This window comes from Pseudomonas sp. PA1(2017), assembly GCF_001945375.1.
In the GTDB taxonomy this organism is placed as follows: domain Bacteria; phylum Pseudomonadota; class Gammaproteobacteria; order Pseudomonadales; family Pseudomonadaceae; genus Aquipseudomonas.
Map to the genome: position 1 here is coordinate 19,943 of NZ_MSXU01000011.1, position 112,778 is coordinate 132,720.

Annotated in this window: 108 protein-coding genes (1 of these 108 cut by a window edge); 72 read left to right on the forward strand and 36 right to left on the reverse strand. The window is 64.3% G+C overall.

Annotated features, from left to right (window positions below; genetic code table 11):
* Window positions 1-128: 128 nt before the first annotated feature.
* Entirely contained in the window at window positions 129-1,070 is a 942-nt protein-coding gene (gene pcaQ, locus BVH01_RS16575; protein WP_075931402.1) for a pca operon transcription factor PcaQ, read from the reverse strand.
* Window positions 1,071-1,770: 700 nt separating this feature from the next.
* Here pcaQ and glgA point away from each other — a divergent pair.
* From glgA to BVH01_RS16655, 16 genes are all read left to right on the forward strand, one after another.
* Window positions 1,771-3,309, forward strand: coding sequence for a glycogen synthase GlgA (gene glgA / locus BVH01_RS16580; RefSeq protein ID WP_075931403.1), 1,539 nt, complete (start codon window positions 1,771-1,773; stop codon window positions 3,307-3,309).
* Window positions 3,309-5,045: a malto-oligosyltrehalose trehalohydrolase gene (gene treZ / locus BVH01_RS16585; RefSeq protein WP_075931404.1), complete on the forward strand. Its 1,737-nt coding sequence runs from the start codon at window positions 3,309-3,311 to the stop codon at window positions 5,043-5,045. The genes glgA and treZ overlap by 1 nt, the downstream gene beginning before the upstream one ends.
* A complete protein-coding gene (gene malQ, locus BVH01_RS16590) occupies window positions 5,042-7,120 on the forward strand; it encodes a 4-alpha-glucanotransferase (RefSeq protein ID WP_075931405.1) in 2,079 nt (692 codons plus the stop codon). The genes treZ and malQ overlap by 4 nt, the downstream gene beginning before the upstream one ends.
* The gene (locus tag BVH01_RS16595) at window positions 7,113-9,917 is read left to right on the forward strand and encodes a malto-oligosyltrehalose synthase (protein ID WP_075931406.1); all 2,805 of its coding nucleotides are present in this window, start codon (window positions 7,113-7,115) and stop codon (window positions 9,915-9,917) included. Before malQ ends, BVH01_RS16595 begins: the two co-directional genes overlap by 8 nt.
* On the forward strand, window positions 9,914-10,246 hold the full coding sequence (locus tag BVH01_RS16600) for a DUF2934 domain-containing protein (protein WP_075931407.1): 333 nt from the start codon (window positions 9,914-9,916) through the stop codon (window positions 10,244-10,246). The genes BVH01_RS16595 and BVH01_RS16600 overlap by 4 nt, the downstream gene beginning before the upstream one ends.
* An 18-nt stretch (window positions 10,247-10,264) precedes the next feature.
* Window positions 10,265-12,397, forward strand: a complete 2,133-nt coding sequence (gene glgX / locus BVH01_RS16605; RefSeq protein ID WP_075931408.1) for a glycogen debranching protein GlgX — start codon at window positions 10,265-10,267, stop codon at window positions 12,395-12,397.
* Complete coding sequence (locus BVH01_RS16610; protein ID WP_177344620.1) at window positions 12,394-13,428, forward strand: acyl-CoA dehydrogenase family protein; 1,035 nt, start codon at window positions 12,394-12,396, stop codon at window positions 13,426-13,428. Before glgX ends, BVH01_RS16610 begins: the two co-directional genes overlap by 4 nt.
* Entirely contained in the window at window positions 13,425-14,183 is a 759-nt protein-coding gene (locus BVH01_RS16615) for a PIG-L deacetylase family protein (RefSeq protein ID WP_075931409.1), read from the forward strand. Before BVH01_RS16610 ends, BVH01_RS16615 begins: the two co-directional genes overlap by 4 nt.
* Window positions 14,180-14,803 carry a class I SAM-dependent methyltransferase gene (locus BVH01_RS16620; protein ID WP_075931410.1) on the forward strand — a complete coding sequence of 208 codons (624 nt, stop codon included), beginning with the start codon at window positions 14,180-14,182 and terminating at the stop codon, window positions 14,801-14,803. Before BVH01_RS16615 ends, BVH01_RS16620 begins: the two co-directional genes overlap by 4 nt.
* The gene (locus BVH01_RS16625; protein WP_075931411.1) at window positions 14,800-15,444 is read left to right on the forward strand and encodes a glycosyltransferase family 2 protein; all 645 of its coding nucleotides are present in this window, start codon (window positions 14,800-14,802) and stop codon (window positions 15,442-15,444) included. Before BVH01_RS16620 ends, BVH01_RS16625 begins: the two co-directional genes overlap by 4 nt.
* Window positions 15,445-15,641: 197 nt before the next feature.
* The gene (locus BVH01_RS16630) at window positions 15,642-16,055 is read left to right on the forward strand and encodes a CBS domain-containing protein (RefSeq protein ID WP_075931502.1); all 414 of its coding nucleotides are present in this window, start codon (window positions 15,642-15,644) and stop codon (window positions 16,053-16,055) included.
* Window positions 16,056-16,183: 128 nt separating this feature from the next.
* Window positions 16,184-17,095: a DUF72 domain-containing protein gene (locus BVH01_RS16635; protein ID WP_075931412.1), complete on the forward strand. Its 912-nt coding sequence runs from the start codon at window positions 16,184-16,186 to the stop codon at window positions 17,093-17,095.
* Complete coding sequence (locus BVH01_RS16640; protein ID WP_075931413.1) at window positions 17,092-17,871, forward strand: endonuclease/exonuclease/phosphatase family protein; 780 nt, start codon at window positions 17,092-17,094, stop codon at window positions 17,869-17,871. The genes BVH01_RS16635 and BVH01_RS16640 overlap by 4 nt, the downstream gene beginning before the upstream one ends.
* Window positions 17,868-19,100 carry a cardiolipin synthase ClsB gene (clsB, locus tag BVH01_RS16645; RefSeq protein ID WP_075931414.1) on the forward strand — a complete coding sequence of 411 codons (1,233 nt, stop codon included), beginning with the start codon at window positions 17,868-17,870 and terminating at the stop codon, window positions 19,098-19,100. The genes BVH01_RS16640 and clsB overlap by 4 nt, the downstream gene beginning before the upstream one ends.
* Window positions 19,097-20,086 (forward strand): lysylphosphatidylglycerol synthase domain-containing protein, encoded by a 990-nt coding sequence (locus tag BVH01_RS16650; RefSeq protein WP_075931415.1) that lies wholly within the window; start codon window positions 19,097-19,099, stop codon window positions 20,084-20,086. The genes clsB and BVH01_RS16650 overlap by 4 nt, the downstream gene beginning before the upstream one ends.
* A gap of 93 nt (window positions 20,087-20,179) precedes the next feature.
* On the forward strand, window positions 20,180-20,392 hold the full coding sequence (locus BVH01_RS16655; RefSeq protein WP_075931416.1) for a DUF3079 domain-containing protein: 213 nt from the start codon (window positions 20,180-20,182) through the stop codon (window positions 20,390-20,392).
* Between the two features lie 13 nt (window positions 20,393-20,405).
* Here the strand turns inward: BVH01_RS16655 and BVH01_RS16660 are convergent, their stop codons facing one another.
* Entirely contained in the window at window positions 20,406-21,878 is a 1,473-nt protein-coding gene (locus BVH01_RS16660) for a PLP-dependent aminotransferase family protein (protein WP_075931417.1), read from the reverse strand.
* A 90-nt stretch (window positions 21,879-21,968) separates the two neighbouring features.
* Between BVH01_RS16660 and BVH01_RS16665 the strand changes: the two genes are divergently transcribed.
* From BVH01_RS16665 to BVH01_RS16675, 3 genes are read left to right on the forward strand one after another with little or no spacing between them, the layout of a single operon-like run.
* Entirely contained in the window at window positions 21,969-22,607 is a 639-nt protein-coding gene (locus tag BVH01_RS16665) for an FMN-binding negative transcriptional regulator (RefSeq protein WP_075931418.1), read from the forward strand.
* A 16-nt stretch (window positions 22,608-22,623) separates the two neighbouring features.
* On the forward strand, window positions 22,624-23,061 hold the full coding sequence (locus tag BVH01_RS16670) for a GNAT family N-acetyltransferase (RefSeq protein WP_075931419.1): 438 nt from the start codon (window positions 22,624-22,626) through the stop codon (window positions 23,059-23,061).
* Between the two features lie 13 nt (window positions 23,062-23,074).
* A complete protein-coding gene (locus BVH01_RS16675; protein ID WP_075931420.1) occupies window positions 23,075-23,758 on the forward strand; it encodes a GNAT family N-acetyltransferase in 684 nt (227 codons plus the stop codon).
* A gap of 722 nt (window positions 23,759-24,480) precedes the next feature.
* Here BVH01_RS16675 and BVH01_RS16680 read toward each other — a convergent pair.
* The 3 genes from BVH01_RS16680 to BVH01_RS16690 form a co-directional block, all read right to left on the reverse strand.
* A complete protein-coding gene (locus BVH01_RS16680; protein ID WP_075931421.1) occupies window positions 24,481-25,083 on the reverse strand; it encodes a LysE family translocator in 603 nt (200 codons plus the stop codon).
* A 47-nt stretch (window positions 25,084-25,130) separates the two neighbouring features.
* On the reverse strand, window positions 25,131-25,970 hold the full coding sequence (locus tag BVH01_RS16685; protein WP_075931422.1) for an AraC family transcriptional regulator: 840 nt from the start codon (window positions 25,968-25,970) through the stop codon (window positions 25,131-25,133).
* An 80-nt stretch (window positions 25,971-26,050) separates the two neighbouring features.
* Window positions 26,051-27,139: a DUF1615 domain-containing protein gene (locus tag BVH01_RS16690; protein WP_139317860.1), complete on the reverse strand. Its 1,089-nt coding sequence runs from the start codon at window positions 27,137-27,139 to the stop codon at window positions 26,051-26,053.
* A gap of 215 nt (window positions 27,140-27,354) precedes the next feature.
* On the opposite strand from BVH01_RS16690, the gene BVH01_RS16695 reads away from it, so the two are divergent.
* Window positions 27,355-27,639, forward strand: coding sequence for a hypothetical protein (locus tag BVH01_RS16695; RefSeq protein ID WP_075931424.1), 285 nt, complete (start codon window positions 27,355-27,357; stop codon window positions 27,637-27,639).
* Between the two features lie 78 nt (window positions 27,640-27,717).
* Here the strand turns inward: BVH01_RS16695 and glgB are convergent, their stop codons facing one another.
* The 7 genes from glgB to BVH01_RS16730 form a co-directional block, all read right to left on the reverse strand.
* Window positions 27,718-29,922: a 1,4-alpha-glucan branching protein GlgB gene (glgB, locus tag BVH01_RS16700; RefSeq protein WP_075931425.1), complete on the reverse strand. Its 2,205-nt coding sequence runs from the start codon at window positions 29,920-29,922 to the stop codon at window positions 27,718-27,720.
* Window positions 29,919-31,553, reverse strand: coding sequence for a putative maltokinase (locus BVH01_RS16705; protein ID WP_075931426.1), 1,635 nt, complete (start codon window positions 31,551-31,553; stop codon window positions 29,919-29,921). Before BVH01_RS16705 ends, glgB begins: the two co-directional genes overlap by 4 nt.
* Before the next feature lie 133 nt (window positions 31,554-31,686).
* Window positions 31,687-33,711: an alpha-1,4-glucan--maltose-1-phosphate maltosyltransferase gene (locus BVH01_RS16710; protein WP_256562792.1), complete on the reverse strand. Its 2,025-nt coding sequence runs from the start codon at window positions 33,709-33,711 to the stop codon at window positions 31,687-31,689.
* Between the two features lie 499 nt (window positions 33,712-34,210).
* Window positions 34,211-36,769: a DNA ligase D gene (ligD, locus tag BVH01_RS16715; protein WP_075931427.1), complete on the reverse strand. Its 2,559-nt coding sequence runs from the start codon at window positions 36,767-36,769 to the stop codon at window positions 34,211-34,213.
* Between the two features lie 11 nt (window positions 36,770-36,780).
* Complete coding sequence (locus tag BVH01_RS16720; RefSeq protein WP_075931428.1) at window positions 36,781-37,605, reverse strand: Ku protein; 825 nt, start codon at window positions 37,603-37,605, stop codon at window positions 36,781-36,783.
* A 122-nt stretch (window positions 37,606-37,727) separates the two neighbouring features.
* Complete coding sequence (locus BVH01_RS16725) at window positions 37,728-37,970, reverse strand: hypothetical protein (protein ID WP_075931429.1); 243 nt, start codon at window positions 37,968-37,970, stop codon at window positions 37,728-37,730.
* 61 nt (window positions 37,971-38,031) lie between these two features.
* A complete protein-coding gene (locus BVH01_RS16730; RefSeq protein ID WP_075931430.1) occupies window positions 38,032-38,523 on the reverse strand; it encodes an MgtC/SapB family protein in 492 nt (163 codons plus the stop codon).
* Window positions 38,524-38,733: 210 nt separating this feature from the next.
* Between BVH01_RS16730 and BVH01_RS16735 the strand changes: the two genes are divergently transcribed.
* From BVH01_RS16735 to BVH01_RS16745, 3 genes are read left to right on the forward strand one after another with little or no spacing between them, the layout of a single operon-like run.
* On the forward strand, window positions 38,734-38,952 hold the full coding sequence (locus BVH01_RS16735; protein ID WP_075931431.1) for a hypothetical protein: 219 nt from the start codon (window positions 38,734-38,736) through the stop codon (window positions 38,950-38,952).
* Between the two features lie 8 nt (window positions 38,953-38,960).
* Window positions 38,961-39,683, forward strand: coding sequence for an NAD(P)H-binding protein (locus BVH01_RS16740; RefSeq protein ID WP_075931432.1), 723 nt, complete (start codon window positions 38,961-38,963; stop codon window positions 39,681-39,683).
* Window positions 39,680-39,928, forward strand: coding sequence for a hypothetical protein (locus BVH01_RS16745; RefSeq protein ID WP_075931433.1), 249 nt, complete (start codon window positions 39,680-39,682; stop codon window positions 39,926-39,928). Before BVH01_RS16740 ends, BVH01_RS16745 begins: the two co-directional genes overlap by 4 nt.
* Before the next feature lie 402 nt (window positions 39,929-40,330).
* Here the strand turns inward: BVH01_RS16745 and katE are convergent, their stop codons facing one another.
* From katE to BVH01_RS16760, 3 genes are all read right to left on the reverse strand, one after another.
* Window positions 40,331-42,469, reverse strand: coding sequence for a catalase HPII (gene katE, locus BVH01_RS16750; RefSeq protein WP_075931434.1), 2,139 nt, complete (start codon window positions 42,467-42,469; stop codon window positions 40,331-40,333).
* Window positions 42,470-42,720: 251 nt separating this feature from the next.
* The gene (locus BVH01_RS16755) at window positions 42,721-45,177 is read right to left on the reverse strand and encodes a glycogen/starch/alpha-glucan phosphorylase (protein ID WP_075931435.1); all 2,457 of its coding nucleotides are present in this window, start codon (window positions 45,175-45,177) and stop codon (window positions 42,721-42,723) included.
* Window positions 45,178-45,195: 18 nt separating this feature from the next.
* Window positions 45,196-45,594, reverse strand: coding sequence for a DUF2513 domain-containing protein (locus tag BVH01_RS16760; protein WP_075931436.1), 399 nt, complete (start codon window positions 45,592-45,594; stop codon window positions 45,196-45,198).
* Between the two features lie 229 nt (window positions 45,595-45,823).
* Between BVH01_RS16760 and BVH01_RS16765 the strand changes: the two genes are divergently transcribed.
* A complete protein-coding gene (locus BVH01_RS16765) occupies window positions 45,824-46,201 on the forward strand; it encodes a termination factor Rho (RefSeq protein ID WP_075931437.1) in 378 nt (125 codons plus the stop codon).
* Between the two features lie 11 nt (window positions 46,202-46,212).
* Window positions 46,213-46,473: a DUF2892 domain-containing protein gene (locus BVH01_RS16770; RefSeq protein WP_075931438.1), complete on the forward strand. Its 261-nt coding sequence runs from the start codon at window positions 46,213-46,215 to the stop codon at window positions 46,471-46,473.
* Window positions 46,474-46,477: 4 nt separating this feature from the next.
* Here the strand turns inward: BVH01_RS16770 and BVH01_RS16775 are convergent, their stop codons facing one another.
* Complete coding sequence (locus tag BVH01_RS16775; protein ID WP_075931439.1) at window positions 46,478-46,870, reverse strand: hypothetical protein; 393 nt, start codon at window positions 46,868-46,870, stop codon at window positions 46,478-46,480.
* 188 nt (window positions 46,871-47,058) lie between these two features.
* Here BVH01_RS16775 and BVH01_RS16780 point away from each other — a divergent pair, with 188 nt between their 5' ends.
* A complete protein-coding gene (locus BVH01_RS16780; protein WP_075931440.1) occupies window positions 47,059-47,508 on the forward strand; it encodes a MarR family winged helix-turn-helix transcriptional regulator in 450 nt (149 codons plus the stop codon).
* A gap of 189 nt (window positions 47,509-47,697) precedes the next feature.
* A complete protein-coding gene (locus BVH01_RS16785) occupies window positions 47,698-48,126 on the forward strand; it encodes an organic hydroperoxide resistance protein (RefSeq protein WP_073264773.1) in 429 nt (142 codons plus the stop codon).
* Between the two features lie 195 nt (window positions 48,127-48,321).
* Here the strand turns inward: BVH01_RS16785 and BVH01_RS16790 are convergent, their stop codons facing one another.
* Both BVH01_RS16790 and BVH01_RS16795 read right to left on the reverse strand, forming a co-directional pair.
* Window positions 48,322-48,597, reverse strand: coding sequence for a putative quinol monooxygenase (locus BVH01_RS16790; RefSeq protein ID WP_075931441.1), 276 nt, complete (start codon window positions 48,595-48,597; stop codon window positions 48,322-48,324).
* 59 nt (window positions 48,598-48,656) lie between these two features.
* On the reverse strand, window positions 48,657-49,394 hold the full coding sequence (locus BVH01_RS16795; protein WP_075931442.1) for an SDR family oxidoreductase: 738 nt from the start codon (window positions 49,392-49,394) through the stop codon (window positions 48,657-48,659).
* Window positions 49,395-49,670: 276 nt separating this feature from the next.
* On the opposite strand from BVH01_RS16795, the gene BVH01_RS16800 reads away from it, so the two are divergent.
* The gene (locus tag BVH01_RS16800) at window positions 49,671-50,582 is read left to right on the forward strand and encodes an AraC family transcriptional regulator (protein ID WP_075931504.1); all 912 of its coding nucleotides are present in this window, start codon (window positions 49,671-49,673) and stop codon (window positions 50,580-50,582) included.
* Between the two features lie 193 nt (window positions 50,583-50,775).
* Window positions 50,776-51,568 (forward strand): IS5 family transposase gene (locus BVH01_RS24145; RefSeq protein ID WP_139317862.1). Its coding sequence is split into 2 segments (ribosomal slippage): window positions 50,776-51,047 and window positions 51,046-51,568, totalling 795 coding nucleotides; the frame shifts between segments, so codons are not numbered across the junction.
* Between the two features lie 222 nt (window positions 51,569-51,790).
* Here the strand turns inward: BVH01_RS24145 and BVH01_RS16815 are convergent.
* The 6 genes from BVH01_RS16815 to dnaX all read right to left on the reverse strand — a co-directional run bounded on the left by BVH01_RS16815 (window position 51,791) and on the right by dnaX (window position 59,190).
* Window positions 51,791-54,259 carry a TonB-dependent siderophore receptor gene (locus BVH01_RS16815; RefSeq protein ID WP_075931444.1) on the reverse strand — a complete coding sequence of 823 codons (2,469 nt, stop codon included), beginning with the start codon at window positions 54,257-54,259 and terminating at the stop codon, window positions 51,791-51,793.
* Window positions 54,260-54,374: 115 nt separating this feature from the next.
* Window positions 54,375-55,322 carry a FecR domain-containing protein gene (locus tag BVH01_RS16820; RefSeq protein WP_075931445.1) on the reverse strand — a complete coding sequence of 316 codons (948 nt, stop codon included), beginning with the start codon at window positions 55,320-55,322 and terminating at the stop codon, window positions 54,375-54,377.
* A 3-nt stretch (window positions 55,323-55,325) separates the two neighbouring features.
* Window positions 55,326-55,832: a sigma-70 family RNA polymerase sigma factor gene (locus BVH01_RS16825; protein ID WP_075931446.1), complete on the reverse strand. Its 507-nt coding sequence runs from the start codon at window positions 55,830-55,832 to the stop codon at window positions 55,326-55,328.
* Between the two features lie 103 nt (window positions 55,833-55,935).
* A complete protein-coding gene (gene recR / locus BVH01_RS16830) occupies window positions 55,936-56,535 on the reverse strand; it encodes a recombination mediator RecR (protein WP_013791928.1) in 600 nt (199 codons plus the stop codon).
* 238 nt (window positions 56,536-56,773) lie between these two features.
* Window positions 56,774-57,100, reverse strand: a complete 327-nt coding sequence (locus BVH01_RS16835; RefSeq protein ID WP_042555660.1) for a YbaB/EbfC family nucleoid-associated protein — start codon at window positions 57,098-57,100, stop codon at window positions 56,774-56,776.
* On the reverse strand, window positions 57,097-59,190 hold the full coding sequence (gene dnaX / locus BVH01_RS16840; protein ID WP_075931447.1) for a DNA polymerase III subunit gamma/tau: 2,094 nt from the start codon (window positions 59,188-59,190) through the stop codon (window positions 57,097-57,099). The genes BVH01_RS16835 and dnaX overlap by 4 nt, the downstream gene beginning before the upstream one ends.
* A gap of 586 nt (window positions 59,191-59,776) precedes the next feature.
* Here dnaX and BVH01_RS16845 point away from each other — a divergent pair.
* Both BVH01_RS16845 and BVH01_RS16850 read left to right on the forward strand, forming a co-directional pair.
* Complete coding sequence (locus BVH01_RS16845; RefSeq protein ID WP_075931448.1) at window positions 59,777-59,998, forward strand: hypothetical protein; 222 nt, start codon at window positions 59,777-59,779, stop codon at window positions 59,996-59,998.
* A 113-nt stretch (window positions 59,999-60,111) separates the two neighbouring features.
* A complete protein-coding gene (locus BVH01_RS16850) occupies window positions 60,112-60,399 on the forward strand; it encodes a DUF3509 domain-containing protein (RefSeq protein WP_070887068.1) in 288 nt (95 codons plus the stop codon).
* Between the two features lie 59 nt (window positions 60,400-60,458).
* On the opposite strand, the gene BVH01_RS16855 is transcribed toward BVH01_RS16850, so the two are convergent.
* Window positions 60,459-61,031: a DUF1287 domain-containing protein gene (locus BVH01_RS16855; protein WP_075931506.1), complete on the reverse strand. Its 573-nt coding sequence runs from the start codon at window positions 61,029-61,031 to the stop codon at window positions 60,459-60,461.
* 167 nt (window positions 61,032-61,198) lie between these two features.
* Between BVH01_RS16855 and BVH01_RS24685 the strand changes: the two genes are divergently transcribed.
* On the forward strand, window positions 61,199-61,375 hold the full coding sequence (locus BVH01_RS24685; RefSeq protein WP_168172878.1) for a PA1571 family protein: 177 nt from the start codon (window positions 61,199-61,201) through the stop codon (window positions 61,373-61,375).
* A gap of 17 nt (window positions 61,376-61,392) precedes the next feature.
* Here BVH01_RS24685 and pdxB read toward each other — a convergent pair whose 3' ends face one another.
* Window positions 61,393-62,544 carry a 4-phosphoerythronate dehydrogenase PdxB gene (gene pdxB, locus BVH01_RS16860; protein ID WP_075931449.1) on the reverse strand — a complete coding sequence of 384 codons (1,152 nt, stop codon included), beginning with the start codon at window positions 62,542-62,544 and terminating at the stop codon, window positions 61,393-61,395.
* Between the two features lie 114 nt (window positions 62,545-62,658).
* Here pdxB and BVH01_RS16865 point away from each other — a divergent pair, with 114 nt between their 5' ends.
* On the forward strand, window positions 62,659-64,065 hold the full coding sequence (locus tag BVH01_RS16865) for an MATE family efflux transporter (protein WP_075931450.1): 1,407 nt from the start codon (window positions 62,659-62,661) through the stop codon (window positions 64,063-64,065).
* Between the two features lie 288 nt (window positions 64,066-64,353).
* Here the strand turns inward: BVH01_RS16865 and tusA are convergent, their stop codons facing one another.
* Both tusA and rlmM read right to left on the reverse strand, forming a co-directional pair.
* Window positions 64,354-64,596, reverse strand: a complete 243-nt coding sequence (gene tusA, locus BVH01_RS16870; protein WP_070887113.1) for a sulfurtransferase TusA — start codon at window positions 64,594-64,596, stop codon at window positions 64,354-64,356.
* A gap of 77 nt (window positions 64,597-64,673) precedes the next feature.
* Window positions 64,674-65,729 carry a 23S rRNA (cytidine(2498)-2'-O)-methyltransferase RlmM gene (rlmM, locus tag BVH01_RS16875; protein WP_075931451.1) on the reverse strand — a complete coding sequence of 352 codons (1,056 nt, stop codon included), beginning with the start codon at window positions 65,727-65,729 and terminating at the stop codon, window positions 64,674-64,676.
* Window positions 65,730-65,972: 243 nt separating this feature from the next.
* Between rlmM and acnA the strand changes: the two genes are divergently transcribed.
* From acnA to BVH01_RS16920, 10 genes are all read left to right on the forward strand, one after another.
* The gene (gene acnA, locus BVH01_RS16880) at window positions 65,973-68,711 is read left to right on the forward strand and encodes an aconitate hydratase AcnA (RefSeq protein WP_075931452.1); all 2,739 of its coding nucleotides are present in this window, start codon (window positions 65,973-65,975) and stop codon (window positions 68,709-68,711) included.
* Between the two features lie 332 nt (window positions 68,712-69,043).
* Entirely contained in the window at window positions 69,044-70,609 is a 1,566-nt protein-coding gene (locus BVH01_RS16885) for a PAS domain-containing methyl-accepting chemotaxis protein (RefSeq protein WP_027910400.1), read from the forward strand.
* Between the two features lie 244 nt (window positions 70,610-70,853).
* Window positions 70,854-71,177, forward strand: a complete 324-nt coding sequence (locus BVH01_RS16890) for a hypothetical protein (protein WP_075931453.1) — start codon at window positions 70,854-70,856, stop codon at window positions 71,175-71,177.
* Between the two features lie 938 nt (window positions 71,178-72,115).
* Entirely contained in the window at window positions 72,116-72,736 is a 621-nt protein-coding gene (locus tag BVH01_RS24495) for a hypothetical protein (protein WP_139317863.1), read from the forward strand.
* A gap of 217 nt (window positions 72,737-72,953) precedes the next feature.
* On the forward strand, window positions 72,954-73,448 hold the full coding sequence (locus BVH01_RS16895; protein ID WP_075931454.1) for a DinB family protein: 495 nt from the start codon (window positions 72,954-72,956) through the stop codon (window positions 73,446-73,448).
* A gap of 42 nt (window positions 73,449-73,490) precedes the next feature.
* Window positions 73,491-73,829: a hypothetical protein gene (locus BVH01_RS16900; RefSeq protein WP_075931455.1), complete on the forward strand. Its 339-nt coding sequence runs from the start codon at window positions 73,491-73,493 to the stop codon at window positions 73,827-73,829.
* Window positions 73,830-73,950: 121 nt separating this feature from the next.
* Window positions 73,951-74,202 (forward strand): hypothetical protein, encoded by a 252-nt coding sequence (locus BVH01_RS16905; protein WP_256562793.1) that lies wholly within the window; start codon window positions 73,951-73,953, stop codon window positions 74,200-74,202.
* Window positions 74,203-74,259: 57 nt separating this feature from the next.
* On the forward strand, window positions 74,260-74,682 hold the full coding sequence (locus BVH01_RS16910) for a GNAT family N-acetyltransferase (RefSeq protein WP_075931457.1): 423 nt from the start codon (window positions 74,260-74,262) through the stop codon (window positions 74,680-74,682).
* A gap of 29 nt (window positions 74,683-74,711) precedes the next feature.
* Complete coding sequence (locus BVH01_RS16915) at window positions 74,712-74,873, forward strand: DUF2986 domain-containing protein (protein ID WP_075931458.1); 162 nt, start codon at window positions 74,712-74,714, stop codon at window positions 74,871-74,873.
* 92 nt (window positions 74,874-74,965) lie between these two features.
* Complete coding sequence (locus BVH01_RS16920) at window positions 74,966-75,271, forward strand: hypothetical protein (protein WP_075931459.1); 306 nt, start codon at window positions 74,966-74,968, stop codon at window positions 75,269-75,271.
* A 9-nt stretch (window positions 75,272-75,280) separates the two neighbouring features.
* Here the strand turns inward: BVH01_RS16920 and BVH01_RS16925 are convergent, their stop codons facing one another.
* The 3 genes from BVH01_RS16925 to BVH01_RS16935 all read right to left on the reverse strand — a co-directional run bounded on the left by BVH01_RS16925 (window position 75,281) and on the right by BVH01_RS16935 (window position 76,882).
* Entirely contained in the window at window positions 75,281-75,682 is a 402-nt protein-coding gene (locus tag BVH01_RS16925; protein ID WP_139317864.1) for a hypothetical protein, read from the reverse strand.
* A gap of 54 nt (window positions 75,683-75,736) precedes the next feature.
* Entirely contained in the window at window positions 75,737-76,108 is a 372-nt protein-coding gene (locus BVH01_RS16930; RefSeq protein ID WP_075931461.1) for a hypothetical protein, read from the reverse strand.
* Between the two features lie 78 nt (window positions 76,109-76,186).
* A complete protein-coding gene (locus tag BVH01_RS16935; RefSeq protein WP_075931507.1) occupies window positions 76,187-76,882 on the reverse strand; it encodes an alpha/beta family hydrolase in 696 nt (231 codons plus the stop codon).
* Between the two features lie 99 nt (window positions 76,883-76,981).
* On the opposite strand from BVH01_RS16935, the gene ccoN (BVH01_RS16940) reads away from it, so the two are divergent.
* From ccoN (BVH01_RS16940) to hemN, 14 genes are all read left to right on the forward strand, one after another.
* Window positions 76,982-78,421, forward strand: coding sequence for a cytochrome-c oxidase, cbb3-type subunit I (gene ccoN, locus BVH01_RS16940; RefSeq protein WP_075931462.1), 1,440 nt, complete (start codon window positions 76,982-76,984; stop codon window positions 78,419-78,421).
* Window positions 78,421-79,029 (forward strand): cytochrome-c oxidase, cbb3-type subunit II, encoded by a 609-nt coding sequence (gene ccoO / locus BVH01_RS16945; protein ID WP_013791954.1) that lies wholly within the window; start codon window positions 78,421-78,423, stop codon window positions 79,027-79,029. The genes ccoN (BVH01_RS16940) and ccoO (BVH01_RS16945) overlap by 1 nt, the downstream gene beginning before the upstream one ends.
* A 4-nt stretch (window positions 79,030-79,033) precedes the next feature.
* Window positions 79,034-79,219: a CcoQ/FixQ family Cbb3-type cytochrome c oxidase assembly chaperone gene (locus BVH01_RS16950; RefSeq protein ID WP_013791955.1), complete on the forward strand. Its 186-nt coding sequence runs from the start codon at window positions 79,034-79,036 to the stop codon at window positions 79,217-79,219.
* Entirely contained in the window at window positions 79,216-80,145 is a 930-nt protein-coding gene (gene ccoP / locus BVH01_RS16955; protein WP_075931463.1) for a cytochrome-c oxidase, cbb3-type subunit III, read from the forward strand. Before BVH01_RS16950 ends, ccoP (BVH01_RS16955) begins: the two co-directional genes overlap by 4 nt.
* Before the next feature lie 330 nt (window positions 80,146-80,475).
* Window positions 80,476-81,930: a cytochrome-c oxidase, cbb3-type subunit I gene (gene ccoN, locus BVH01_RS16960; RefSeq protein WP_075931508.1), complete on the forward strand. Its 1,455-nt coding sequence runs from the start codon at window positions 80,476-80,478 to the stop codon at window positions 81,928-81,930.
* Window positions 81,927-82,535 (forward strand): cytochrome-c oxidase, cbb3-type subunit II, encoded by a 609-nt coding sequence (ccoO, locus tag BVH01_RS16965; protein ID WP_075931464.1) that lies wholly within the window; start codon window positions 81,927-81,929, stop codon window positions 82,533-82,535. Before ccoN (BVH01_RS16960) ends, ccoO (BVH01_RS16965) begins: the two co-directional genes overlap by 4 nt.
* 4 nt (window positions 82,536-82,539) lie before the next feature.
* Window positions 82,540-82,743 (forward strand): CcoQ/FixQ family Cbb3-type cytochrome c oxidase assembly chaperone, encoded by a 204-nt coding sequence (locus tag BVH01_RS16970; RefSeq protein ID WP_027906340.1) that lies wholly within the window; start codon window positions 82,540-82,542, stop codon window positions 82,741-82,743.
* The gene (gene ccoP, locus BVH01_RS16975) at window positions 82,740-83,687 is read left to right on the forward strand and encodes a cytochrome-c oxidase, cbb3-type subunit III (RefSeq protein WP_075931465.1); all 948 of its coding nucleotides are present in this window, start codon (window positions 82,740-82,742) and stop codon (window positions 83,685-83,687) included. The genes BVH01_RS16970 and ccoP (BVH01_RS16975) overlap by 4 nt, the downstream gene beginning before the upstream one ends.
* Before the next feature lie 180 nt (window positions 83,688-83,867).
* Window positions 83,868-85,274, forward strand: coding sequence for a cytochrome c oxidase accessory protein CcoG (gene ccoG, locus BVH01_RS16980; protein WP_075931466.1), 1,407 nt, complete (start codon window positions 83,868-83,870; stop codon window positions 85,272-85,274).
* A 10-nt stretch (window positions 85,275-85,284) separates the two neighbouring features.
* Window positions 85,285-85,791, forward strand: coding sequence for a FixH family protein (locus tag BVH01_RS16985; RefSeq protein WP_075931467.1), 507 nt, complete (start codon window positions 85,285-85,287; stop codon window positions 85,789-85,791).
* Window positions 85,791-88,229 carry a heavy metal translocating P-type ATPase gene (locus BVH01_RS16990; protein ID WP_168177295.1) on the forward strand — a complete coding sequence of 813 codons (2,439 nt, stop codon included), beginning with the start codon at window positions 85,791-85,793 and terminating at the stop codon, window positions 88,227-88,229. Before BVH01_RS16985 ends, BVH01_RS16990 begins: the two co-directional genes overlap by 1 nt.
* Window positions 88,226-88,429, forward strand: a complete 204-nt coding sequence (ccoS, locus tag BVH01_RS16995) for a cbb3-type cytochrome oxidase assembly protein CcoS (protein ID WP_075931469.1) — start codon at window positions 88,226-88,228, stop codon at window positions 88,427-88,429. The genes BVH01_RS16990 and ccoS overlap by 4 nt, the downstream gene beginning before the upstream one ends.
* Complete coding sequence (locus BVH01_RS17000) at window positions 88,422-89,105, forward strand: sulfite exporter TauE/SafE family protein (RefSeq protein WP_075931470.1); 684 nt, start codon at window positions 88,422-88,424, stop codon at window positions 89,103-89,105. The genes ccoS and BVH01_RS17000 overlap by 8 nt, the downstream gene beginning before the upstream one ends.
* A gap of 240 nt (window positions 89,106-89,345) precedes the next feature.
* A complete protein-coding gene (hemN, locus tag BVH01_RS17005) occupies window positions 89,346-90,728 on the forward strand; it encodes an oxygen-independent coproporphyrinogen III oxidase (protein ID WP_075931471.1) in 1,383 nt (460 codons plus the stop codon).
* Window positions 90,729-90,768: 40 nt separating this feature from the next.
* Here hemN and BVH01_RS17010 read toward each other — a convergent pair whose 3' ends face one another.
* Window positions 90,769-91,251, reverse strand: coding sequence for a hypothetical protein (locus tag BVH01_RS17010; protein WP_075931472.1), 483 nt, complete (start codon window positions 91,249-91,251; stop codon window positions 90,769-90,771).
* A gap of 143 nt (window positions 91,252-91,394) precedes the next feature.
* On the opposite strand from BVH01_RS17010, the gene fnr reads away from it, so the two are divergent.
* Complete coding sequence (fnr, locus tag BVH01_RS17015; RefSeq protein ID WP_075931473.1) at window positions 91,395-92,129, forward strand: fumarate/nitrate reduction transcriptional regulator Fnr; 735 nt, start codon at window positions 91,395-91,397, stop codon at window positions 92,127-92,129.
* 26 nt (window positions 92,130-92,155) lie between these two features.
* Window positions 92,156-92,704 (forward strand): adenine phosphoribosyltransferase, encoded by a 549-nt coding sequence (locus BVH01_RS17020; RefSeq protein WP_075931474.1) that lies wholly within the window; start codon window positions 92,156-92,158, stop codon window positions 92,702-92,704.
* A 172-nt stretch (window positions 92,705-92,876) separates the two neighbouring features.
* Here BVH01_RS17020 and BVH01_RS17025 read toward each other — a convergent pair whose 3' ends face one another.
* The 3 genes from BVH01_RS17025 to BVH01_RS17035 form a co-directional block, all read right to left on the reverse strand.
* Window positions 92,877-93,830 carry an ABC transporter substrate-binding protein gene (locus tag BVH01_RS17025; protein ID WP_075931475.1) on the reverse strand — a complete coding sequence of 318 codons (954 nt, stop codon included), beginning with the start codon at window positions 93,828-93,830 and terminating at the stop codon, window positions 92,877-92,879.
* Between the two features lie 74 nt (window positions 93,831-93,904).
* Complete coding sequence (locus BVH01_RS17030; protein WP_075931476.1) at window positions 93,905-94,849, reverse strand: ABC transporter substrate-binding protein; 945 nt, start codon at window positions 94,847-94,849, stop codon at window positions 93,905-93,907.
* Between the two features lie 17 nt (window positions 94,850-94,866).
* Entirely contained in the window at window positions 94,867-95,931 is a 1,065-nt protein-coding gene (locus tag BVH01_RS17035; protein ID WP_139317868.1) for an LLM class flavin-dependent oxidoreductase, read from the reverse strand.
* Window positions 95,932-96,329: 398 nt separating this feature from the next.
* Between BVH01_RS17035 and BVH01_RS17040 the strand changes: the two genes are divergently transcribed.
* From BVH01_RS17040 to BVH01_RS17095, 13 genes are all read left to right on the forward strand, one after another.
* Window positions 96,330-96,932: a cysteine dioxygenase gene (locus BVH01_RS17040; protein ID WP_075931478.1), complete on the forward strand. Its 603-nt coding sequence runs from the start codon at window positions 96,330-96,332 to the stop codon at window positions 96,930-96,932.
* Window positions 96,929-98,512 carry a rhodanese-related sulfurtransferase gene (locus BVH01_RS17045; protein ID WP_075931479.1) on the forward strand — a complete coding sequence of 528 codons (1,584 nt, stop codon included), beginning with the start codon at window positions 96,929-96,931 and terminating at the stop codon, window positions 98,510-98,512. The genes BVH01_RS17040 and BVH01_RS17045 overlap by 4 nt, the downstream gene beginning before the upstream one ends.
* Window positions 98,513-99,036: 524 nt before the next feature.
* Window positions 99,037-99,930: a LysR family transcriptional regulator gene (locus tag BVH01_RS17050; protein WP_075931480.1), complete on the forward strand. Its 894-nt coding sequence runs from the start codon at window positions 99,037-99,039 to the stop codon at window positions 99,928-99,930.
* A gap of 275 nt (window positions 99,931-100,205) precedes the next feature.
* Window positions 100,206-101,405 (forward strand): acyl-CoA dehydrogenase family protein, encoded by a 1,200-nt coding sequence (locus BVH01_RS17055; RefSeq protein ID WP_083659498.1) that lies wholly within the window; start codon window positions 100,206-100,208, stop codon window positions 101,403-101,405.
* 79 nt (window positions 101,406-101,484) lie between these two features.
* On the forward strand, window positions 101,485-102,279 hold the full coding sequence (locus BVH01_RS17060; protein WP_075931481.1) for a class II aldolase/adducin family protein: 795 nt from the start codon (window positions 101,485-101,487) through the stop codon (window positions 102,277-102,279).
* A 16-nt stretch (window positions 102,280-102,295) separates the two neighbouring features.
* Window positions 102,296-103,120, forward strand: a complete 825-nt coding sequence (locus tag BVH01_RS17065; RefSeq protein WP_371915609.1) for an ABC transporter permease — start codon at window positions 102,296-102,298, stop codon at window positions 103,118-103,120.
* 3 nt (window positions 103,121-103,123) lie between these two features.
* A complete protein-coding gene (locus BVH01_RS17070) occupies window positions 103,124-103,918 on the forward strand; it encodes an ABC transporter ATP-binding protein (protein WP_075931482.1) in 795 nt (264 codons plus the stop codon).
* Window positions 103,919-103,933: 15 nt separating this feature from the next.
* The gene (locus BVH01_RS25015; protein WP_256562794.1) at window positions 103,934-104,065 is read left to right on the forward strand and encodes a hypothetical protein; all 132 of its coding nucleotides are present in this window, start codon (window positions 103,934-103,936) and stop codon (window positions 104,063-104,065) included.
* Window positions 104,066-104,270: 205 nt separating this feature from the next.
* On the forward strand, window positions 104,271-106,727 hold the full coding sequence (locus BVH01_RS17075) for a TonB-dependent siderophore receptor (RefSeq protein WP_075931483.1): 2,457 nt from the start codon (window positions 104,271-104,273) through the stop codon (window positions 106,725-106,727).
* Window positions 106,728-106,816: 89 nt separating this feature from the next.
* Window positions 106,817-108,445, forward strand: coding sequence for an ABC transporter substrate-binding protein (locus BVH01_RS17080; protein ID WP_075931484.1), 1,629 nt, complete (start codon window positions 106,817-106,819; stop codon window positions 108,443-108,445).
* Window positions 108,442-109,392: an ABC transporter permease gene (locus BVH01_RS17085; RefSeq protein ID WP_075931485.1), complete on the forward strand. Its 951-nt coding sequence runs from the start codon at window positions 108,442-108,444 to the stop codon at window positions 109,390-109,392. Before BVH01_RS17080 ends, BVH01_RS17085 begins: the two co-directional genes overlap by 4 nt.
* A gap of 2 nt (window positions 109,393-109,394) precedes the next feature.
* Window positions 109,395-110,297 (forward strand): ABC transporter permease, encoded by a 903-nt coding sequence (locus BVH01_RS17090; protein WP_075931486.1) that lies wholly within the window; start codon window positions 109,395-109,397, stop codon window positions 110,295-110,297.
* A complete protein-coding gene (locus BVH01_RS17095; RefSeq protein ID WP_075931487.1) occupies window positions 110,294-111,916 on the forward strand; it encodes an ABC transporter ATP-binding protein in 1,623 nt (540 codons plus the stop codon). The genes BVH01_RS17090 and BVH01_RS17095 overlap by 4 nt, the downstream gene beginning before the upstream one ends.
* Window positions 111,917-111,953: 37 nt before the next feature.
* Here BVH01_RS17095 and BVH01_RS17100 read toward each other — a convergent pair whose 3' ends face one another.
* Window positions 111,954-112,778: the 3' portion of a CitMHS family transporter gene (locus BVH01_RS17100; protein ID WP_075931488.1), read on the reverse strand. The gene runs 537 nt beyond the window's last position; only the last 825 of its 1,362 coding nucleotides appear in the window; its start codon lies beyond the right edge, outside the window; its stop codon occupies window positions 111,954-111,956.

Here is a 112,778-nt window from a genome sequence, read left to right on the forward strand (position 1 = left end):
GGTCGTTCGAGGTGTCGGATTAAAGCACGTGGCACCTGGCCATCAAATACCATTCAACGGAAGCTGATCACAGACTCGACAGTGGGTCGTAGTTGCCAATAAAGCCGCAAACCCTCAGCGGGTCTGGCCTAGGGCTCAAGAAACGTCGAACGTTTTCGATATTCACCCGCCAATTCCCGCAAAGTCTCGCAACACCATTGCGCCGCCAACGACAGCGGCAGCGTGGCGTTGCTGCAGATGCCGACCGAACCGCCGGGCTCGCGGATGCCGAGGGCGAGCTCGGCCAGGTCGCCGTTTGCCAGGTCGAGGCGCACGGCGTCGAGCGGCGCGACCCACACGGCGTCGCTCTGCTGCACGTAGCGGCGGCTGAGCGCCGGGGACAGGGTTTCCAGGCGCTGGCGCGGCTGGGCCACGCCGCATTGCACGAACAGGCTGTCGGCGTAGCGGCGGATGGTGGTGCCGGCCAATGGCAGTACCACGGGGTAATCGCCCAATTGACCGAGGCCGGCATCGCCAGCGGCCAGCAGCGGATGGTCGGGCCGCACCACCAGGCTCATCGACTCGCTGTACAGGTGCTCGAAGGTCAGGCCCTGGATTTCCGGGCTGTCGGTCATCCGGCCGACCACCAGGTCCAGCTCGCCAACGCGCAGTTGCGCCAGCAGATAGGCGCTGGGGCCCGTGGCGATGCTGACCACAAGCGCCGCGTGGCGCGCGTGCAGGCGACGCACCACTTCGGGAATCAGCAGGCTCTCCACGGTGGATAGCACGCCCACGCGCACCTGCCCGGCATCGTGCTCGCCACTGCGCAAGCTGCTCACGCCATCGCGTAGCGCCTGCACGCAGGGGCCGGCGTAGCGCATGAAGGCCAGCCCGGCGGTGGTCAGGCTGACGCCCGCCTTGCCACGCTCGAACAGCGAAGCGTCGAGGATCTCTTCCAGTTCCTTGACCGTCTTGGAGATGGCCGGCTGGCTGACGGCCAGGGCATCGGCGGCCTTGGCGAAGCTGCGCTGCCGGGCGATCTCCAGAAAGCAGGTCAGGTGGCGAAATTTGATGCGGGTGTCGAGGTTCATGGCCGGCGTGTGCTGATTGGGCCTGGCAACAGTACCACACCGCCGATCCGCCTCGGTCGTTCACGATCTGCAACACCCGATCGGCTCAGCGAAACGCTGAGTCTGGCAAAAACCCTTTATTTCCAAGCCTTTTATGGCCAGCGTGATTAACCAATCGATGGTGGCACTTTTACTTGCGTCATGAATATCGAACGGATTGTCAGGCAATAAAAACAGCGAACTTAATTGACCGTTCGAACGATAAAAATAAGTGCAACTTTCCGCGCGCTTACTTGCACCGTTAGTTGTAAAGGAATTGTCCAGTCCTTGTACAAGCGCGCCGACAGGGGGCAAACATGACCGCTCGTCGCCCCGTGCCAATCCAAACGCCCCAAAGCCCCTGCTAGAGAGGCGCTAAGGCAGATCGAACCTGTGCCGCAAACCGCCTATCGCAGTCGAAACCCCGCAACTTACCGGCCATTGGCAGCGAAAACCTGCTGCCGCGCATTAGTTCCATGATGACCGGGCAAGCTCGTGAAAATAGTCGAAACTTCTTATTCGCGAGCTGGGTCATCAACTAGGTGGGAATTAATCACCAGCAAGCAGCTTTTCCTCCTGCCCCGACACGGCAATCAACTGGAAAGACAGACGGCCTATTCCCGTCGGCGTGCAAGCGAACGAATTATTGACGAGTCAAGGACAGAATCGAGCGGAGGATGGTATGGGAAACGCTGTTGCGGTAACACGGTTCGATCAAGCGGTATCGGTAGAAACATCCCTCAAGCCACATAACACCATTACCAACCTGCACGCGGCCAAGAAGAAGATTCTCTTCGTCAGCCCTGAGCTGGCCGACCTGATCAAGGTAGGCGGCCTGGGTGACGTTTCCGCGTCGCTGCCACGGGCGATGAACGCCAACCACGACGTGCGCGTGCTGATCCCCGGCTATCGCCAGGTGCTGCAGAGCGGCCACGCGATCCGCGATGTCGGCAGCGTACCGGGCCACGCTGCCCTGCCGCCCGCCCGTATCGGCTGCATGACGCTGCCCGACGGGTTGATCGTCTATGTGCTCATTTGCCCCGAGCTGTACGACCGCGATGGCACGCCCTATGGTGACGCTCAAGGTCGCGACTGGCAGGACAACCACATCCGTTTCGCCAGCCTCGGCCTGGCCGCCGCCGAGATCGCCGCCGGTACCGCCTGCCTGAGCTGGTGCCCTGAAGTGGTTCACGCCAACGACTGGCCCGCTGCCCTGGCGCCCGCCTACATGAGCTGGCGCGGCCTGCAGACGCCGACCGTATTCACCATCCACAACCTCGCCTACCAGGGCCTGTGCAGCCTGGAATGCAGCCCGGAGCTGGGCCTGCCTTCCTCGGCCTGTGGCCACCAGGGCATGGAATTCTATGGTCGCCTGTCGTTCCTCAAGGCCGGCCTGGTGTACTCGGATCACGTCACTACGGTGAGCGAGAACTACGCCCGCGAGATCACCACCTCCGAATTCGGCTGCGGCCTGGAAGGCATGCTGCAGTTCAAGGTGCAGCTCAATCAGCTCAGCGGCATCCCCAACGGCATCGACGACAGCTGGGATTCGGTCAACGACCCGCACCTGGTGCAAGGCTTCGACGCCCATGACTGGGAAGGCAAGCGCGCCAACACCCGTCACGTCGAGCAGATGTTCGGCCTGGAGCAGAGTGACGGCCCGCTGTTCGCCGTGGTTTCGCGCCTGGTGCAGCAGAAAGGCATCGACATGACCCTGGAGATTGCCGACACCATCGTTGCCGAAGGCGGTCGCATCGCGATCATCGGCCGTGGCGAGGAGCACCTCGAGGAAGCCGTCCGTGAGCTGGCGCGTCGCCATCCGGGCAAGGTCGGCGCCAACGTCGGCTTCAACGAAGCGGATGCACGCTGCATGTTCGCCGGCAGCGACTTCCTACTCATGCCGTCGCGTTTCGAGCCTTGCGGCCTCAGCCAGATGTACGCCCAGCGCTTCGGCTCGCTGCCGATCGCCCGCGCGACCGGCGGCCTGGCCGACACCATCGAAGACGGCGTGAACGGCTTCCTGTTCAAGGAGCCGAGCAGCGACAGCTACCTGACCGCTGTACGCCGCGCAATGGCCATCTATCGCAACCCGAATTTGCTCAACGCCATGCGCGCCCATGCCATGGCCGCGCCGCTGTACTGGAAGCAGTCCGTGGAGCCCTATGCCGCGCTGTATCGCAAGCTGGTGGCAGCGAAGACATCGGGCGGGAAACTGGTGTGATGGCAGAGGAAAAACCAAGACACGGCGCCCGGCTCGACGATAACGGCCACACCCACTTTGCACTGTGGGCGCCGGACGCCAAGAGCGTCGCGGTAAAGCTGCAAGACGACACCCAACATGCAATGACGGCCAGCGACGACGGCTGGTACGCCGCCACCCTCCCGGTGGCCGCAGGCACCGACTACCATTACCTGATCGACGATCACCTGCTGGTGCCCGACCCCGCTTCGCGCTGGCAGGCCAATGACGTGCACGGCCCCAGCCGTGTCGCCGATCCATTCCGCTATCAATGGCGCAGTACCGACTGGCAGGGCCGCCCCTGGCAGGAAACGGTGCTTTACGAAGTCCACGTCGGCACCCTGGGCGGTTACCAGGCCGCGCAGGCGCGCTTGCAAGAGCTTGCCGACCTGGGTGTCACCGCCATCGAACTGATGCCCCTGGGTGAATTCCCGGGCGGTCGCAACTGGGGTTACGACGGCGTGCTGCCCTTCGCACCGGATTCGTCATACGGCACACCGGACCAGTTGCGCGCACTGATCGACCGCGCCCATGAGCTGGGCCTGATGGTGTTCATCGACGTGGTGTACAACCACTTCGGCCCGGACGGTAATTACCTGGGCCAGTACGCCAGCGACTTCTTCCGCGAAGACGTGCACACGCCCTGGGGCCCGGCCATCGATTTTCGTCGACGGCAGGTGCGTGACTACTTCATCGACAACGCCCTGATGTGGGTGCACGACTACCGGGCCGACGGCTTGCGCTTCGACGCCGTACACGCCATTGGTGAGCGCGACTTCCTGCTCGAACTGGCCGAACGGCTGCATGCCTCGATTCCCCCCTCGCGCCATCTGCACCTGGTGCTGGAAAACGAGCACAACGACGCCGAACTGCTGCAGCAAGGCTTCGTCGCCCAGTGGAACGATGACGGCCACAACGTGCTGCATCACCTGCTGACCGGCGAGCACGAAGGCTACTACGCCGACTTCGCCAGCGATGCCACGCACAAGCTGGCCCGCTGCCTGCGCGAAGGCTTCATCTACCAGGGGGAAACCACCCGCCACGGCACCGCCCGCGGCAGCAGCAGCGGTCACCTGGCGCCCAGCGCCTTCGTGCTGTTCCTGCAGAACCACGATCAGGTCGGCAACCGCGCCGTCGGTGAACGTCTGCGCACGCTGGCCGATGACGACGCGCTGAAAAGCGCCACCGCCCTGCTGCTGCTCAGCCCGATGATTCCGCTGCTGTTCATGGGCGAGGAATGGGGCAGCGAGCAGCCGTTCCAGTTCTTCACTTCACACAACGACGAGCTCGGTGAAGCGGTGCGCAAGGGTCGCCAGAACGAATTCAAGGATTTCTCCAAGTTCTCCGGCCAGGCCATTCCTGCCCCCAACGACGCCAGCACCTTCGAAACCTCCAAGCCCGACTACCACAATCGCGACACGGCGGATGGCAAGGCCTGGCTGGCGTTCTATCGAGAGCTGCTGAACCTGCGCCACCAGCACATCGTGCCGCGCCTGCCTGGCAGCCAGGCCCTGGAGAGTCGGGTGCTCGGCGAGGCCGCTGTGGCTGCTAGCTGGCAGCTTGGCGACGGCCAGGTGCTGCATATCGCCCTGAATCTGGGCAGCGAGCCGGTGGAAGCAGCGACGCCGCAAGGCGCTCACCAACTGTTCAGCTACCGCGCTGACGGCGAGCAGCTGCCGGCGCACAGCGTGCGCGTTCTGCTGGAGGGCGCCCCATGAGCGATGCACGCCTGGCAGAACTGAGCAAGGCCGCAGGCCTGAGCGTCGACTGGATCGACGCCGACGGTAATGCCCAATCGGTCAAACCCGAGCATCAACGTCGTCTGCTCGACGCCCTTGGTTATCCCGCGGCTGACGACGGGCAGATCGAAGCCAGCCTGGCGCAGTTGCAGCACCGCCAGAACAACCTGGCCCTCGGCCCACTGGTCACCCTCGACCAGCAGCAGGCTCTGGACCTGACCCGCTACTTTCCGCCGGGCACGCCATTCGAGATTCAGCTGGAACAGGGCGAACGCCTGGACGGCCGACTGGACGACAGCGGTCGCCTGCCGGTGATCGGCACCATCGGTTATCACCAGTTGCGCATCGCCGGTGGCGAAGTGACCCTCGCCGTGGCGCCTGCCGCCTGCCCGAGCGTCGCCGAACTGGCCGACCGTGCCGATGCCAGGATCTGGGGCCTGAGCGCCCAGCTGTACTCGCTGCGCCGCCCGGGTGACGGTGGCCTGGGCGACACTCAGGCGCTGGAATCCCTGGTGCGCAGCGCGGCGGCCCGCGGCGCCGATGCCGTGGCGATCAGCCCGATGCACGCCATGTTCAGCGCCAACCTGCACACTTACAGCCCCTACTCGCCCTCCAGCCGCCTGTTCTTCAACGTGCTGCATGCTGCACCGGCCAGTGTGCTCGGCGAAGCAGCGGTTCAGCAGGCCATCCGCACTTGTGGGCTGGCCGACGAACTGGCGCGCCTGGAAGGCCTGGAGCTGATCGACTGGCCGGGCGTCGCCAGTGCGCGCATGCAGATATTGCGGCAGCTGCATGCCGATTTCGCTGTCAGCATTCATCCGCTGCAGGCCGACTTCGAGGCCTTTCGCCAGGCCGGTGGCGAGGCCCTGCGCCAGCATTGTCGCTTCGAGGCGCTGCGCGGCTTCATGGACCTCAACGGCCTGCCGGTCGACTGGCGGGCCTGGCCCGAGCAGTACCGGGACCCTGCCAGCGCGGCGGTCGAGCAGTTCTGCGAAGGCCATCAGCACGAGATCGAATTCCACGCCTTCGCCCAATGGCTGGTCGCCCGCTGCCTGCACGGCGCGCAGGCGGCAGCCCGTGAAGCCGGCATGGCGGTCGGCCTGATCGCCGACCTGGCCGTCGGCGCCGATGCCGCCGGCAGCCAGGCCTGGGGCCGCCAGGCCGAACTGCTGCAGTCGGTCAGCGTCGGCGCGCCGCCGGACATCCTCAACCGCTCGGGGCAAAACTGGGGCGTGTCGGCGTTTTCGCCCCAGGGCCTGCAACAGAACGGCTTTCGCGCCTACCTCGAAATGCTGCGCGCGAACCTGGCTCACGCCGGTGGCATGCGCATCGACCACGTGATGACCCTGCGCCGTCTGTGGGTGATTCCCGAAGGCGAGGACTCTGCCGCCGGCGCCTACCTCAACTATCCGTCCCAGGATCTGCTGCGTCTGCTGTGCCTGGAGGCCGAGCGCCACCGCGCGCTGATCATCGGCGAAGACCTGGGCACGGTGCCCGACGGCCTGCGCGAAGAGCTGGCCGCGCGCAACATTCTCGGCATGCGCGTGCTGCTCTTCGAGCAAAGCAACGGCCACTTCCATGCCCCGGGCCACTGGCCGCGCGACGCCCTGGCCACCACCACGACCCATGATTTGCCGAGCATTCGCGGCTGGCTCGCCTCCCGCGACATCCATTGGCGCCAGGCTGCGGGCCACCGCAGCGACGACTACACCAGACAGGATCATCAATTGCGCGCCCAGGAAACCCGAGCACTGCACCAGGCCTTGCACGATCACGGCCACGCCACCGCCGAACAGATGGATGACGGCCAGCAACTGGACGCCAGCATCGCCTTCATCGGCAGCACCCCAGCGCCGCTGGTGCTGCTGCCGCTGGAAGACGCCATGGCCGCCACCGAACAGCCCAACCTGCCCGGCCCGGGCGACGAACACCCGAACTGGCGCCGCCGCTGGGCCGAGCCGGCCGAGGGCATGCTCGACACCCCGGCAGTCGCGCACCGCCTCCAGCGCCTGCAGTGGGCCCGCAACCTGGCCGAGGGCCTCGGCCATGACTGAGTTGCGCGCCAGCGTTCGCCTGCAGTTTCACAAGGGCTTTACCCTCGACGATGCCGTACCCCTGGTCGACTATTTCGCGCGCCTGGGCATCAGCCATATCTACGCCTCGCCGCTGCTCACCGCACGGCCTGGCTCCATGCACGGCTACGACGTGGTCGACCCGACACGCGTCAACCCCGAGCTGGGCGGCGAAGCGGCTCTGGAACGCCTGATCGCCGCCCTGCGCGGCAAAGGTATGGGGCTGATCCTGGATATCGTCTCCAACCACATGGCGGTGGGCGGCGATGCCAACCCCTGGTGGCTGGACGTGCTCGAATGGGGCGCCAGCAGCGCCTATGCAAAATTTTTCGACATCCACTGGCAGTCCCACGACCCCCTGCTGCGCGGCCAGTTGCTGGTGCCGTTCCTGCGCAGCGACTACGGCGAGGTGCTGGCTGCCGGCGAGATCGAGCTGCACTTCGATGCCAAACGCGGCCTGTTCTACGCCAAGCACTACGACCACCGTTTCCCGATCAACCCACCGACCTATGGCGACATCCTGCAGCGCAGCGGCCATCCCGAGCTGCAGGCCCTGGGCCAGCGCTTCGCTGCGCTGGACGACAGCGCCGATGGTCAGCGTCAGGCGAGCGTGCTGTTTCGTGAACTGGTCGCCCTGGCCAGCAAGGCCGGGCATGCCATCGAGCGTGCCCTGGCCAGCCTACGGCCAGCCGAGGGGCAGAACTTCGAAGCGCTGCACCAGTTGCTCGAACGCCAGCACTATCGCCTGGCCAGCTGGCGCACCGCGGCGGACGACATCAACTGGCGGCGTTTCTTCGACATCAACGAACTGGGCGGCCTCAAGGTCGAGCGCCACGACGTGTTCGAAGCGACCCACGGGAAAATCTTCGAGCTGATCGAAAAAGGCCTGGTCGATGGCCTGCGTATCGACCACGTCGACGGCTTGGCCAACCCGCGCGCCTATTGCCGCAAGCTGCGCCGCCGCGTCGAGCGGCTGCTGCCGAAACGCCCGGCGAATCTGCAGGGTGGCCGTTTTTCGATCTATGTCGAAAAGATCCTCGGCGAAGGCGAACAGCTGCCCCGCGACTGGGGTGTGGACGGCACCACCGGCTACGAATTCATGAACCAGGTGTCGCTGCTGCAGCACGCGCCCGAAGGCGAGCCGATCCTGTCGAAGCTGTGGAGCGAAACCAGCGGCCGCGAGGCCGACTTCATGGCCGAGGTTCGTGAGGCGCGCCAGTTGGTGCTGACCACCTCCCTGGCCGGCGACCTGGAAGCCCTGGCCCAAGGCCTCTTGCTAGTGGCCCGTGACGACATCGCCACCCGCGACCTGACCCTGGGCGCCATCCGCCGCGCGCTGCTGGAGCTGATCACCCATTTCTCGGTGTACCGCACCTACGTGTCGGCCGCCGGGCGCAGTGCCAATGACCAGGCGGTGTTCGACCATGCCCTGGAAGGCGCCCGCACGACGCTGGCCGAAGGCGACTGGCCGCTCCTTGAACATCTGGACAGCTGGCTTGGCGGCCAGGCCCTTTCGCACCTGCCACCGAGCCCACAGCGCAAGCGCCGGGCGAAGATGATCGAGCGCTTCCAGCAACTCACCTCCCCGGCCGCCGCCAAGGCCGTGGAAGACACCGCCTGCTACCGCAGTGCGGTGCTGCTGTCGCGTAACGACGTGGGCTTCGACCCGCAACAATTCAGCGCGCCGATGCAGGCCTTTCATGACGGTTGCGTCGAGCGGGCCCGTCATTTCCCAGCCAACCTGCTGACCACCGCGACCCACGACCACAAGCGTGGCGAAGACACCCGCGCGCGCCTGACCGTGCTCAGCGAGCGTGCCGAATGGTTCGCCGAGCGTTGCCAGCACTGGCGCGAACTGGCTGCGCCGCTGCGCGATGAACTGGATGACGGCCTGGCGCCCGCGCCCGGTGACGAGCTGATGCTGCTGCAGATCCTGCTTGCCTGCTGGCCGCTGGATCTGCGCGCCGACGATGCCGAGGGCCTGCAAAGCCTCACCGAGCGCCTCACCGCCTGGCAGGAAAAGGCTGTGCGCGAGGCCAAGTTGCGCAGCACCTGGAGCAACCCCAACGAGCGCTATGAGCAGGCTTGCCGAGACTACCTGCAGGCACTGCTCGGCAGCGACGAGGGTGCCAAATTGCGCGCCGAGATCTGCCACGCCGCCGCCGAAATCGCGCCTGCCGGCGCCCTCAACAGCCTGGCCCAGAGCCTGCTGCGCATGAGCGTGCCGGGGGTTCCCGATCTGTATCAGGGCTGCGAGTTCTGGGACTTCTCCTTGGTCGACCCGGACAACCGCCGCCCGGTGGATTTCGCCGCTCGCCGCCAGGCCCTGGCTGATGGCCAACCGATGGCCCAGGCCCTCGAACACTGGCATGACGGCCACGTAAAGCAGGCACTGATCGCCGCCACCCTGCTGGCTCGCCAGCACCACGCGCAGCTGTTCGCCAAAGGCGATTACCAGCCGCTGCAGGTCGAGGGTGAGCACGCCGAGCGGGTCGTCGCGTTTCTGCGTAGCCACGGCGAGCAGCACGCCATCGTCGTTGTGCCGCGCCTGAGCGCCAACCTGCTGGGCGATAGCGCCATGCCGCTGATCGCCGCCGACCAATGGGGCGACACCCGTATCGCCCTGCCCGCCGCGCTCGCCGACCAGGCGCTGCACAGCACATTCGACTCTGCCAACCCTCTGCCCCCCAGCGCCTACCTTGCCTTGCGCGATGTGCTGCGCGCTGTCCCCGTCAATCTGCTGATCGCCCCTAGCCCATCTCAGGAGTCACAACCATGAGCGCAAAAGAAGACCGTATCCGTGAGTTCGCCTACCAGATCTGGGAATCCGAAGGGAAACCCCACGGCCAGGCCAAACGCCACTGGGAAATGGCCACCAAGCTGGTCGAGGCCGAGCAGACGCCCGGCAAGGCCGCGCCCAAGCGCGTGAGCAAGTCCAAGGCCGCCGCTGGCGAGCCGGCCCCTGCCGCGCCTATCAAACCCCGTGCCAGCAAGGCAGCGCCCAAGGCCGACGCCGAGAAACCTGCCCTGCTCAAACCGGCCAAGGCGCCCGCCAAGGCCAAACCCAGCACCACCCCCAAGCCTGCCGCCAAGAAGCCCAAGGCCTGATACCAGGAGCCACCCAGAATGAGTCAACCACGCTCGCGTATAACCGAAGGTCAGCCCTTTCCGTTGGGGTCGACCTGGGATGGTTTGGGCGTCAACTTCGCGCTCTTCTCGGCTCACGCCACCAAGGTCGAACTGTGCATTTTCGACCCTGATGGCCTGGAAGAAATCGAGCGCATCGAATTGCCGGAGTACACCGACGAAATCTGGCACGGCTACCTGCCCGACGCCCATCCGGGGCTGATCTACGGCTACCGCGTGTACGGCCCCTACGAGCCGGAAGCCGGTCACCGCTTCAACCCCAACAAACTGCTGATCGACCCGTACGCCAAGCAACTGGTCGGCGAGCTGAAATGGTCCGAAGCGCTGTTCGGCTACGAGATCGGCCACCCCGACGGCGACCTCAGTTTCGACGAGCGTGACAGCGCGCCCTTCGTGCCCAAGTGCAAGGTGATCGACCCGGCCTACACCTGGGGCAAGCACCGCAGCCACCGCGTCGACTGGGACAAGACGGTGTTTTACGAGGCCCATCTGCGTGGCCTGACCATGCGTCATCCGTCGGTGGCCGAAGACAAGCGCGGCACCTTCGCCGGCCTGATGAACGCCGACGTGATCAAGCACATCCGCAAGCTCGGCGTTTCGTCGGTCGAACTGCTGCCGGTGCATGCCTTCGTGAACGACCAGCACCTGCTGGAAAAGGGCATGAACAACTACTGGGGCTATAACAGCATCGGCTTTTTCGCCCCGCACCCCCGTTACCTGGCCAGCGGCCACATCAACGAATTCAAGGAAATGGCCGCGCACCTGCACGATGCAGGCCTGGAGCTGATTCTCGACGTGGTCTACAACCACACCGCCGAAGGCAACGAGCTGGGCCCGACGCTGTCCATGCGCGGCATCGACAACGCCAGCTACTACCGGCTGATGCCCGATGACAAGCGCTACTACATCAACGATTCGGGCACCGGCAACACCCTGGATCTGAGCCACCCGTGCGTGCTGCAAATGGTCACCGACTCACTGCGCTACTGGGCCACGGAGATGGGCGTGGACGGCTTCCGCTTCGACCTGGCGACCATTCTGGCCCGCCACCACGACGGCTACGACGAACGCCACAGCTTCCTGGTCGCCTGTCGTCAGGACCCGGTACTGAGCAAGGTCAAGCTGATCGCCGAGCCGTGGGACTGCGGCCCTGGCGGTTATCAGGTCGGTGGTTTCCCGCCGGGCTGGGCGGAGTGGAACGACAAGTTCCGCGACAATGTGCGCAGCTTCTGGAAGGGCGATGAAGGCCAGCTGGCCGAACTGGCCAGCCGCCTGACCGCCTCGGGCGACCTGTACAACCAGCGTGGTCGCCGGCCGTTCTCGTCGGTGAACTTCATCACCGCCCACGACGGTTTCACCCTCAATGACCTTGTCTCCTACAACGACAAGCACAACGAGGACAACGACGAGAACAATCAGGACGGCAGCAACAACAACATGTCCTGGAACCACGGCGTCGAAGGCCCGACCGACGACGAGGCCATCAACGACCTGCGCTTGCGACAAATGCGCAACTTCATGGCCACGCTGATCCTCGCCCAGGGCACACCGATGCTGGTGGCCGGCGACGAGTTCGCGCGCACCCAGCACGGCAACAACAATGCCTATTGCCAGGACAGCGAGATCGGCTGGATCAACTGGGACCTGAGCGAGCGCGGAAAGCAGTTGCAGGAATTCGTCACCCGGGTGATCAAGCTGCGCATGAACTACCCGATCCTGCGTCGTAGTCGCTTCTTCGTCGGCGCCTTCAACGAGGAGCTGGGCGTCAAGGACGTCACCTGGCTGGCACCCAGTGGCGAGGAGATGAACGAGGACAACTGGCACGACCCCCATGCGCGCTGCATGGGCATGCTGCTCGATGGCCGCGCTCAGCCGACAGGGATCCGCCGCAGCGGGGCCGACGCGACGCTGCTGCTGGTGGTCAACTCGCACCATGACGTGGTCAATTTCCGCCTGCCGGAAGTTGCCCAGGGTAGCCACTGGACGTGCATGCTCGACACCAACCGGGTCGAGGAACCAGAGGACGATGAAGTGTTCCAGTTCGGTGACGAGTTCATCGTTACCCACCGCTCGCTGGTGCTGTTCGAGCTGCAGAAGGAAAAGGTGGTATGACCGGGAGCGGCACTCGTCTGGTGGAACGCCTCGGCGCCCTGCTGAACGAGTGGCCGCACCCACTCCCGCATCACCCCGAGGCTCTGCTGCGCAGCCTGCAAAAGCTCTGCGACGCGGGCCTCGATCGATTACCCAAACCCGGCGGTGGCCAGACCCTGCAACGTTGGCAGGCGCTGGCCACGGTCGCCGCACAGGATCTGAGCCTGTGCAAACTCTACGAAGGCCATACCGACGCCCTGGCGATCCTCGAGCATTTCGGCGCTGATGTGCCGGCTCGTGCCACCTGGGGCATGTGGGCTGCAGAACCGCCCATGGCCCGCGTCACCTTCGGCGCCGAGCAGCATGACGGTAGCGTGCGCCTGCACGGTCGCAAGGCCTGGTGTTCGGGCGCCACAGTACTCAGCCACGGCCTGCTCACCGCCTGGAACGAGCACGGCGAACAGCAGCTGGTAGCGATTGCCCTCGAGCAGCCTGGCGTGCGGGTGACCGAAGATGGCTGGCAGGCCGTGGGCATGGCCGCCACCCAGAGCGTGGAAATTCTCTTCGACGATGCCCATGGCCAACTAGTCGGCCCGCCTGGCGGCTACCTCGCACGGCCCGGCTTCTGGCAAGGCGGCGCCGGCATCGCCGCCTGCTGGTACGGTGCGGCGAGCCGCCTGGGCGAAGCGCTGCGCCGGCACTGCAGCGAACGCGACGAGCCCCACGCCCTCGCCCACCTTGGCCATGTGGACTGCGCACTGACCGCCGCAGCCAGCGCCCTGCGTGAGTGTGCCACCTGGATCAACACCAACCCAGAGGCCGACGCCGAACTGCCGGTACGCCGCGTGCGCGCCATCGTCGAGCACAGTGCGAACACGGTGATCGAGCACATTGGACGTGCCCTTGGCGCTGCTCCCTATTGCCGTGACGCCGCGCTGGCAAGGCTGCTGGCCGACCTGCCGGTGTTCCTGCGCCAGAGCCATGCCGAGCGCGACCTGGCGGCCCTCGGCGTGCTCGCGGCCCGCCAACCTCAAGAGAGCTGGATGCTATGAACACCAACCCGATCCAGGGCCAGGGCACCTCGCCGCAAGCCTGGAAGGCCTCCCGGCGCCTGGCCCAGGTGGCCGATATCACCTGCACGCAACTGGTGCCCGAAGGCTGTCGCGCGGTGATCATCGCCCCCCACCCGGACGATGAAATCCTCGGCAGCGGCGGCCTGCTGCAACTGCTGGCTCAGGCGCAGCGGCAAATTCTGCTTATCTCGGTCACCGATGGCGCCGCCAGCCATCCGGGCTCGACCTACTGGACACCGCAACGCCTGAGCATCGTTCGCCCCCAGGAGAGTGCCGATGCCCTCAAGCGCCTCGGCCTGCCGCTCGATCAGGTGCAGTGGGTGCACGGCGGTTTTCCCGATACCGGCGTGGGCGCTTGCGAAGTGCAGCTGCGCGAATTTCTCAAGACCTACCTGCAACCCAGCGACGTGGTGTTCGCCACTTGGCGCGAGGACGGCCACGCCGACCACGAAGCCGTTGGCCGCGCGGCCCTGACGGCCGCCCTGGAATGCGGCGCCCGCGCCCACGAGATTCCGATCTGGGCCTGGCACTGGGCGAGCCCCGAAGATCCGCGCATACCGTGGGAGCGCGCCCGCAAGCTGCAGCTCGACAAGTGGGCCCAGGCGCGCAAGCGTCACGCCATCCGTGCCTTCGCCAGCCAGCTCTACGACGACCCCGATAGCGGCCACGAACCGGTGCTTTCCGGCACGGCGGTGGAGCGCCTGCAGCAGCCCTTCGAGGTGGTGTTTCTATGAGCGTCGCCGACAATTACTTCGAAAATCTCTACCGCAGCAGCGAAGACCCCTGGTCGTTTCGCGAGCGCTGGTACGAGCAGCGCAAGCGCAACCTGACCCTCGCCGCCCTGCCGCGCAGCCACTACGGCAGCATCTTCGAGCCGGGCTGCGCCAACGGCGAACTAAGCGCGCGCCTGGCCGAACGCTGCACACACCTACTGTGCAGCGACACTTCTGCCCTCGCCTTGGAGCTGGCACGCAACCGCCTCGCTCACCGCAGCAACGTGCGCCTGATGCAAACCCGTCTACCGGAACAATGGCCGGCCGGGCGTTTCGACCTGATCGTGCTCAGCGAGCTGTGCTACTACCTCGACGCGCAGGATCTGGATCGCCTGATCGACTGCGCCAGGGCCGCCCTCAACACCGGCGCCAACCTGCTGGCCTGCCACTGGCGTTGGCCGATCGACGAATGCCCGTTGAGCGGCGACCAGGTTCACCAGCGCCTGCACGAACGCCTCGGTCTGCCGCGCCTGCTGCGCCATGAAGATACCGACATGCTGCTTGAAGTCTGGGGTACTGAAAGCACCTCCGTCGCCCAGCGCGAGGGGCTAACGCCACAGGCCCGGGAGCGTCCGGTTTGATCGGCATCGTGATCCCCGCTCACAACGAAGAGCAGAGCCTGGACGCCTGCCTGACCGCCCTGCTCGACGCCGCCGCCCACTCCCTTCTCGATGTGCCGGTGCGCATTCTGGTGGTGCTCGATAGCTGCAGCGATGGATCGGCCAGCGTGGTCGCCAATTACCCGGTCGCGAGCCTTTCGCTGCAGGCACGCAACGTCGGCCAGGCGCGTGCCGCTGGCGTGGCCTGGCAACTCGAACGTGGCGCGGGCTGGATCGCCTGCTCCGACGCCGATAGCCGCGTGGCACCGGACTGGCTGGTGCGCCAGCGCGAACTGCAAGCCGACATGGTCTGCGGCACAGTGGAAGTCGCCGAATGGGGCGAGCTCGATCACGGCGTACAGAGCCGTTACCTGAGTGCCTACCAGGACCGCGACGGACATCGGCACATCCACGGTGCCAACCTGTCGTTCAGCGCAGCCGCCTACCATCGCGCCGGAGGGTTCCAGAACATCGCCGTCGACGAGGACGTGCAGCTGGTCGCCGCCTTCGAGCGCGTCGGCGCGCGCATCGCCTGGAGCTCGTTGCCGCGCGTGTATACCAGTGCCCGTCTGGATTGCCGCGCCCGCGGAGGCTTCGGCGATTATCTGCGCTCGCTGCTCTAGGCCTGTTAACGCTCGAGCACGATCGCGCCGGAGCCCTCGGCTTGCGCAGCAGTATTAACAAGCTCCAAAGCCGCCGCACGGCGGGCAAAAACCTTGAACCGCCTCCTCGCCGCTCCAGTCGGAATTTAACGATGCCCGCGCGCCTGCTGCGCCCGGGCCCCTCGCTGAACCACGGCGATCATCGCCAGGAGGCCAGCATGAAAGTCAGCGATATCATGACCCGCGGCGTGCAGACGATCACGCCCAGCCAGACCATCCACGAAGCCGCCGCCATGATGGCGCGCATCGACTGCGGCGCCCTGCTCGTCAACCAGGACGACCGCCTGGTCGGCATGATCACCGACCGCGACATCACTGTGCGCGCCGTGGCTACCGGCATGCCGGGGGAAACGCCGATCTCCGAGGTAATGAGCGGCGAAATCCGTTACTGCTTCGAAGATGAGGACGTGCGCCAGGTGGCTCGCAACATGGGCGAAAACCAGCTGCGACGCCTGCCGGTGCTCGACCGCGACAAGCGCCTGGTCGGCGTAGTATCGCTAGGCAACCTGGCCCTGAGCGACGACCCGCAGGCCAGCGCCGAGCTGCTGCGCCGCGTGACCGGCGCGCACTGATCGATGAGCAGACCAACGCCGCAACCTAGGATCCGTTCCCGTTTCAGCGCGAGCGTGCGTGAAACGGGAACAGCCCCTGGCGCCTGCGGGCAACCGCGCGTTGGTCTGCCGCGAGCGGGTGAGCTACGGTGAAGCGTATCCATATCGGCATATCGGGCTGGCGCTATGGGCCCTGGCGCGGCGACTTCTATCCCGCGGGATTGAAGCAGCGCGAGGAACTGGCGTTCGCCTCCCGAGCGGTGAGCAGCATCGAGATCAACGGCTCGTTCTACGCCCTGCAAACGCCCGAGCGTTATGCCGGCTGGGCCAAGGAGACGCCGGACGGCTTCTGCTTCGCCGTCAAGGCGCCGCGTTACATCACCCATATCCGCCGCCTCGACGACGTGGCCACGCCGGTCGCCAATTTCTTCGCCTCGGGGCCGCTGCAGCTCTGCAAAAAGCTGGGGCCGATCCTCTGGCAATTCCCACCGAGCATGGCGTTCGATGAACAGCGCTTCGCCGACTTCCTCGCTCTGCTGCCGCAGGATACCGAGCAAGCCCTGCGTAGTGCCAAGAAAGCAGATCGCCTGCAGGACGGCAGCCTGGAAGTGCCCCACCACCAGAAACTGCGTCATGCCGTGGAAATTCGCCACCAAAGCTTCCGCGATCCGGCCTTCATCAGGCTGCTGCGCAAGCACAAGGTTGCGCTGGTGTTCGCCGACAGCGCCGGCAAGTGGCCCTACGCCGAAGACCTGACGAGCGACTTCGTGTACCTGCGCCTGCACGGCAACAAGAAGCTCTACGAAAGCGGTTACGACAAAGACGCCATCGACCACTGGCACCAGCGCATCGCCACCTGGAGCCGTGGTCAGCAACCCGGCGACGCACAGCTGATCGACACCCACAAGCCGCGTGCCCGGGCATCACGGGACGTGTACTGCTATTTCGACAATGACCTCAAGGTACGTGCGCCCTATGACGCCCACGCACTCTTACAGAAGTTCGACCTGGCCAAGGCGTTGCCCAACGCTCCCGGCCAGTCGCCAGGAGTGAGCCCATGACCACCCACCAACCGGCCCCTACGGAGCTGGCCAGCGCGGTGCACACGCTGAAGATTCTCACGGTGAACACCCACAAGGGCTTCACCGCGCTGAATCGGCGCTTCATCCTTCCGGAATTGCGCGATGCGGTGCGCACCCTGTCGGCCGACATGGTGTTCCTGCAGGAAGTGCACGGCACCCACGAACACCACGCCAAGCGCTACGAGAACTGGCCGCCCACGCCGCAATACGAATTTCTCGCCGACAGCATGTGGCCGCAGTTCGCCTACGGCCGCAATGCCGTGTACCCCCATGGCGACCACGGTAATGCCCTGCTCTCCAAGTTCCCGATCCTGCGCCACGAAAACCTGGACGTGTCGATCGGCACCCAGGAGCAGCGCGGCCTGCTGCACTCGGTGCTGGACGTGCCGGGCCACGCCGAAGTGCATGCCATCTGCGTGCACCTGGGCTTGCGTGAGGTCCATCGCAAGCAGCAGCTCGGCCTGATCTGCAAGGTGCTCGACCGCCTGCCCAGCGACGCGCCGGTGATCGTCGCCGGTGATTTCAACGACTGGCGCCAGCGTGCCGATGGCCTGCTGGCCGCCAGTGGCCTCAAGGAGGCGTTCGTCAACGAATACGGCAAGCCCGCCAGGAGCTTTCCGGCGCGCTGGCCGCTGCTGTGCCTCGATCGCATCTATGTACGCAACGCGACCACTCACAACCCGCAGGTGCTCTCGACCCGTCCCTGGTCGCACCTGTCGGATCATGCACCGTTAGCTGTGGAGATACGGCTATGAAGTACGACTGGCGTGATGGCAACCAGGTCGATTTGCTGATCAACGGCGAGGAGTTCTACCCCGCCGTATTCGAATCCATCCGCAACGCCCGGCAGGAAGTGCTGCTGGAGACCTTCATCATCTTCGAAGACAAGGTCGGCATGGAGCTGCAGCAGGCGCTGATCAGTGCGGCTCGCAACGGCGCCAGCGTGGAGATCACCGTGGACGGCTACGGCACCGCGGACCTGTCCGCCGAGTACGTCGCCGCGCTGACCGCAGCCGGCGTGCGCGTGCACATGTTCGACCCCGGCAAGCGCCTGCTGGGCATGCGTACCAACCTGTTCCGCCGCCTGCACCGCAAGATCGTGGTGATCGACAGTGAGATCGCCTACATCGGCGGCATCAACTTCGGCGCCGACCACCTGGGCGACTACGGCCCAATGGCCAAGCAGGATTACGCCGTGCGCGTGCGCGGCCCCATCGTCGCCGACGTGCACACCGCTGCCGAACGCCTGCTCGAAGCACGCGACGACCGCCAGGTAGCCAAACGCCGGGTCAACCAGCCCGGCCAGCACAGGCATGCCGGCAACAGTCGCCTGCTGATGACCATCCGCGACAACGGCGATGACACCAACACCATCGAACAGCATTACCTGGACGCCATACGCAAGGCCCAGCACCGGTTGATCGTCGCCAACGCCTACTTCTTTCCAGGCTATCGCCTGCTGCGCGAGCTGCGCAACGCCGCCCGCCGGGGCGTCAAGGTGACGCTGATCCTTCAGGGCATGCCGGACATGCCGCTGGTACGCCTGTGCTCGCGGCTGACCTACAACTATCTGCTGCGCGACGGCGTGACCATCTACGAGTATTGCCAACGCCCCCTGCACGGCAAGGTCGCCCTTGCCGACCACGAATGGTGCACCGTGGGCTCGAGCAACCTCGACCCACTGAGCCTGTCGCTAAACCTGGAAGCCAACGTGGTGATCCGTGACCCGGCGCTCAACCGGCGCCTGCACGAGCATCTCTCCGAGCTCGCCGAATCGAGCTGCAAGTCGGTGCCGCTCAAGCGAGTGATGCGCGGCTACTGGTGGCGCGCACCGCTGATCTTTCTGTGCTTCCACTTCTTGCGCCACTTTCCAGCCATCGCCGGCTGGTTCCCGGCCCATTCACCGCGGCTCAAGCTGCTCAAACCCGATATCGAAGCGCCGCAGTGCGGCACCTTGCAGGTCGACCAGGAGAAAGTCTCGTGAGCAAACCCGACGACAAGCAAGGCAAACCCGCGTGGCGCTGGGCGAAGCGCCTGCTGACCCTGTGCTTCTTCATCCTGGTGCCGGTGCTGCTGTTCATGCTGGTCAAGAACCTCGACTGGCAGGAAGTCAGCCAGGCGCTACGCAGCTACAGCACCAGCACCCTGCTCGCCGCCATCGGCGTGGCAGCGCTGAGCTATGGGGTTTACTCGAGCTTCGACCTGATCGGCCGCGCCTACACCCAGCACGGCCTGCCCACCCGGCAAGTGCTGCCGCTGACCTTCGTGTGCTACGCCTTCACCCTCAACCTGAGTTCCTGGGTTGGCGGCGTGGCGCTGCGCTATCGCCTGTACTCGCGCCTGGGCCTAAAGGTCTCGACCATCACCCGCGTGCTGAGCATGAGTCTGATCACCAACTGGCTGGGCTACATCCTGCTGGCCGGTGTGCTGTTCACCTTTGGCCTGCTCAAGCTGCCTGAAGGCTGGGCTATCGGCGCCACGGGCCTGCGCATCATCGGCCTGGCGTTGCTTGCGATAGGCATCGGCTACCTCCTGGCCTGCCAGTTCTCCAACCGCCGCAGCTGGACGATCCGCGGTCACGAGCTGAACCTGCCGTCGCTGCCCATGGCACTCTTGCAGGCCGGTCTCGGTGCCCTGAACTGGTCGCTGATGGCGCTGATCATCTACCTGCTGCTGCCCGAGGAAGCCTTCTACCCGACCATTCTCGGCATCCTGATGATCAGCAGCATCGCCGGGGTGATCACCCACATTCCCGCTGGCCTTGGCGTGATCGAGGCGGTGTTCATCGCCATGCTGCAGCATGAAATGTCCAAGGGCAGCATCGTCGCCGCGCTGATCGGCTACCGGGCGATCTACTTCCTGCTGCCGCTGGCGGTAGCCTGCGTGGTCTATCTGGTGCTGGAAAAACGCGCCAAGAAGCTGCGCCGGAATGCCGGCCAGGAAAACAGTGAGGAACCACGCCCTGCCTGACCGGTTGCCTTGACCGGGATCGGACTGATCCCGGTCAAGGCACCGCCGCCGCACCGCGCTAGGCTGGGATCGACGCCCAGCGGAGTACGCGAGATGGCCAAGAAATTCCCCCTGCAACCGAGTAACCCCGAGCGCGTGTGCTGGGGCTGCGACCGTTACTGCAGCGCCACCGATCTGGAATGCGGCAACGGCGCCAGCCGCACCCAGCACCCTATCGAGCTGTTCGGCGAAGACTGGTACCTGGATGGCGACTGGGGCATCGAACCGCCAAATGACGAGAAGAAACCCAAGCAGCGGCAGATATGACCGGCAGTTGCCCTCAATCCGGCAACTGCCACGCCTTGCGCAGCGCCTGCAGCGCTTCGGCAATGGCCCGTTCCGGCACTGCGGCAAAACCCATCACCAGCCCGGCGCGCTGATCCGCCGGCGTGTTGCCTTCGGGCAACCACTGCACGCTGAGTGGGTTGATTTCCACGCCGAAGCCCGCTGCGGCGGCGATCAGCTCGTGCTCCCGCGCCAGGCTCTCGCAGCGCACGCTCAGGTGCAGGCCGGCGTGCACCTCCGGCAGCGGTGCACAGCCGGGCACCAGCGCCGGCCAGCCGGCGAGCAAGGCGTCACGCCGTGACCGGGCGGCGTTGCGCATGCGGCGGATATGCCGCTGGAAATGCCCGGCGGCGATGAACTCGGCCATCACCGCCTGGGTGCCGATATCGGAATGGCGCATGTCCACCCCGCGCCGCCGGGCGAAGGCCTGGGCTAGGCGCGGCGGCACCACCAGATAACCCAGGCGCAGTGCCGGGAAGACGATCTTGCTGAAGGTGCCGACGTACAGCACGCGCTGGCCGCGGTCCAGTGCCGCGAGCGGGGCCAGCGGCGTGCCGCTGTAGCGGTATTCACCGTCGTAGTCGTCCTCGATGATCCAGGCATCGTTGCGCTCGGCCCAGTCGAGCAGGGCCAGACGCCTGGGCAACGACAGCGTCACCCCGGTCGGGTACTGGTGCGATGGCGTGACGTAGGCCAGCCGACAGGGCCCGGCCCGCTCCAGGGCGGCGACATCCAGGCCCTCGCTGTCGATACCGATGCCTTCGAGCCGAGCCCCGGCGACGCTGAACGCGTGGGCCGCGGCGCGGTAGCCGGGATCCTCCAGGGCGACCCGGTCGCCGGGCTCGAGCAGCAACTGGGTGCACAGGCTGATGGCCTGCTGCGCGCCGCATGTGATGACGATCTGCCCCGGGTCGCACTGCAGGCCGCGACTGCTGCGCAGGTAGGCGGCGATCAACTCGCGCAGCTGGCCATCGCCCGCCGGGTCGCCGTAGCCCAGCAGCGCTGGCGCCGGTCGCCGCCAGAAACGCGCAGCCAGGCGCGCCCAGGTTTCATAGGGAAACAGGTCGAAGGCCGGCACCCCGACGCGAAATGCCCGTGGCGGCCCCGGCAGGTGCGGCGGCAGGTGAAAGTTCTCCAGCCGCTGCAAGGCACTGCTGCTGACCTCGCTCGACGGGATCGCCGCAGGCAGCGGCGCGCCGGCAGCGAGATCGGCCACATAGGTGCCGTCGCCGACCCGCGCCTGCACGTAGCCCTCGGCATACAGCTGATCCAGGGCGCGGTTGACGGTATTGCGTGACACGCCCAGCAGCTCGGCCAATTGGCGGCTGGCCGGCAGACGCGTGCCACCCGGTAGGCGCCCGTCGAGCATGCGCTCGCGCAATGCCTGGTACAGCTGACGCGCCAGGCCCGCGCCGGGCTGCAGGCACAGGCCGGTGAGGTCGACGGGAAGCGGAGCTGAAGCGGCCATCGATTGGCTCCATGAAAGTCACTGAAAATGGATCTTACAACAGACCAATCACAAATCTAGGATGACGTCATCCCCTTCAGGAAACGGCCCATGTACACACCCTCCGCCTTTCGCCAGCACGACCTCGCCACCCTGCACCGGGAGATCCAGGCCTGCCGCCTGGCCACCCTGATCAGCCATGGCGAGAGCGGCCTGCAGGCCAGCCACCTGCCCTTGCTGCTGCGCCCGGAGCAAGGTGCCCACGGCACGCTGTACGGTCACCTGGCGCGGGCCAATCCCCATGCACGACTGCTGGCCGAAGGTGGCGAGGCGCTGGTGGTGTTCAGCAGCGCCGATGCCTACGTCAGCCCGTCCTGGTACCCGGCCAAGGCCGAGCACGGCAAGGTGGTGCCGACCTGGAACTACATCGCCGTGCACGCCTATGGGCGCGCCGAAGTGTTCGACGACGCCGAACGCCTGCTGAACCTGCTCGGCGAGTTGACCGACCGCCATGAGCAATCGCGCCCACAACCCTGGACGATCGCCGATGCACCGCAGGACTACATCGCCGGCATGCTGCGCGCCATCGTCGGCTTCACCCTGCCCATCGAGCGCCTGGAAGGCAAGTGGAAGCTCGGCCAGAACCGCAGCGAAGCCGACCAGCACGGCGTGCGCGACGGCCTCACCGCCAGCTTCGATTCCCGCGACCGCGCCCTGGCGCAGCGCATGGCTGACCGAATCACTCGCTAAAAACAGGAGACCGAGGATGGAAATACGCGCCGTTACCGCTGACGATCACGTCGCCTGGCTGCCCCTCTGGCAGGGCTACCAACGCTTCTACGCCACCGAGATTCCCGAGGCCGCCAGCCAGCTGACCTGGCAGCGCTTTCTCGACGCCAGTGAGCCAATGCATGCGGCCCTGGCCTGGCGCGATGGCCGTGCAATCGGCATGGTGCACTGGATCTTCCATCGTTCCTGCTGGACGGAGGGCGATTACTGCTACCTGCAGGATCTGTTCGTCGACGAGCAGGTGCGCGGCGGCGGCATTGGCCGCGGGCTGATCGAGCACGTCTACGCCCAGGCCCGCCAGGCCGGCGCCTCACGGGTGCACTGGCTGACCCACGAGAGCAACACCACCGCCATGCAGCTGTACGACCGCATCGCCGAGTGCCCCGGCTTCGTGCAGTACCGCAAGAAATTGTGATCAGGAGCCGACCATGACCGACGATACCCTGCTCGACTGGCAACCCGTCCCACCACCACCCCGCGCGCCACTTGACGGTCGCTTCGTGCGTCTGGAGCCGCTCGACGCCCAGCGTCACGGCGAGGACCTATGGCTTGCCCTGCAAGGCCCGGACAGTGACCCCATTTTGTGGGATTACCTGCCCTACGGCCCGTTCGCCGAACGCAGTGCCTTCGACGCCTGGCTCGCGGGCAAGCAGGCGAGCGACGATCCCCTGTTTTTCACGGTGATCGACGCCGCGTCAAAACGTGCCGTAGGGCTGCTCAGCTTCCTGCGCATCGCCCCGGCCGATGGCTGCATCGAGATCGGCCATATCGCTTTTGGCCGCGCCATGCAGCGCTCGCCCGCCTCCACCGAAGCGATCTTGCTGCTGATGAGGCAGGCCATGGACGAGCTTGGCAATCGTCGCCTGGAATGGAAATGCAATGCACGCAACGCGCGGTCGGTGCGTGCTGCCGAGCGGCTGGGCTTCACCCAGGAGGGGCTGTTCCGCCAGCATGCAGTGATCAAGGGCCAGAACCGCGACACCGCCTGGTTCTCGATCATCGATGGCGAGTGGCCGGCGATTCGCGATGCCTTTGTACGCTGGCTGGCCTCGGAAAATTTCGACGCGCAAGGCAGGCAGCGCCAGCGTCTGGAGGCGTTTCGCGGGCGGTAGAAGCGGCCTTCTGCGCGAAAACGATTGCGGCCCTGGCGTCGTGCTCACGATTCGCCGCGAGGTCGCGTCTCCTACGCGATCGCGGATGCACCACCAATCGTGTGGGAGCGCCGACCCGGCGCGAAGGCAATTGCGGCCCTACCGCGAGAACAGTGCCGTGCTCACGATTCGCCGCGGGTCGCGTCTCCTACAATGATCGCGAGCATCCCAACGCCCGAGCGGGAGCGTCGCCCCCGGCGCGAAAGCGATTGCGGTCCTACCGCGAGAACGGTGCCGTGCTCACGATTCGCCGCGGGTCGCGGCTCCTACAATGATCGCGAGCATCCCAACGCCCGAGCGGGAGCGTCGCCCCCGGCGCGAAACCGATTGCGGCCCTACCGCGAGAACGGTGCCGTGCTCACGATTCGCCGCGGGGCGCGGCTCCTACAATGACCGCGAGCATCCCAACGCCCGCGTGGGAGCGTCACCCCCGGCGCGAAGGCGACTGCGGCCATACCGCGTGAATGGCGCGGTGCTCACGATTCGCCGCGGGTCGCGTCTCCTACAATGATCGCGAGCATCCCAACGCCCGCGTGGGAGCGTCGACCCCGGCGCGAAATCGATTGCGGCCCTACAGCGATGACGGCGTCGTGCTCGCGATTCGCCGCGAGGTCGCGTTTCCCACAGGGTTCGTGAGCAACTCAACACTTGCTTAGGAACATCGCCCTCAGCGCGTCAGCGGTTCATAGCGGCGCACCCAGCCAGGCCGAGACCAGGAGCAGCACGGCCATGACCTGATTGAAGCGGCCCATGGCCCGTGCCGAGGTGAATAGCCGTGCGGCGCCGCGCCCCAGTAGCGCCCAGCACCCCAGGCACGGCAGGGAAATAGCCAGGAAGATCGCCGCCAGCAACGCCACGCGCAGCGCTTGGCCGGGCCCCGGTGTGGCGAACACGCTGACCACCGCCAGGGCCATCATCCAGGTCTTGGGGTTGACCAGTTGCAGCGCCGCGCCGGCGAACAGACCGAGGCGTTTTTCGTCCGCCGCGGCCGCACCATCCAGCGCTGCCGCGGGGCTGCTGAAGATGCGCCAGGCCAGGTAGCTCAGCCACAGCACACCGAACCAGGCCATCGCCCATTGCAGACGCGGATGCTGCTGCAGCAGCTCACCGAGGCCGAGCCCCACCGCCACCACGATGGCCGCAGCGCCGAAACAGGCACCGAGTACCAGCGGCAGGGTCGCGGCCACGCCGTATCGGGCGCTGCTGCCCAGCACCAGCACGTTGGTGGGCCCCGGGGTGATGGAGGCGACGAAGGCGAACAGCATGAAGGGCAACAGCTGAGTCATGAACGGGCTCCTGAACGATCCGAGCCCTGATCATCGGCGCAAGCGCCTCAGCGGTCTGGAAGCTTTGAGCAGCGGCGCTGATAGTTCGCCGGGGTGATGCCGTAGGCGCGGCGAAACCAGCGGCCCAGGTGGCTTTGGTCGGCAAAGCCGAGAATCGCCGCCACCTGCACCGGCGGCTCGCCGCGGGAGAGCAGGTGCCGCGCACGGGCCAGGCGCAGTTGCACCAGATAGGCATGGGGCGCCAGGCCGAAGGCGGCCTTGAAGGCGCGGCTCAGCCGAAAGCGATCAACGCCGCAGGCCGCGGCCAGGTCATCCAGGCCGATATCGCGGGTGTGCTGGTCATGCAGGAAGTCCCGCGCACGCTGCGCCACCAGCGGCAGGCGCGGGTCGACATCCAGGCGGCGACGCCAGTGCAGACGTTCGGTGAGGCCCGCCAGCAGGCCGTCGAGGGCAGACTGCCTGACCATGCGCAGCTCCTGGCGATGCAGGGCGCCGAACGCTTCGACCACCGAGGCCAGCAGGCGCGGGTCGCTGGCCAGGGTGGCGCCGAAACCCGGCAGGCAGTCGGCTGGCGCCTGCTCGAACAGGCTGCGCAGCTCACGCTCCAGCCACTGGGTATCCAGGTACAGCATCGAGTAGGTGAAGCCTTCCGGCTCCGGCGCGTGGCCGTCGTGCAGTTCGCCGGGCTCGAGCAGGAAGACCTGGCCCGCCAGGCTGCTGTTCAACTGCTTGCGGCAATTGAACTGCTGCACGCCCTGTTCGGTGAAACCGACCAGATAGGCGTCGTGCCAGTGGGGATCATAGGCGTGCCCGCGAAAATGCGCGCGGATGGTCTCGATACCGGTGTCTGCGTCCTGGGCCAGATCGACCCAACTCTGCGCGCTCATGCCTGCTCCAGCGCCACGGTGTGTGGACTGGTGATGCTAACCGACCTGGGGTGCCCTTTCTGGAAGTTTTGAGCAACCGTTCATCTGGCCCGTGCCATGCAACGCTGGTGGCGCGTATCGACGCGATCGGCGAACCAGGCGGTGGTCAGCCGGCGGGTGATCTTCGGGCTCTTGAGCACGATGCCCGGCAGCAGCTCGCGCGGTACCGGCTTGCCCTCCGCTGCGTCGGCCAGGGCGAACACCCGCTCGTACAGGCGGCTGTCCTCGAAATCCAGGCTATCGCCCTCCTCCAGATCGCGGCGAACCGCGCGGTCGCTCATATCCAGGCGCTCGCCCAGGGAGCGTACTGCCAGTTCGGTGGCACTGGCCTTGCTGCTGCCGTGGATGATCAGGTCGCCGTCCAGCGCCAACGCAATCCCCGAGGCACTGGTGACGGCATTCTGGAAGGCAGCGTTGCGGCTGGCATACCAGCCGGCGTTGAAGTCGGCGAAGCGGTACAGCGGTTTCGGGTAATTGGCCGGATAGCCCAGCAGGTGGGCGATGCCGAAGTACATGCCGCCACGGCGGCTGAACACCTCGCGGCGGATCGAGCCGTCCGGCGGATAGGGATAGCCCTCGGCATTGGCCTGGGCGAAGGCGATGCTGACCTGCATCGGCCCGCCTGTGCGCACGGGGTTGAGGGTACCGAAGAGTTGGCGACCGAGGGGCACCATGCCGGTGAAGTCGTCGAAGATTTCGCTCAGCTGCTTTTCGGTGCGCACGCTGTCCAGCCGCTGCTGGTAGGTCCTGCCGGTCGGCGACTCGATGCGCAGCGCGGCATTCACCAACAACCTAGGGATGTGCAGGCTGGCGGCGCGGCGGTCGATTTCCGCCCGGGCGATCTTTGCCAGCCCCGGCACCGGCGGGTCGGCGTTGAAGGTCGATTCCTGTTCGGTCACCGCCAGCACGGCGCAAATGTTCTCGGTGGTCGGCGCGATGTCTTGGGCGGCGAAGGCGGCGTAGATATCGGCGGCCCAGCCTCCACGATCCGGCGTATTGATCGGCATCAGCCGTACGATCTGCGCGCGCACTTCGGCCGGTTTCGGCGCCGGCCCCCGTGACTGGGAGGCACAACCGGCCAGCAGCAGAATCGATAACGCAGCGAATGAACGCAGGAAAAAACACCTCACCAGTGGCTCCTCGGGATGATCGGGTTTGAGCCTCTGACAACGTCAACGCCGCGCCGTCCGCGATTATTTCGGTCTCAGGCGCTCGCGGCCAGGCGTAAGCGGTTCGAACCGACCGACAAGCGAAGCGGTCTACCCATCAAGAAGGCCCGCGATACCTGGCCTGCGGACGAGGAGCGGGTTGCGCTCCAGGATCGATATGAGCAAGGAGATCCACCATGGTTACCCATTACAAGATCGACGGTCATCTCGCCTGTGGCACCCACGGCGAAAAACTCGCCTCCAGCAGAGAGCTGAATCAGGTGAAATGCCGTAACTGCCGCAACACCGAGGTGTACAAGCAGGCGCGTCGCGACACCCGCAACGCCGCACGCCGCGCCGCACGCAAATCCAAGGTCGCGCAGCCGCGTACCGATTGGCGCACCTCCTGGCAGCAACGCCTGGCCGACCTGCCGGGTCGCAACCGCCTGCCCAGAGGGTTCGCTGAACAGCCTTACGTGTAAGGATCGCGGTGGCCTCAACGAGGCCCGCAGCTGATCGCCAGAGGGCTGGGCCGAGCAATCGACCCACCCCTCTTTGCCTTACTGCGGCTTGATGACCAGCGTACCCAGCGGTGGCAGATCCAGGCTCAGCGATTGTGGCTGACCATGGCTGGCCACCCCCTCGCTGAACAGCCCGCCCTGGCTGCCGGCATTGGAGCCGGCATAACGCTCGGCATCGCTGTTGAGCAGCACGTGCCAGGCGCCTTCTTTCGGCACACCCACACGGTAGCCGTTGCGCGGCTCGGGCGTGAAGTTGTGCACCACCAGCAGCGGTGCGCCGCTCCCGTCATGACGCAACCAGGCGAACACGCTGTTACTGGCGTCATCGCCGATCAGCCAGGCGAAACCTTCGGCGCTGCCGTCGAGCTGGTGCAGCGTCGGCTCGTGGCGGTACAGCCCGTTGAGATCGCTGACCAGTTGCTGAACGCCCTTGTGCTCGCCGTAGCGCAGCAGATACCAGTCCAGTTCGTGGTCGTGGTTCCACTCGCGCCACTGGCCGAACTCGCAGCCCATGAACAGCAGCTTCTTGCCGGGATGGCTCCACATGAAGCTCAGGTACAGGCGCAGGTTGGCGAACTTCTGCCAGCGATCGCCGGGCATCTTGTCGAGCAGGGAGCGCTTGCCGTGCACCACTTCGTCGTGGGAGATGGGCAGCACGAAATGCTCGGAAAAGGCGTAAAGCAGGCCGAAAGTCAGCTGATGGTGGTGGTGGCGACGGTGCAGCGGATCCTCGGCGGCGTATTTGAGGCTGTCGTGCATCCAGCCCATGTTCCATTTGTAGGAAAAGCCCAGGCCGCCTTCCTGGGTCGGTCGGCTGACACCCGGCCAGGCAGTCGATTCCTCGGCGATCACCAGTGCGCCAGGCACTTCCTGGGCGACCACGTCGTTGAGATGGCGCAGGAAGTCGATGCTTTCCAGGTTCTCGCGCCCGCCGAAACGGTTGGGGATCCACTCGCCGTCCTTGCGCGAATAATCGCGGTAGAGCATCGAGGCCACGGCATCCACGCGCAGCCCGTCGATATGGTAGGTGCGCAGCCAGTGCAGTGCCGAGGCCAGCATGAAGCCGTGCACCTCGGTGCGGCCCAGGTTGTAGATGTAGGTATCCCAATCCTGGTGGAAGCCCTCGAAGGGATGGGCATACTCATAGAGCGCGGTGCCGTCGAACTGGCCCAGGCCGTGGGCGTCGGTGGGGAAATGCGCGGGCACCCAGTCGAGGATCACGCCAATGCCGGCCTGGTGGCAGGCGTCGACGAAGGCGGCGAAATCCGCCGGGCTGCCATAGCGAGCGGTCGGGGCGAATTGCGACAGCAATTGATAACCCCAGGAGCCGCCGAACGGGTGCTCCATGATCGGCATCAGCTCGATATGGGTGAAGCCCAACTGCTGCACGTAGGGAATCAGCTGTTCGCTCAGCTCACGCCAGCTCAGCAGGCGGCCATTCTCGCCGCCCTCGCGGCGCCAGGAGCCGGCATGCAATTCATAGATCGACATCGGCGCCTGGTAGCCCTGCTGGGCCTGGCGCTGCTCCAGCCAATGGTCATCGTGCCAGTCGAACTGCAGCGGTGCAGAAACTACCGAACCAGTGGCCGGCGGCAACTCGCTGGCCAGCGCCATGGGGTCCGCCTTGAGCGGCAGCAATCCATCGCGGCCAAGAATCTCGTATTTGTAGACTTCGCCGGGCGCCAGGCGCGGAATGAACAGCTCCCACACGCCGCTGGGCTGGCGCAGGCGCATCGGATGGCGGCGGCCATCCCAGCCGTTGAAGTGGCCGACCACCGACACCCGTCGGGCATTGGGCGCCCATACCGAAAAACGCACGCCCTGCACGCCTTCGTGAGTGGTGAACTGAGCGCCCAGGCTCTTGCCCAGCTCACGATGGTTGCCCTCGGCGAACAGGTACAGGTCCATCTCGCCGAGCAGCTGACCGAAGGCGTAAGGATCCTCGGTTTCCTGTACGCCAGTACCCCACTGGATGCGGTAGCGATACGGCACCTGCTGCTCGATGCGTATGCTGAACAGCCCCGGCACGCTGGACTGTTCCAGGGTGCCGAGCACCTCGCCACTCACCGCATGGATCAGCTCGACGCCGAGGGCGCCGGGCAGGTAGGCGCGGATGGTCAGCCCGTGGGCGAATGCATGGGGGCCCAGAATCGAAAACGGATCGCCATGCTCGCCCCGTATCAGGGCCTCGACGGCGGCGCGCTCGATACCCGCCACCTGGCGTTCGGTTTCTCCATTACTCATCGTTTACCGCTCCCCAAGAGATACTTGCTCAGCTCTATCAACCCTTGCACCGGAACTTCCAGCCAATCGGGACGATAGCGCGCTTCATACAGAATTTCGTAAGCCGCCTTCTCGATGCAAAACAGCGCCAGGGCTGCCACTTCACCTTCACGGTCGTGCCAGGCGTGGGGCAGATCGGCAGCCGCCAGCCGGTAGGCTTCATTGAATGCGGTTCTGGCCTGGCTGCGATACAGCCCGGCGATATGCTGGCAGGCCTGCTCGGCCTCGGCCGTGGCGTCGGCGCTCTGTGCGCTGCGCATGGCCATGGCGGCCGCGTAGTCGAAGGAGCGCAACATGCCGGCGACATCCTTGAGCGGGCTGTAGAAAGCGCGTCGCTCTTCCAGGGTGCGGGTCGGTTCACCTTCGAAATCGATCAGGTAGGCGTCGCCCTGCACCACCAGCACCTGGCCCAGGTGCAGGTCGCCATGCACGCGCATGCGGATGCCGCCCGCCGAACGCCGCGCCAAGTCTTCGACCCGTTCGAGAATCTGCTCATGGCGGGCGGCCAGCCAGTCTGCCTGGTTGGCGGCTTCACCCGGCAAGTGCCCGCGGCCCTCGGCGATCACCTTCAGCGCTTCACGTACCTGCGCGGTGATGTTCTGCGACCACTCGGCCACTTCGGCGTCGCCGGTCTCGTGGTAGCCGAAGTCCGGGTTGTCGCTGGCCTGGCCGAGGGCGACATGCATCTCACCCAGGCGCTTGCCCAACAGGCCGGCGAAGGTTTCCAGCTCGGCCAGGGCGCCATGCCGGTTCTCCGTTTCGACATGCCCGCCGGCCAGTTCTTCGCGAACCGCGCGCTCCAGGTTGTTCAGCGTCCACTGCCAGGCATCGCCCTGATTGTGCAGGTAACCCTGCAGGATCATCAGCGTGTGGGGCACGCCCTGCTCGTCCACGCGGCGCACTTCGCCAAGCAGCGGTGCAATGTGCTCGAAGCCGGCTGCCGTCAGGTAACCGCCGATCTCTGCCTCCGGGTGGATGCCCGGCAGCACGCGACGTACCAGCTTGAGCACGGCTTGCTCATCAATGATCGCCGAGCTGTTGGACTGCTCCGCGGAGATCAGCTTGACCTTGGCATTGCTCAGGTCGCCCAGCTCCTGCAGGCGCGCGGTGGGCAAGAACTGGATCTCGCTGCCCTGCCAGCCCAGCACGCTGCGCTCGCCCAATTGGCCCATCACATGGCGCACGAAACCCGGCAGCGTATAGCCATCGGTAAGCAGTCCCAGCTGACCACCGCGACGCAGTCGGGCCAGGGCCAGTTGTTGCGGCAGGCCGCTGCCGAGGTCCTGCTCGCCTACGTAGCCGAGCGGCACCTGATAGTGCTCGATACTGCCGCACTGGCGCACCACCTCCACTTCACTGAGCACGTAAGGTTGATCCGCGCTGCCGAACGGGACGGCATACAGCAGCTTGACCTGCTTCACGTCCTCGGCCCCGCCGGAGAACCAGCGGCGCTTGGGCAGGTAGGCCGGCAGCGCCTGCTGCTCCAGGGTCGCGCGAGCCGGCAATTGCAGCAACTCGCCGAGTTGGTCGTTGATCACCAGGGTGGTCAGCTCCGGCATGGGGTCGACCGATGTTGAATGCGAGCTGGTCATTTGCGCCTCCTCGGCGAGCAGAAGCCAGTAGATGCCAGAGGACGACCAAGTGAACAAGCCATCGAGTGGCCCGATCCGCAGCGGTCATCGGTAAAGGTGCAGCACCAGGCTCGGCGCGCCATCGACCGGCTCCTCAGCTCGCCACGCGGATGCGCCAGATGCCGAACGGCTGATGCCAGGGCTCGATGCGCATCCACTGCGTCTTGCCGTACCAGTGCCAGGTGTGGCCGGTCATCAGGTCTTCACCGTGGGTAGTAGCGTGGTCATCCAGGCCCAGTTCCCACAGCGGCAACTCGAAGTGCGCCTCCTGAGCGTTGTGCGGGTCTAGGCTGACGGCCACCAGGATGAAGTTCTCACGATCGGCGGTGCGCTTGCCGAAATACAGGATGTTGTCGTTCCAGCAGGTGTAAGCCTGAAACCCCAGGTGAGTCTGCAACGCCGGGTTCTGCCGGCGGATACGATTGAGCTGGGCGATTTCGGCGACGATGTTGCCCGGCGCCTGGTAGTCGCGCACACGAATTTCGTATTTCTCCGAATCCAGGTATTCCTCTTTGCCCGGCACCGGCAGGGATTCGCAGATCTCGAAGCCCGAATACATACCCCACAGCCCCGAGCCCATGGTCGCCAGCGCGGCGCGGATCAGAAAGCCGGCACGGCCGCTGTGGTGCAGGAAGTACGGGTTGATGTCCGGCGTGTTGACGAAGAAGTTGGGGCGATAGCAATCGCGCCAGGGCGCCTCGTTGAGCTGGGTCAGGTAGCCTTCCAGCTCGGCCTTGGTGTTGCGCCAGGTGAAATAAGTGTAGCTCTGGGTAAAGCCCACCTTGCCCAAACGCGCCATCATCGCCGGGCGGGTGAAAGCTTCGGCGAGAAACATCACCTGCGGATGGGTCTTGCGGATATCGGCGATCAGCCATTCCCAGAACGGCAGCGGCTTGGTGTGCGGGTTGTCGACGCGAAACTGGTACACGCCCAGTTCTACCCAGCCGCGCACCACGTCGCGCAGCGCCAGCCACAGGTCGGGCACCGCGTCCCTGGCGTAAAAGTCGACGTTGACGATGTCTTCGTATTTCTTCGGCGGGTTTTCGGCATGGCGGATGGTGCCGTCCGGGCGCCAGCTGAACCAGCCGGGGTGCTGCTCGAGCCATGGGTGATCGGGCGAGCACTGGATGGCGAAATCCAGGGCGATTTCCAGATCGTGCTCGCGTGCCGCCTCGACCAGCGCGACGAAATCCTCGCGGGTGCCGAGCTGCGGGTGAATGGCCTCGTGGCCGCCGTCCGGGCTGCCGATGGCGTAGGGGCTGCCGGGATCGTCCGGCCCCGCGCTCAGCGAGTTGTTGCGGCCCTTGCGATGGGTAGTGCCGATAGGATGAATCGGCGGGAAATACAGCACGTCGAACCCCATCGCCTGGATCGCCGGCAAGCGCCCGATTACGTCACGCAAGGTGCCATGGCGCTCGGGGTCGTCGGTTTCCGAACGGGGAAACAGCTCGTACCAGCTGGCGAAGCGCGCCAGCGGACGCTCCACATCGAGCAGATAGGTGGCGCTGCGGGTGCGATGCGGATGGCCTTCGGCGCGGCGCACCAGGGCTACGGTTTCGGGCGCCAGCAACAGCGCTACGCGTTCGTCCAGGCTTTGCAACTCCTGCAGCTCATCGCACAGCGCCAGCAGGCTGACGGCCAGATCGCCCTCGGCCCGATCAGCGGCCTCGCGCAGCAAGGCCTGGCCTTCCTGCAACTCGAGGTTGATGGTCACCCCGGCGCCGAATTTCTTCGACAGCTCGTAGCAGTAACTGGCGTAGATGTCCCACCAGGCCTCGATGAGGAACTCCACCTCGCCGACCCGCTGCGGAGTGATCTCGGCCTGCCAGCGCTCGAGGCCGACATCCACCAGCGGTTCACGGTGCCAGTCCGACGCGCCCACGTCGCGCCACAGCACCTCACCGGCCAGCTTGTCGTGGCCATCGGCGAAGATCAGCGCGCTGACCGTGACCCGATCCCCGGCGATGGCCTTGGCAGCGAAGCGCCCCTGTTCGACCTGCGGCTCGACCTCCTCGATGGCCAGGCGCGGTAAATCCAGCGCCTGTTCCAGCGACAGCTGGCGATGGCTGAGACGAACGGGTTCTTGCAGAAAAGCGGCTTGCGGATCAGCGGACGGCATCGAAACGGGCTCCTCACGCCTGGCAGGCGTATAAGCTGTTGCACCGTGGCACGCCACGGGCTGTACGCGACAGTGCGTACCTGAATGCGGATTTGCCGAGCGCCCTTTAACGCCCCATCGAGTGCAGACTCTCGGCCTGAGAGGCGCCGTTGCCTTGCACGTCGACGAGGCGCTGCGGGGTGCCGCGACCTGTCTATCTCCGAACCTGGCGTGTTTGCCAAAGTTCATAGTTTCCGAGGCGAGGCAGATGCGCCTCGGAAACTGCACACGATCTTTTAGGGCGAGATCAAATTGGCTGCTACAAGGCAGAAGCAGTCACCCAAGCCAACCTGTGGGAGCCCCGACCTCGGGGCGAAACGATTGCAGCCTGAACGCCTATCGACGGTGCCTGAACGAATCGCCGCGAGGTCGCGGCTCCTACAGTGGATTGAATAACGACCGCTACAGCCACGTTGCAGTCAATACGCTGAAGTCGAGCCGCAAGGTCGTGAACAGGCTCTCAGAGAGACTCGGTGCCGAGCTTCCTCCACATCGCCTGGGTAATGCGCTGACGATTGGCATAACCATCCCAGGGATCACCCTTCAGCTTGGCCAACCGCTCTTGAAGGTTGCCGATATGCCACTGCTTCGAGTCGCGCAACTGCCCCAGCTCCTCGCGGTTGATCGGTACCGATACCGGCAAGCCATGCCGCGCGCGCACCGAATAGGCAGCCACGGTGCTGGCACCGCGGCCGTTGCGCAGGTAATCCAGGTAGACCTTGCCGATGCGGTTCTTCGGGCCCATGCGGGCGCTGAAGCGATCCGGCAACTCGCTGGCCATGAATTGCGAGATCGCTTTGCCGAATGCCTTCAACGTGTCCCAGTCGACATGCCGGGCCAGCGGCACCACCAGGTGCATGCCGGCACCGCCGCTGGTTTTCACGAAGGTTTCCAGGCCCAGCTCGTCGAGCACCGAAAGGCTCAGCCGCGTGGCCTCCAGCACGGCGCGCCAGGGCAGCGCCGGATCCGGGTCGAGGTCGAGGATCAGCCGGTCCGGCCGTTCGATGCTGGCGTAAGCGGTATTCCAGGTGTGCAACTCGATGGCGCCCATCTGCACCGCGCCGACCAGGGCCGGCAGGCTGTCGATGGCCATCAAGCGGTCATGGCCTGGGTCGAGGTCGGCATCCAGATGACGGATATTGGGAATCGCCAGGCGCTCGGCATGCTTCTGGAAGAACTGTTCGCCGCCCACGCCGGCTGGTGCGCGCAGCAACGATACCGGCCGGTTGCGTACGTCGGGCAGCAGCCAGTCGGCAATTTCGGCGTAGAAACGTGCGAGCTGCGCTTTGGTGGTGCCGCTCTGCTCGTCGATGACCCGCTCGGGATGGCTGACCGAGACCTCGCTAATCTGCTCACGCCCTTTGCGCGCCGAAACCCTGCCGGGCGCTTTCCTTACTGACGCACCCTCTTCCACATCCTTGGCTGACGCTACCTGCTCCTCGACGATCTGCTCGGCCGGCTTGTCGCTGCGCTCGCCAACGAAGGTGCCCTGACGCACCAGGCCTTCTCCGGTCCAGCCGGCAAAGGCCACCTCGACCACCAGTTGCGGCTCGATCCACTGCACGCCACGGCGCTGGGCCGCGCCTGGCTGCTTGTGCAGCGGCGAGTCATCACGCGCCAGCGCTTTCATGCGCTTGTGCAAGTTGGCGAGCAGCGTCTCGTTGAAGCCGGTGCCAACCCGCCCGGCGTAGCGCAGGCCCTTCGCCTCGTTGACCGCCAGCAGCAGCGCACCGAAGCCCGAGCGGCTGCCCTGGGGCTTGGTGAAACCGACCACCACGAACTCCTGGCGCTGCCGGCACTTGAGCTTGATCCAGTCGGCGCTGCGCGAGGACCGGTACGGGCTGCCAGCGCGCTTGCCGATCACCCCTTCCAGGCCCAGGGCACAGGCACTGCCCAGCACACTCTGATGATCGACCTCGAAGGCCTCGGAAAACCGTAGCGGACCTTTGCGTTTGGGCAGTTTCTGCTGCAGCGCCTTGCGGCGCTGCTCGACCGGCAACTCGCGCTGGTCGACGCCATCTAGCCAGGGCGCGTCGAACAGGAAATACAGGATGTCGCCGCTGCGGGCGTCATCGAAAGCGTTCTGCAGCGCCTGGAAATCCGGCATGCCCTGTTCATCGAGCACCACAGCCTCGCCGTCCAGCCAGCTGTCGCCGAGCTTGAGCTTTTCCAGCGCTTTTGCCTGGGGCGCCATACGGGCCGTCCAGTCATGGCCGTTGCGGCTGAATAGGGTCACCTCGCCTTCTTTGACGCGGGCCATGATACGGTAGCCGTCGTACTTGATCTCGTAGAGCCAGTCGCCGGCCGGCGGCGATTCGACCAGGGTGGCCAGCTCTGGCGACAGGCTGTCCGGCATGGCCACCTCGGCGGCTTTCTTGCGGCTCGGCTGCGCCTTTGGCTCGCTGCGCGATCGGGTTTTCTGCGCCTGATTGGCGGCGGGCTTTTCCATGCCACCAACCAGCTCGCCACTTATCACGCTGGCCGGCAGCTCGCTGACGATGTCGTACTCGGCTGCAGGCCGGGCCACGTCATCCTGCTCCTTGATCAGCAGCCATTGCTGCTTGTCGCCGCTGCCCTTCAGGCGCGTGCGCACCAGCGTCCAGGCGCCACTGAGCTTTTCACCGATCAAAGTGAACTTGAGCTTGCCGGCTTCATACCCGGCAACCGGATCGCCCTCGGGCTGCCAGATACCGTGATCCCAGACGATCACGTCCCCTGCGCCATAATTGCCCTCGGCGATGCTGCCCTCGAAGCTGGCATAAGCCAGCGGGTGATCCTCGACATGCACGGCCAAACGTTTCTGACTCGGATCCAGGCTCGGGCCCTTGGGCACGGCCCAGCTTTTCAGGGTGCCTTCCAGCTCCAGACGAAAGTCATAATGCAGGTGCCGGGCATCATGCTTCTGCACCACGAACGTCAACGCACCCGCCTTGGCCCGGCTGCGCCGCGCAGGTTCGCGAGGCTCGCTGGTGGAATCGAAATTGCGCTTGCGGTTGTATGCACTGGTTGCCTTGGCCATGGCCGCTCACCTCACTTGGACGAGCGTTTGCGCGCCGGTTTACTGGAATTGCCCTCAAGGCTACGTTTGAGCAAGTCGGTAAGGTCGATGACGTCGGCGCTCTTGCTGGGCGGCTTGCGCTCGCCGCTTTCCACGTCTTCGATCTTGCCGGCCTTGGCCTTCTTCTCGACCAGTTTCATGATCTTGTCGCGGAAGGTGTCCTGATACTCGTCGGGCGACCACTCGACGGTCATGTCGCGCACCAGGCGCTTGGCCATGTCGCGCTCGCCCTTGCTGAGCTTGGCGCCGGTCACCGCCGCACTCAGCTCCAGGGTATCCAGGCCACGCACTTCATCGGGCCAGCGCAGCATCACCAGCAGCAGCGCATCGCCGTCGACCATCACCGCCGCCAGGTGCTGCTTGACGTGCAATACCACGTTGGCGAGCGCCACCTTGCCGGAGCTTTTGAGGGTCTGCTGCAGGAGCGCATAGACCTTTTCGCCGCGCTTGTCCGGCGCCAGGTAATAGGGCCGCTCGATGTTCTGCAGGGGGATGTTCTCGGCATCGAGAAAACCGAAGATGTCGATGGTCTGGGTGGATTCCGGATGAGCAGCGCGAATCTCGTCTTCGCTGATGATCACGTAGCGGCCCTTCTCCACCTGCACACCCTTGGCGATGTGCTCCTTGTCGACTTCCTTGCCGGTGGCCTTGTTGACGCGCTTGTAGCCGACCGGCTCCATGCTGCGCGCATCCAGCCAGTCGAAGTCGATGCCTGTGGATTCGGTGGCCGAAACCAGCGACACGGGAATGTGAACCAGCCCGAAACTGATCGCCCCTTTCCAGATTGCACGCGCCATGTGGCGATCTCCCGTAATGTTGGCCTTTACGGGTGACTGGCCGGTAAAAACAAAAGTTTCAATGATCCGCCGGAGGACCCGGCGGCGGTGGCGCGGGCTCGCGCCGGGAGGGAGTTGGGAGCCTACAATGCAATGCCGTCGCGGTAGATCACGTCGCCGTCGATGGTGATGTCGCGGATCTGCCGAAGCATATTGTCGGCAGCGGTTTCCGCCTCGCTCTCGCATACCGAGCCCAAGGCCGGCACCCAGAGCAGCTGCACCGCAGCGCCGGCGCATTTGGGTTGGTACTCGATCAGGCCAACGTAGTGCTGGCCATCCTTCATGGCGTCCGTCCAGGCAATGCATCCCTTGAAATTACGGAACATACCAGGCTCCCATTTTCACGAGGTACTCCATAAGAGCGCTGCAAGCTCGGAGACGTTCCCGTCATCTGCGCGCGCGTTTCTCCAGCCAGGCAATCAGGTGCGGCACGGTGTTGAAGATGAACAGCGCCAGGAGCGTGGCCAGCACCGCCGTAGCCTCGCGCCCCATGCCCACGGTAATGCCGATGGCGGCGGTCAGCCAGATACCGGCAGCGGTGGTCAGGCCCTTGACCTGGTTCATCGAATCACCCTTGAGGATGGTGCCGGCGCACAGGAATCCGATACCGGCGACCAAGCCCTGGATGACCCGGCTCATGGCGTCATGCTCGGCGCCCATCTGCGCCGGCACCAGCACGAACATCGCCGAACCGATGGCCACCAGCATGTGGGTGCGCACGCCGGCAGCCTTGCCGCTGGTCTCGCGCTCGAGCCCCAGCAGGCCGCCCAGCAATGCCGCCAGTAACAGGCGCAGGGTCACTTGGGTGAACTGCTCGGGGGTGCTCAGATCGGAAAATTCGTTGGCCAGCGTGGCCAGTACCGCGTCCCAGAAACTCAAGTCGTTCGCTCCAGCCTGCTCGTTCAGGAAGTCCAGCGCAGCGCTCGCCTGCGCTTGTGCAATCGACCCGCACCGCGGCCAGAGGTTTGCCTTTTTTGCCAACGTACCGCTGGGCGAAAAACCTGAACGCCGTGCAACGCCGGTCTCTCTACTGTTCTGACAGGCGAGCACGCCGCCCGCGCCCGAGGCGCACGACGAAAGGAGGTTCGGATGTCCAGAAATCACTACTTTCTCGTCAGCTACCGGCTTGGCAAGCAGAAGAAATCCACGGAGGTACAGGCCGCAGCTTCGGTGCTTACGCCCGAACAAGCCCGCTACCACGTCGAATCGCTGCACAGCAGCGAGTTGCCCAGCGAGATCACCGATATCGAGGTGAAGCCGATTGGCGACGCGACCGACCAGGAACCCGGTCAACAGCGGCAGACTTGAGCACGATCATGAGCGACCTTAGCCCCATCGATAAAATCGCCCTCTACGGCGCGCCGGATCGCATCACCGACGCGCTGCAGGACGTGCTGCTAGAGCGCGGCCTGCAGGTCGTGGTGATCGTCGATGACCCGACCGATATCGCCCCGCGCCCAGGCCTGGCGGCCAAGAGCGGCACGCTGTTCAACGCCGACAGTGTGGCGCGAAGCGTTGCCGGCACGGATGCGGTGATCGTGGTGTTGAACAGTCGCTCGCTTCATATTGGAGGGTTCGAGAGCAGCTACGACGCCATCATCGCCTTGCTCGAAGGGCTGCCGACGGCGCGAGTCGGACGCTTGATGCTGATCGGCGAGCACGGCTGGCTGGATCGCGATGACGGGCTACCCACCGAGAAACTTGAACACCTGCAACACAGCCTGCACAAATCGCCGCTGGCGTGGACGCTCGTTGATGCGCCCGGCAAAGAGCCTGGTGGGCCGTTGAAAAACGTTGGCGAGGCAGCCAGCGCAAGGCAAAAGGAGGCGAAAAAGCGCAGTTTACAGGCTGTAAATGAGCATTTTGAGCCTGCTTTTAACGCCGCGATGGCAACGCAGGTAGTTTTTCAACAGCCCGCCAATGCATTCATGACGCTGCAACATTACGCCTGCAGCGTGATAGACCAATGCCTGCAGGGGACGAGCGTCAAACAGCGTTTGCACGTCGACTCTCGCCCGCAGGCCGAGGAGGCCCCATGAGTCCTGAAAGCTATATTCTGTTGATGATTTCCGGTTGGTTACTGGTATCGGCGGCCATGCTGTGGGGCATGCTGCGCCTGCTCAACCGTTACCAGCTTGAAGCCCAGCTGGCCGAAGAATTCCCGCCCCTGCCCGCCTCACCCAGCGATCCGGTATGGCGTCGCCAGCACGCACCGCGTCGCGCCAAATTGCGCGCCCGTGCCCAGCGTACCTGTCAGCAGCATGCGCACGCGCTGATGAGCTAAGAATCAGTTGACGATTTTTAGGCAATGTTGAAGAGGCTGCTATAAGGCAGAGCGGCCACTCAAACCAACCTGTGAGAGCCCCGACCTCGGGGCGAAAAGATCGCAGCCTAGTTGCCTATCGGTAGCGCCTGAACGGATCGCCGCGAGGTCGCGGCTCCTACAGAAACGGGCCAAGTTCGTAGGCTTGATCGGGGCGCGTAGCCGGCGCTTTTTCATCCACCATTGTGATCGTAAAAGCGGTGGACGGATGAGGCGCCGTCCGCCTTACGGCTGATCCATTGTGGGAACGGCAGCTCCCGCCACTTTGCAGGCAAAGCGCTGAAACCGGGCCGGACGATTTTGAAAAGGTTCCAATACCCAGCTGAAAGCCCGTGCACCTCGCGGTACAGGGGCTTTTTCACATCAGGCTGGAATCGCCTTGGTCAGTGGCTCGCGGGCCCACACGCGGTGCTTGGCGATGGCCGCGGTGAATGGCTGAATCAACCCGCTGCCCGTCTTCCCGGTAAGCAGCCCTTCGTCTTCCTTGAGTCTCAGCAGCTTGAGCAGGTCCGCCGATTCGCCGCACAGGCCAATGGCCTTGAGGTGCTTGTAGGCTTCGAGCAGGTAATGCAGCGCCACCCCATCGCCCTCCAGGGCCTTGGCGAAGCTCGTGCCACCCGGCACCCATACTGCATCGAAGGCCACCGACGGCAAGCCCTGCATGGAGTCGTTGGGCACCAACTGCTTGCCAGCATCGCTCTTCACCGGCGCGGCACTCGGCGCCAACAGCTTGAACTGCGCACCTTGCTTATCGAGCTCTGCAGTGAGGGCATCGATATCCGCCTGCTTGACGCCGTCGCCGATCAGGATCGCCACCTTGCGCGACTTGATGTTGCCCGGCAGCAGGTTCATCTGGCTCAGCGCCGGCGACTCCTTGAGGGAGATTTCCGGCACTTGCACGGTGGGCCCGCTCGGTGCGTCGACACCGACGTTGGCCGCCACCTGCTTGGCCAGATCCAGATCGATGTTGGCGAGAATCTCATGCACCTGGCGCTCACGGATGTACAGGCGCTCGACTTTGCCGAGCTCGAAGCTGTACGCCGCGACGATGTGCGCTTTCTCGGCGTCGCTCATGCTGTTGAAGAACAGCCGCGCCTGGGAGAAGTGATCGCCGAACGACTCGGCGCGCTTGCGGATCTTCGGCCCGGACACTTCCTCGGGATAGCTGACGTAGCCGCCGCCCTTCGGAGCCTCGGGAGTTTCCTTCGGCCAGCCACCATCGATGGAATTCGGCTCATAGGAAGCCCGGCCCTTGTTGATGGTCTGGCGGTGGAAGGAGTCGCGGTTGTTGTTGTGGAACGGGCAGACCGGACGGTTGATCGGGATCTCGTTGAAGTTCGGGCCGCCCAGGCGCAGCAGTTGGGTGTCGGTGTAGGAGAACAGCCGGCCCTGTAGCAGTGGGTCGTTGGTGAAGTCGATCCCGGGCACGATGTTGGCCATCTGGAAGGCCACCTGCTCGGTTTCGGCGAAGAAGTTGTCCGGGTTGCGGTCGAGTACCAGCTTGCCGACCACACGCACCGGCACCTGTTCTTCGGGCACCAGCTTGGTGGCGTCGAGCAGATCAAAGTCGAACTTGTGCTCGTCTTCCTCGGGAATCACCTGCAGGCCCAGCTCCCACTCCAGCGGGTCGCCGTTCTCGATGTCGTCCCACAGGGTGCGGCGGTGGAAGTCCGGGTCCTTGCCGGCAAGCTTCTGCGCTTCGTCCCAGACCAGCGAGAACACGCCGGCGACCGGGCGCCAGTGGAACTTGACGAAGTGTGCACGGCCTTCGGCGTTGACCAGCCGGTAGGTGTGCACGCCGAAGCCCTGCATACCGCGAAAGCCGACCGGAATGGCGCGGTCGGACATGGTCCAGAGCACCATGTGGGCGGACTCAGGGGTCAGCGATACGAAGTCCCAGAAGGTGTCGTGGGCGGATGCGCCGGTGGGGATCTCGTTATGGGGCTCGGGCTTCACCGCATGCACGAAGTCGGGAAACTTGATGGCGTCCTGGATGAAGAACACCGGCATGTTATTGCCGATCAGGTCGAAGTTGCCTTCGTCGGTATAGAACTTGGTGGCGAAACCGCGCACGTCGCGCACGGTGTCGGCCGAGCCGCGCGGGCCCTGCACGGTGGAGAAGCGCACGAACACCGGGGTCTTCTTGCTCGGGTCGGTGAGAAAGTCCGCCTTGGTCAGCTCGCTCAGGTCCTCGTAGACCTGGAAGTAACCGTGGGCCGCTGCGCCGCGGGCATGCACCACACGCTCGGGAATGCGCTCGTGGTCGAAGTGGGTGAGCTTCTCGCGCAGAAACACGTCTTCGAGCAGCGACGGGCCGCGCTCGCCAGCACGCAGGCTGTTCTGGTTGTCGGCAATGCGCGTGCCGTGGTCATTGGTCAGGGCCTGGCCGGTGGCGTCTTCACGGAAACGTTCGAGTTGCTCGATCTTCTTGTTGCTGTTGCCGCGGTCGACGGTATCGGTTCCCGCCAACTCGCTGGTACGGCCCTTGTCTTTGGATTCCATCAGTCATCTCTCCTCACATGGGTATCGCCCGCCGGATCGATCGATCGGGGGCAACAGCGTCCTCCGCGCTCAGGCAGGCGCGGTTTGGACGTATGGACGCCTCAGGAATGTGAGGCCATGTGAGTAGGGACGTTCGGGTTATTTAGCGAGGCGATGCCCTGCAACAGGACGGACGGCATTAACGCCTGGCCTGAGCATGAAAAAGCCCGGCATGTGCGAGGCATGCCGGGCTTCTCGTTGTTGCGCAGCGATCAGTTGTCGATGCCGGACACGTTCCAGATTTCCTTGGCGTATTCGCGGATGGTGCGATCCGAGGAGAACCAGCCGGTACGGGCGGTGTTGAGCACCGCCGCCTGCCACCAGCGGTCCGGCGTGCGCCAGAGGATGTCGACCTTGCGCTGCGCCTCCCAGTAGGCCTGGAAGTCGGCGCAGACCAGAAAGCGGTCATGGGCCAGCAGACCGTCGATCAGCCCGGTGTAGCGGCCCGGATCGTCCGGCGAGAACACCCCGGAGCGAATCGCCTCCAAGGCCCCCGCCAGCCGCTCGGAAGCCGCCACCTCGGCGCTCATGTTCAGATCACGCCGCGAACGGGCCGCGACCTGCTGGGCGGTCATGCCGAAGATGAACATGTTCTCACGGCCGATCTGCTCGGACATCTCCACATTGGCGCCATCCAGGGTGCCGATGGTCAGCGCGCCGTTGAGGGCGAACTTCATGTTGCTGGTACCGGAGGCCTCCAGGCCAGCCGTGGAAATCTGCTCGGAGAGATCGGCTGCCGGGATGATCACCTCGGCCAGGCTGACGTTGTAGTTGGGGATGAACACCACCTTGAGCAGCCCGCGCAGGGTCGGGTCGGCGTTGACGGTGCGGCTGATGTCGTTGGCCAGTTTGATGATCAGCTTGGCCTGGTGATAGCTGGCCGCGGCCTTGCCGGCGAAGATCTTCACCCGCGGCGCCCAGTCGGTGGCCGGGTCGTTGCGCATCGCCTGGTACAGCGCCACGGTGTGCAGCAGGTTGAGCAGTTGGCGCTTGTACTCGTGGATGCGCTTGACCTGCACGTCGAAGATCGCCTGGGTGTCCAGGCTGATGCCCATGCGTTCGCGCACCAGTTCGGCGAGGGCTCGTTTGGCGTGCTGGCGCTGGGCGGCGAACTGCTTGCGAAACGACGATTTGGCGGCGAACGGTTCGAGCGAACGCAGGGTGGTTTCCGGTGTGTCGAGCACGCCCTCGCCCAGCGCGCCGACCAGCAGCTCGGTCAACTGCGGGTTGGCCTGGAACAACCAGCGCCGAAAGGTCACGCCGTTGGTCTTGTTGTTGATGCGCTCCGGATACAGGCGATGGAAATCGCTGAACACGCTCTTGCGCATCAGGTTGGTGTGCAGAGCAGACACGCCGTTGATGCTGTGCGAACCCAGGAATGCCAGGTTGCCCATGCGCACGCGGCGGCCGTGATCCTCGTCGATCAGCGAGATGGAGCGCAGCAGGTCGAAATCATGGATGTCCTTCGCACGCAGCGAATCGATGTGGTACGCATTGATCAGATAAATGATCTGCATGTGCCGCGGTAACAGGCGCTCCATCAGCGATACCGGCCAGGACTCCAACGCCTCGGGCAGCAAGGTGTGGTTGGTGTAGGACAGGGTCGCGGTAGTCAGCTTCCAGGCCTCGAACCACTCCAGGCGGTACACGTCGACCAGCAGGCGCATCAGCTCGGCCACGGCGATCGCCGGGTGGGTGTCGTTGAGCTGGATGGCGACGCGGTCGGGCAGCGAATGAATATCGAGGTTCAGCTCCAGGTGCCGAGCAATCAAATCCTGCAGCGACGCCGAAACGAAGAAGAACTCCTGACGCAAACGCAATTCCTGGCCAGCCTCGGTGCTGTCCGCCGGATAGAGTACCCGGGAAATACTCTCGGCCTTGACCACGTCGGCCACTGCGCCGAAGTGATCGCCGGCATTGAAGCGCTCCAGCTGCAGGTCTTCCTCGGCGCGGGCACGCCACAGGCGCAGGGTATTGACGCTGGAATGGCGCCAGCCGACCACCGGGGTGTCGTAGGCAATGGCGCGCACCTGCTCGTTGGGGTGCCACTCGTGGCGCGAGATGTCGCCAGAATCGGCAAGGTTCACCACGCTGCCGCCGAAGCCGACGCTGTAGCTGACTTCCGGGCGCTCGAACTCCCATGGGTTGCCGAAATCCAGCCAGGTTTCGGTGTGCTCCTGCTGCCAGCCGTCGACCACCACCTGGCGGAACAGGCCGTGCTCATAGCGGATGCCATAACCGTGGGCGGCGATGTTCAGGGTCGCCATGCTTTCCATGAAGCAGGCGGCCAAGCGGCCCAGGCCACCGTTGCCGAGGGCGGCGTCGGGCTCCAGATTGCGAATCTGCTCGAAGTCCACGTCCAGCTGCGCCAGCGCTTCGCGGGCGGTATCCAGCAGGCCGAGGTTGCTGAGGTTGTCGACCAGCAGGCGGCCGATCAGGAACTCCAGCGAGAGATAGTAAACGCGCTTCTGCTCCTGACGGTCGACCTGCAGGGAAGCGTCTTCCCAGTGATCGACCAGATGGTCGCGAGCCGCCAGGGCGACCGCTTCGAACCAGTCGTGGGCGAAGGCGTTACCTGGGTCCTTGCCCACCGAATACCTGAGCTTGGCCAGGATCAGTTGTTTGAAAGTATCGACGGTGTCTGTTGCTTTCACTGCTTCCTCGGCCATGCGGGTTCTCTCCCTGAATCAGTTATAGACGTGGCCGTTATGACCCTCTTCGGTGCCGCGGCTGGCGGCGAACAACATGGAGTCGGCAGTCGGCGCGTTCTTCAGACCTTCATAGGTGATGCCGCCGGCGCGGGCCTGCAGAAAGGCCTTCTTGGCTTCCCAAAGCGAATCTTCGCGGATGCCGTCGAGCAGATCATGACCGGTCAGGGTCAGGCCATTAGCGATGGAAACCGGCGCGCCGTTCCACGGATGGTGCTGGGAGCACTCGATCAGGTTGGCCTGGCACATCAGATGAATATGGTAGCTGACCGATTCGGCAGTGTGCTCGCCGACCTGCTGCGGGTAAAAGTGGTGTCCGGTTTCCAGTGCTTCGATCTGCAGCAGCAGTTCACGGATCAGTTCCCAATCACGTTTCATCGTCATCTCCTCGAATAAGGTTCGGCGGCTGGCGGGCGCATGCCAGAGCTCGGCGCGCCCTGCCCCAAAAGCACTTAGCAATGAGTCCGGCACCCGGAGGAGAGTTCAATTCGTCTGCCCAATTGCCGACGACCACTCATCCAGCCCCCTGAACTCGGCACGCTGCCGGCCTGCCACAGGGGTATCGGCCAGTGCCTTTGACCAGTGTCGTTCTGACGAGGAGCCCGACATGCCACGTGGAAGCAAAGACAAGTACACCGCGGCCCAGAAACGCAAGGCGGCGGCCATCGAATCCAGCTATGAGGAGCGCGGTATCCCAGAAGATCAGGCGCGCGCCAGGGCCTGGGCGACGGTCAACAAGCAGTCCGGCGGTGGCGAGCGCGCCGGCGGCTCGGGACGCCAGACCAGCGCCGGGCAGAAAACCCGCGCCCGCAAGGATTCCGCCCGCCAGGCAGCCGCTAGCCGACGCGGCGAGGTGCACCCCAACCGCCCCCTCGACGAACAGAGCAAACAGGAATTGCTGCACCTGGCCCGCGCCCGGCAGATCAGCGGTCGCTCGACGATGCGCAAAGCCGAACTGCTCAGCGCCCTGAGGAAAGCCTCTTGATTGGAGCTCCCATGCCTGCACACGACAGCAAACACAGCGCGACCAACCTGGCGCCCATGGAGCGAGTGATTTCCATCGCCGGCGGCGCACTGCTGATTCGCAAGGGGCTGGCCATTGGCGGCCTGTTCGGGCTGACCGACATCGCTGCCGGCGCGCTGGGCATCTTTCGCGGGGTCACCGGCATATGCCCGGCCAAGCGGCGCATGGCGGCGCGTGGCAAAGCCGCGACGCTCAAGCGTCTGCCACCACCGCAGCGCCTGTTAGGTCATTAATTATCTAGCGGTAGGAGCAGATCATCGCCAGGAACTGGTTTTCGGTGCTGGTGCCATGGGGCGCGGCTTCATCCCACAGCAGCAGTTCGCCGTTGTAATAGGCGAAATACAGCGCACCGTCCTGATCGTCGCGCTTGGCGAAGCCGCACACCGCCAGATCATCGCCGGCTACGTTGGCCGCCGTGCCGAACAGCGAGTCGAATGCGACCCCATCGGCATCGATGGCTGTAAACAGGCTGGACTTGGCCGCTTCGATATCGGCGTCACTCGGCGTCACCTGCACTCGGGTCGGGTTGATCTTGCCGGTCACCGGCACCTGCAACGCCGGCGGCTTGCCGGGCGTAGTGCAGCCGGCCAATAGCAACAGCACGGCGAAACTCGCCATCAAACTCTTCATGTGTTCACTCCCTGACGACTGATCGGTGCCGCACAAGCGGTGCGACATTGTATGCCAGATGGGCACTGGCAAGGTGACCAGCGCCGGCTGCAGGCTGCCTAGTGGCGCCATGCGCTGCCGCTTTGGCTGGCATCGACCGGACCGGCGCGCTAAATTGCGCCCTTGCCTGCCCTCATCCCGGAGCTTCCATGACCACCGACGACACCTGCGCCGATCTGCTGCTCGACAACCAGGTGTGCTTCGCCCTGCATTCGACCTCGCTGATGATGACCAAGGTCTACAAGCCGCTGCTCAAGAAACTCGGCCTGACCTATCCGCAGTACCTGGCGATGCTGGTGTTATGGGAAGGCGACGGCATCACCGTGAGCGAGATCAGCGCGCGCCTGCTCACCGACCCTGGCTCGCTCACCCCTCTGCTCAAGCGCCTGGAAGCCGAGGGCTTGATCGACCGCAAGCGCAGCAGCGCCGACGAGCGCGTGGTGCACCTGCACCTCACCGACAAGGGCCGCGCCCTGCACGCCGAGGCCCGACAGATTCCCGGCTGCATCCTTGATGCCAGCGCCCAGACGGCCGAGCGCCTGGCCAAGCTCACCGCCGAGCTGACCGCCCTGCGCAAGCAATTGCAGGACAGCCTCTGAGCACAGGCGTGCAATCGACAGGTAACAGCCCAGGTCTACACTGAGCGTCGTCGAGACGATTCAGGATCGACAATCTTGCGACTTCTCGAAAATACCTTGCGCGCAAACTAAATCACGACTAGAGTTCGCTTCGAGCAATTGAATTGCGCACTAACAAACATCGCACAAATCAAATACGAGGATTTCACCATGTCTATCGAAACCGTTGCCTACCGCGCCTACGCTGAAGCCACTGGTGGCCGTGAGGGCCGTGCCATTTCCTCCGACGGCGTGCTCGATGTCGCGCTGACCACACCGAAGGAGCTAGGCGGCGCAGGCGGCCAGGGTACCAACCCCGAGCAACTGTTCGCAGCCGGCTACTCGGCGTGCTTCCTGGGCGCGATCAAGTTCGTCGCGGCGCGCGACAAGCACAAGGTTTCGCCGGACAGCTGGATCGAAGGCATCGTCGGCATCGGCGCGGTGCCCACTGGCTTCGCCATCGAAGTGGAGTTGAAGATCACCCTGCCGGGCCTGGATCGTGAAGAGGCCAAGGCGCTGATCGACAAGGCGCACATCGTCTGCCCGTATTCCAACGCGACCCAAGGCAACATCGACGTGACTCTGACGCTGGTCGAGTAAGCGCCCGCCACATCAACGCAAACGCCCCGGCATGGACCGTAATGCTGTTCACTTAAGAAAAAACGCCGCTTTTTCGAAATGTGGAAGCGACGTTTTTCCTGGGTTTCAAGGCCAATACAAGCGATGAATCATCTCGCTCTGCAGCCTAAGTGAACAGCATTACGGCATGGACCGGGGCGTTTGCGTTTTCTGCCGTCAGGCAGCGCGGCTTTGCAGGTGCTGGATCGCCCCGCTCCTCCATGCGCTACCGAGCACCTCCTGCAACAGCGGCTGGGCGAAGTAGCGCTCGAGGTCGGCAGGGCTGCGCCAGCGGCTGTGCAACTGCCAGCGTCGGCGATCACGTTGCAGTTCGAACGCCAGGCAACCGTCCAGCCGGCGTGTCGGCTCCAGCAGGTCACGCAGGTAGCCACCCAGTTCCTCACAACGACCAGGAGCGGCTTCGAGCACGGTGATGTGGGTTTGCAGGGTCATGTTTTTCTCCATAGATCCAGTCGGCAATGCCACGGCGGATCCGCCGTGGCATTGCCCTGTCAGTGAATACTTGCCGTCGGGCGCACCACCAGTTCGCTGACGTCGACGTCCGCCGGTTGCTCGATGGCATAGGCCACGGCCCGGGCGATGGCCGACGGGCTGATGGCCACCTTGCGAAATTCGCGCATGGCGTCGCGGGCGCCTTCATCGGAGATGCTGTCGGCCAGTTCCGATTCCACCACGCCAGGCGACACCAGGGTGACGCGGATGTCGCCACCGACCTCCTGACGCAGGCCGTCGCTGATCGCCCGCACCGCGTACTTGGTGGCGCAATACACCGCCGCGGTCGGCGAGACCCGGTAGGCGCCGATCGACGCCACGTTGATGATCTGCCCGCTACGCTGGGCCTGCATGACCGGCAAGGCTGCAGCGATGCCGTGCAGCACGCCGCGGATGTTGACGTCGATCATGCGATTCCACTCGTCCAGCTTCAGCGCCTCGATCATCGACAGCGGCATCACCCCGGCATTGTTGAGCAGCACGTCGACGCGGCCGTACTCGGCCATGGCGGCATCGACGAAGGCCTGCACGTCGGCGGCGTCGGTCACGTCCAGGCGGCGGGCGATGGCCTGGCCTCCGGACGCGCGAATCTCCTCGACCAATTGCTCGAGGCGCTCGACCCGGCGGGCGCCGAGCACGACACGAGCGCCCTTCTCGGCCAGCAAGCGTGCACAACCTTCGCCAATGCCACTGCTGGCGCCGGTGATGAGTACGACTTTTTCTTGGATATCGTTCATGGTGCGATCCTCTGGTCAGTGCGGCGAACGGTGCCGCGATGGATCCAGAGTAGGAGCCGAGGCCCCTTTCACGTTAGCCGGATACTGGAACATTCTTGCCTGATCGTGCGGATATTCGCTAAAGCGCCGCCCTCACCCGCTCAGTTCGCGGCATGTAGCGCAGGCGATTGCCTAATGCTGCGCAACGCTTGCCCAATACTCCGAAGATCGATGGCCGTACAGGACGTCTGGGCAATTCCCGGATAGGCTTCGCACAAATTCGCGAGTGAGTACATGATGCAAGCCGACCAGCCTGATGACCTGGCCTTTCGCCAACGCGAACTGGCCCACCTGATTCAGCAGAACACCCCGACCGAGGGTATGCACGATACCCTTATCGACGGCCTCGGGCTGGCCTATACCACGGCGCCCAGCCTGCCGATGCCGACGCTTTACCGGCCGTGCCTGTGCATCATCGCCCAGGGCCGCAAGGAAATTCGCCTGGGTGCCGAGCAGTATTACTACGACCCGCTCAACTACCTGGTGGCGTCGGTCACCCTGCCGGTCACCGGCCAGGTGATCGAAGCGACCCCCGAGCAGCCCTACCTGAGCGTACGCCTGGACATCGACCCGGCGGTGATCAGCGAACTGCTCTCCGCCGCCGGGCCGATCGGCCTGCCGGCGCCCGGCCCGAGCCGCGCGCTGTTCGTCGACCGCCTGGACGCGTCGATGCTCGATGCGGTGATTCGCCTGCTGCGCCTGCTCGACACGCCCCGCGACGCCGGCATGCTGGCGCCGCTGGCCCTGCGCGAGATTTTCTATCGCCTGCTGCGCAGTCCCCAGGGCCAGCGCCTGCGCGAGATCGTCATGGCCGACAGCCAGAGCCACCGCATCGCCCGTGCCATCGAATGGATCAACCGGCATTACGACAAGCCGCTGCGCATCGAGGAACTGGCCCGCGAGGTCAACCTCAGCGCCTCGACCCTGCACCATCGCTTCAAGGCCGTCACCGCCCTGAGCCCGCTGCAGTATCAGAAGCAGCTGCGCCTGCAGGAGGCGCGTCGGCTGATGTTCAGCGAAGGCCTGGAAGCGGCCTCGGCGAGCTTTCGCGTCGGCTACGAGAGCCCCTCGCAATTCAGCCGCGAGTACAGCCGCCTGTTTGGCGCCCCACCGCTGCGCGACATACACCGCCTGCGCAATGCAGGCTGAGCGTAAAAGGGCTGCTGAAAGGCGGAAGCGGCCACTCAAACCAACCTGTGGGAGCCACGCCCCCGGGGCGAAACGATTGCAGCCTGACTGCCTATCGGCGGTGCCTGACTAATTCGCCGCGAGGTCGCGGCTCCCACAAAAACGGGCCAAGTTCTTAGAACCTGTCTCGGATCTTTTCCTGCACACTATGGGTATGAGAAAGCACCGTTACCCGAGCGATGTGAGTCACGAGCAGTTTGAACAAATCCGTCCTTTGCTGGAAAGCGCCCGCAAGCGTACCAAGCCTCGCACCGTGGAGCTGTATGAGGTGTGGTGCGCGGTGCTGTATCTGTTGAAAACAGGCTGTCAGTGGCGCTTGCTGCCTAGCGATTTCCCACGTTGGCAAACTGTGCACCGCTACTTCAGTCAATGGAGTGAGCCTGATCAGAATGGGGTAAGCGTGCTGGAGCAAGCCCTTAAAAAATCAGGTTGGCGCGGCCCGTATAAAACAGGGGCGCAAATCGGAATCGAGCTTTTTGATCGTCGACGCACAGAGCGTGAAGAACACCGATAGTGCCTGCGAGAAAGGCTATGACGCGGGCAAGAAGGTTTCGGGTATCAAGCGTCACATCGCAGTGGATACCCAGGGATTACCCCATGCCATTGCGGTGACCACCGCCGACGTCACCGACCGCAAAGGGGCACTGCTGGCGTTCAAGCGTTGCGCCAGCCATCTGAGAGATGTGCAAAACGTCTTGGCCGATGGGGGCTACGTAGGTAAGCCATTTGCCGGTGCTGTGAAAGAGCTGATTGGTGCAGAGGTGCAGATTGCCAAACGTAGCGAGCTGCATACCTTTGCCGTAATGCCACAGCGCTGGGTGGTGGAACGAAGCTTTACCTGGCTGGAGAAGTGCAGGCGGTTATGGAAGAACTGCGAGCGTAAGCTCAACACCAGCTTGCAGTTCATCCATTTGGCTTTTCTCGTACTACTGCTCAAAAGATCGTAAACAGGCTCTTAGAACCTGTTCAAAGTCTTGTATGCGCATGTAGAGGCAACTACAAGGCAGAAGCGAACATCGATGCAATACCTGTGGGAGCGGGCGGGGACGCCTAGTCCATACCCGCGAAATCACGGGCATGGCCCGTTCCCACAAGTGGCGGTCGGCCGTCCGTTTTCGCTACTTTGCAGCCCCCGTCGATGAATCCGAACGCAGCGACAAAGCCGTCTCTCAGAAACGCTGAGTGACGGTCGCCGTCAGCGTCCGCTCTTCACCCAGGTAGCAGGCCCTTGCCGAGTAGCAGGACGCCACGTAGTACTCATCGGTGAGGTTGTTGGCAGTGAGCTGCAGCGACGTTCCCTTCAAACCGACCTGGCTCAGGTCATAACCAACCGACGCATCGAACAGCGTGTAGGACGGCACGTCGAAGTCGTTCAGCTCGCTGCCCTCGCTGTGGCCGACATAGCGCGCGCCGGCTCCGACGGTCAAACCGGCCAGTGCGCCGTCACTGAAGCGGTAATCGGCCCACAGGCTGGCCATACGCTCGGGCGTCTGCGGCGGCGTATTGCCCTTGGCGTCCACCACAGCGGCACCATCGTTGACGAAGTAGGACTTGCTGTAGGAAACGTCCGCATAGGTGTAGCTGGCGATCAGTTGCAGGTTGTCGACCGGCTTGAAGCGCGCCTCCAGCTCGACGCCACGTGACCGGATGCCGCCCACGCCCTTGTAGAAGCTGTCGGTGACCAGGCTGTTTTCCTTGGCGTACAGGTTCTCCATCTCCAGGTTGAAGAACGACAGGGTGTACAGATCGTCCGTGCCAGGCGGCTGGAACTTGAGGCCGGCTTCCCACTGCTCGCCGGTGGTCGGGTCGAGGATCTGCGCGCCGCTGGAGTAATTGGAGGTCGGGTTGAACGAGGTCGAATAGCTGACGTAGGGCGAGAGGCCGTTATCGAACGCATAGAGCACGCCGACATGGCCGCTGAGCTTCTCGCCCTGGTTGTCGTCCTTGCCGCTGATCTCGTCATCGATGGATACGTCGTACCAGTCCTGGCGCAGGCCGAAGGACAGGTTCCAGTTGTCGATCTCGACCAGGTCCTGCAGGTACAGGCCGGTCTGCTTCTGGCGCCGCAGGGCATCGTTGGTAGAACGCAAGGCCGTCAGGTCACCGTAATTCTGCACCGGGTCGAACACGTCGATGGGTGCGCCTGCGGTATCGCTCTGAGCGGCGATCTTGTTCTTCGAGTACTGATAATCCAGGCCCAGCACCAGGGTGTGCTGGGCTGCGCCGGTGGCGAAATCGGCCTGCAGCATGTTGTCGACGATCCAGGCGTGCAACTGCTCCTGGCCACCGCTGTAGCCACGGAACAGTTCGTTGCTGTTGGCACTGACGTAGCCCGAACCCCAGACCTGGCTGTTCGACACCCGCGCATCCAGGTAACGGAAGTTCTGCCGCGCGCTCCAGGTGTCGTTGAAGCGGTGCTCCAGCTCGTAGCCAAGCATCTGCTGGGTGCGGGTGAATTCCTCGATGGCCGGGTCACCCTCGAAGAAGCTGCTCGAGATGCGCTGCCCGTTGCGTTTGTGCACGGTGCCAGACGCAGGCAGACTGCCGTGATAGCCGCCGTTGGGATCGTCCTGCAAGTAGGCGTAGAGCGTCATGAACGTGTCGTCACTGAGATTCAGTGCCAGGCTGGGCATCAGCGCATAGCGCGTCTCGGTGACGTGATCGGCCTGGGCATCGGCGTCCTTGGCCAGGCCGACCACCCGATAGGCGATGTTCTCGTTCAAGGGCCCGGTGACGTCGAAGCCCAGGGACTTGCGGGCGTTGTTGCCATAGGACAGGTCCACCCGGCCGGACTGGGTGAACTCCGGGCGCTTGGTGCTGATGGCCGCCAGGCCGCCCGGGTTGCTGCGCCCGTACAGTACCGAAGACGGCCCCTTGAGAATGTCGATGCGCTCGATGAAGTATGGGTCGATCTGCAGGCTGCTGTAGGAGCCAGGATCGCCCATGGACTTCAGGCCATCGATGGTGATGTTGTCCACAGAGCCGTCGTTGATGCCGCGAATCGCCAGGTAATCGTAGCGATGGGTGTTGCCATAAGGATTGGTCAGCACGCCCGGGCTGTAGCGCATGGCATCGGCAGCGGTGAGCGCGCCCTGGCGCTCGATCTGCTCGCGGGTGACCACCGATACGCTCTGCGCGGTTTTCGCCAGCGCCTTGCTGGTCTTGGTCGACACGCTGCTGTGGGTGGCGTTGTAGCCGTCCATGCTGCCCAGCGCATTACCCAGGGCGAAGGCGCGTACATCGGTGCTGTCCAGCTCCAGCGAAGCGCTACCGGCTGGCGCCGCAGCTTCCAGGGAGTAGCCGCCGCTGCCATCGGCGACGGCCTGCAGGGCGCTGCCCTGCAGCAGCCGCGCGAAGCCGTCGTCCACACCCGCCTCGCCCTGCAGGCCCGGGCTCTGCTTGCCGGCAGTCAGCTGCGCATCGACCGACAGCAGCACGCCCGCCTCCGCTGCGAAACGGCTCAGTGCCGCCGACAGCGGCCCAGCCGGAATCTGGTAGCTGCGCGTCGCCTGCTGATGGCTGCCGGCATCGACGGCCTGGGCCTGCACGAACAGCGGCGAACAGGCCGCCAGGGCTAGGGTGGCCAGGCGGACCGAACGGCGCAGAGCAAGGGGCGAAAAGCAGAGCGGTGACGACATGCAGCAGTCCTCGAGACATCGCCCGCGCAGGGTGCGCAAGGGCCGGATGCACTGAGGCCAAGCGAGATCGAAAAAGGGGAACCGCATTGGCACGAATAATTTCACCGGCAGGCCATCAGCCGGTCAGCGGCTCTACCGTCACCCACCAGGGCAACCGCCGATTGACGCGGATCGGCAGGCTGCCGGCCAGGGCGTCGAGAATGCGCCCGGTGTCGCCCAACGGATAGGCGCCGACCAGGCGCAGATCGGCCACCCGCGGATCGCAGCCCAGGTAACCGGGCACGTAGTCGGCCAGCTCGGCGATGAAATCGCCCAGGCGCCGGTCATTGGCCAGCAACATGCCGCGGCTCCAGGCCTGGCGCGCCGGGTCAACGGGCTCGCTGGCCGAGATATCGCTGGCGCTGAAGCGCACCTGCTGGCCGGCCTGCAGCACCTGGGCGGCGCGTACCGGCGACGGCTCGATACGCACGGCCCCGGCGAATACGCTGAGCTGGGTGAAATCCTCGCCTTCGCGCACGCTGAACCGGGTGCCGAGGGCCTGCAGCCGGCCGTGCCGGGTATCGAGCAGCAGCGGGCGCGGGTCCCTGGCGGTGTCGAGCAGCACCTCGCCCTGCAGCAATCGCAACAAACGGATCGAGGCGCTGTAATCGATGTCCACGGCAGTGCGGCTGGCCAGCCAGAGGTGGCTGCCATCGGCCAGGCGCAGATCCCGGATTTCCCCGATTCCGGTACGCTCGCTGGCCAGCCAGGTGCGCCAGGGCCGGCCTTGCCCGGCAGCCGCCAACAACCCTGCGCCACCCAGCACGGCGAACAGCCCGAGCACCTGCCGCCGGCTGCGTGCAGGGCTGCGCAAGGCCTGAGCCGCGGCGCGGCGGTGGGTATCGGCAGGCAGCCTGGCGAACTGACTGCTGATAGCCTCGACCCGCAGCCAGGCCGCGGCGTGCTCGGGGCGGTCCGCCAGCCATTGCTGCCAGGCACGCTGCTGCTGGGCGCTGACTGGCGGATCGGCCAGCACCGCGAACCATTCGGCAGCCTGCTGCAAGGCAGCGTGATCGGGCGCCACGGCTCAACCCTCGGCCAGCAGCAGGCACTGCAGCATGGCCTGGGCCATGTACTTCTTGACCATGCGTTCTGACACCTGCAGGCGCGTGGCGATGGCCGCGTAGGTCAGCCCGTCGAGCTGGGAAAGCAGGAACGCCTCGCGCACGTTGGCGGGCAGGCGCAGCAACATGGCGTCGATGGCCAGCAGGGTTTCGATGATCAGCTCGGTGGTTTCCGGCGACGGTGCGTGCGGCTCCGGCTGCATCGCCAGAGCGTCGAGATAGGCGCGTTCGATCGCCTGGCGACGCCAGTGGTTGACCAGCAGTGAATGGGCGATGGTCGAGAGATAAGCTCGCGGTTCACGCAGTGGCGGCACTTCGCGGTGCTTGGCGAGCAGGCGCACGAAGGTGTCCTGGGCAAGATCCGCGGCATTCTCAGCACAGCCCATGCGCTTGCGCAGCCAGCCGTTCAGCCAGCCGCTGTGCTCGAGATACAGCTGCTGCAAGGACTGTTGGGAGGAAACGAACGACATCGAGCACACCATCACCGTGCGGGGATAACGCACGAATGGTAATGCTTCTCAGAAACAAATTACAGGTATTCCTAACTCTGCCAGCGTGACGCCCCAGTACCAATCAGAGGCTGATCGGCCGACGGCCTGCCAGAGCGTGAGCCAGCGTGCCGCCATCGACCAGCTCCAGCTCGCCACCGAGCGGCATGCCGTGGGCGATGCGCGAAGCGACCATGCCTTTGCCGGCCAGCAGCTGGGCGATGTAATGGGCGGTCGCTTCGCCTTCCACCGTCGGGTTGGTGGCCAAAATCACTTCACTGAACTGCCCCGCCTCGATGCGCGCCAACAGTTCGGGAATGCCGATGGCCTCCGGCCCCAGGCCATCGAGGGGCGACAAGTGGCCCTTGAGCACGAAGTAACGCCCACGAAAGCCGGTGTGTTCGACGGCATACACGTCCATCGGCCCCTCCACCACGCAGAGCAGGCTGTCGTCGCGGCGCGGGTCTTCACAAATCTGGCAAAGCTCGCTCTCGCTCAGGCTGCGGCACGACTTGCAGTAACCCACGCCCTCCATTGCCTGGCTCAGTGCCTGGGCCAGCCGCTGAGCGCCATTGCGGTCGCGCTCGAGCAGTTGCAGCGCCATGCGCTGGGCGGTCTTCTGGCCGACACCGGGCAGGATGCGCAGCGATTCGATCAGTTGGCGGATCAGGGGGCTGAAGCTCATGGGGCGAGTGCTCGAAGAGGATGAAGCGAAAAGGTGTAACGGTAAGACGTAGCATGGGCCGAACCGCGCAGGTGACACCCATCGATCACCGACGGGGTACAACCTGCCCTACCGCTGGCCCAGCGAATTACGGTGGCGATCAGACGGCGGGCGAGGAAGCGCAGTGTGCTACTGCACATGAGGATTCCGAGCCCGACGGCAACGCAGCCATGTGCGTCGGCTGGACGGCACGAGCCAATCAGAACGGCATCTTGAAGCCGGGCGGCAATTGCATGCCAGACGTCATGCCGGACATCTTGTCCTGGCTGTTGGCTTCGATCTTGCGCACGGCGTCATTGACGGCGGCGGCGATCAGGTCTTCGAGGATTTCCTTGTCTTCCTGCATCAGGCTGTCGTCGAGGCTGACGCGCTTGACGTCGTGGCGACCGGTCATCACCACGCTGACCAGGCCGGCACCGGACTGGCCGGTGACCTCGGCGTTGGCCAACTCTTCCTGCATTTTCTGCATCTTTTCCTGCATCTGCTGCGCCTGCTTCATCAGGCCGGCCATGCCACCTTTCATCATGATGTTGTCCTCGGTAGTTCGACGTTATCGACGGGTTCGATACTGCCCGCACGCACGGAGGCGGCGAACTGGGAAATCATTTGCTGCACCAGCGGATCGTTCTGGATCGAGGCCTCGGCTTCGCGCTGACGATTGGCGCGCTTGCGGGCGGCGGCCTGGGCCGGGGTTTCCTGCTCGGGCTTGATCAGCTCGATGCTCAGCTGCATCTCGCGGCCATGGTAGGCGTTGAGGGCATCGTTCAGACGGCGCTGCTGGGTCGCGTTGAACAGTGCACTGTGGCCGGGGTCCAGGTGCAAGAGCCACTTGTCGCCTTCGGCGGCGATCAGCGTGCAGTTGGCGGCGATGCTGCCGGTCATGCCGCTCAGGCCGAGCTTGGGGAACAGCTCGAGCCATTCGGCGGCCAGGCCGGTGGCGGGCATCGCCGCGGGCTCCGGTTCGGGCTCGGCCTGGGGCTGATCGCCTCCGAGCGCATCGGCGAAATCGTAATCCAGGTTGTCGACGTCCATCGACACATAGTCGTAGTCGCCAGGTGGCGGCTCGTCATCGCTGTCCGGCGGATTGAGGTCGCTGGTGTCGATAACCGGCACCTCGGCCAGCTCCGGAACGGGCAGCTCGGCGGCAGGTTCGGGCTGCGGCTGTACGGCGACTGGCGGTTGTGGCACAGGCGCTGCGACGACCGGCTCCGGGGCCGGCGCAGGTGCTTCGCTGACCACCGGAGCGGGCGCGGCAGGCTCGACTTCGGCCGGCATCTCTTCCCAGGGTGGCGTGACGGTTGGCGCCTGCGCAACGGCTGGAGTCGCCGCGGGTGCGACGACAGCTGGCGCAGCGGGCGGCTCGACGGCGGGCGGTTCCGGCTGGCTGGGCACAGCTGGCTGGCTTGGCGCAGCACTGGCAATGGTTGGCGACGCAGCAGGCGCTGCGTCGGCCACCGGGGTTACCTGGGGATCAGCCTTGGCCTGGCTGATCCCCAGTGGCTTTAGCGCCACCTTCGGAGCATCGCCCTCGCCCGCCGGCCTGAACGCCAGCATGCGCAACAGCACCATCTCGAAACCGCTGCGCGGATCTGGCGCCAAAGGCAAGTCGCGACGGCCGATCAGGCCCATCTGGTAATAGAACTGTACATCCTCGGCCGGCAGCGCCTGGGCCAGCTGCAGAACCCGCTCGCGGTCGCCCTGGCCGTTGTCTACCGCATCGGGCAGCGCCTGGGCGATGGCTACGCGGTGCAACACGTTGAGCATCTCGGCCAGCACGCCGCTCCAGTCCGGGCCCTGCTCGGCGAGCTGGCGCACCGCTTCGATCAGGCCGCGGGCGTCGCCTTCGATCAGCGCATGCAGCACGCCATACACCTGACCGTGGTCGAGGGTGCCGAGCATGGAGCGCACGTCAGCCGCCAGCACCTTACCCTCGCCAAAGGCGATGGCCTGATCGGTGAGGCTCATGGCATCGCGCATCGAACCGTCGGCGGCGCGGCCGAGCAGCCACAGGGCATCGTCCTCGAAAGGAATGTTCTCGGCGCCCAGCACGTGGTTAAGGTGCTCGACCACCCGCTCGGGCGGCATGTTCTTCAGGGAGAACTGCAGGCAGCGCGACAGCACGGTGACCGGCAGCTTCTGCGGGTCGGTGGTGGCGAGCAGGAACTTGACGTGGGGCGGCGGCTCTTCGAGCGTCTTGAGCAGCGCGTTGAAGGAGCTGGTGGACAGCATGTGCACTTCGTCGATCAGGTAGACCTTGAAACGCCCACGGCTTGGCGAATACTGCACGTTGTCGAGCAGCTCGCGGGTGTCTTCGACCTTGGTGCGGCTGGCGGCGTCCACTTCGATGAGGTCGACGAAACGACCCTCGTCGATCTCCCGGCATACCGAACAGGTGCCGCAGGGCGTGGAGCTGATACCGGTTTCACAGTTCAGGCACTTGGCAATGATGCGCGCGATGGTGGTCTTGCCCACCCCGCGGGTGCCGGTGAACAGATAGGCATGGTGCAGACGCTGGCTGTCGAGTGCGTTGATCAGCGCTTTCAGCACATGGGTCTGCCCGACCATCTCGCGAAAGGAACGCGGGCGCCATTTGCGTGCAAGAACCTGATAACTCATTGAAAACCGTCGCCAGAGGAAAGCAAAAGAGCGCTAATGCTAGCTCAAATCGACCAGCCAGTGCGACGCCGATCGGCGGCCGCGAAAAGATGAAAATGACGCTGGCTATTTTTTATACAGCCGTGTATGATCCGCTCCGTTCGTACCACGCTGCAAGTCATCCGGCCCCTGGGCCTTCCTGATGGTTTCCTGGCAATCGGCATCCAATCGATGCACGCATCCCTGCCATGACCCCCTCCGCTGACTGATCTGGCCGTCTCGCTCATGCGCTGACCTCGCCAGTCTTCCGAAGTACAGACCCGCTACAGCAAGCCGCTAGAGAACCCTCTGCATTGCCATTGTTGCGTTGAAGCCAGGCTCGTCGAAATGCTCGTTTACAGCTCGTGAACGGTGCTTTTTCGCCAGTCTTCGCCTCGCACTGATTACCTCGCCCAGGTTCCCAAATGGCCCGCTGGCTCACCCTATATAGGTTGAACTTAAAAGCGTGCAGCTCGCTCCGATAACCAATCCCGTTGGCATGAGCCAATGACCGGAGCCCTATTTTTATGGCGCGATCATGCGCCTGCAGTACAGGAAACACCCGAATATGAATACCACTCAACAAATCCAGACCGCTATCCATACCCTTTCAAACGCATTCGCCCCGCTGGCTTGCCATATTCTGGCGGCACGCAAGGGCAGCTTCAGCTTCACCGTGGTCGACCACACCGGTGTGGCTCAGCACACCCAGCGCCTCTACCCCGGCCAGTACAGCGCCGACACGCTGCCAGGCGTGATCGAGCGTACGCGCAAGGCGCTGCGTCGCTGAATATCGAAACAAATGCGAAATTCATCACTATAAGGGCGCGAAAAAGCAGCCATCGTCGAACTAAATGATTTCCAGTCACTCATAGGGGTTCCTACGTAAACTGGAGTTCGTCAATGGAAAATGGTAATCGACAGCTTGTCGAGAAGCTATTCGCCCCACTACGTGCCACCTTCAGTCGGCCTCGCCCGGACGGTAGCATCGTTCTTTCCCTGATCGATGAAGCGGACACCACCGCCTACAGCCGGGTCTTGCAGAAACTGCAGATCAACGATTCGAACGCTTTTGCTCAGAGCCTCGAAGACATCCGCCTGGAGCTGGCCGTCAGAGCTGGCAACATTCCGGCGGAGATGCGCAAGGTGCTCAAGGAGCAGGACAGCGTCATCAGCTACCACCACGCCTGATTGCCGCTCCAACCGAAGCCCCGCTGCCCACAAGGCGCGGGGCTTCGTCGTTTGTGCAGCTAGCCTGGCGTGAAGCGGTAATGGCCGGTGATGGGAAAGCGAAACAGGATGGCCTCTTCCCGCGTACCGGCGCCGATGTTGTGCAGGATAAGCGGTTCGCCCGCTGCGGACAGCCGATCGGAAACGATGCCGATGTGGGTCTGCCCACGGCCCAGATCCCAGGTGACGATATCCCCGGCTCGATAAGCATCAGCCTCGCGTACGACGGGCAGCGCCATGCCCTGGCGCCGGAACCAGGTCATCAGATTGGGCACGCGGCGGTGGTCGATGTTGCGATCCGGGCGCTTGAGGCCCCATTGTTTCGGGTATGCCGAGAAGTTCGCCGCCATGTCCTCGTTCACCACCTTCTGCAGATCCAGACCCTGCAAGCGTAAGGCACGGATGACCACGTCGGTGCACACCCCGGTTTGCATCGGCACGTCTCCACCGGGATAGCCGATGCGCCGGTAGGCGGGATCGTATGAGAGGGTCACGCCGATCTGCTCGCGTGCCCCGCTCACCAGTTCGGCCGGCTCGATGGCTGCCACTTGCAGGCTCAGCAGGCAGCCCAGCAGCAATAATCCCGTTCTCAGCACGCATTGCCTCCTTTCATGGCCAAACCGTTCGACGGCGTCTCTTCTTTATCCGGTAATTTTTTGCGACAGTATGACTGGGCACGGTTGAAGCCATATTGGGATGCCCCCATCACTAATGAAGTCGTCGCCTTCGGCAATGCGCCCCACCTGATGAGGAGACCATAATGAGCAGCACTGACAAGCAGCACGCACCGCAGTCCGATACATCCTGTGAGCTCGCCCATGGCGCACTCATCGACCCTAATGGTCGGGAAATTCCGATTACTGAAAGCATGATCCAGCAAGCATGCAGCGAGCTCGACAAGGCCGCCGCAGCAAGCCAGCAGGACACCGCCAGCTGACACTGCGCACGCCCTCGCTATTGCACGTTGATCACGCGCGCGCCCAGCGCGCTGATCAGCGCCCCCAGCGGCTCGTCCACGCCGCGCAGCTCGACCTCCAGTCCTTCTATCTCACGCCGCATCGGATAGCGCTTGCGCAGCAGGTCGAAGCCGGCCTTGCGCGCCTGCTCGTCCACCACCAGGCTGCGGCGCAAATCGGCATCGTCACGGCGCGGGTCGTAGATCGCCCGGCACACCGTTGTCAGCGCCCAGGCGGGGTCGCTGCCCGCGGCGATGCCCAGGCACGGCAGCCAGCGTGGCGGCGTCAACGACTCCAGCGAAATCGTCGGCTCGATGCCCTGATGACGGCAAAACGCCTGGTAGATCTGCGCGGTGCCGCGCAGCTTGCCGTCCAGGCTGTAGCCGGCGATGTGCGGCGTGGCGATATGGCACAGCGCGGCCAGTTCGAGATCAACCAGCGGCTCGCCTTCCCAGACGTCCAGCACCACGTGAAGATCGGCGCCACTCTGCAAATACGCACGTAGCGCCGCGGTGTCGAGCACCGCCCCGCGGCTGGCATTGATCAACCAGGTACCCGGACGCAGCCGCTCCTGCACCTCGGCGTCGATCAGGTGCCGGGTGGCGAACTCGCCATCCCGGGCCAGCGGAGTGTGCAGGCTGATCACGTCGCACTGCTCGACGATCTGCTGCAGGCTCACATAATCGCCGCCTTCGCTGCGCTGTCGGGGCGGATCGCACACCAGCACCCGCCACCCCAGGGCGCGCAGTACCCTGATCAGTCGCTCGCCCACCTGCCCGGCACCGACCACGCCGTAGGTGCGCTGCGCCAGATCGGCGCCAAGGCGCTCGCCGAGCACCAGCAGGCTGCCCAGCACGTAGTCGACCACACCACGGGCGTTGCAGCCCGGCGCGCTGCTCCAGGCGATGCCGGCGTCGCTGAAGTAGTCGAGATCCAGGTGATCGGTGCCGATGGTGCAGGTACCGACGAAACGCACCGGGCTGCCCCGCAGCAGCGCGTGGTCGACGGGCGTGACCGAACGCACCAGCAGCAACTCGGCATCGGCGACTGCCGCACGGTCGATGGCGCGGCCGGGCAAGCGATGAATCTCGCCGAAACCGGCGAAAAACTCGTCGAGCAGGGGAATGTTTTCGTCGGCGACTATGCGCATGGCAGTTCTCCACAAACCGGCGGGCATTCTACCTGCAAGCGCGCCGCTGCGCCTTTCCTGACCGAGCCGTCAGCGCGTAAACTGTGCGGTTTTCTCTGCCCTGTGAACCTTGTCATGCCTGCCCAATCCCGCCTGCAGCGGGTGCGCGCCGAACTGCGCACGCTGCTCGCCCTTGCCCTGCCGATCATCGTCGCGCAACTGGCGTACACCTCGATCGGCTTCGTCGATACCGTGATGTCCGGCCGCTTCAGCGCCCGCGACCTGGCCGCCGTGGCCCTGGGCAACTCGATCTGGGTGCCGGTGTTCCTGCTGATGACCGGCATTCTGCTGGCCACCACGCCGAAGGTGGCGCAGCGTTTCGGTGCCGGGCAACTCGACGAGATCGGCCCGCTGGTGCGCCAGGCGCTGTGGTTGGCGCTGGCTGTCGGCAGTGTGGCGGGCGTTTTGTTGTGGAACGCGGAATTCGCCCTGCGCGTGATGAAAGTCGATGAAGACCTGATCGAACCTGCCATGGGCTACCTGCACGGCGTGGCCTTCGGTTTTCCCTGCGTGGCGCTGTATCACGTGCTGCGCTGCTACAGCGACGGCATGGGCCGCACACGGCCAAGCATGGTGATCGGCTTGCTCGGCCTGCTGCTGAACATCCCCCTCAACTACGTGCTGATCTACGGCAAGCTCGGCATCCCGCCGCTTGGTAGCGTGGGCTGCGGCTGGGCCACGGCGGGCGTGATGGCCTTCATGCTGCTGGCGATGATCGTCTGGGTCCGGCGCGCTTCGGCCTATCGGCAAACCACGCCACTGCGCCGCTTCGAGCCGCCACGCTGGGCGCCGATCAAGCGCTTGCTGGGTATCGGCATGCCTATTGGCATTTCGGTATTTGCCGAGGCCAGCATCTTTTCGGTGATCGCCCTGCTGATCGGCAGCCTGGGCGCTACCGTGGTGGCCGGCCACCAGATCGCCCTGAACTTCGCCTCGCTGGTGTTCATGATCCCCTACTCCATCGGCATGGCCGCCACCGTTCGCATCGGCCAGGCGCTGGGCCGCGGCACCCCGCGTGACGCGCGCTTCGCCGCCGGCGTGAGCATGGTCACCGCCCTCGCGTACGCCTGTGTATCGGCGAGCTGCATGTTGTTGCTACGCGAGGACATTGCCGCGATCTACACGCCGGCAGCCGAGGTCATCGCCCTGGCGGCGAGCCTGATCGTCTATGCCGCGCTGTTCCAGTTCTCCGATGCCATCCAGGTCACGGCCGCAGGTGCATTGCGTGGCTATCAGGACACCCGGGCGACCATGATCATGACGCTGTTCGCCTATTGGGGTATCGGCCTGCCAGTCGGCTACGTGCTCGGCCTGACCGACCTGTTCGGCCCGGCCAGCGGCCCGGCAGGATTGTGGGAAGGCCTGATCGTCGGCCTGACCTGCGCCGCGTTGATGCTCACCCTGCGCCTGAAGATCAGCGCCAAACGGCGAATCTGGCTGATCGAAGCGCCAGGTCGCACGCATCCGAGTGCTAATTCATAGCAAGACGGCGCAAGCAGTGTCCGAGAATCCCTGTAGGAGCCGCGACCCGCGGCGAATCGCACCTACGACCCCGGCTCTCGCAGCAAGGCCACCATCGTTCGCGCCGAGGGCGACGCTCCTACTCGATTGGAGGTGCATCCGCGATCGTGTAGGAGCCGCGACCCGCGGCGAATCGCACCTACGACCCCGGTTCTCGCAGCAAGGCCACCATCGTTCGCGCCGAGGGCGACGCTCCTACTCGATTGGTGGTGCATCCGCGGTCGAGTACGAGCTGCAACCCGCGGCGAATCAATCAACCTTCTTGCGAATCCAGTACAGATAAGTCTCTGCATCCTGCGCCTGCTCCACCAGCTCGTGGCCGAGAAACACGCAGAACTTGGGAATGTCGCGCTGGGTCGAGGGATCGGTAGCGATGACCTTGAGCAGGCCGCCGGCCGGCAGGTCGCGCACCTTGTTGTGCAGCATCATCACCGGTTCGGGGCAGAACAGGCCGGTGGCGTCGAGGGTGTCGTCAGGGGTCGAATCGAGCATCACGGGCTCCGCTTGATCATTCTTGCTGCATTCGGGAAGTGGCTGCCGGCACGGGCAGCTCACCGTTCAAATTCGGTCTATTTGCTCAGCCGGCGCAGGTGGCAGGTCACTTCCTCGCGGTCGTGATACAGCTGCTTGCACGCGATGCTGGCCTTGACCTTGCGCGCGGCCAGGCCTTCGGCGATGCGTTCGAGCAGGCGCTGCACCTCGGCGTAGCGCTGCTTCATCGGCAACTTGAGGTTGACCACCGCCTCGCGGCAATGGCCCTCGCCGATCCAGGTTTCCAGCAGCGCGGCGCTGCGTGCGGGCTTCTCGACGATGTCGCAGACCATCCAGTCCACCGGCTGCTTGGGCTTCCAGGTGAAGCCGTCGACCATCAGGTGCTTGACCAGGCCGGTGTCCATCAGGCTTTCGGCCATCGGGCCGTTGTCGATGGCGGTCACCAACATGCCGCGGCGTACCAGCTGATAGGTCCAGCCGCCCGGTGCGGCGCCCAGGTCGACGCCGGTCATCTCGTCCGACAGGCGCTCATCCCACTGCTCACGCGGAATGAAGGTGTGCCAGGCCTCTTCGAGTTTCAGGGTCGAGCGGCTGGGCGCCTCGCGGGGGAACTTGAGGCGCGGAATGCCCATGGGCCAGATCGCCGAGTTGTTTGGCGCGGCCATGCCGAGAAATACCTCGCGGCCACTCTTGAAGGTCAGCAGCAGGCGCGGCGCACGGGCGCTCTCCGCCAGCTTGCCGGCGCCGCTCAGGGCCTTGCGCAGCGGGCCTTCGAACTTCTTGCAGAAGCCGGACAGCTCCTTGCCGTCGTTGGTGTCGAACACCTCCAGCCACAGGCTGCCGAAAACCGGCAGCGGCGCCAGGTGCTCGAGCAACACGCTGATACGATCCTTTTCGGGCAGCTCGATGAAGCTGCCGCGCGCCCACTGGCGGATGAAGATCAACTGGCTGAAGCGCAGCCCGGCCATCAGCCGCTCGGCGCCCGCCTCGTCACTGCAGATGAATTCGGCGCAGGCGGTGTCCGGCTTGGCCTTGGCGTAGCCGGGCACGTCGAGACGCGCGGCATGCTCGGATATCTCCGAACACACCTCGTTCTCGAAACCGGGGCGGCAGTGCAGTAACAAAGTCTTCATTTAAGCATCTCCATAGGCCGCGCATGATAGCGAAAACTGGAACCCAGGGCCTCTGCTCCCTGTCCAGAGAACAGCATCCCGGCATCGCCGGCTGCGCCTGCGGGCTATGCTCGACAGGTGCACGATCAGGCGACGGCTCACCGCAAGCCGCACGAGCCTGGCCAAGGGAATCATCGCGCAGGGCCACAGAGCGCCTGCCAAACCAGAACGGCTTGTACCGTGCAAGCCACAAGGAGATGCACGATGTCCTCCATCGATAGCCTGAACTGCCGCCGCACCCTCGACGTGGACGGTAAATCCTACGATTACTTCAGCCTGCCGGACGCCGCCAAACAGCTGGGCGACATCGACAAGCTGCCGGTTTCGCTCAAGGTGCTGCTGGAAAACCTGCTGCGCTGGCAAGACGACAAGACCGTCACCCAGGATGACCTGCAAGCCATCAGCGACTGGCTGGAAAAACGCAGCTCCGAGCGCGAGATCCAGTACCGCCCTGCCCGCGTATTGATGCAGGACTTCACCGGTGTGCCGGCGGTAGTCGACTTGGCCGCCATGCGCGACGCCATGGCCAAGGCCGGCGGCGACCCGCAGAAGATCAACCCGCTGTCGCCGGTCGACCTGGTGATCGACCACTCGGTGATGGTCGACAAGTTCGCCAGCCCCGAGGCATTTGGCGAGAACGTCGAGATCGAGATGCAGCGCAACGGCGAGCGCTACGCCTTCCTGCGCTGGGGCCAGAGCGCCTTCGACAACTTCAGCGTGGTACCGCCGGGCACCGGCATCTGCCACCAGGTGAACCTGGAATACCTGGGCCGCACCGTGTGGACCAAGGAAGAAGACGGCGTGACCTACGCCTACCCCGACACCCTGGTAGGCACCGACTCGCACACCACCATGATCAACGGCCTCGGCGTGTTGGGCTGGGGCGTGGGCGGCATCGAGGCGGAAGCGGCGATGCTCGGCCAGCCGGTGTCGATGCTGATTCCCGAAGTGATCGGCTTCAAGCTGACCGGCAAGCTCAAGGAAGGCATCACCGCCACCGACCTGGTGCTGACCGTCACCCAAATGCTGCGCAAGAAAGGCGTGGTCGGCAAATTCGTCGAGTTCTACGGCGACGGCCTGGCCGAACTGCCGCTCGCCGACCGCGCCACCATCGCCAACATGGCGCCGGAATACGGCGCCACCTGCGGTTTCTTCCCGGTCGATGAGATCACCCTGGATTACCTGCGTCTGTCCGGCCGACCTGATGAAACCGTCAAGCTGGTGGAAGCCTATTCCAAGGCTCAGGGCATGTGGCGCCAGGCCGGCAGCGAGCCGGTATTCACCGATACCTTGGAACTGGACATGGGCCAGGTCGAAGCCAGCCTGGCCGGCCCCAAACGCCCGCAGGATCGCGTTGCCCTGCCCCAAGTCGGCCAGGCGTTCGAAGACTTCCTCGGCCTGCAGCTCAAGCCGCCGCGTAAAGAGGAAGGTCGCCTGGAAAGCGAAGGCGGCGGTGGCGTGGCCGTCGGCAACGCCGCGCAGAACGAGATCCACTACGAGATGGACGGCCAGCGCCACCCGCTGAGCGACGGCGCCGTGGTGATCGCGGCGATCACCTCCTGCACCAATACCTCCAACCCGAGCGTGATGATGGCCGCCGGCCTCCTGGCCAAGAAGGCCGTGGAGAAAGGCCTCAAACGCAAGCCCTGGGTCAAGAGCTCGCTGGCGCCCGGCTCCAAGGTGGTGACCGAATACTTCGCCGCCGCCGGGCTCACCGAATACCTCGACAAGCTCGGCTTCGACCTGGTCGGCTACGGCTGTACCACCTGCATCGGCAACTCCGGCCCGCTGCCGGACCCGATCGAGAAGGCCATTCAGGAACATGACCTGACCGTCGCTTCGGTGCTGTCCGGCAACCGCAACTTCGAAGGCCGCGTGCATCCGCTGGTGAAAACCAACTGGCTCGCCTCGCCGCCCCTGGTGGTCGCCTATGCCCTGGCCGGCAGCGTGCGCGTGAATATCGCCGAGGAGCCGCTGGGTGAAGACCGCGACGGCAAGCCGGTGTACCTGCGCGACATCTGGCCGAGCCAGAAGGAAATCGCCGAGGCCGTACAGAAGGTCGACACCGCCATGTTCCGCAAGGAATACGCAGAGGTGTTCGAAGGCGACGAGCAGTGGCAGGCCATCCAGGTGCCGGAAGCCGACACCTACACCTGGCAGAACGACTCCACCTACATCCAGCACCCGCCGTTCTTCGAGGCCATCGACCAGGCGCCGCCGGCGATCACCGACATTGCCAATGCGCGCATCCTGGCGCTGCTCGGCGACTCGGTGACCACCGACCACATCTCCCCGGCCGGCAACATCAAGGCCGACAGCCCGGCCGGTCGCTACCTGCGCGAACAAGGCGTCGAGCCGCGCGACTTCAACTCCTACGGATCGCGCCGCGGCAACCATGAAGTGATGATGCGCGGCACCTTCGCCAACATCCGTATCCGCAACGAGATGCTCGACGGCGAAGAAGGCGGCATCACCCTGCACGTGCCGAGCGGCGAGAAGCTGGCGATCTACGATGCTTCCATGCGCTACCAGCAGGAAGGCACACCGCTGGTGGTGATCGCCGGCAAGGAATACGGCACCGGCTCCAGCCGCGACTGGGCGGCCAAGGGCACCAACCTGCTGGGCGTAAAAGCGGTGATCGCCGAGAGCTTCGAGCGTATCCACCGTTCCAACCTGGTGGGCATGGGTGTGCTGCCGCTGCAGTTCACCGGCGGCGCGGATCGCATGAGCCTGGGCCTGACCGGCAAGGAAACCCTGGCGATCAAGGGCCTGGACGGCGTCGAGGTGCGCCCGCACATGCCGCTGACGCTGGAGATCACCCGCGAAGATGGCAAGCTGGAGAGCGTCGAGCTGCTCTGCCGCATCGACACCCTCAACGAGGTCGAGTACTTCAAGGCCGGCGGCATCCTGCACTACGTGCTGCGCCAGCTGATCGCCAGCTGACGATCACCCGTGCAGCGTGGCTGCGCGGGAGGTTCCATAACCCGGGTCGAGCGCAGCGACACCCGGGTTTCTTTTGCGCGCTCGAACGTGCCCGCCCACCCTCGACCAATGGACCGTCGTTTTACCGGCGCCAAAACGTCCCACACCTTGAAAGTTGGGTACACTGCAGGCCTGCCACGCGTAAGCGATAACCATAAAAGCGTTGCCTGTAGGATCGGTCGCCCCAGCCGCAGCGGGGTCAGGACCACAGTCGTAGTCTGGTAGGTGGCGCGAACCATTGCCCGCCTGCCCTACTTCCTCCCTGGCAGCGCACTGACATCAGGGTAGATGCCATGCGTAACAACCAGCCCATTACCGGTAACGAGCGGACTTTTCCGGCGCAGCAACGCCTGATCTCGACCACCGACCTCAAGGGCCAGATCACCTACTGCAACGAAGCCTTCATCGAGATCAGCGGCTTCTCCCGCGACGAGCTGATCCGCGCGCCGCACAACCTGGTGCGCCACCCCGACGTGCCGCCCGCCGTGTTCGCCCATATGTGGGAAACCCTGAAAGCCGGCCGACCATGGATGGGCATCGTCAAGAACCGCTGCAAGAACGGCGACCACTACTGGGTCAACGCCTACGTGGTGCCGGTGCTGGATGACGGCAAGGTCACCGGCTACGAGTCGGTGCGCAGCAAGCCCACCGCCGAGCAGGTGCAACGCGCCCAGGCGCTCTATGGCCGCATCAACGCCGGCAAAGCGGCGATCCCCAGCCGCGACCGCTGGCTGCCGGTGGTGCAGAACTGGCTGCCGTTCATTCTGGTCAGCCAGGTCGGCTTTCTGGTCGGCGCCTGGCTGGACAGCACCTGGGGCTTCGTCGCCGCCGCCGCGCTGTCGATCCCCCTCGGCCTGCTCGGCCTGGCCTGGCAGAGCCGCGGCATCAAGCGCCTGCTGCAACTGGCCGAACAAAGCACCTCCGACCCGCTGATCGCGCAGATGTACACCGACAACGGCGGTGTCGAAGGCCGCCTGGAATTGTCCATCCTCAGCCAGGAAGCACGCCTGAAAACCTGCCTCACCCGCCTGCAGGACAGCGCCGAGAACCTCGCCAAGCAGGCGGCCCAGGCCGACGTGCTGGCCCACAACAGCTCCACCGGCCTGCAGCGCCAACGCGAAGAAACCGACCAGGTCGCCACCGCCGTCAACCAGATGGCCGCCACCACCCTGGAAGTGGCCAACAACGTGGCGCGCACCGCCATCGCCACCCAGGAAGCCAACCGCCTGACCCAGCAAGGCCGCGGCATCGCCAGCGAAACCCGCGAAGCGATCCAGCGCCTGTCTCTGTCGGTGGGCGAAACCGGCGAAACCGTCACCCGCCTCGCCCAGGACAGCAACGAAATCGGCGGCGTGGTCGACGTGATCAAGGGCATCGCCGACCAGACCAACCTGCTCGCCCTCAACGCCGCCATCGAAGCCGCCCGCGCCGGCGAAATGGGCCGCGGCTTCGCCGTGGTCGCCGACGAAGTCCGCTCCCTGGCGCAACGCACCGCCGAATCCACCGGCCAGATCCACGCCCTGATCGCCAAACTGCAACGCACCGCCGACGAAGCCGTGCTGACCATGGACATCGGCCGCAAACAGGCCGACGAAGGCGTCGAACGCGTGCAACAGGCCGACCAGGCCCTGGCCGGCATCAGCGACGCGGTGGCCAATATCAACGAAATGGCCGACCAGATCGCCGCCGCCGCCGAAGAACAAAGCGCCGTGGCCGACGAAATCAGCCGCAATATCACCACCATCGCTCAGCTATCCGACCAGACGGCTGGCGAGGCGCAAAGCACGGCGTTGTTGAGCGAGGAGCTGACCAGCACGGCGCAGGGGCAGTATTCGTTGGTGGCGCGGTTTAATCGGTAGGCAATTGAGGCGCAGCGTGATGTTGCGCCTTTTCGCTGGCGTCACGCCTAGGAACGACGTGAGACTCCGCACCTATCAACGTCTCGAAGGCGTGGTGTATAACTCGCCAAGCATCCCAGCACCTCGCTGTATGTCGCGAGCTAGACGGGCTCGGCAAAAGGGCACGGAATGTTATACACCACGCCCGTCGGGGAGTTATGCACCATTTGGTGTCTATTTATAGTTAGCTGCACAGGCAAAGAACATGGATGTCCGAAAATTTGAGCCAATGTCAACACGCCCATGCAAGTATTGCCTTGCCTTGCAAGATCATGCCGTATTTGCTGATTTTCAAATAAACGAAGACGGCAATCTCTACTTGATGCGAATTTCTTACGATACTTATGGCTGCTGTGAACCTGAAAATAAAATCATGGGAATAGAGATCACAAGTACCAATCAGTTAATTTCAGCTATTGAAAGCAATAATTTAAAAACACAAACAGTAACCTCAATACTGATTGGCTATTTTCGAGCACACAAGGATGTGCTCTGGGAAGATGCGCTATTGGAATATAAGCTTATTTGAGCTTTTGGTATGTATCAGCTAACAACTGGTTCAGATCGTTCGCTTCGCTCAATGGGACGGGCTAAAGCCCACCCCTTAACCAAACGTTAGAGCTAGGTATGCACCCCAAAAATATCAAACTATGGCTACTTATTTCGCTCGCGGCACTGTCAGTACGACTTTGTGCCGGCCTTTATTATCTATACGTAGGTTGCCCTAGAATTTTGGGAGAATGCTACAACGAAGGGGCGGATGCTGCTTTCTGGCCAATAACAATCTCGACGCTAACATTTTATGTATCTGCCCTAGCAATTATTATCATAGTAACAGTCAGAACGGCTATGATCCTGGTGCGCCTTTCGAGGCAAGTATTCACATTCAAAAAAACCACCTAATGGTTCAAGTTCTTTAGCTCCGCTCTCCGATACAGGCTAAAGCTCACTCCGTAACCAAACACCAGAAGCAACTCAACATGAGATTTTTTTGGAAAATAACTAGAGCAATAGCAGCACTAACAGCATTAACTGCACTATTGATTTTCCCAGCAACTATCTACGACGACATCTCAACGCAATGCACTGCAAACAAACGACTTATACAAAAAATCAGCCAACATTATCTCGGACAAGCCGCTAGATAGATACCAAGCTCTAAAAGACTCTTGCACCGCATCAACCTTTTGTATAATAAATAATTACTGCCCCACAAGTTACACGATCAGCTATAAAGATGGGAACTCTGAGTGCGCCGACGCTGAAACTGAGTGTTTTAGGGGAATATTCACACACATTCATAAATGCAACTTTTAACAATCACCCACACACCAAGAATCACTCTAACTCTTCTGTTTTTTTAAAATGCAGCAACGCCCTCTAACTATTGCCTCAAGCCGCTTACCTCACTCACCGGGACGAGCTAAAACTCCCACTTCATTCGAAAGCTATTTTTGGAGTCGTACGATGCGCTATGCATACTCACAGCCATGGACGTTGATACTGCTCCAAATCCTTTCCGCATCATCACATGCAAGTGAGTTTGAGATAACTGACAAACCAAGCATATACACCGTGAGAACTGTATGCGAGGCGGCAAAAAAACTTACTCCCACCAAGTATTACGATCTAGACAAAGGCTATTCCATTGACATTAACATGAAGGAGCATAGAGCCGACATAACCGGAGACGGCGCTGAGGAGATCATCACATTTACATATGTCGGCAGCGGACTTCAACCTACGATAAGGATTAGCCCACCCAACAATCCGTACATAGATGATCCGCGCTTCCCTTATGGCGTAAGCGAAAGACACGACTACAGCAGCGAATCTAATCGTTACTCTGTTATAAAACTGGACAACCATTTATTTTATGTCAACTTCTGGAGTGGTAAGCTTGATTCTGTAAACGCCAAAATTTCTAGACAGCGGACAAGCGATTCATTTAACTTTGCAAGCATTGCAACAACTTGCACATTCAACCCCATACCAACGTACACTTCAGAGGTCCTACTCTATTGCGGTCTACCTGATATAGCTAAAGAAAAGTACGACCAACCAAGCCGATGCATCTTTACGAAGTGAAATATAAAAGCAACTCAAGTCGCTCGCATCCGAAACGTCTCTCCAGCAGACGCCGGCACTATATGCAAACTATCCAACCGCTCAAGCGAAGGATGCGATGTCTAAATAGATTGATGAAGCGCCGGCTACGCCCCCGATTATCCTTCAAAATCGAGTTAATCTCCGTCTGACGATATTTATAGCCTCTCCCCTTCAAATAGCGCCTAAGGTCAACTCAATGCTCATCCACAACACCCTTAAATACAAAGCCTGGGCAGACCGCCGAACGCTGGACGCGGTCGCTCAGCTCGATCCATTGGCGCAGTCCGAAGCGCTGGCCTTCGCGCGGCAGCAGCTCAACCATCTGGTTCGCGTGGAAGAGTTGTTCCGCGCGCGGCTGCTTGGGGAGCAGGCGCCCCATGACAGCACCAACACCGATACCCTGCCCCAGCTCGATGAGCTTGATCGCAGGCTGACAGCGGCCAATCAGTGGTTGGCCGCGTACCTCGATGGCCTTGCGTCTGGGCAGCTTCAAGAGCCCATTCGCTTTATTTTCGTGGATGGCAAGCAGGGCATGTTGAGCCGTGAAGAAGCGATCTTTCACCTGGTCAACCACGGCACCTATCATCGCGGCGCCATCGGCCACGCTCTTGACCGGGCTGAGGGTAACCGGCCTGCTGATACCTACACGGTGTTTATCCATGGGGCAGAGCCTGAGCGTAGGAACGCCTGAGGCATACTCCCCGTTCGATACAGACTCACCACCCGGCGCGCCATGAACAATTCGCAAAACCAGTTGGATGAATTGATCGCTCACCTTGCGGCGCTCATCGACATTCTCGCCCTCGACCCAGATAGCCACTGGGCCGCGCATTTCCGCAATTGCCTGACGACAGCCAGAGCGCTGGTGGGCAGCAGTCACGATGGGGAAGAACTGACCAGCCTGGCGTGCTCGGTTATGTCCGTTTATGGCGGCATGGGCAGCTTCAACGATTACGCGCCGTGGCAGAATGGTCGCTTAATTGCCGGCATGGAGTCGCTGGATGAGGCGTCTAACCGCGTCTATATGGCGGCCCAGGCGATAAGGCTGCGCGATGCCACAGACGTAGACTGACTTGCCGCATAGACCACAGCAAAGGCCACCTGAATCGATGTCCATCACTAGCCTATCCGACCTATTCCAAACCGAGCCCATCAGTTGGGGCTGCCGGGGTGATCCCTATCTGTGGCAGGAAATGAGCGAGGTGCTGGCCACGCAGCCGCTTCCGCCAAGCGAGGCGCAACTGGCCGAAATCCTCGAGGCCACCTTCGAACGCCTGGTTGGCTTGCCGACAAGCGCGGAAGTGTCCACGGTGTTCGTCGAGCGGCACGCCCATGGCGGCATGTCGTCGGGCCATATTAGCCTGAAGTTCTGGCGCGAGACGGCCGTACCCTTGTTGCTCGCGCGCTACCATGCAGCCTTTATCCTCGGCGACGCGCGTTCTTAATCACCCGGCAGCCGTTTATCGCAGGCTCCGTATCATGCCCAGCAAAGGACCCATCGAATGACCGACACCGCCTACTCCCTCGTGCATGCCATTCCGTCGGTGGAAACCTATCGCCATCTGCGCACGGCAGCCGGGCTGAGCGGCAAGACCGTCGAGGCGGCGAGCCGCGGCCTGCCCAATAGTCTATTCGCCGTGCAGGTGCTCTGCGCCGGCGAGCCGGTGGGGATGGGCCGGGTGATCGGCGATGGCGGCGCGTTCTATCAGGTGGTGGATATCGCCGTGCTGCCGGAGCATCAAGGCCGCGGCCTGGGGAAAATGATCATGGCGGCGATCAGCGATTACATCGCCCGCGAGGTGCCGGAGTCTGGCTACGTCAGCCTGATCGCCGACGGCGAAGCGTACCGCCTGTATCAGCAGTTCGGCTTTGCACTTACAGCGCCGGCAAGCCAAGGCATGGCCCTGAAGAAAACCCCGGGCTGAAGCGCTCGACACTTACCACAGGTACCCAGATGAATCGCCGCAAGAAGATCAAGCAGTTGCTGGAGGCACACGCCAAGAAGGCCAATGCCAAGCTGGCACCCAAGAGCAACAAGCCCAAATACATCAGTAAGGCCGACCGGGCGAAGCTGGAAGCCGAGGCTGCCGAAAGCCCGAGCAGCGCCACCGAGTAACGCAAACTGCTTCATTAGTTTTCCATCAGGCACAGGACCGCGCAACTGAAGCCACACTGGCAATGGCTACCCACTAACAAGGACGCCCTGACATGAGCCAGAACGCTTACAACCGCCTGCGCAGCCAGGTGGATTTTCTGGAATCACTGCTCGCCGTGCTGGTGATCGCCCTGTTCGCCCTGGTGATCGTTGGCGCTCCGGATTTCGCGGTAATCACTCTGGCCGTGATCATCGGCGGCGGCCTGCTCAATCTGTATCGCCAGCATCAGTTGCTGGAGTGTTACAGCTGCCCCAAGTGTGGCGAGTCGCCCCATCACAGAATCGACGAGCGTGCGGGTGAGCAACACGACCATGGCACAACCAGCTGTCTGCATTGTGGGCAGCGGCTTATGGAGTGAGCACCCCAATTAGAAGTCGCTAGCGGGATACGCGATGGAAGCCTGGCTTACCTTTCCATCTTTGAAAATTACGACCAGCGAACTGTACCTCCAATCCCAATGACACTGGCCAAGACTGAAGTGAAATTGATTGGGAAGGACGGTGTCTGCCTCGCCGAGCAGCTCCATCACCGCCGCTTGCGGCATACCGGCCAGGCTGTGGTTATTCGATAGAAATAGAGCCATACCTCCGCGTACGCATCCGGGGTCATTAAGCCTTGCTTCGTGGCTCAGGCTGCGCCACTGCATGGCATTGAATGGCTGCTCTTGTTCATGCATCGCCGTGAAGTTCAAATAGAGGAATGACGCGCAAACCACCAGCGCGATAACCCAGATACAGGTCCACGGCCTTGCCATGTGATACCAAACCATTTGAGAAACCCGACAATTACCTAGAATTAATGACAGCGGGCTGCCTTCACAAAATCAAGGCGCCGACCGCGGCCCGGCGCAACGACTCTTGTTCCACTCATCAGCCAGCACGCTTGGCGCCACGCCCTGGCCGGGAATGGCGACGAACCCCATGGGCGCCGTGCGCTTTCCGTCTTTACCGATATAACTGAATCGGCCGCAGGTGCCGTGGTGGTCACTGAGGATCAGTGTTGCGGGGTCTGCGCCGGCGCCGCGCACGTAGTCCTTCATCATCTCGATGGATACTGGATTCGCCGGCACGCCCGCCAGGTACCACTTGCTCTTGCCCAGCAGCATGATCAGGCACAACAGGATGCCCGCCCATAGCGCCAGGCGTTTGAAGCGCTTGGCGCTTCGGTGAATCTGCAGCACGTCGCGGTAATGCATCCCTGATTTCCTGCCTCCCAATCCCAACTGCCGATGTTAACCAGCGAGGTGCATCAGGGCTGCGACGCAGGCCTGCTTTCAGCGCTTCTTGGCGTGCTCGCGCAGAAAGCCCGCCACCGCATCCGCCGCCGAATCCAGATGCTGTTCGTGGCTGTAGCCGGACACCTTCAGCGGTTTGAGGTCGTGGTCGCCCGCCGTCAGCCAGCACAGTTCGATTGCCGCCGAGAGTTGGTAACCGGCCACGGTGTGGCGGTCGCCCATGGCGTCGCGTTCGCCCTGCACGATGAGGGTCGGCGTTTTCAGGTCGGCCAGGTGCGCGGTGCGCGGTTTGTCGGCCTTGCCGATGGCGTGGAAGGGGTAGCCCAGGCAAACCAGGCCGTCAGCATCCAGTTCGTCGGCCAACAGACTGGCCATGCGCCCGCCCATGGATTTGCCACCGATGGCCAACGGCCCCGTGACCTGGCGTCGCACGGCGGCGTACACGCTTCGCCAGCAGTCGAGCAGTTTGGCCTGTGGGTTGGGTGGGCTTTTCTTGCCGTCCTGGCGGCGCGCGGCCATGTAGTCGAACTCGAAGCGCACCACCGTCAGCCCGCGGGCGGCGAGCTTGCCTGCCATCAGGTTCATGAAGTCGCTGTCCATCGGCGCGCCGGCGCCGTGGGCGAGGATCAGGGTGGCCTGGCTGGCGCCCGTCGGCCGATCCCAGAGCAGCGCTGGCGCTGGGCTTTCCTGTGCCTGTTGACCGGCGTCAATACCGCTTCGCTGCCCTTCTCGCATGCTTGCCTCGCTCATAAAAAAGCCCTTTTTCGTGTACGGATTTGTCCGTGCGCGGGGGCTGCAGATGATCTGCCCATAACCGTGGATGGAAACCCAGACATGAACACAACAACCAGTTCCGCCTATAACTACAAGGTGGTTCGCCAATTCGCCATCATGACGGTGGTGTGGGGCATCGTCGGGATGGGGCTCGGCGTGCTTATCGCAGCGCAGCTCGCCTGGCCGTGGCTCAACTTCGACCTGCCGTGGACCAGTTTCGGTCGCCTGCGGCCCCTGCACACCAACGCAGTGATCTTCGCCTTCGGCGGCTGCGCCCTGTTCGCCACCAGCTACTATGCCGTACAGCGCACCTCCCAGGCCACGCTGTTCGCACCGAAGCTCGCGGCCTTCACCTTCTGGGGCTGGCAACTGGTGATCCTGCTGGCGGCCATCACCCTGCCGCTGGGCTACACCAGTTCCAAGGAATACGCCGAGCTGGAATGGCCGATCGACATTCTGATCACCGTCGTCTGGGTCAGCTACGCGATCGTGTTCTTCGGCACCATCATCAAGCGCAACGTCAGCCACATCTATGTGGGCAACTGGTTCTTCGGCGGGTTCATCCTCACCGTGGCGCTGCTGCACGTGGTCAACAACCTGGAAGTACCGGTCACCCTGACCAAGTCCTACTCGCTGTACGCCGGTGCCACCGACGCGATGATCCAGTGGTGGTACGGCCACAACGCGGTGGGCTTCTTCCTGACCGCAGGCTTCCTGGGGATGATGTACTACTTCGTGCCCAAGCAGGCCGGGCGTCCGGTGTATTCCTATCGCCTGTCGATCGTGCACTTCTGGGCGCTGATCACCCTGTACATCTGGGCCGGCCCGCACCACTTGCACTACACCGCGCTGCCGGACTGGGCCCAGAGCCTGGGCATGGTGATGTCCCTGGTGCTGCTGGCACCGAGCTGGGGCGGCATGATCAACGGCATGATGACCCTGTCGGGCGCATGGCATAAGTTGCGCACCGACCCGATCCTGCGCTTTTTGGTCGTCTCCCTGGCGTTCTACGGCATGTCGACCTTCGAAGGCCCGATGATGGCCATCAAGACCGTCAACGCCCTCTCCCACTACACCGACTGGACCATCGGCCACGTGCACGCCGGCGCCCTGGGCTGGGTCGCCATGGTGTCGATCGGCTCGCTGTATCACCTGATTCCCAAAGTGTTCGGTCGCGAGCAGATGCACAGCATCGGCCTGATCAACGCGCACTTCTGGCTAGCCACCATCGGCACCGTGCTGTACATCGCCTCGATGTGGGTCAACGGCATCGCCCAGGGCCTGATGTGGCGCGCGGTGAACAGGGACGGCACGCTCACCTACTCCTTCGTCGAGGCGCTGGAAGCCAGCCACCCCGGCTTCGTGGTACGGGTGATCGGCGGCGCGATCTTCTTCACCGGCATGTTGCTAATGGCCTGGAACACCTGGCAGACCGTGCGTGCCAGCAAGCCGGAAGAACTCGAAGCCGCTGCGCTTTATTCGGTTGAGGGAGCCCACTGATGAAACACGAAATCGTCGAAAAGAACGTCGGCCTGATGGCCCTGCTGATGGTGTTCGCCGTCAGCATCGGCGGGCTGACGCAGATCGTCCCGCTGTTCTTCCAGGACGTGGTCAACGAGCCGGTCGCCGGTATGAAACCCTACACCGCGCTGCAGCTCGAAGGCCGCGACGTGTACATCAAGGAAGGCTGCGTGGGTTGCCACTCGCAGATGATCCGCCCGTTCCGCGCCGAGACCGAGCGCTACGGCCACTACTCGGTGGCCGGTGAAAGCGTATGGGATCACCCTTTCCTGTGGGGCTCCAAGCGCACCGGGCCGGACCTGGCCAGGGTCGGCGGCCGCTACTCGGACGAGTGGCACCGCGCGCACCTCTACAACCCGCGCAACGTGGTGCCGGAATCGAAGATGCCGTCCTACCCCTGGCTGGTCGAGAACGTGCTCGACGGCAAGGACACGCCCAAAAAGCTCAAGGCCATGCAATTTCTCGGCGTGCCCTACACGGATGACGACATCGCCGGCGCCAGCGCTGCGGTGAAAGGCAAGACCGAGATGGACGCCCTGGTCGCCTACCTGCAAGTGCTCGGCACTGCGCTGAAGAACAAGAGGTGATCCCATGCTTACGGACCTGATCGACATCGGCATGGTGCGCGGCATCGGTACCGCCCTGGTACTGATCGCCTTTACCTGCGTGACGCTGTGGGCCTACAGCGGCAAGCGCGCCAAGGCCTTCGAGGATGCGGCGAACCTGCCCTTCGCCGATGAACCCAACAAAGCAGCAGTAAGGAAAGACACCCCATGAGCACTTTCTGGAGCTGGTACATCACGCTGCTGACCCTCGGCAGCCTGGTCGCGTTGTTCTGGCTGCTGTTCGCCACGCGCAAAGGGGAACGCAAGAACACCACCGACCAGACCATGGGCCATTCCTTCGATGGCATCGAGGAGTACGACAACCCGCTGCCACGCTGGTGGTTCATGCTGTTCCTCGGCACGCTGATCTTCGCCGTGGGTTACCTGGCCCTGTATCCAGGCCTGGGCAACTTCAAGGGTCTGCTGCCGGGTTATGAAGACGGCTGGACCCAGGTCGCCCAGTGGGAGCGCGAAGTGGCCAAGGCCGACGCCCAGTACGGGCCGATCTTCGCCAAGTACTCGGCCATGCCGCTGGAACAGGTGGCCCAGGACGAGCAGGCGCTGAAGATGGGCGGCCGGCTGTTCGCCACCTACTGCTCGATCTGCCACGGCTCGGACGCCAAGGGCGCGGTGGGCTTTCCCAACCTGACCGACGAAAACTGGCGCTGGGGCGGCGACGCCGAAACCATCAAGACCGCCATCCTCAACGGGCGCATCGGCGTGATGCCGGCCTGGGGCCAGGTGCTCGGTGATGACGGCGTGCGCAACGTCGCTGGCTACGTGCGCCACGAATTGGCTGGCCTGCCGCTGGCCGATGGCAGCAACATCGACCTGGAACAGGGCAAGCAGCTGTTCTCTACCACCTGCGTGGCCTGCCACGGCCCGGCAGGCACCGGTATGGCGGTCCTGGGCGCTCCGGATCTGACCCACCCCGGCGGCTGGATCTACGGCTCGAGCCTGGCGCAACTGCAGCAAACCATCCGCTACGGCCGCAACGGCCAGATGCCAGCGCAGGAGCACTACCTGGGCAACGACAAGGTTCATCTGCTGGCGGCTTATGTGCTGAGCCTGAGTCGCAGCAAAGAAGCGGCCAAATAACCCCGCCACCTACCGCGCCGTAGCCTGGCGTTGAGCGAAGCGATACCCAGGGAGCGATTCCCGGGTTTCGCTGCGCTCTACCCAGGCTACGGAGCAGATCACGAAATCCCATCATTACCCGTAGCTTGGCGTTGAGCGCAGCGATACCCAGGGGCCCCATAATCAATTCTCCCGCTCGCCCAAATACCGCCAGAACCGCGTCTGCCATAGCTGGCGGAACCCTTGCACTACATTTCCACGCATTGCACCACCGGTGCCGGTCAGGGATACTCGCGCCGCCTGAAATGCCTGTCGCCCCGCGGCAGCACCCAGCCCAGCGTGGAACCCAGCATGAGCCCAGCAAGCAGTCCGGCTGCCTACAACTACAAGGTGGTGCGCCAATTCGCGGTGATGACCGTGGTCTGGGGCGTGGTCGGCATGGCGCTGGGGGTGTTCATCGCCGCGCAGTTGGTGTGGCCGCAACTGAATTTCGACCTGCCCTGGACCAGCTTCGGCCGCCTGCGCCCGCTGCATACCAATGCGGTGATCTTCGCCTTCGGCGGCTGCGCGCTGTTCGCCACCAGCTATTACGTGGTGCAGCGCACCTGCCAGGTGCGGCTGGCGTCCGACCGCCTGGCGGCCTTCACCTTCTGGGGCTGGCAGGCGGTGATCGTCGCGGCGGTGATCAGCCTGCCAATGGGCTACACCAGCAGCAAGGAATACGCCGAGCTGGAATGGCCGATCGACATTCTCCTGGGCATCGTCTGGTTCGCCTATATCGGCGTGTTCTTCGGCACCCTGTTCAAGCGCCGCACCCGGCATATCTACGTGGCCAACTGGTTCTTCGGCGCCTTCATCCTGGTCACCGGCATGCTGCACCTGGTCAACAGCGCCGCCGTGCCGGTCAGCCTGTTCAAGTCCTACTCGGTGTATGCCGGCGCCACGGATGCGATGATCCAGTGGTGGTACGGCCACAACGCGGTGGGCTTCTTCCTGACCACCGGCTTTCTCGGGATGATGTATTACTTCGTGCCCAAGCAGGCCAACCGGCCGATCTACTCATACCGCCTTTCCATCGTGCACTTCTGGGCGCTGATCACCCTGTACATCTGGGCCGGCCCACACCACCTACACTACACCGCCCTGCCGGACTGGGCCCAGAGCCTGGGCATGGTGATGTCGATCATCCTCCTGGCACCGAGTTGGGGCGGCATGATCAATGGCATGATGACCCTGTCGGGTGCCTGGCATAAGTTGCGTACCGACCCGATCCTGCGCTTTCTGGTCGTCTCCCTGGCGTTCTACGGCATGTCCACCTTCGAGGGGCCGATGATGGCCATCAAGACGGTCAACGCGCTGTCGCACTACACCGACTGGACCATCGGCCACGTGCACGCCGGCGCCCTGGGCTGGGTGGCGATGATCACCATCGGCTCGCTGTATCACCTGATTCCCCGGGTGTTCGGCCGCGAACAGATGCACAGCCTGGCGGCGATCCACCTGCATTTCTGGCTGGCGACCATCGGCACCGTGCTGTACATCGTGCCCATGTGGGTCAACGGCCTTACCCAGGGCCTGATGTGGAAGGCGGTGCACGACGACGGCACGCTCACCTACTCGTTCATCGAGTCGGTGACGGCCAGCCACTGGGGCTACGTGGTGCGCATGATCGGCGGCGCGATCTTCTTCAGCGGCATGCTGCTGATGGCCTGGAATACCTGGCGCACCATTCGCGGCGCCCAACCGGCCGACTACGATGCCGGCGCGCGGATTCCCCTGGCGCAAAACGGGGAGGCCGGCCGATGAAGCACGACCTGATCGAAAAGAACCTCGGCCTGATGACCCTGCTGATGGTGATTGCCGTAAGCATCGGCGGCCTCACCCAGATCGTCCCGCTGTTCTTCCAGGACGTGGTCAACGAGCCGGTGGCCGGCATGCGGCCCTACACCGCGCTGCAGCTCGAGGGCCGCGACATCTATATCCGCGAAGGCTGCGTGGGTTGCCATTCGCAGATGATCCGCCCGTTCCGCGCCGAAACCGAGCGCTACGGCCATTATTCGGTGGCTGGCGAAAGCGTCTGGGATCACCCCTTCCTGTGGGGCTCCAAACGCACCGGCCCGGACCTGGCGCGGATCGGCGGGCGCTACTCGGACGAGTGGCACCGCGCCCACCTGATCAACCCGCGCGACCTGGTGCCGGAGTCGAAGATGCCCGCCTATCCCTGGCTGGCCGAGCGCACGCTCGATGGCGGCCTCAGTGCCGAAAAGCTCAAGGTCATGCAGGGCTTCGGCATTCCCTACAGCGACGACGACATCGCCAAGGCCCGCGAGGCGGTGGCCGGCAAGAGCGAGCTGGACGCACTGATCGCCTACCTGCAGGTGCTCGGCACCTCGATCCAGAACAAGCGGTGACGCCATGCCAGCCTTCCTGACCGACATCGGCACCATCCGCGGCATCGGCACCGCCGTGGTGTTCATCGCCTTCGTCGCCGTGGTGCTCTGGGCCTACAGCAGCAAGCGCAAGTCCAGCTTCGACGAAGCGGCCAACCTGCCCTTCGCCGACGAGCCGCCGCAGAGCGCCAGCCAGCAGGCCCCCAAGGTCGAGGACGATAAACCTTGAGCACCTTCTGGAGCCTGTTCATCGCGCTGGCCACCCTCGGCACGCTGCTGGGCCTGGCCTGGCTGCTCATCGCCACCCGCAAGGGCCAGCGGCCGGGCGACAGCGAACAGACCACGGGGCACAGCTTCGACGGCATCGAGGAATACGACAACCCGCTGCCGCGCTGGTGGTTCCTGCTGTTTCTCGGCACCCTGGCATTCGCCGTCGGCTACCTGCTGCTCTACCCCGGGCTGGGCAACTTCAAGGGCCTGCTGCCCGGCTATGACGAGGGCTGGACCCAGGTCGCCCAGTGGCAACGCGAGATGGCCGCCGCCGACGCACGCTACGGCCCGCTGTTCGCCGGGTACGCGGCCACCCCCATCACCGAACTGGCCAGGGACGAGCAGGCGCTGAAAATCGGTGGCCGGTTGTTCGCCAACAACTGCGCCGTATGCCACGGCGCCGACGCCAAGGGCGCCTTCGGTTTTCCTAATCTGACCGATGACGACTGGCTTTACGGCGGCGACCCGGAAACCATCAAGGCCTCCATCATGCACGGCCGCCAGGGCGTGATGCCGGCCTGGCAGGAGATTCTCGGCGACGACGGCGTGCGCGACGTGACCGGCTACGTGCGCAGCCTCTCGAACCTGGAAAACCCGGCGCACGTCGCCGTCGACCTGAACGCGGGCAAACAGCTGTTCGCCACCAATTGCGCCATGTGCCACGGCCCCGACGGCAAGGGCCTGCAGGTGCTCGGCGCACCGAATCTGACGGACAAGGTGTGGCTGTACGGTTCGAGCTTCGCCCAGGTGCAGCAGACCATTCGCTATGGGCGCAGCGGCAAGATGCCGGCGCAGGCGGAATTTCTCGGCAACGACAAGGTGCACCTGTTGGCCGCCTACGTGTACAGCCTGTCGCAGCGCGAAAAGGCACCGGCAGAAGTGCAAAACCGGAAGAAAGATTGAGTGCACTGATCTGGGTCAGGACGGCTCCGGCATACTGCCCCTAGCATGGCCCTGCACCTACCCTGCGACGGGTAGCCGCAAGCCCGATCCGGCGTTGCGGCGTACCATCGGCGCAGCGAACGATCGCGACCGGCACGTATCGGCCGCGGCAGGCCCGACCAACCGTTGTGGTAGCCCTCGATGAGCCAACAGATCCCCGTCAAGAACGTCACGCCGCCCGCCGGCGAGACCATCGACCTCTATGCCAGTCGCGAGAAGATCCACACCCGCGCGTTCAGCGGCTTCTACCGCAACCTGCGGCGTGCTGGCGGTGCTCTGCTGTTCGTCCTCTACTTCGGCACCGTGTGGCTGAACTGGGACGGCCACCAGGCAGTGTGGTGGAACCTGCCGGAGCGCAAGTTCCACATCTTCGGCGCCACCTACTGGCCCCAGGATTTCGTGCTGCTCTCGGCGCTGCTGATCATCGCCGCCTTCGGGCTGTTCTTCATCACCGTGTTCGCCGGCCGGGTGTGGTGCGGCTACACCTGCCCGCAGAGCGTGTTCACCTGGATATTCATGTGGGCGGAAAAGGTCACCGAGGGCGACCGCAACCAGCGGATGAAGCTGGAGAAGGCACCGATGAATGCCAACAAATTCGCTCGCCGCTTCGCCAAGCACAGCATCTGGCTGGGCGTTTCCCTGGTCACCGCGCTGACCTTCGTCGGCTATTTTGCGCCGATCCGCGAGCTGCTCGCCGAACTGGTCACCTTCGAAGCCAGCGGCTGGGCGCTGTTCTGGATCGCCTTCTTCACCCTCGCCACCTACGGCAATGCCGGCTGGCTGCGCGAGCAGGTGTGCATTCACATGTGCCCCTATGCGCGCTTCCAGAGCGTGATGTTCGACCAGGACACGCTGATCGTCTCCTACGACCCACGCCGTGGCGAAACCCGCGGCCCGCGCAAGAAAACCGCAGACCACAAGGCCCAGGGCCTGGGCGACTGCATCGACTGCACCCTGTGCGTGCAGGTGTGCCCGACCGGCATCGACATTCGCGACGGCCTGCAGATCGAGTGCATCGGTTGCGCCGCGTGCATCGACGCCTGCGACGCCGTCATGGACAAGATGAACTACCCGCGCGGGCTGATCAGCTACACCACCGAACACAACCTCTCGGGACAGAAGACCCGCCTGCTGCGCCCGCGGCTGATCGGCTACGCCATCGCCCTCCTGGCCATGCTGGCGGTATTCGCCTGGGCAGTGAGCAACCGCTCGCTGGTCGAACTGGACGTGCTCAAGGATCGGGTACTCTACCGCGAGAACGAGCAGGGCCGAATCGAGAACGTCTACACCCTGAAGATCATGAACAAGGCTCAGCAGGACGTCGTCTTCCGCATCGACGCCGACGGTCTGGACGGCCTGGTGTACGAGGGCCGCCGCGAAGTCCGCGCCCTGGCCGGCGAGGTGCTGGCGATCCCGGTGGAGCTGTCCATCGACGCCGAGAAACTGCCGTCGAGCACCAACGAGATCACCTTCCACATCCGTGCCACCGATGACGACGGCATCCACAACGACGCCAGCAGCCGCTTTATCGGCCCGAGCGTGAGATAGCAGGCCAACCATGAACGAAGACCTCCAACCCGCCCCCTGGTACAAGCAGTTCTGGCCCTGGTTCCTGATCGCCCTGCTCGGCTACTCGGTGATCCAGGGGCTGACCCTGCTGACCGTCGCCACGCGCAATCCGCCGGGATTGATCTCCGACGATTATTACGACGTCGGCAAGGGCATCAACCAGTCCCTGGAGCGCGAGAACCTGGCGCTGCGCCTGAAGCTGCAGGCGACACTGGACCTGGACGACGAACTCGGCATCGCCGAGTTGCAACTGCACGGCGCCAGCGCTCCCGCGCAACTGGTACTCAACCTGGTATCGCCCACCCAGCCGGAGCGCGATCGCCGCGTGGTGCTGCAACATCAGGGTGAAGGCCTGTATCGCGGCAACCTGCAGGACAGCGTGCAGGGCCGGCGCTTCGTCGAGCTGATCGGCCAGGAAGGCGGCCAGGACTGGCGCCTGTTCGAGGAAGAAACCCTCGAAGCCGGCAAGCGCATCCAGCTCGGGGATGAACGCTGATCGACACCTCGCTTGCCACCGGCGCGCCGCTCGAGCGCAGCAGCCCGGCGCCCTGCTACCACTGCGGCCTGCCGGTGCCGGCGGGCAGCCACTTTTCAGCTGTGGTGCTGGGCCAGTCGCGCGAGCTGTGCTGCCCAGGCTGCCAGGCGGTGGCCGAAACCATCGTGCAGAATGGCCTGGAGCATTACTACAGCCATCGCAGCGAAGCGGCCCACAATCCCCAACAGTTGCCCCAGGCGCTGCCCGACGAGCTGGCCCTGTATGACCGCCGCGACGTGCAGCAGCCCTTCGTCGAACAAAGCGGCGAGTCGAGCGAAACCAGCCTGCTGATCGAGGGCATCAGTTGCGCGGCCTGCGGCTGGCTGATCGAAAAGCACCTCGCTGCCCTGCCCGGCGTGGTCGAGGCGCACCTGAACCTGTCCAACCATCGCCTGCGGGTACGCTGGAGCGCCAGCGCCCTGCCCTTAAGCGAACTGCTCGGCGAAGTGCGGCGCATCGGCTACGCCGCCCATCCCTGGCAGGCCGATGCCGCCGCCGAGCAGCTGACCCGCGAGAATCGCCGCGCGATGCGCCAGCTGGGCGTCGCCGGGCTTCTCTGGATGCAGGTGATGATGGCCAGCATGGCCACCTGGCCGGAATTCAACGTCGACCTGAGCCCCGAGCTGGACAGCATCCTGCGCTGGGTCAGCCTGTTTCTCACCACGCCCATCGTCTTCTACTGCTGCGGGCAGTTCTTTCGCGGCGCGCTGCGCGACCTGCGCACCCGCCACCTGAGCATGGACGTCCCGGTGTCGCTGGCCATCGGCGGCGCCTACGCGGCGGGCATCTGGTCCACGGTCATGGGCCATGGTGAGTTGTATTTCGATGCCGTGGGCATGTTCGCTCTGTTCCTGCTCAGCGGTCGCTACCTGGAGCGCCGCGCCCGGGAGCGCACCGCGGCGGCTACCGCGCAACTGGTCAAGCTGCTGCCGGCATCCTGCCTGCGCCTGGATGAGCAGGGCCACAGCCAGCGCATCCTGCTCAGCGAGCTGCAACCCGGCGACCGCGTGCTGGTGCCGCCGGGTGCGCTGCTGCCGGCCGATGGCCAGGTGCTGGCCGGGCAGTCCAGCGTCGACGAATCCCTGCTCACCGGTGAATACCTGCCTCAATCGCGCAGCGTCGGCGATGCCGTGACCGCCGGTACGCTGAATGTCGAGGGGCCGCTGACCGTCGAAGTGCAGGCGCTGGGCGACGCCACCCGGCTGTCGGCCATCGTCCGCCTGCTGGAGCGGGCACAAGGCGAGAAGCCGCGTCTGGCCGAGATCGCCGACCGGGTGGCGCAGTGGTTCCTGTTGATCGTGCTGGTGGTGGCGGCCATCGTTGGGGTTGTCTGGTGGCAACTCGATGCGTCTCGGGCGTTCTGGGTGGTGCTCGCCCTGCTCGTCGCCACCTGCCCCTGCGCCCTCGCCCTGGCTACGCCAACGGCGCTGACCACCGCCACCGGCACCCTGCACAAGCTCGGCATGCTCTTGACCCGCGGTCATGTGCTCGAAGGCCTGGAGCAGATCGACACGCTGATCGTCGACAAGACCGGCACCCTCACCGAAGGCCGCCTGACTCTGCGCGCCGTGCAACCGCTCGGTGACCTGGATGGCGACACCTGCCTGGCCCTGGCCGCGGCGCTGGAAAGCCAGTCCGAACACCCCATAGCCCGCGCCTTCGGCCACGCCACGGCGCCGGTCGAAGCGCTGCAAAACGTGCCGGGGCTGGGCCTCGAAGGTGTCGTCGAGGGGCGCCGGCTGCGTATCGGCCAGGCCGAGTTCGTCAGCGCGCTCAGCGCCAGCCCCGCACCGGCCATCAACGGCGAACAGGGCCAATGGTTGCTGCTGGGGGGCGAACAGGGGCCACTGGCCTGGTTCGTGCTCGACGACCGCCTGCGCGACGATGCGCCGGCCCTGGTCAAGGCGGCGCGCGGGCGCGGTTGGCAGATCCTGCTGCTCAGCGGCGACAGCTCGCCCATGGTCGGCGAAGTGGCCCGCCAGTTGGGTATCGACCAGGCCCGCGGCGGGCTGACCCCGGACGCCAAGCTGGCCATCCTGCGTGATCTGCAGAGGCAAGGTCGCCGCGTGCTGATGCTCGGCGACGGTGTCAACGACGTGCCGGTGCTCGCCGGCGCCGACATCAGCGTGGCGATGGGCTCGGCCTCGGACCTGGCCAAGACCAGCGCCGACGCCGTGCTGCTTTCCAATCGGCTGACCAGTCTGGTCGATGCCCTGCGCCTGGCGCGCCGCACCCGCACCATCATCATCGAGAACCTGGCCTGGGCCGGGCTGTACAATGGCCTGGTGCTGCCCTTCGCCGCCCTCGGCTGGATCACGCCGATCTGGGCCGCGCTGGGCATGTCGGCCAGCTCGTTGCTGGTGGTACTCAACGCACTGCGCCTGGGGAAAGCACCATGACCGCGCTGTACATCCTGATCCCCGTCGCCCTGCTGCTGGTCGCCTTCGCCGTGTGGCTGTTCTTCTGGGCGGTGGACAGCGGCCAGTACGACGACCTCGACAGCCCGGCGCACCGCATCCTCTTCGATGACGATGACCCACGCCACCAGGCGGCGGTGAAACAGGCCAAAGACGAGCCCACGCCGAAAGAACATGACTGACCTGCTGCCGCAACTGCTCTCCGCCCTGATGCTCGGCCTGCTCGGCGGCGGCCATTGCCTGGGCATGTGCGGCGGGCTGATGGGCGCGCTGACCCTGGCCATCCCCGCCGAGCGGCGCCACCAGCGCCTGCGCTTGCTGGTCGCCTACAACGCCGGGCGCATCCTCAGCTACACGACTGCCGGGCTGCTGCTCGGCCTGGCCGGGTGGGCGTTGGCCAGCGGCCCGCTCGCCACCGTAATGCGCAGCATCGCCGGCCTGCTGCTGATCGCCATGGGCCTTTACCTGGCTGGCTGGTGGAGCGGCCTGACACGTATCGAAGCATTGGGCCGCGGCCTCTGGCGGCACCTGCAACCGATCACCCGACGCTGCATGCCAATCACCAGCGCGCCGCGCGCCCTGTTGCTCGGCGGCCTGTGGGGCTGGCTGCCCTGCGGCCTGGTGTACAGCACCCTGCTGTGGGCGGCGAGCCAGGGTGATGCCCTACGTAGCGCCACGCTGATGTTCACCTTCGGCCTCGGCACCCTGCCGGTGCTGCTGGCCACCGGGCTCGCGGCCGAGCGTCTGGTCAGCCTGCTGCGCCGGCGTGGCGTGCGCATCGCCGGCGGCCTGCTGGTGATCCTGTTCGGCCTGTGGACCCTGCCCGGTCCTCATCAGCACTGGCTGATGGGGCACTAACGCTGCGGCGTATTGGCTTTTGTAGCCCGGGTAGAGCGCAGCGAAACCCGGGAATCGATACCTGGGTATCGCTGCGCTCAACGCCAGGCTACGGCGCGCAGGTGGCGGGTGGGCTTTGTAGCCTGGCCAAGAGATAAGCTCAGCGGTAGCGCTCTGCTGCGACCCCATGACTCAGATCAAAAAGCCCCGCCCATACGCCCCCTAGACTGCTGAGCATTCAACGCTGAAGCGGAATTCGCCATGCTCGACGCCATCCAGTGGGATTCCGACCTGATCCGCCGCTACGATCAAGCCGGCCCGCGCTACACCTCCTACCCGACCGCCGTGCAGTTCCACGACGGCGTCGGCTCCTTCGACCTACTGCACGCCCTGCGTGAGAGTCGCCGCGCCCTGCGTCCGCTGTCGCTGTACCTGCACCTGCCGTTCTGCGCCAACATCTGCTACTACTGCGCCTGCAACAAGGTCATCACCAAGGATCGCGGCCGCACCCAGCCTTACCTGCAAGCCCTGGAACGGGAGATGGCGCTGATCGGCCATCATGTCGACAAGCGCCAGCGCATCGAGCAGCTGCACCTGGGCGGCGGCACCCCGACCTTTCTCAGCCATGACGAACTGCGCCAGCTGATGGCCAAGCTGCGCGAGCATTTCACCCTGCTCGACGACGATTCCGGCGACTACAGCATCGAGATCGACCCGCGCGAGGCGGACTGGTCGACCATGGGCCTGCTGCGCGAGCTGGGCTTCAACCGCGTCAGCCTAGGCGTGCAGGATCTGGACCCCAACGTGCAGCGCGCCATCAACCGCCTGCAGAGCCTGGAAGAAACCCGCGCCATCATCGAGGCGGCACGCACCCTGCAATTTCGCTCGGTGAACATCGACCTGATCTACGGCCTGCCGCTGCAGACGCCGGAGAATTTTGCCCATACCGTGCAGCAGGTCATCGCCTTGCAGCCGGATCGTCTGTCGCTGTTCAACTACGCCCATCTACCGGAGCGTTTCATGCCGCAGCGGCGCATCGACAGCGGGCAGTTGCCGAGCGCGGCGGCCAAGCTGGCCATGCTGCAGGGCAGCATCGAGCAATTGGCCAGCGCCGGCTACCGCTATATCGGCATGGACCATTTCGCCCTGCCCGATGACGAGCTGGCCAGCGCCCAGGAGGACGGCAGCCTGCAGCGCAACTTCCAGGGCTATACCACCCACGGCCACTGCGACCTGATCGGCCTGGGCGTGTCGTCGATCAGCCAGATCGGCGATCTTTACTGCCAGAACAGCTCGGACCTGGCCACCTACCAGACCAGCCTCAACAATCGCCAACTGGCGACCCAGCGCGGGCTGGGCTGCAACGCTGACGATCGCATTCGCCGCGCCGTGATCCAGCAGCTGATCTGTCATTTCCAGTTGGAGTTCGCGGACATCGAACAGCGTTTCGCCGTCACTATGCCCAGCTACTTCGCGGACGCCTGGCCGGCGCTGCAGCAGATGCACCGCGATGGCCTGATCGATTTACGTGACGGCAGCATCGAGGTGCGGCCGGCGGGACGACTGCTGGTGCGCTCGCTGTGCATGCTGTTCGACCGCTACCTGGGCGAGACCAATCTGCAGCGTTTTTCGCGGGTGATCTGAGCATCGCACCCGGCAGGGCTGCGATGCCGCCCACGCTTCGTCACTTGGCCATCAACGAGGCGACAGTGGCGCTCTGTTCGCTGGTGAGTTTCTGGTCGCGCATCACTTTCACCAATTGGGCGTTGGCGGTGCTCAGGGCACTGCTGATCGAGCCGACTTCGGTCTGCAAGGCTTGCACCTTGGCCTTTTGCGCCTCGTCCTCCATATCGCCCTGGGCCATCAAGGCCTGCAGCTCGGCCGTCTTCTCGGCGAGTTGCGCCTTGAGCTCGCGGATCATCTTGAGCAATCGCTTGATCTCGTCGGGCAGGTTGCTCTCGTCGATATCGGCGTTCTTGTTTTCGGCCTCCTTCGAGCGCGCCAGGCCAACGGCAGACAGGCTCACTTTCACCCCCGGCTCGGCGCTCTTTTCCTCGGCGGGCTCGGTAGCGCCTGGCGCTGCCGTCTCGGCAGGCGCTGCTGCTACCGGCGCCGCACCTGGCGCAACGTAACCGCGCTCTATCGCACCACTGGTGGCCACTTGCATCACACCGCTCCCTGCATTCAATTCATCGATACAAACCTATCGGCAGGCGCGTGCGACACTTGAGCACCCTGCGGCAGGTGGCCGCGCACCCCCCTGGTGCGTTACCCTTACGACTTCTGAGTGATTACCTAGGGATAAGGGCGATGTCCGAAAGCATCAAGCTGCGTACTACTCACCAGGCACACTGCAAGGACTGCAGCCTCGCCAGCCTCTGCCTGCCCCTTTCGCTGGATCTCGAAGACATGGACGCGCTCGACGATATCGTCAAACGTGGCCGTCCCCTGAAAAAAGGCGAGTTCCTGTTCCGCCAGGGCGACACCTTCAACTCGGTGTTCGCCGTGCGTTCCGGCGCGCTGAAGACCTTCAGCCTGAGCGACGCCGGCGAGGAGCAGATCACCGGCTTCCACCTACCCAGCGAACTGGTCGGTCTCTCCGGCATGGACACCGAGCTGTACCCGGTGTCGGCCCAGGCCCTGGAAACCACCTCGGTCTGCGAGATTCCCTTCGAGCGCCTCGACGAGTTGTCGGTGAGCCTGCCCCAGTTGCGCCGCCAGTTGATGCGCGTGATGAGCCGCGAGATTCGTGACGACCAGCAAATGATGCTGCTGCTCTCCAAGAAGACCGCCGACGAGCGCATCGCCACCTTCCTGGTCAACCTGTCCGCGCGCTTCAGCGCCCGTGGCTTCTCGGCCAACCAGTTCCGTCTGTCGATGTCGCGCAACGAGATCGGCAATCACCTGGGCCTGGCCGTGGAAACCGTGTCGCGGGTGTTCACGCGCTTTCAGCAGAGCAACCTGATCGAAGCCGAAGGCAAGGAAGTGCATATTCTCGACCCGATCGAGCTGTGCGCCCTGGCAGGTGGTAACCTTAACGGCTGATACTCCCGTTAAGGATTCACCCTGCCATGATCTTTGATGAATTCACCATCAAGACCCTTATCCGCCCGGTCAACGACTTCCCCAAACCGGGCGTGGTATTTCGCGACATCACGCCGCTGTTCCAGTCCCCTCGCGCCCTGCGCATGGTCATCGACAGCCTGATCCAGCGCTACGTCGAAGCGGACTTCACCCACGTCGGCGCCATGGATGCACGGGGCTTTCTGATCGGATCGATTCTCTCCTACGAGCTGAACAAGCCGCTGGTGCTGTTTCGCAAGCAGGGTAAGCTGCCGGCTGACGTGCTTAGCCAGGGCTACCAGACAGAATACGGCGAGGCCTTCCTGGAAGCGCACGCCGACAGCCTGTGCGAAGGCGACAAGGTGTTGATCGTCGACGACCTGATCGCCACCGGCGGCACCTTGCTGGCCGCCGTGCAACTGGTCAAGCGCATGGGCGCCGAGTTGTACGAGGCGGCAGCGATCATCGACCTGCCGGAGCTCGGCGGCTCGCGCAAACTGCAGGACATGGGCATTCCCACCTACAGCCTGACGGCCTTCGCCCTCGACGAGCGCTGAGACCGCTTCCCCGCAATGCGCCCATCGACGAGCGAAACGCTCGCTTAACCGATGGGCGCTGGCCACCCCCGTCCTGCGATGTGCTTTTCGGCGCCCTCCGCCGGCAGTTTCTACTAGCCAACCTCGGCCTGTCAGAACCTACCCGGCGCCCATCGAGCGCCAGGACCTTTGCTCATTTCGCCTGGGCAGTGGTCGGCTGCAAGGTCGAAGTGAAAGAGCTATCGAACAGTCGCTCGGCCGGATAACCCTTTACCAGCCCCAGGCCGGCGAAAAAGTCGACGGTCTGTTGCGCCTGCTCGATGGCTGCCGGCGTTACCGGGCCGATGTCGGTGCGGGCACGGGCGAACCAGGCACGGGCGACGGATTCATCAGCGCGGGTGTGCTTGGCCCAGGCGCTGGCATAGGCGTCGGTATGGACTGGGTTGGCCAGCGCCCATTCACGGGCGCGTTTCAGGCGCTGCAGAAAGTCGCCGATGATCTCGCGTTTGCCGGCCAGGGCCTTGTCACTGGCCACGGCGAAGCTCTGCGCGGGGATCAGCCCCTCGGCGGTGGTCAGCACGCGGGCGCCGTGGCGCTCGGCCTGGGTGACGTAGGGCTCCCAGGTGGCGATCACGTCCACCGAGCCACCCTCCAATGCATGGGAGGCGTCGAGCGCGCTCAGGTAGCTCAACTGCAGATCATCCCGGGCAATGCCCTCACGGTCCAACGCGGTGAACAGCAGTTGCTGGCTCCAGGAACCCTTCCACACGGCGGCGCGCTTGCCGCGCAAATCCGCCAGGCTGCGAATCGGCGAGTCCTTGCGCACCAGGATGGCCACACCTTCCAAGTTCTGTTTGGTTACAGCGACTACTTTGATGGGAGCACCCAGAGCACCGAGGAAAAGGGGTGGCGCGTCACCAAGAAAGCCTAGGTCGAGACTGCCGACATTCAGCGCTTCGGCTACCGGCGAGCCGGCGGTGAACTGCTTCCAGTCAACCTCATAGGGCACGTCATCGAGCACGCCGGCGGCCTCCATGACGGTACGGGTGTTGTAACTCTGGTCACCGATAACCAGCGTCTCGGCTAGTGCTGAAAGCGAAAACAGCGTCGTGGCCGTGACCAGTGCGAGCGAGCGTAAAATGCGCATGAAAGGGTGTCCTGTTGGGTGGGCTACCAATCCGCGCGTGCGGTCTTGTGGGTAATGGCCAGTTGAATTGAGAGTTACTCAAAGGCCTTGTCGAACGAAGTGTCGATGATGCTGCTGGTATCGATTTTCTGTTTCAGCGCACCGGTTTCGACGAGGAAGTCAGCGGTCTCCTGATAGTCGCGCGCAGCCTGCTCGTCGACCGGGCCGACGGTCATGTTGGCGTGGCCGATCCAGTTGCGAGATACCGCCTGATCCAGGTTGGCCTTCTTGGCCCAAAGGTCGGCGTAGTCTTCCTTGTTAGCCTCGACCCAGGCGCGGGCTTTCTGCAAGCGGCCAAGGAAGTCGGCGATGGCGGCGCGCTTGGGCTCGATCGATTCGGCGTTGGCGGCGATGCTCGACAGCCCCGGCATCAGCCCCTTGGCGGTGATGATTGGCTTGGCACCAGAGAACAGGGTTTGCTGGGAGATATAGGGCTCCCAGACCGGAAACGCATCGATACTGCCTTGGGGAAAGGCTGCAGCGGCATCGATGGGCATCAGCTTGACGAACTCGACGTAATCCTGGGGCAGGCCGGCTTTTTCCAGTGCACGCAGGGTCAGCTGCTGGCTCCACGCGCCGGGCCAGTAGGCGACCTTCTTACCCTTGAGGTCTTCGATGGTCTTGACGGTGGAATCCTTCGGCAACAGCAAGGCGATGGTGTCCGGGTTCTGCCGCGATACGCCGATCAGCTTGACCGGCGCGCCTTTGGCAGCCAGGAAGATGAAGCCCGAGTCACCGAGAAAACCAAGGTCGACGGCGCCCGCCTCCAGCGCCTCGGCGACCGGCGCAGCGGACTGAAAATGCTTCCAGTCCACGGTGTACGGCGCGCCTTCCAATACGCCGGAAGCCTCCACCGAAGCGCGTACGTTGTAGTAGTTCTGATCACCAATGCGCAGCACCGTTGGGTCTGCGGCGTGTGCCAGGGGCGCAGCCACGGCGATGGCCGCCAGGCTGCGGCGCAACAGGGAAAGCAGTTTCATTGGGGCAATCTCCAGAGTCAGCCGGCCCGGCGCTGTTGCAGGGTGGCGATATGTTCACGAATTGCCGGGATCAGGCCCCGGCCATAGAGCTCGGCGTCGTCCAGAGGATCGAAGCCGCGAATCAGAAAGGTGGAGGCGCCGTGCTGCCAGTAGCGGCCGAGCGAAGCCGCGACCTGCTCGGCGGTGCCCACCAGCGCGGTGGAGTTCCACTGCGCGCCGGTCAGGCGGGCCACGCCGGTCCACAACCGCTCGTCCAACACCTCGCCGCGCTGCGCGGCCGCCAGCAGGCGCTGCGAACCGGCATTGGCCGGCGCGTGGTCATTGATCGGCAGACCCAGACGGGTGCGGTTCTCGCGAATACGTTCGAGCAGTTCGGCAGCGCGTTTCCAGGCGGCCTCCTCGGTATCGGCGATGATCGGCCGGAACGACACCGACACCCGCGGGCTACGCCCTTGACGCTGGGCCGCAGCGCGCACCTGCTGCACGTGCTCTGCGAAGTCCGCGAGCGGTTCGCCCCACAGCATGTAGGTGTCGGCATGCCGCGCCGCCACCTGGATGGCAGCGGGCGAGGAACCGCTGAAATAGATAGGGATATGCGGCTGCTGCCGGGTACGCACGCTGGGCAGCGCACCCTTGAAGCGGTAGTAATGGCCGTGGTGATCGACCGGCGCCTCGGCGGTCCAGATCGCCTTGAGGGCGTCCAGGTATTCGTCGGTGCGTGCGTACCGCTGGTCATGGTCGAGCCAATCGCCATCGCGCTGCTGATCGGCATCGCTGCCGCCACTGATCACGTTGAGCGCCAGGCGCCCGTTGCTGAACTGATCCAGGGTCGCCAGCTGGCGAGCCGCGAGCGGCGGCGCGATCACCCCGGGCCGGTAGGCCAGCAGGATGCCCAGGCGCTCGGTGGCGGCGGCGATGAACGAACTGACCACTGCGCCTTCGGCGCCATTGGAAAAATAACCGACCAGGGCACGGTCGAAGCCCGCGTGCTCATGGGCCTGGGCGAAACGCCGGACGAAGTCGGCATCCACCGCATCGCCCAGCGGTTGATCCACTTCCGAACTGGGAGTAGCAGTGATCATGCCGATGATTTCCACGCTCATGTCGCGCTCCTGAGTGAGTTGGCAAGCGCCAGCACGACAGTGCTTTTTTATTTATAAAAGCGCGTCTGTGTCTAACGAATGCTTATAACGCTACTCAAGCGGCATTCAGTTAGGAAATTCATTTTAGGCATAACCTAATATGCATAAATATCAGCCGCTATGTTTCAGGGTCGTTGAACTCGCAGGATCGATCCACGGGAACACCTGCCGAGCGCAGGTCAGCAGTCAAGACAACGCAGCGGAGTAAGAATCAGCCCAATAAATTCTTAATTGGCATATTAGCTTATGCACAAATTGAATTTTTATGATCATAAACCGTTTGCTAACGTGGGCACTCGATGCCCTGCCGGGCCTTCAGCTGACCACCGGATATCCGTATGTGCGCCCAACCGAATCTGCAACGCCTGCGCCTATTCATCGATCAATTGGCGCAACTGCTCGACAGCACGCGCGCAGAGAGCCTGGTGCTCGAACGCGGCGCCGAACTGCTGCATCAGTTGGTTGCTCATGACGACTGGCTGCCGCCCGCCTTCGCCCAGCCCGACCCGCAGCGCTATCAGCAATTTCTGCTGCACAGCGATTCGCGCCAGCGCTTTTCGATCGTCAGCTTCGTCTGGGGGCCTGGCCAGAGCACGCCGGTGCACGATCACCGGGTCTGGGGCCTGATCGGCATGCTGCGCGGCGCCGAGCTCTCCCAGGGCTTCGTCCGCGATGCCACCGGCTTGCGCCCCGAAGGGCCAGCGGTGCGCCTGCTGCCTGGCCAGGTGGAAGCCGTGTCGCCACGCATCGGCGATATCCACCGGGTCAGCAACGCCTTCGACGATCGCACCTCCATCAGCATCCACGTCTACGGCGCCAACATCGGCGCGGTACGGCGTGCTGTTTACCTTGAGGACGGCAGCGAGAAACCCTTCATTTCCGGCTATTCCAACAGCCTTCTTCCCAACCTCTGGGACCTGTCCAAAGAGAACCCTGCATGAGCCAGATCGCCACCCGCTCCTTCCACGCCATCCGCCAGGCCCTGCTCGACAAGCAGGAAGTGGCGCTGATCGATGTCCGCGAAGAGGCGCCGTTCGCCGAAGCGCATCCGCTATTCGCCGCCAATATCCCGCTGTCCAAACTGGAGCTGGAGGTCTACGCACGTATTCCGCGGCGCGATACCGCCGTAACCCTGTATGACGACGGCGAGGGACTGGCGCAGGAAGCGGCCAAACGCCTGGCCGCACTGGGTTATAGCCAGGTGGCACTGCTCGAAGGTGGCTTGGCCGGCTGGCGCGATGCCGGCGGTGAGCTGTTTCGCGACGTCAACGTGCCTAGCAAGGCGTTTGGCGAGTTGGTCGAGAGCGTGCGCCACACGCCGTCGCTGGCTGCCGAAGACGTCAAAGCCCTGCTCGATGCCAAGGCCGACGTGGTAGTGCTCGACGCCCGCCGCTTCGACGAATACCAAACCATGAGCATTCCTACCGGCATCAGCGTGCCGGGCGCCGAGCTGGTGCTGCGCGCCCGTGAACTGGCGCCCGATCCGGCCACCCGTATCGTGGTGAACTGTGCTGGTCGCACCCGCAGCATCATCGGCACCCAGTCGCTGGTCAACGCCGGCCTGCCCAACCCGGTAGCGGCGCTGCGCAATGGCACCATCGGCTGGACCCTGGCTGGCCAGCAGCTGGAGCACGGCCAGGCCCGGCGCTTCGGCGAGGTGAGCGAGCGCAATCACCAACAAGCCGCGCAGTCGGCACGCGCCGTGGCGGACAAGGCCGGCGTCGGCCGCGCCAGCCTGCAGAGCCTGGCACGCTGGCAGACAGAAAGCGGCCGAACCACTTATCTGTTCGACGTGCGCACGCCCGAGGAGTACGAAGCCAGCCATCTGCCGGGCGCCCGCTCGACGCCGGGAGGCCAGCTGGTGCAGGAAACCGATCATTTCGCCAGCGTGCGCGGCGCCCGCGTGGTGCTTGCCGACGATGACGGCGTACGCGCCAATATGAGCGCCTCGTGGCTGGCGCAGCTGGGCTGGGAAGTGCACGTGCTCGATGGCCTGCAGGACAGCGACTTCACCGCACGCGGCGCCTGGCAGCCGCCATTGCCGGCCCTGCCTCAACCCGCCGCTATCGATGCGCAGACGCTGGCCGCATGGCAGGCCGAAGGCGACATACTGGTGCTGGACTTCACTGCCAGCGCCAACCATGTCGCCCGGCATATCCCCGGCGCCTGGTGGGCATTACGGTCGCAGCTGCCACAAGCCCTGGAAAAACTGCCGGTGGCCAAGCGCTATGTGCTCACCTGTGGCAGCAGCCTGCTGGCCCGTTTCGTGGTCAGCGAGCTGGAAGAACTGACCGGCAAGCCAGTGGCGCTGCTCGAAGGCGGCACGGCGGCCTGGGTCGCTGCCGGCCTGCCGACGGAGACCGGCGATCAGCACCTGGCCGTCCCCCGTAGCGACCGCTATCGCCGCCCGTACGAGGGCACCGATAACCCGCGCGAAGCCATGCAGGGCTATCTTGATTGGGAGTTCGGCCTGGTCGAGCAACTGGGCCGCGATGGGACCCATCACTTCCAGGTGATCTGACAACCTGCTCATAATCTTTCAGTACAGGCTGGCCGATTTTGGCAGCTAAGTGGGGCGAAAGCAGCCTTTCGTAGGGTGGACGACGCTTCATCCGTCCACCGATCTGCATCCGCGATGGTGGATGAAAAGAGCGTCATCCACCCTACGGACTGTGGGAGCGGGCCATGCCCGCGAAAAAATCACGGGCATGGCCCGTTCCCACATTGAATCGTTGGATGTCCGCGTCTGCCTTGTAGCTGCCGCTTTATGCGCGAAGATCTTACAGGTCCTGAGAGACTGAAAGCTGCACCAGGAGGCTCTCGCTCCTGCGCCTCGAGTTTTCCAATCGCCGCGGCAGATGCCGCGCGCCGCCGCCCTACCCGATTCTCTCGTGGCCACTACGCAAAAGCTGGTTGGCGTTCAGCGCTTCGCCAATCCACCCCTGCCTTGCCCGGCACATTCGCAAATCGATCCGTGCTCTGGCTCAATCCAGCGAGTTATTCTATAAGCGTATTTTTTCCAACCTTTAATATGTGAGCGCAAAGATGAAGATCGATGACATGGATGCATTCGTTGCGGTGATCCGCTGTCAATCGACCAAGCTGGCGGCCGATGCGCTGCAACTGACCCAGCCAGCCATCACCCGGCGCGTACAGAACTTCGAGGAAGACCTGGGCGCCAACCTGCTCGACCGCAACACCAAACCGCTCAAGCCGACGCCCATGGGCCTGCGCGTCTACGAGCAGTGCAAGGCGATTCTGCGTGAGATCGATTCGCTGCGTGAGCTGGTGGCCAGCGATGGCTCGCCTAGTGGCTCGCTACGCCTGGGCGTGCCGCAGACCATCAGCGATGTGGTGCTGCTCGATGCCCTGCAGCAGATTCGCGAAACCTTCCCGGAGCTCAAGACCCAGGTCGTCAACGGCTGGGGCAGCAGCCTGATAGCGCGCATGGAAAACGGCGAACTGGACGCCGCCGCAGCGCTCTTTCCGGCCGGCAAGATCTTTCCCGAAGGCATCGCCAGCCGGTCCATTGGCCGCATGCCGCTGCTGGTGGTCGCGGCCAAGGGCGCCGTTCGCAAGCGCAGCTGCAAGCTAAAGGACTGCTACCAGCAAGGCTGGGTGCTCAACCCGGATGGCTGCGGGTTCCGCGCCGGCCTGCAGCGTGCGCTGTCCGAGCAGGGCTTGTCGCTGCAGATCAACCTGGAAACCTTCGGTACCGAACTGCAACTGGGGCTGGTCGCCAGCGGCATGGGTTTCGGTCTGGTGCCGGCGCCACTGCTGGAGCGCAGCGGCCATCGCGACGAACTGGACGTGATCAGCGTGGGCGACTTCAAGCCGATGATCGACCTCTGGCTGCTGCATCCGCAGTACCTGGGCAACTTGCAGGACGCCGTGAACCTGTTCAGCGATGTTGCTGCCGAGCGCCTGCGCTCGGCCTGACGCCAGAGCCGGTAGGCATTCTCACCGCCCAGACACCGCGCTGATCGACACCGGGAATGGCTGCAGAAGCAGGCATCCTGACAGAAAATAAAATTCCATTAATGCATAAACAACAAACTGATAATTCAGAAAAGCTGATAATTAGCTTAGAACAAAAAAGACTTTTACAGCATTAAGTTATAAGAATACGGTCTCACTCAGGCCACCTCATCACCCTGGGGCGCTCAGAAATCCAACAGGCATTGCCTGCCCTCTGCGCCAGTGATGAGAGACCCATGACGCACCCTGCCGACACCCTCGCCTTTGCCGCCCAACGCCAGTTCCCTGAGCGAGACGCGGTCCGCTTCGCCCGCCTGCTGGCTGAAATAACCCGTACCCTGGCCGCCAGCGCCGAGCGTTTCGACCGCACTGGCGAGTTTCCAGCGGAGAACTTCGCACTGCTGCAGCGCCACGGGTTGCTGGCCTTGACGGTGCCGAAAAGTCTCGGCGGCAGCGGCGCTGAGCTAGCCGCTGCGCGACAGGTCATCAGTGCAGTGGCCAAGGGCGAGCCCTCCACCGCCTTGATTCTGGTGATGCAGTACCTGCAGCATTTTCGCCTGCAGCAGAACCGTGCCTGGCCGGAGCATCTGCGCCGCCGTGTGGCGATCGATGCCGTCGAAGAGGGTGCACTGATCAATGCCTTTCGTGTCGAGCCGGAGCTCGGCACACCGGCACGAGGCGGGCTGCCGGCGACCACTGCCCGGCGCACTCCACAAGGCTGGCGCCTCAGTGGCCGCAAGATCTACTCGACCGGCAGCCACGGCCTCACCTGGTACCTGGTGTGGGCCCGCAGCGACGACGCAGACCCGTTGGTGGGCGGCTACCTGGTGCACCGCGACACCCCCGGCATCCAGATCGTTGACGACTGGGATCACCTGGGCATGCGCGCCACCTGCAGCCACGAAGTGCGTTTCGAAGAGGTGCTGATTCCCCTCGACCACGCCGTCAGTGTCAGCCCATGGAGCGCACCCAAGCCGGAGCTGGATAGCGAAGGCCTGCTGTGGATGTCGGTACTGCTGCCGGCGGTCTACGACGGCGTAGCCCAGGCAGCGCGAGACTGGCTGGTGGGTTTTCTCGAAGGGCGCAAACCGTCGAATCTCGGCGCGCCGCTGTCCAGCCTGACGCGCTTCCAGGAAGTCGTAGGGCGCATCGACACGCTGCTGTTCGCCAATCGCAGCCTGCTCGACTCGGCGGCCGCCGGCCAGATCGACGCCAGTCACGCCGGGCAGATCAAGCAGTTGGTCAGCGGCAACGCGATCCGTGCCGTGGAGCTGGCCATCGAGGCCTCCGGTAACCCCGGGCTGTCACGCAAGAACCCGCTGGAGCGGCACCTGCGCGACGTGCTGTGCAGCCGTATCCATACCCCGCAGGACGACGTGGCCCTGAATGCCGCCGGCCGCGCCGCCTTTGCCCATTTCCGCGAGACGCAGCAATGAGCCGTCACGAACGCCCGCCCAAACCTGTGCCGCCTGCACACACCACCACCCGATTGCCCACCACGGCCAGGAGATTGCCATGAGTTCACTTGCCACCCTGCACAGCACCCCGTCGGTCAGAGAGCGCGTCAGCCCTGAAGAATGGGAAGTACGCGTCAAGCTCGCAGCCGCCTACCAGCTGGCGGCGCTGTTTCGCTGGACGGATCATATCTACACGCACTTTTCCGCCCGTGTGCCGGGGCCGGACGAGCACTTCCTGATCAACGCCTTTGGCCTGCTGTTCGACGAAATCACCGCCTCGAACCTGGTGAAGGTCGACGTCGACGGTACCCTCATCGATGACCCGCTGAACCTGGGCATCAACCAGGCCGGCTACGTGATCCACAGCGCCATCCACCGTGCACGGCCTGACCTGCAGGCAGTGTTGCACACCCACACCCGCGACGGCGCCGCGGTCTCCGCCCAGCGCAACGGCCTGCTGCCGCTCTCGCAACACGCGCTGGGCTACTACAGCCGGGTGAAGTACCACGACTACGAAGGCGTGGCGCTGGATCTCGACGAGCAGGAACGCCTGATCGCCGACCTGGGCGACAGCAACATCTTCATCCTGCGCAACCACGGGCTGCTCACCGGCGGCATCAGCGTCGAGCACGCGTTTCGCGAGCTGCATGGACTGGAGCGAGCCTGCAACATCCAGATCGCCGCCCAGGCCGGTGGTAATGCCGACCTGTTGCACGCGCCGGTCGAAGCCATCGAGAAGGTACACCAGCAGTCGGCGCGCTTTTCCGACGGCAAGGGCCCGGGCATCAAACTGCACTGGGACGCCCTGATTCGCCAGCTCGAGCGCGCCTCGGGCCAGAGCTACAAGCACTGAGCGACGGGAGATGCAGATGAGCGACACCAGCACCATCACCGTAAGCCGCGCGATACCGTCCGCCCGCCGCCGCAAGTGGACGGCACCGGATTTCGCCCTGCGTCTGCTCAGCCCCCTGGCCATCCTGCTGCTGTGGGAAATCGCCTCGCGGGCCGGGCTGATTCCCACCCGGGTGATCGCCGCGCCGAGCGAAATCAGCACCACGCTGTGGGAGCTGATCCGCAGTGGCGAGCTGCTGCGCCATCTGCTGGTATCGCTGCAACGCGCCGTCACCGGCTTGAGCATCGGCGTGGCCATTGGCGTCAGCGCCGCGTTGATCACCGGCCTGTCGAAACGCGGCGAGATCGCCCTCGACTCGCCCATGCAGATGCTGCGTACCATTCCGTCCCTGGCCCTGGTGCCGCTGTTCATCCTGTGGTTCGGCATCGGCGAGTTCACCAAGGTGGCGCTGATCGTCATGGGCACCACCTTTCCGATCTACCTCAACCTGTTCGCCGGCATCCGCAACATCGACCCGAAACTGGTGGAGGCGGCCAACACCCTGGGCCTCAACCGTCGCGAGCTGATCTGGCATGTGATCCTGCCCGGCGCCCTGCCCTCGTTCTTCGTCGGCCTGCGCTATTCCCTGGGCATTTCCTGGCTGGCGCTGGTGTTCGTCGAGCAAATCAACACCACCGCCGGCATTGGCTTCCTGGCCAGCGATGCGCGGGACTTCATGCGCACCGACGTGATCGTCATCTGCCTGCTGATCTACAGCCTGCTAGGTCTGCTCATCGATGGCCTGATCCGCACCTTGGAGCGCCTGGCCCTGGCCTGGCGCCCCTCGTTCATAAGGACCTGATGCATGAATGCGCACAGCAAAATCGACTTCTCGCCGGCCGTCAGCCTGCGCGGCGTGGTGCGCCAGTTCGGCGACAACCGGGTGATCGACGAGCTGGACCTGGACATCGCCCCTGGCGAGTTCGTCGCCCTGCTCGGCGCCAGCGGTTCCGGCAAGACCACCCTGCTGCGCTCCCTGGCAGGCCTGGACCCCATCGAGGGCGGCGAACTGATCGCCCCGCAGGCCCGCGCCGCGGTGTTCCAGGAACCACGCCTGATGCCCTGGAAGCGAGCCTGGAAGAACGTCACCCTCGGCCTGCGCGTGGACAACCCCAGGGAGCGCGCCGTGCAGGCGCTCACCGAGGTCGGCCTGGCCCATCGCCTGGAGGCCTTTCCGGCCACTCTGTCCGGTGGCGAATCGCAGCGCGTGGCGCTGGCCCGCAGCCTGGTGCGCGAGCCGAAACTGCTGCTGCTCGACGAACCCTTCGCTGCCCTCGATGCGCTGACCCGCATCCGCATGCACCGGCTGATCATCGACCTGTGGCACAAGCACACACCGGCGGTGCTGCTGGTCACCCATGACGTCGACGAAGCGATCCTGCTCGCCGATCGCATCATCGTGCTGCAGCACGGGCGCATCGCCGAAGCAGTGCAGGTTGACCTCGCGCGCCCTCGGGACAACGGCCAGGCCGGCTTCAACGCCATCCGCACGCGCCTGCTGGCCCTGCTTGGCGTGGAAAAAGACGATCCAGAGAGCCTCGCGCGGGATCACAACCCATTCATCACGCCGGGCTATCCGCTCAGCGCCATCGCCATCTGAGGTAGGAAGTCAGTCATGAAACGCGTTCTCTGCCGTCTCGTCAGCCGCCTGCTCGACAACCTGCATGGCGACCGTATCAGCACATTGATCGGCTGGCCGGGCGTGCCGCCAGCCGACAACGGCGAGCGAATGTGCCGCCCGCACTGATCGTCTAACCGGACAGCTCACCGGACAGACCCCGCAACACCTCGAGCGATCTACCACCGCCTTGTCGCTCCCCACCACGCCCATGAACCGCGCTCGTGAAAACAGGCGCGTCAGGGTTTCGTGCACCTCGCGCACGGCGGTGGACACCATTTCGGACGACGCCGCATCGGCTGTCGCCCCAGCCTTTCAGACAGGGATAAGCGCCATGGCAAAACCGTTCTCCACCACCCCGCTGTACCGCCTACGCAGCGCCCCGGCCCGCGCCGGGCTGACCTTTTCGGTACTGTCGCTGGCCTGCCTGCTTGGGCCCGACGTGCAGGCGCAAAGCAGCGAAACACGCCTGGAGACCGTGCAGGTGGTATCCACCGGTTTGCGCGGCAGCCAGCGCACGGTTGCCGACAGCCCAACGCCGATCGATGTGATCAACAGCGACCAGTTGCTCAAGACCGGTCGCGCCGAACTCTCCGAGGCGATTTCCAAACTGCTGCCCTCGTTCAACTTCGGTAGCAACATCGCCGGCTACAACTCGGTAACCCGGCCATTGACCAACCGCAGCCTCGGCCCGGCTTACACCCTGGTGCTGGTCAACGGCAAGCGCCGCCACAACGGCGCAATCGCCCAGCGCGGCTCGGTCGACAACAGCGGCGCCAATGCCGTGGACATCGACCTGATCCCGATCAGCGCCGTAGCGCACATCGAAGTGCTCAAGGACAGCGCTGCCGCCCAGTACGGCTCGGATGCGGTGGCCGGGGTAATCAATATCATCCTCAAATCCAGCGACGCCGGCGGCCACTACGAAAGCAGCTATGGCCAGCTGTTCTCCGGCCAGGGCGAGTCGATCAAACTGGCCGGCGACCAGGGCTTCGCGCTCGGCGATGGCGGTTTCCTGCATCTGGCCGCCGACGCCCGCAAGCGTGGCTACGCCGCGTGGAACGGCAAGGCCGACAACAGCGTGCGCGCCTATGCCGACCCGGCGCAGGAGGCAGCCTGGGATCGCGTGGCGATCAAGAACGGCGACCCGGACATCGAGGCCTTCAACCTCGCCTACAACGCCGAGCTGCCGCTCGACGGCATCACCCTGTATTCCCACTCGACCTATGGCGAGCGCGACGCCGAGGTGCAGAACTACTTCCGCCTGCCCAATGGCACGGCGGCAGTACCCGAGCTGTTCCCGAACGGCTACTACCCGGTCAACAACATCAAGGATCGCGACTACCAGTTGCTGTTCGGCGGCAAGGGCGAAGCGCTCGGCTGGGACTGGGATCTGTCGACCACCTACGGTCGCAACAACGTCCACCACTCCAGTGACTTCAACATCAACCCGTCCCTGGGCACCAGCACGCCGACCAAGTTCGACAACCTGGCGACCTTCCGCTTCGAGCAGTGGGTCAACAACGTCGACGTCACCCGCCACTACGAGGGCGGGCTGTTCAACCTCACCGCACCGGTGCAGGTATCGGCCGGCCTGGAGCATCGCTGGGAGCGCTTCAGCACCTTCGCCGGCGATCCGCTGGCCTACAGCACTGGCAGCTACCCGGCCGCATCCGGTGCCCAGGCCGCAGTGGTGATTCGCCCCGAGGATGAAGTCAGCCTGATCCGCAACAATTATGCCGGCTATCTGGATCTGGGCTGGGACCTGACCGAGCGCTGGTTTGTGGGCGCTGCCGGGCGCCTGGAGCACTACGATGACGACTCGGGCAACACCTTCGGCCTGAAACTCAACTCGCGCTACGAACTGACCGATACCGTCGCCGTGCGCGGCACCGTCGGCACCGGCTTCCGCGCCCCCTCGCTGACGCAGATCGGTTACACGGTGGCCGACAACCGGGTCAACACCGACGTCAACGGCAACGTGGTGCCTGCCATCACCCGGTTGACGCCCTCCGCAAGCGCGCTGGCCAAGGCCCTGGGCGGCGACGACCTGGAACCGGAAAAATCGCGCAACCTGGGCCTCGGCGTGACCTGGCAACCGGCGCCGCGTACCAGCATCACCGCCGATGCCTACCTGATCGATATCGATGATCGCATCACCCTGACCAGCAACATCTACGACCGCGGCAACGGCCGGATCAACGACATTCTCGATGCCCAGGGCGTGGCGCGCGGAACCTGGGTCAACTATTACACCAACGCCTTCGATACCCGCACCCGTGGCCTGGATATCGTGGCCGATCACACCACCCCGTTCGCGGCTGGCTGGGGCCAGGTGCGCTGGAGCGCGGCATTCAACTGGAACAAGACCACCATCGAGGGCATACGCGCCAACCCTAGCGCCCTCAGCGACTCCGGCATCAACCTGATCGGCCGCGACCGCGAGGGCGACCTGACCGAGGCGACCCCGAAGACCAAGTGGATACTCGGCGCCAACTGGACGGTCGACAACCTCGCCATCAACCTGCAGACCACCCGCTACGGCAAGGTCAAGACCCTGGCGGTCAACGAAAGCGGCGACCGCGCCTTCAACGCCAGGTGGCTCACCGATCTGGACATCAGCTACACATTCGCCGAGCAACTGACCCTGAGCGTCGGCGGCAACAACATCTTCGATGTGCGCCCCAGCAAGAACGCCGTGTACAGCAACCTCGGCCTGGCGCCGTACGGCAACCCGCCGTTCTACCCCGGCGGTGGCTCCTGGTACGCCAAGCTCGCCTACGACTTCTGAACCCTGTGGCTGCGCCGTTTCGGGACGGCGCAGCCTTTTCCGAGGACTTCTCACATGCCTCTCTCACATCGCCACCCTGGAACACGCCGATGAACAAGATCCGCCTCGCGACCCGCCTGCTGGCCTCCTGTGCCCTCGCCGCCGCGCTGATCGGCTGCTCGCCGTCAGACCAGCAAGCCACCAGCAAAACCCTGAGCATCGCCTTCTTCGGCGACAACACCACGCTGGTCAGCGTCGATCCCTTCCAGGTCTACTGGCTGGAGCACCGCGTTTTGCTGCGCAATGTCGCCGAAAGCCTGACCGATCAGGATCCCGACAGGGGCGAGATCATTCCCTGGCTGGCGAAAAGCTGGACGATCAGCGACGACGCACTGACCTATACCTTCCAGCTGCGCGATGACATCACCTTCAGCAATGGCGAGCGCTTCGACGCCAAGGCCGTGAAGACCGCGTTCGACAGCAACAAGGCCTTGGCCAGCGAACTGCCAGCGACCTTTGGCGCCACCTACCTGGCCGGTTTCGATCACGCCGAAGTGGTCGACGACTTCACCGTCAAACTGGTGCTGTCGCGACCGAACGCCGGTTTTCTGCAGGCCACCTCGACCACCAACCTGGCGATTCTCGCACCAGCGTCCTACGCACTGACGCCAAAGGAGCGCTCGCTGGGCAAGATCATCGGCAGTGGCCCGTTCGTGCTCGAACACTACACCCCGGAAGTCGGCGCCAGGCTGGTCAAACGCAGCGGTTACGCCTGGCCGTCGGCCAACGTCAGTAACAAGGGTGAAGCCCATCTCGATGCCGTGGAGATCAGCTACATACCCGAGGAAAGCGTGCGCAATGGCCTGTTCCTGCAGGGCGAGGCCGACATCCTGTGGCCGCGCAATCCGTTCTCGGAAGTGGACCTGAAACTCTTCCAGTCCAAGGGCGCGACCATCCAGAGCCGGGCGCTGCCGGGGCCGTCGCTGAATCTGTTCCCCAACACCCGCAACGGTCGCGTGCTGGAAGACAAGCGCGTGCGCCTGGCGCTGCAGAAAGGCATCGACCGAAAGACCTACGCCAGCACCGTGTACAACGCCGAGTTTCCGGTGGTACGCAGCGTCTATGACCTGACCACGCCATTCTTCAAGGACCAGAGCGCCAAGCTGGCCTATGACCCGCAGGGCGCCGAGAGACTGCTCGACGAGGCGGGCTGGAACAAGGGCGCCGATGGTTATCGCAGCAAGGACGGCAAGCGCCTGAGCCTGAGCTACAACATCCAGGGCGCGGAAACCGCCGGCGACGTGCTGGTGCAGGATCAACTGCGCAAGCTAGGCATCGAGCTGAAGCTCGCCGTGGTGACCCGCGCCGAATGGGTCACGGCCAACGCCCAGGGCAACTATGACCTGACTTCAACCTACATGACCCGCGCCGACCCGATCATCCTGCAGACCATTCTCGATCCGCGCACCGCCAACAGCTCGACCCTGGCCACCAACCTCTACGAGCCGCCAACCCTGGAACGGGCCAAGGCGCTATTCGATGCCGGCATCACCGCCACCCAGGCCGAGCAGCGCGCCGAGGCCTACGGGCAATTACAGGATCTGCTGGTCGACGAAGCCTCCGCGTTTCCGATCTACGAGCGCGTCTGGCAGGCCGCCACCGCGCCGCGGGTGAAGAACTTTCGCTGGACCGCCGAAGGCTTCGCGCTGTTAAGCGATATCGAGGTGGATGAACCATGAGCCGCTACCTGATCGGCCGCGTCGGCCAGGCGCTGCTGGTGCTCTGGGGCGCCTACAGCATCACCTACTTCATCCTCTATCTGCTGCCGGGCGACACCCTGGCGATCATGCTCAGCGCCGCGGGCATGGAAGTCGATTCGCTGTCACCCGAGGACCTGGCCAGAGCGCAGGCTTACTACGGCCTCGACAAGGGCATCTTCGAGCAGTACTTCAGCTTGCTGTGGAACGCCGTGCAGGGCGACTTCGGGCAATCGCTGTCGCTCAACCGCCCGGTAAACCAGCTGCTCGTCGAGCGTCTGCCGCAGACGTTGTCGCTGGCGGGCCTGGCTATCGTGCTGTCGATGATCGGCGGCATCGGCCTGGCCTACCTGACCGCTTACGTGCGCTGGCAACCGCTGAAGGTGGCGCTGGCCCGTCTGCCGTCGCTGGGCTTTTCGGTGCCGGTGTTCTGGATGGGCCTGTTGCTGATCCAGGTATTCGCCTTCAGCCTTGGCTGGTTTCCGGCCACCGGCAGCCGCGGCTTCGACAGCCTGATCCTGCCGGCCGTGACCCTGGCGATTCCCAGCGCCGCGGTATACGCCCAGGTGCTGCAGCGCGGTTTCCAAGGCGTGTGGCAGGAACCCTATATCGCCACGGCCTACGCCAAGGGCCTCAGCCGCTGGCAGGTGCAGGCGCGCCACGGTTTCAAGAACGCCGCGCTGCCGATCCTCACGCTGATCGGCCTGCAGGTGGGCAATACGGTGTCCGGCGCGGTGCTGGTGGAAACCATCTTTGCCCGCAACGGCGTCGGCCGCCTCGCCCAGGAAGCGGTGCTGCGCCAGGACATTCCCGTGGTACTGGCCATCGTCGCGGTGTCTGCGGCCGCCTTCGTGCTGGTCAACCTGATCGTCGATCTGCTCTACCCCTACCTCGATCCACGCATCGCCCACACGCCAAAGGTGTCCTGACCATGAACGCCGAAAGCCGCATCGCCTCGCTGTCCCACTCGCCTGCAACGGTGTCGCTGGGCTGGCGGCGCCGCAGCCGCCTGCAGCGCGCGGCCACCGCATTGCTGCCGCTGTTGCGCCGTCCCGGCTTCAGCCTGGCCCTGCTGATCGTGCTGTTCGCCCTTGTCGCGGCTCTGCTGCCGGGGCTGCTGAGCAGTTTCGATCCCTACGCCACGTCGCCTGCGGACAAGCTCACCGTACCGAATCTGGTGCACTGGTTCGGCACCGACGAATTGGGCCGCGACCTCTACACCCGCGTGGTCTACGGCTCCAGCCTGTCGGTGCAGGCCGCACTGCTGGCCGTGGGCATCGCCCTGGTCGGCGGGCTCGGCCTGGGTGTGCTGTCCGGGTTCGCCGGTGGGCGTACCGATGCCGTGATCATGCGCTTCGTCGACGTACTGTTGGCCTTGCCCGGCCTGCTGTTGGCCCTGGCCATCGTCACCGCCATCGGCTTTGGCACCCTCCCGGTGGCCATCGCCGTAGGCGTCGGCATCATTCCCGGCTTCGCCCGCACCACCCGCGCCGAAGTGCTGCGCGTGAAAACCCTGCCCTACGTGGAAGCGGCCCGCCTGGGCGGCGCCAGTTGGCGCCGAACCCTGCTTCGGCACATTCTGCCCAATGCCTGGGGCCCGGTGGCGGTGCTCGCCACCCTGGATTTCGGCGCGGCGATTCTGGCCACCGCCGGCCTGTCGTTTCTCGGTTTTGGCGCGGCGCCACCGGCTGCCGAATGGGGCACGCTGATCGCCAACGGCCGGCACTTCCTGATCACCGCGCCGTGGGTGTCACTGCTGCCAGGTTTGTTCGTGGTCGCCGTGGTGTTCAGCCTCAACCATATCGCCCGTACCCTGGAGGAAAACCCGCGATGAGCAGCCCCTTGATCGACATCCGCCAGCTCTGCGTCACCTACCGCTTCGCCGGGCAGATCACCGAGGCCGTGCGGGGCGTTTCCGTCCAGATCAGCCAGGGCGAAACGGTGGCCATCGTCGGTGAATCCGGCTCCGGCAAGTCGACCCTGGCCAACGCCATTCTTGGCCTGCTACCCGACAACGCCCTGCCCTACGGCCAGTTGCGGGTCGATGGTGTCGAGTTGAGCGGCGCCAGCGAGAAGCAGAAACGCGCGCTGCGCGGGCGCACCATCGGCCTGGTGCCCCAGGACCCGATGGTCAGCCTCAACCCGACGTTGCGTATCGGCCAGCAGATCGCCGAAGCGCTGATTCTCGCTCACGGTCGCCGCTACCCCAGCGTCGATGCCGACGTGATCGAGCTGCTGGAACAGGTCGGCCTGGACAAACCGCTGCTGCGCGCCCGCCAATATCCCCACGAGCTGTCCGGCGGCATGCGCCAGCGCGTGCTGATCGCCATCGCCCTGGCTGGCAACCCGCGGCTGATCATCGCCGACGAGCCGACCAGCGCCCTGGACGTGACGGTGCAGCGCAGGATTCTCGATCACCTGCAGCGCCTGGTCGCCGAGCGGGGCATTTCCCTGCTGATCATCACCCATGATCTGGGCGTGGCCACCGACCGTGCCGATCGCATCCTGGTGATGAAACACGGCGAGTTGGTCGAACAGGGCCCGCCCCGGCAGATCCTCGATGCGCCGCAGCACGACTACACCCGCGCGCTGCTGGCGGCCGCACCGGCGTTCGCCAATCGGCGCAAACCGCGCTCGCCCCAACACACCGCCCAGGCGCCGATCCTTAGCCTGCAGGGCGTCGGCAAGACCTTCGACCTGCCACGGGTCAAGGGTGAGAGCAGCACCTTCACCGCCCTGCAGAACCTCAGCTTCGACGTTTATCCCGGGCAGACGCTGGCCATCGTCGGTGAGTCCGGTTCAGGCAAAAGCACCGCCCTGCGCATCGCCCTCGGCCTGGAAAAACCCAGCCAGGGTCGCGTGCAGTTCGAGCAACGCGACGTGACCGATCTCAGCTGGCGCGAATTCCGCCCACTGCGCCAGCGCATCCAGCTGGTGCAGCAGAATCCGTTCGCCGCCCTCGATCCACGCTTCACCATCTTCGACAGCATCGTCGAACCGCTGGTGTCGTTCGGGCTGCTCAAGGGGCCGGCATTGGAACAGGCCGCGCGGGAGCTGATCAGCCGCGTGCATCTCCCCCTCAGCTACCTGGATCGCCTGCCCCGCGAGCTGTCCGGCGGCCAGCGCCAGCGCGTCGCCATCGCACGTGCCCTGGCCCTCAAGCCGGATCTGCTGCTGCTCGACGAACCGGTCTCGGCGCTGGACGTTTCGGTGCAGGCGCAGATTCTCGATCTGCTGCTCGAACTGCAGCAAGCGTTGGGCATCGCCTATGTGCTGGTGTCCCACGACCTGGCCGTGGTGGCCAACGTGGCCGATCAGGTGCTGGTGCTGCGCAACGGCCAGGTGGTCGAGCAAGGCCCCGTGAGCCAGGTATTCGACCAGCCGGCCAGCGCTTACACCCGCGAGCTGATCGCGGCCATACCGGGGCGTCTGTCGGCCGGCGTGGCGGCTTGAGCCTGCCCCCACCGACGCACCAACGCCCAGCGGGTGCTCAACCCACCGGCAACTCACCGGTCAGGATCGCCGTGACGATGAAGATACCGAACAGCGGCAGCGACCATTTGAAGAACTCCTTCTGGTACTGGCCGAACGTCATCTCGGTACGGTTCATCAGCAGGAACAGCCACGCCACCGTTGGGCTGGCATAACGCAATGCCTGCCCCATGAACGAGGCCACACCGATTTCGGTCGGGGTAATGCCGAACTGGTACGCGATGGGAGCAACCACGGGCAGGATGCCGAAGTAGTAGGCATCCACCGGCAATGCATAACAGGCAATGGCGCCAAGGAAGGCGAACATCAGCGCGGTATGGCTGCCCATCGACTCGGGAATCAGGCCGGCGATGCTTTCGGCGACCGCCGCCGCCATGCCGCTGCCGTTGAACACGCCGAGAAAGCAGCCTGCCGCCATGATGATCGACGCCACCGCGATGGCATCGCCACCGTTGGCGGTGATGCGGTCACGCTGTTCGGTGGCACTGTAGTTCACCGCTAGGGCGATGGCGGTGCCGAGCATGAAGACGATTGCCCCGCTCGCCCAGCCCGCCAGGAGGATGACCAGCATGCCGATGGTCAGGGCCAGGTTGAACAGGAACAGTTTCGGTCGCTTGAACTCGCGATCGTTCTCTTCGATCACCGTGACCATGTCGTCGATCTGCTGCGGGGTAACGATCGCCCTCTCGCCGGGAATGTAGCCCAGCCGCGCGCGCTCCTTGCGTCCCATCAGGTAGGCCATGAAGAACACGTAGATGAACGACACGCCGAGAATCGGCAGAATCGCCACGAACAATGTGTTCACCTCCACGTTGAGCACCGC

What these genes read in the sequence shown, in the direction of transcription:
- pdxB (WP_075931449.1), bottom strand. Translation starts at nt 62,544, where the DNA reads ATGCGCATAGTCGCCGACGAAAACATTCCCCTGCTCGACGAGTTTTTC.
- BVH01_RS17040 (WP_075931478.1), top strand. Translation starts at nt 96,330, where the DNA reads ATGTGCGCCCAACCGAATCTGCAACGCCTGCGCCTATTCATCGATCAA.
- BVH01_RS16685 (WP_075931422.1), bottom strand. Translation starts at nt 25,970, where the DNA reads ATGAGCGCGCAGAGTTGGGTCGATCTGGCCCAGGACGCAGACACCGGT.
- fnr (WP_075931473.1), top strand. Translation starts at nt 91,395, where the DNA reads ATGTCCGAAAGCATCAAGCTGCGTACTACTCACCAGGCACACTGCAAG.
- hemN (WP_075931471.1), top strand. Translation starts at nt 89,346, where the DNA reads ATGCTCGACGCCATCCAGTGGGATTCCGACCTGATCCGCCGCTACGAT.
- BVH01_RS16680 (WP_075931421.1), bottom strand. Translation starts at nt 25,083, where the DNA reads ATGACTCAGCTGTTGCCCTTCATGCTGTTCGCCTTCGTCGCCTCCATC.
- BVH01_RS16815 (WP_075931444.1), bottom strand. Translation starts at nt 54,259, where the DNA reads ATGTCGTCACCGCTCTGCTTTTCGCCCCTTGCTCTGCGCCGTTCGGTC.
- BVH01_RS17045 (WP_075931479.1), top strand. Translation starts at nt 96,929, where the DNA reads ATGAGCCAGATCGCCACCCGCTCCTTCCACGCCATCCGCCAGGCCCTG.
- ccoG (WP_075931466.1), top strand. Translation starts at nt 83,868, where the DNA reads ATGAGCCAACAGATCCCCGTCAAGAACGTCACGCCGCCCGCCGGCGAG.
- BVH01_RS16780 (WP_075931440.1), top strand. Translation starts at nt 47,059, where the DNA reads ATGACCACCGACGACACCTGCGCCGATCTGCTGCTCGACAACCAGGTG.
- BVH01_RS16720 (WP_075931428.1), bottom strand. Translation starts at nt 37,605, where the DNA reads ATGGCGCGTGCAATCTGGAAAGGGGCGATCAGTTTCGGGCTGGTTCAC.
- acnA (WP_075931452.1), top strand. Translation starts at nt 65,973, where the DNA reads ATGTCCTCCATCGATAGCCTGAACTGCCGCCGCACCCTCGACGTGGAC.
- ccoS (WP_075931469.1), top strand. Translation starts at nt 88,226, where the DNA reads ATGACCGCGCTGTACATCCTGATCCCCGTCGCCCTGCTGCTGGTCGCC.
- BVH01_RS16595 (WP_075931406.1), top strand. Translation starts at nt 7,113, where the DNA reads ATGACTGAGTTGCGCGCCAGCGTTCGCCTGCAGTTTCACAAGGGCTTT.
- BVH01_RS16765 (WP_075931437.1), top strand. Translation starts at nt 45,824, where the DNA reads ATGCCACGTGGAAGCAAAGACAAGTACACCGCGGCCCAGAAACGCAAG.
- BVH01_RS16950 (WP_013791955.1), top strand. Translation starts at nt 79,034, where the DNA reads ATGCTTACGGACCTGATCGACATCGGCATGGTGCGCGGCATCGGTACC.
- clsB (WP_075931414.1), top strand. Translation starts at nt 17,868, where the DNA reads ATGAAGTACGACTGGCGTGATGGCAACCAGGTCGATTTGCTGATCAAC.
- BVH01_RS16925 (WP_139317864.1), bottom strand. Translation starts at nt 75,682, where the DNA reads ATGGTTTGGTATCACATGGCAAGGCCGTGGACCTGTATCTGGGTTATC.
- dnaX (WP_075931447.1), bottom strand. Translation starts at nt 59,190, where the DNA reads ATGAGTTATCAGGTTCTTGCACGCAAATGGCGCCCGCGTTCCTTTCGC.
- ccoO (WP_013791954.1), top strand. Translation starts at nt 78,421, where the DNA reads ATGAAACACGAAATCGTCGAAAAGAACGTCGGCCTGATGGCCCTGCTG.
- BVH01_RS16755 (WP_075931435.1), bottom strand. Translation starts at nt 45,177, where the DNA reads ATGGCCGAGGAAGCAGTGAAAGCAACAGACACCGTCGATACTTTCAAA.
- BVH01_RS16675 (WP_075931420.1), top strand. Translation starts at nt 23,075, where the DNA reads ATGACCGACGATACCCTGCTCGACTGGCAACCCGTCCCACCACCACCC.
- BVH01_RS16615 (WP_075931409.1), top strand. Translation starts at nt 13,425, where the DNA reads ATGAACACCAACCCGATCCAGGGCCAGGGCACCTCGCCGCAAGCCTGG.
- BVH01_RS16735 (WP_075931431.1), top strand. Translation starts at nt 38,734, where the DNA reads ATGTCCAGAAATCACTACTTTCTCGTCAGCTACCGGCTTGGCAAGCAG.
- BVH01_RS17050 (WP_075931480.1), top strand. Translation starts at nt 99,037, where the DNA reads ATGAAGATCGATGACATGGATGCATTCGTTGCGGTGATCCGCTGTCAA.
- BVH01_RS16620 (WP_075931410.1), top strand. Translation starts at nt 14,180, where the DNA reads ATGAGCGTCGCCGACAATTACTTCGAAAATCTCTACCGCAGCAGCGAA.
- BVH01_RS16665 (WP_075931418.1), top strand. Translation starts at nt 21,969, where the DNA reads ATGTACACACCCTCCGCCTTTCGCCAGCACGACCTCGCCACCCTGCAC.
- BVH01_RS24685 (WP_168172878.1), top strand. Translation starts at nt 61,199, where the DNA reads ATGAGCAGCACTGACAAGCAGCACGCACCGCAGTCCGATACATCCTGT.
- BVH01_RS16710 (WP_256562792.1), bottom strand. Translation starts at nt 33,711, where the DNA reads ATGCCGTCCGCTGATCCGCAAGCCGCTTTTCTGCAAGAACCCGTTCGT.
- BVH01_RS16630 (WP_075931502.1), top strand. Translation starts at nt 15,642, where the DNA reads ATGAAAGTCAGCGATATCATGACCCGCGGCGTGCAGACGATCACGCCC.
- BVH01_RS16655 (WP_075931416.1), top strand. Translation starts at nt 20,180, where the DNA reads ATGGCCAAGAAATTCCCCCTGCAACCGAGTAACCCCGAGCGCGTGTGC.
- BVH01_RS16865 (WP_075931450.1), top strand. Translation starts at nt 62,659, where the DNA reads ATGCCTGCCCAATCCCGCCTGCAGCGGGTGCGCGCCGAACTGCGCACG.
- BVH01_RS17030 (WP_075931476.1), bottom strand. Translation starts at nt 94,849, where the DNA reads ATGAAACTGCTTTCCCTGTTGCGCCGCAGCCTGGCGGCCATCGCCGTG.
- BVH01_RS16910 (WP_075931457.1), top strand. Translation starts at nt 74,260, where the DNA reads ATGACCGACACCGCCTACTCCCTCGTGCATGCCATTCCGTCGGTGGAA.
- BVH01_RS16670 (WP_075931419.1), top strand. Translation starts at nt 22,624, where the DNA reads ATGGAAATACGCGCCGTTACCGCTGACGATCACGTCGCCTGGCTGCCC.
- katE (WP_075931434.1), bottom strand. Translation starts at nt 42,469, where the DNA reads ATGGAATCCAAAGACAAGGGCCGTACCAGCGAGTTGGCGGGAACCGAT.
- BVH01_RS17070 (WP_075931482.1), top strand. Translation starts at nt 103,124, where the DNA reads ATGAATGCGCACAGCAAAATCGACTTCTCGCCGGCCGTCAGCCTGCGC.
- malQ (WP_075931405.1), top strand. Translation starts at nt 5,042, where the DNA reads ATGAGCGATGCACGCCTGGCAGAACTGAGCAAGGCCGCAGGCCTGAGC.
- BVH01_RS17010 (WP_075931472.1), bottom strand. Translation starts at nt 91,251, where the DNA reads ATGCAAGTGGCCACCAGTGGTGCGATAGAGCGCGGTTACGTTGCGCCA.
- BVH01_RS17065 (WP_371915609.1), top strand. Translation starts at nt 102,296, where the DNA reads ATGAGCGACACCAGCACCATCACCGTAAGCCGCGCGATACCGTCCGCC.
- BVH01_RS16935 (WP_075931507.1), bottom strand. Translation starts at nt 76,882, where the DNA reads ATGCGAGAAGGGCAGCGAAGCGGTATTGACGCCGGTCAACAGGCACAG.
- BVH01_RS16760 (WP_075931436.1), bottom strand. Translation starts at nt 45,594, where the DNA reads ATGAAACGTGATTGGGAACTGATCCGTGAACTGCTGCTGCAGATCGAA.
- ccoP (WP_075931463.1), top strand. Translation starts at nt 79,216, where the DNA reads ATGAGCACTTTCTGGAGCTGGTACATCACGCTGCTGACCCTCGGCAGC.
- BVH01_RS16640 (WP_075931413.1), top strand. Translation starts at nt 17,092, where the DNA reads ATGACCACCCACCAACCGGCCCCTACGGAGCTGGCCAGCGCGGTGCAC.
- BVH01_RS16835 (WP_042555660.1), bottom strand. Translation starts at nt 57,100, where the DNA reads ATGATGAAAGGTGGCATGGCCGGCCTGATGAAGCAGGCGCAGCAGATG.
- BVH01_RS16660 (WP_075931417.1), bottom strand. Translation starts at nt 21,878, where the DNA reads ATGGCCGCTTCAGCTCCGCTTCCCGTCGACCTCACCGGCCTGTGCCTG.
- BVH01_RS16795 (WP_075931442.1), bottom strand. Translation starts at nt 49,394, where the DNA reads ATGAACGATATCCAAGAAAAAGTCGTACTCATCACCGGCGCCAGCAGT.
- BVH01_RS16785 (WP_073264773.1), top strand. Translation starts at nt 47,698, where the DNA reads ATGTCTATCGAAACCGTTGCCTACCGCGCCTACGCTGAAGCCACTGGT.
- BVH01_RS16790 (WP_075931441.1), bottom strand. Translation starts at nt 48,597, where the DNA reads ATGACCCTGCAAACCCACATCACCGTGCTCGAAGCCGCTCCTGGTCGT.
- recR (WP_013791928.1), bottom strand. Translation starts at nt 56,535, where the DNA reads ATGAGCTTCAGCCCCCTGATCCGCCAACTGATCGAATCGCTGCGCATC.
- BVH01_RS16610 (WP_177344620.1), top strand. Translation starts at nt 12,394, where the DNA reads ATGACCGGGAGCGGCACTCGTCTGGTGGAACGCCTCGGCGCCCTGCTG.
- BVH01_RS24495 (WP_139317863.1), top strand. Translation starts at nt 72,116, where the DNA reads ATGCGCTATGCATACTCACAGCCATGGACGTTGATACTGCTCCAAATC.
- glgX (WP_075931408.1), top strand. Translation starts at nt 10,265, where the DNA reads ATGAGTCAACCACGCTCGCGTATAACCGAAGGTCAGCCCTTTCCGTTG.
- BVH01_RS16900 (WP_075931455.1), top strand. Translation starts at nt 73,491, where the DNA reads ATGAACAATTCGCAAAACCAGTTGGATGAATTGATCGCTCACCTTGCG.
- BVH01_RS17020 (WP_075931474.1), top strand. Translation starts at nt 92,156, where the DNA reads ATGATCTTTGATGAATTCACCATCAAGACCCTTATCCGCCCGGTCAAC.
- BVH01_RS16705 (WP_075931426.1), bottom strand. Translation starts at nt 31,553, where the DNA reads ATGACCAGCTCGCATTCAACATCGGTCGACCCCATGCCGGAGCTGACC.
- BVH01_RS16885 (WP_027910400.1), top strand. Translation starts at nt 69,044, where the DNA reads ATGCGTAACAACCAGCCCATTACCGGTAACGAGCGGACTTTTCCGGCG.
- BVH01_RS25015 (WP_256562794.1), top strand. Translation starts at nt 103,934, where the DNA reads ATGAAACGCGTTCTCTGCCGTCTCGTCAGCCGCCTGCTCGACAACCTG.
- BVH01_RS16920 (WP_075931459.1), top strand. Translation starts at nt 74,966, where the DNA reads ATGAGCCAGAACGCTTACAACCGCCTGCGCAGCCAGGTGGATTTTCTG.
- BVH01_RS16775 (WP_075931439.1), bottom strand. Translation starts at nt 46,870, where the DNA reads ATGAAGAGTTTGATGGCGAGTTTCGCCGTGCTGTTGCTATTGGCCGGC.
- BVH01_RS16600 (WP_075931407.1), top strand. Translation starts at nt 9,914, where the DNA reads ATGAGCGCAAAAGAAGACCGTATCCGTGAGTTCGCCTACCAGATCTGG.
- ccoN (WP_075931508.1), top strand. Translation starts at nt 80,476, where the DNA reads ATGAGCCCAGCAAGCAGTCCGGCTGCCTACAACTACAAGGTGGTGCGC.
- BVH01_RS17055 (WP_083659498.1), top strand. Translation starts at nt 100,206, where the DNA reads ATGACGCACCCTGCCGACACCCTCGCCTTTGCCGCCCAACGCCAGTTC.
- BVH01_RS16985 (WP_075931467.1), top strand. Translation starts at nt 85,285, where the DNA reads ATGAACGAAGACCTCCAACCCGCCCCCTGGTACAAGCAGTTCTGGCCC.
- BVH01_RS16770 (WP_075931438.1), top strand. Translation starts at nt 46,213, where the DNA reads ATGCCTGCACACGACAGCAAACACAGCGCGACCAACCTGGCGCCCATG.
- pcaQ (WP_075931402.1), bottom strand. Translation starts at nt 1,070, where the DNA reads ATGAACCTCGACACCCGCATCAAATTTCGCCACCTGACCTGCTTTCTG.
- tusA (WP_070887113.1), bottom strand. Translation starts at nt 64,596, where the DNA reads ATGCTCGATTCGACCCCTGACGACACCCTCGACGCCACCGGCCTGTTC.
- ccoO (WP_075931464.1), top strand. Translation starts at nt 81,927, where the DNA reads ATGAAGCACGACCTGATCGAAAAGAACCTCGGCCTGATGACCCTGCTG.
- BVH01_RS16740 (WP_075931432.1), top strand. Translation starts at nt 38,961, where the DNA reads ATGAGCGACCTTAGCCCCATCGATAAAATCGCCCTCTACGGCGCGCCG.
- BVH01_RS16890 (WP_075931453.1), top strand. Translation starts at nt 70,854, where the DNA reads ATGGATGTCCGAAAATTTGAGCCAATGTCAACACGCCCATGCAAGTAT.
- glgB (WP_075931425.1), bottom strand. Translation starts at nt 29,922, where the DNA reads ATGAGTAATGGAGAAACCGAACGCCAGGTGGCGGGTATCGAGCGCGCC.
- BVH01_RS17025 (WP_075931475.1), bottom strand. Translation starts at nt 93,830, where the DNA reads ATGCGCATTTTACGCTCGCTCGCACTGGTCACGGCCACGACGCTGTTT.
- BVH01_RS16905 (WP_256562793.1), top strand. Translation starts at nt 73,951, where the DNA reads ATGAGCGAGGTGCTGGCCACGCAGCCGCTTCCGCCAAGCGAGGCGCAA.
- BVH01_RS16845 (WP_075931448.1), top strand. Translation starts at nt 59,777, where the DNA reads ATGAATACCACTCAACAAATCCAGACCGCTATCCATACCCTTTCAAAC.
- BVH01_RS17085 (WP_075931485.1), top strand. Translation starts at nt 108,442, where the DNA reads ATGAGCCGCTACCTGATCGGCCGCGTCGGCCAGGCGCTGCTGGTGCTC.
- BVH01_RS17080 (WP_075931484.1), top strand. Translation starts at nt 106,817, where the DNA reads ATGAACAAGATCCGCCTCGCGACCCGCCTGCTGGCCTCCTGTGCCCTC.
- BVH01_RS16970 (WP_027906340.1), top strand. Translation starts at nt 82,540, where the DNA reads ATGCCAGCCTTCCTGACCGACATCGGCACCATCCGCGGCATCGGCACC.
- treZ (WP_075931404.1), top strand. Translation starts at nt 3,309, where the DNA reads ATGGCAGAGGAAAAACCAAGACACGGCGCCCGGCTCGACGATAACGGC.
- BVH01_RS16745 (WP_075931433.1), top strand. Translation starts at nt 39,680, where the DNA reads ATGAGTCCTGAAAGCTATATTCTGTTGATGATTTCCGGTTGGTTACTG.
- BVH01_RS17000 (WP_075931470.1), top strand. Translation starts at nt 88,422, where the DNA reads ATGACTGACCTGCTGCCGCAACTGCTCTCCGCCCTGATGCTCGGCCTG.
- glgA (WP_075931403.1), top strand. Translation starts at nt 1,771, where the DNA reads ATGGGAAACGCTGTTGCGGTAACACGGTTCGATCAAGCGGTATCGGTA.
- BVH01_RS16725 (WP_075931429.1), bottom strand. Translation starts at nt 37,970, where the DNA reads ATGTTCCGTAATTTCAAGGGATGCATTGCCTGGACGGACGCCATGAAG.
- BVH01_RS16915 (WP_075931458.1), top strand. Translation starts at nt 74,712, where the DNA reads ATGAATCGCCGCAAGAAGATCAAGCAGTTGCTGGAGGCACACGCCAAG.
- BVH01_RS16895 (WP_075931454.1), top strand. Translation starts at nt 72,954, where the DNA reads ATGCTCATCCACAACACCCTTAAATACAAAGCCTGGGCAGACCGCCGA.
- ligD (WP_075931427.1), bottom strand. Translation starts at nt 36,769, where the DNA reads ATGGCCAAGGCAACCAGTGCATACAACCGCAAGCGCAATTTCGATTCC.
- BVH01_RS16850 (WP_070887068.1), top strand. Translation starts at nt 60,112, where the DNA reads ATGGAAAATGGTAATCGACAGCTTGTCGAGAAGCTATTCGCCCCACTA.
- BVH01_RS16930 (WP_075931461.1), bottom strand. Translation starts at nt 76,108, where the DNA reads ATGCATTACCGCGACGTGCTGCAGATTCACCGAAGCGCCAAGCGCTTC.
- BVH01_RS16825 (WP_075931446.1), bottom strand. Translation starts at nt 55,832, where the DNA reads ATGTCGTTCGTTTCCTCCCAACAGTCCTTGCAGCAGCTGTATCTCGAG.
- BVH01_RS17060 (WP_075931481.1), top strand. Translation starts at nt 101,485, where the DNA reads ATGAGTTCACTTGCCACCCTGCACAGCACCCCGTCGGTCAGAGAGCGC.
- BVH01_RS16800 (WP_075931504.1), top strand. Translation starts at nt 49,671, where the DNA reads ATGCAAGCCGACCAGCCTGATGACCTGGCCTTTCGCCAACGCGAACTG.
- BVH01_RS16695 (WP_075931424.1), top strand. Translation starts at nt 27,355, where the DNA reads ATGGTTACCCATTACAAGATCGACGGTCATCTCGCCTGTGGCACCCAC.
- BVH01_RS17090 (WP_075931486.1), top strand. Translation starts at nt 109,395, where the DNA reads ATGAACGCCGAAAGCCGCATCGCCTCGCTGTCCCACTCGCCTGCAACG.
- rlmM (WP_075931451.1), bottom strand. Translation starts at nt 65,729, where the DNA reads ATGAAGACTTTGTTACTGCACTGCCGCCCCGGTTTCGAGAACGAGGTG.
- BVH01_RS17075 (WP_075931483.1), top strand. Translation starts at nt 104,271, where the DNA reads ATGGCAAAACCGTTCTCCACCACCCCGCTGTACCGCCTACGCAGCGCC.
- BVH01_RS17035 (WP_139317868.1), bottom strand. Translation starts at nt 95,931, where the DNA reads ATGATCACTGCTACTCCCAGTTCGGAAGTGGATCAACCGCTGGGCGAT.
- ccoN (WP_075931462.1), top strand. Translation starts at nt 76,982, where the DNA reads ATGAACACAACAACCAGTTCCGCCTATAACTACAAGGTGGTTCGCCAA.
- BVH01_RS17095 (WP_075931487.1), top strand. Translation starts at nt 110,294, where the DNA reads ATGAGCAGCCCCTTGATCGACATCCGCCAGCTCTGCGTCACCTACCGC.